The 88910-nt window shown below is 28.8% G+C and carries 118 protein-coding genes; 94 read left to right on the forward strand and 24 right to left on the reverse strand.

Annotation, left to right across the window (positions count from 1 at the left end):
- The first annotated feature begins 159 nt into the window (after positions 1–159).
- The 94 genes from Ctaglu_RS16570 to Ctaglu_RS16985 all read left to right on the forward strand — a co-directional run bounded on the left by Ctaglu_RS16570 (position 160) and on the right by Ctaglu_RS16985 (position 65897).
- On the forward strand, positions 160–375 hold the full coding sequence (locus tag Ctaglu_RS16570) for a hypothetical protein (protein ID WP_125003701.1): 216 nt from the start codon (positions 160–162) through the stop codon (positions 373–375).
- Entirely contained in the window at positions 375–1193 is an 819-nt protein-coding gene (locus Ctaglu_RS16575; RefSeq protein WP_185732764.1) for a DNA adenine methylase, read from the forward strand. The genes Ctaglu_RS16570 and Ctaglu_RS16575 overlap by 1 nt, the downstream gene beginning before the upstream one ends.
- Before the next feature lie 81 nt (positions 1194–1274).
- Positions 1275–1463 carry a hypothetical protein gene (locus Ctaglu_RS16580; protein WP_125003705.1) on the forward strand — a complete coding sequence of 63 codons (189 nt, stop codon included), beginning with the start codon at positions 1275–1277 and terminating at the stop codon, positions 1461–1463.
- 41 nt (positions 1464–1504) lie between these two features.
- A complete protein-coding gene (locus Ctaglu_RS16585) occupies positions 1505–1711 on the forward strand; it encodes a hypothetical protein (RefSeq protein WP_125003707.1) in 207 nt (68 codons plus the stop codon).
- A 39-nt stretch (positions 1712–1750) separates the two neighbouring features.
- Positions 1751–3592 (forward strand): hypothetical protein, encoded by a 1842-nt coding sequence (locus tag Ctaglu_RS16590; RefSeq protein WP_125003709.1) that lies wholly within the window; start codon positions 1751–1753, stop codon positions 3590–3592.
- Between the two features lie 48 nt (positions 3593–3640).
- Positions 3641–3838: a hypothetical protein gene (locus tag Ctaglu_RS16595; protein WP_125003711.1), complete on the forward strand. Its 198-nt coding sequence runs from the start codon at positions 3641–3643 to the stop codon at positions 3836–3838.
- Between the two features lie 71 nt (positions 3839–3909).
- Positions 3910–4494 carry a hypothetical protein gene (locus tag Ctaglu_RS16600; RefSeq protein ID WP_125003713.1) on the forward strand — a complete coding sequence of 195 codons (585 nt, stop codon included), beginning with the start codon at positions 3910–3912 and terminating at the stop codon, positions 4492–4494.
- Positions 4495–4562: 68 nt separating this feature from the next.
- Entirely contained in the window at positions 4563–5006 is a 444-nt protein-coding gene (locus Ctaglu_RS16605) for a DUF1653 domain-containing protein (protein WP_233439835.1), read from the forward strand.
- Positions 5007–5102: 96 nt separating this feature from the next.
- Positions 5103–5282: a hypothetical protein gene (locus tag Ctaglu_RS16610; RefSeq protein WP_125003715.1), complete on the forward strand. Its 180-nt coding sequence runs from the start codon at positions 5103–5105 to the stop codon at positions 5280–5282.
- Positions 5283–5328: 46 nt separating this feature from the next.
- The gene (locus Ctaglu_RS16615) at positions 5329–5781 is read left to right on the forward strand and encodes an HNH endonuclease (RefSeq protein WP_125003717.1); all 453 of its coding nucleotides are present in this window, start codon (positions 5329–5331) and stop codon (positions 5779–5781) included.
- A gap of 35 nt (positions 5782–5816) precedes the next feature.
- The gene (locus Ctaglu_RS16620) at positions 5817–6149 is read left to right on the forward strand and encodes a hypothetical protein (protein ID WP_125003719.1); all 333 of its coding nucleotides are present in this window, start codon (positions 5817–5819) and stop codon (positions 6147–6149) included.
- A gap of 93 nt (positions 6150–6242) precedes the next feature.
- Positions 6243–6482: a hypothetical protein gene (locus Ctaglu_RS16625; RefSeq protein WP_125003721.1), complete on the forward strand. Its 240-nt coding sequence runs from the start codon at positions 6243–6245 to the stop codon at positions 6480–6482.
- A 1-nt stretch (position 6483) separates the two neighbouring features.
- Positions 6484–6738 carry a Vmc-like lipoprotein signal peptide domain-containing protein gene (locus tag Ctaglu_RS16630; protein ID WP_125003723.1) on the forward strand — a complete coding sequence of 85 codons (255 nt, stop codon included), beginning with the start codon at positions 6484–6486 and terminating at the stop codon, positions 6736–6738.
- Between the two features lie 24 nt (positions 6739–6762).
- Positions 6763–6996 carry a hypothetical protein gene (locus tag Ctaglu_RS16635; protein ID WP_148097595.1) on the forward strand — a complete coding sequence of 78 codons (234 nt, stop codon included), beginning with the start codon at positions 6763–6765 and terminating at the stop codon, positions 6994–6996.
- Positions 6997–7019: 23 nt separating this feature from the next.
- Positions 7020–7202 (forward strand): hypothetical protein, encoded by a 183-nt coding sequence (locus tag Ctaglu_RS16640; protein ID WP_125003727.1) that lies wholly within the window; start codon positions 7020–7022, stop codon positions 7200–7202.
- Positions 7203–7228: 26 nt separating this feature from the next.
- Positions 7229–7801 carry a hypothetical protein gene (locus Ctaglu_RS16645; RefSeq protein ID WP_125003729.1) on the forward strand — a complete coding sequence of 191 codons (573 nt, stop codon included), beginning with the start codon at positions 7229–7231 and terminating at the stop codon, positions 7799–7801.
- 35 nt (positions 7802–7836) lie between these two features.
- Positions 7837–8460, forward strand: coding sequence for a SprT-like domain-containing protein (locus Ctaglu_RS16650; RefSeq protein ID WP_125003731.1), 624 nt, complete (start codon positions 7837–7839; stop codon positions 8458–8460).
- Positions 8461–8493: 33 nt separating this feature from the next.
- On the forward strand, positions 8494–8895 hold the full coding sequence (locus Ctaglu_RS16655) for a hypothetical protein (RefSeq protein WP_125003733.1): 402 nt from the start codon (positions 8494–8496) through the stop codon (positions 8893–8895).
- A gap of 116 nt (positions 8896–9011) precedes the next feature.
- A complete protein-coding gene (locus tag Ctaglu_RS16660; RefSeq protein ID WP_125003735.1) occupies positions 9012–9812 on the forward strand; it encodes a phosphoribosyltransferase family protein in 801 nt (266 codons plus the stop codon).
- Positions 9813–10364: a cysteine hydrolase family protein gene (locus Ctaglu_RS16665; protein WP_125003737.1), complete on the forward strand. Its 552-nt coding sequence runs from the start codon at positions 9813–9815 to the stop codon at positions 10362–10364.
- A 1-nt stretch (position 10365) separates the two neighbouring features.
- Entirely contained in the window at positions 10366–12087 is a 1722-nt protein-coding gene (locus Ctaglu_RS16670) for a nicotinate phosphoribosyltransferase (protein WP_125003739.1), read from the forward strand.
- Positions 12084–12872 (forward strand): NUMOD4 motif-containing HNH endonuclease, encoded by a 789-nt coding sequence (locus tag Ctaglu_RS16675; RefSeq protein ID WP_125003741.1) that lies wholly within the window; start codon positions 12084–12086, stop codon positions 12870–12872. Before Ctaglu_RS16670 ends, Ctaglu_RS16675 begins: the two co-directional genes overlap by 4 nt.
- Before the next feature lie 18 nt (positions 12873–12890).
- Complete coding sequence (locus Ctaglu_RS16680; RefSeq protein WP_125003743.1) at positions 12891–13292, forward strand: hypothetical protein; 402 nt, start codon at positions 12891–12893, stop codon at positions 13290–13292.
- Between the two features lies 1 nt (position 13293).
- On the forward strand, positions 13294–14052 hold the full coding sequence (nadE, locus tag Ctaglu_RS16685) for an NAD(+) synthase (protein WP_125003745.1): 759 nt from the start codon (positions 13294–13296) through the stop codon (positions 14050–14052).
- Between the two features lies 1 nt (position 14053).
- On the forward strand, positions 14054–15283 hold the full coding sequence (locus Ctaglu_RS16690; protein WP_125003747.1) for a hypothetical protein: 1230 nt from the start codon (positions 14054–14056) through the stop codon (positions 15281–15283).
- 112 nt (positions 15284–15395) lie between these two features.
- The gene (locus Ctaglu_RS16695; protein WP_125003749.1) at positions 15396–15659 is read left to right on the forward strand and encodes a hypothetical protein; all 264 of its coding nucleotides are present in this window, start codon (positions 15396–15398) and stop codon (positions 15657–15659) included.
- Between the two features lie 118 nt (positions 15660–15777).
- Positions 15778–16536, forward strand: coding sequence for a vWA domain-containing protein (locus tag Ctaglu_RS16700; RefSeq protein WP_125003751.1), 759 nt, complete (start codon positions 15778–15780; stop codon positions 16534–16536).
- A gap of 46 nt (positions 16537–16582) precedes the next feature.
- A complete protein-coding gene (locus Ctaglu_RS16705) occupies positions 16583–17107 on the forward strand; it encodes a Holliday junction resolvase RecU (protein WP_125003753.1) in 525 nt (174 codons plus the stop codon).
- Between the two features lies 1 nt (position 17108).
- A complete protein-coding gene (locus tag Ctaglu_RS16710; protein ID WP_125003755.1) occupies positions 17109–17393 on the forward strand; it encodes a hypothetical protein in 285 nt (94 codons plus the stop codon).
- Positions 17394–17421: 28 nt separating this feature from the next.
- Complete coding sequence (locus Ctaglu_RS16715) at positions 17422–17694, forward strand: hypothetical protein (RefSeq protein ID WP_125003757.1); 273 nt, start codon at positions 17422–17424, stop codon at positions 17692–17694.
- A gap of 111 nt (positions 17695–17805) precedes the next feature.
- Positions 17806–18198 carry a hypothetical protein gene (locus Ctaglu_RS16720; RefSeq protein ID WP_185732765.1) on the forward strand — a complete coding sequence of 131 codons (393 nt, stop codon included), beginning with the start codon at positions 17806–17808 and terminating at the stop codon, positions 18196–18198.
- Between the two features lie 425 nt (positions 18199–18623).
- A complete protein-coding gene (locus Ctaglu_RS16725) occupies positions 18624–19865 on the forward strand; it encodes a hypothetical protein (RefSeq protein ID WP_125003759.1) in 1242 nt (413 codons plus the stop codon).
- A gap of 74 nt (positions 19866–19939) precedes the next feature.
- Positions 19940–21097, forward strand: a complete 1158-nt coding sequence (locus tag Ctaglu_RS16730; RefSeq protein ID WP_125003761.1) for a DEAD/DEAH box helicase family protein — start codon at positions 19940–19942, stop codon at positions 21095–21097.
- A gap of 59 nt (positions 21098–21156) precedes the next feature.
- Positions 21157–21675: a YorH family phage-derived protein gene (locus Ctaglu_RS16735; RefSeq protein ID WP_125003763.1), complete on the forward strand. Its 519-nt coding sequence runs from the start codon at positions 21157–21159 to the stop codon at positions 21673–21675.
- A 15-nt stretch (positions 21676–21690) separates the two neighbouring features.
- Positions 21691–23136, forward strand: coding sequence for a hypothetical protein (locus tag Ctaglu_RS16740; RefSeq protein ID WP_125003765.1), 1446 nt, complete (start codon positions 21691–21693; stop codon positions 23134–23136).
- Positions 23137–23156: 20 nt separating this feature from the next.
- Positions 23157–24191 (forward strand): hypothetical protein, encoded by a 1035-nt coding sequence (locus Ctaglu_RS16745; protein ID WP_125003767.1) that lies wholly within the window; start codon positions 23157–23159, stop codon positions 24189–24191.
- A gap of 36 nt (positions 24192–24227) precedes the next feature.
- A complete protein-coding gene (locus Ctaglu_RS16750) occupies positions 24228–25850 on the forward strand; it encodes a DHH family phosphoesterase (RefSeq protein ID WP_125003779.1) in 1623 nt (540 codons plus the stop codon).
- Positions 25851–25870: 20 nt separating this feature from the next.
- Positions 25871–30064 (forward strand): PHP domain-containing protein, encoded by a 4194-nt coding sequence (locus Ctaglu_RS16755; RefSeq protein WP_125003781.1) that lies wholly within the window; start codon positions 25871–25873, stop codon positions 30062–30064.
- Positions 30065–30622 carry an ERCC4 domain-containing protein gene (locus Ctaglu_RS16760; RefSeq protein WP_125003783.1) on the forward strand — a complete coding sequence of 186 codons (558 nt, stop codon included), beginning with the start codon at positions 30065–30067 and terminating at the stop codon, positions 30620–30622.
- A gap of 80 nt (positions 30623–30702) precedes the next feature.
- Entirely contained in the window at positions 30703–31350 is a 648-nt protein-coding gene (locus Ctaglu_RS16765; protein ID WP_125003785.1) for a hypothetical protein, read from the forward strand.
- A gap of 13 nt (positions 31351–31363) precedes the next feature.
- Positions 31364–31735: a hypothetical protein gene (locus Ctaglu_RS16770; protein WP_125003787.1), complete on the forward strand. Its 372-nt coding sequence runs from the start codon at positions 31364–31366 to the stop codon at positions 31733–31735.
- 1084 nt (positions 31736–32819) lie between these two features.
- Positions 32820–34307, forward strand: a complete 1488-nt coding sequence (locus tag Ctaglu_RS16775; protein ID WP_125003789.1) for an RNA-guided endonuclease InsQ/TnpB family protein — start codon at positions 32820–32822, stop codon at positions 34305–34307.
- Positions 34308–34333: 26 nt separating this feature from the next.
- A complete protein-coding gene (locus tag Ctaglu_RS16780; protein ID WP_125003791.1) occupies positions 34334–35035 on the forward strand; it encodes a hypothetical protein in 702 nt (233 codons plus the stop codon).
- Positions 35036–35130: 95 nt separating this feature from the next.
- Positions 35131–35730: a hypothetical protein gene (locus Ctaglu_RS16785; RefSeq protein ID WP_125003793.1), complete on the forward strand. Its 600-nt coding sequence runs from the start codon at positions 35131–35133 to the stop codon at positions 35728–35730.
- A 1-nt stretch (position 35731) separates the two neighbouring features.
- Positions 35732–35932 (forward strand): hypothetical protein, encoded by a 201-nt coding sequence (locus Ctaglu_RS16790; RefSeq protein WP_125003795.1) that lies wholly within the window; start codon positions 35732–35734, stop codon positions 35930–35932.
- 25 nt (positions 35933–35957) lie between these two features.
- Positions 35958–36206, forward strand: coding sequence for a hypothetical protein (locus tag Ctaglu_RS16795; protein ID WP_125003797.1), 249 nt, complete (start codon positions 35958–35960; stop codon positions 36204–36206).
- A gap of 2 nt (positions 36207–36208) precedes the next feature.
- Positions 36209–36649 (forward strand): hypothetical protein, encoded by a 441-nt coding sequence (locus Ctaglu_RS16800; RefSeq protein ID WP_125003799.1) that lies wholly within the window; start codon positions 36209–36211, stop codon positions 36647–36649.
- Positions 36649–36912 (forward strand): hypothetical protein, encoded by a 264-nt coding sequence (locus Ctaglu_RS16805; protein WP_125003801.1) that lies wholly within the window; start codon positions 36649–36651, stop codon positions 36910–36912. The genes Ctaglu_RS16800 and Ctaglu_RS16805 overlap by 1 nt, the downstream gene beginning before the upstream one ends.
- Positions 36913–36931: 19 nt before the next feature.
- The gene (locus tag Ctaglu_RS16810) at positions 36932–37192 is read left to right on the forward strand and encodes a hypothetical protein (RefSeq protein WP_125003803.1); all 261 of its coding nucleotides are present in this window, start codon (positions 36932–36934) and stop codon (positions 37190–37192) included.
- 12 nt (positions 37193–37204) lie between these two features.
- Positions 37205–37606, forward strand: coding sequence for an SLOG family protein (locus tag Ctaglu_RS16815; RefSeq protein ID WP_125003805.1), 402 nt, complete (start codon positions 37205–37207; stop codon positions 37604–37606).
- Positions 37607–37657: 51 nt separating this feature from the next.
- Entirely contained in the window at positions 37658–37951 is a 294-nt protein-coding gene (locus Ctaglu_RS16820; protein ID WP_125003807.1) for a SemiSWEET family sugar transporter, read from the forward strand.
- An 11-nt stretch (positions 37952–37962) separates the two neighbouring features.
- Entirely contained in the window at positions 37963–38232 is a 270-nt protein-coding gene (locus tag Ctaglu_RS16825; protein WP_125003809.1) for a hypothetical protein, read from the forward strand.
- A gap of 16 nt (positions 38233–38248) precedes the next feature.
- Positions 38249–38416, forward strand: coding sequence for a hypothetical protein (locus Ctaglu_RS25275; RefSeq protein ID WP_185732767.1), 168 nt, complete (start codon positions 38249–38251; stop codon positions 38414–38416).
- Positions 38417–38506: 90 nt separating this feature from the next.
- Positions 38507–38815 carry a hypothetical protein gene (locus Ctaglu_RS16830; protein WP_125003811.1) on the forward strand — a complete coding sequence of 103 codons (309 nt, stop codon included), beginning with the start codon at positions 38507–38509 and terminating at the stop codon, positions 38813–38815.
- A 14-nt stretch (positions 38816–38829) separates the two neighbouring features.
- Positions 38830–39450, forward strand: coding sequence for an RlpA-like double-psi beta-barrel domain-containing protein (locus tag Ctaglu_RS16835; protein WP_125003813.1), 621 nt, complete (start codon positions 38830–38832; stop codon positions 39448–39450).
- Between the two features lie 115 nt (positions 39451–39565).
- Entirely contained in the window at positions 39566–39874 is a 309-nt protein-coding gene (locus Ctaglu_RS16840; protein ID WP_125003815.1) for a thioredoxin family protein, read from the forward strand.
- A gap of 57 nt (positions 39875–39931) precedes the next feature.
- Positions 39932–42913 carry a vitamin B12-dependent ribonucleotide reductase gene (locus Ctaglu_RS16845; RefSeq protein ID WP_125003817.1) on the forward strand — a complete coding sequence of 994 codons (2982 nt, stop codon included), beginning with the start codon at positions 39932–39934 and terminating at the stop codon, positions 42911–42913.
- A gap of 116 nt (positions 42914–43029) precedes the next feature.
- Entirely contained in the window at positions 43030–43761 is a 732-nt protein-coding gene (locus tag Ctaglu_RS16850) for an NUDIX hydrolase (protein ID WP_125003819.1), read from the forward strand.
- On the forward strand, positions 43761–43922 hold the full coding sequence (locus Ctaglu_RS25280; protein WP_185732769.1) for a hypothetical protein: 162 nt from the start codon (positions 43761–43763) through the stop codon (positions 43920–43922). The genes Ctaglu_RS16850 and Ctaglu_RS25280 overlap by 1 nt, the downstream gene beginning before the upstream one ends.
- A 25-nt stretch (positions 43923–43947) precedes the next feature.
- The gene (locus Ctaglu_RS26255) at positions 43948–44082 is read left to right on the forward strand and encodes a hypothetical protein (RefSeq protein ID WP_267901296.1); all 135 of its coding nucleotides are present in this window, start codon (positions 43948–43950) and stop codon (positions 44080–44082) included.
- 162 nt (positions 44083–44244) lie between these two features.
- Positions 44245–44907: a hypothetical protein gene (locus tag Ctaglu_RS16855; RefSeq protein WP_125003821.1), complete on the forward strand. Its 663-nt coding sequence runs from the start codon at positions 44245–44247 to the stop codon at positions 44905–44907.
- Between the two features lie 24 nt (positions 44908–44931).
- Positions 44932–45276: a DUF5406 family protein gene (locus Ctaglu_RS16860; protein ID WP_125003823.1), complete on the forward strand. Its 345-nt coding sequence runs from the start codon at positions 44932–44934 to the stop codon at positions 45274–45276.
- A 32-nt stretch (positions 45277–45308) separates the two neighbouring features.
- Positions 45309–45596, forward strand: a complete 288-nt coding sequence (locus tag Ctaglu_RS16865; RefSeq protein ID WP_125003825.1) for a hypothetical protein — start codon at positions 45309–45311, stop codon at positions 45594–45596.
- Between the two features lie 92 nt (positions 45597–45688).
- The gene (locus Ctaglu_RS16870) at positions 45689–46045 is read left to right on the forward strand and encodes a hypothetical protein (RefSeq protein WP_125003827.1); all 357 of its coding nucleotides are present in this window, start codon (positions 45689–45691) and stop codon (positions 46043–46045) included.
- A gap of 20 nt (positions 46046–46065) precedes the next feature.
- Positions 46066–46188 (forward strand): hypothetical protein, encoded by a 123-nt coding sequence (locus tag Ctaglu_RS26260; protein WP_267901297.1) that lies wholly within the window; start codon positions 46066–46068, stop codon positions 46186–46188.
- Between the two features lie 24 nt (positions 46189–46212).
- Positions 46213–46449: a hypothetical protein gene (locus tag Ctaglu_RS16875; RefSeq protein WP_125003829.1), complete on the forward strand. Its 237-nt coding sequence runs from the start codon at positions 46213–46215 to the stop codon at positions 46447–46449.
- Complete coding sequence (locus tag Ctaglu_RS16880) at positions 46449–46643, forward strand: hypothetical protein (RefSeq protein ID WP_125003831.1); 195 nt, start codon at positions 46449–46451, stop codon at positions 46641–46643. The genes Ctaglu_RS16875 and Ctaglu_RS16880 overlap by 1 nt, the downstream gene beginning before the upstream one ends.
- A 205-nt stretch (positions 46644–46848) precedes the next feature.
- Positions 46849–47436 (forward strand): HD domain-containing protein, encoded by a 588-nt coding sequence (locus Ctaglu_RS16885; RefSeq protein WP_125003833.1) that lies wholly within the window; start codon positions 46849–46851, stop codon positions 47434–47436.
- A gap of 33 nt (positions 47437–47469) precedes the next feature.
- Positions 47470–47817 (forward strand): hypothetical protein, encoded by a 348-nt coding sequence (locus tag Ctaglu_RS16890; protein WP_125003835.1) that lies wholly within the window; start codon positions 47470–47472, stop codon positions 47815–47817.
- Entirely contained in the window at positions 47807–48061 is a 255-nt protein-coding gene (locus Ctaglu_RS16895) for a hypothetical protein (RefSeq protein ID WP_125003837.1), read from the forward strand. Before Ctaglu_RS16890 ends, Ctaglu_RS16895 begins: the two co-directional genes overlap by 11 nt.
- 24 nt (positions 48062–48085) lie before the next feature.
- Entirely contained in the window at positions 48086–48667 is a 582-nt protein-coding gene (locus tag Ctaglu_RS16900; protein WP_125003839.1) for a hypothetical protein, read from the forward strand.
- On the forward strand, positions 48660–49526 hold the full coding sequence (locus Ctaglu_RS16905; RefSeq protein WP_233439837.1) for a hypothetical protein: 867 nt from the start codon (positions 48660–48662) through the stop codon (positions 49524–49526). Before Ctaglu_RS16900 ends, Ctaglu_RS16905 begins: the two co-directional genes overlap by 8 nt.
- A gap of 56 nt (positions 49527–49582) precedes the next feature.
- On the forward strand, positions 49583–49933 hold the full coding sequence (locus Ctaglu_RS25985) for a hypothetical protein (RefSeq protein ID WP_233439839.1): 351 nt from the start codon (positions 49583–49585) through the stop codon (positions 49931–49933).
- Between the two features lies 1 nt (position 49934).
- Positions 49935–50108, forward strand: a complete 174-nt coding sequence (locus Ctaglu_RS25285) for a hypothetical protein (protein ID WP_185732770.1) — start codon at positions 49935–49937, stop codon at positions 50106–50108.
- A gap of 134 nt (positions 50109–50242) precedes the next feature.
- Positions 50243–50713, forward strand: a complete 471-nt coding sequence (locus tag Ctaglu_RS16910) for a hypothetical protein (protein WP_125003841.1) — start codon at positions 50243–50245, stop codon at positions 50711–50713.
- Positions 50713–51000 (forward strand): hypothetical protein, encoded by a 288-nt coding sequence (locus tag Ctaglu_RS16915; protein WP_125003843.1) that lies wholly within the window; start codon positions 50713–50715, stop codon positions 50998–51000. Before Ctaglu_RS16910 ends, Ctaglu_RS16915 begins: the two co-directional genes overlap by 1 nt.
- A 19-nt stretch (positions 51001–51019) precedes the next feature.
- A complete protein-coding gene (locus Ctaglu_RS16920) occupies positions 51020–51637 on the forward strand; it encodes a hypothetical protein (protein WP_125003845.1) in 618 nt (205 codons plus the stop codon).
- Between the two features lies 1 nt (position 51638).
- The gene (gene ligA, locus Ctaglu_RS16925; RefSeq protein WP_125003847.1) at positions 51639–53603 is read left to right on the forward strand and encodes an NAD-dependent DNA ligase LigA; all 1965 of its coding nucleotides are present in this window, start codon (positions 51639–51641) and stop codon (positions 53601–53603) included.
- A gap of 20 nt (positions 53604–53623) precedes the next feature.
- Positions 53624–54214, forward strand: coding sequence for an HNH endonuclease (locus Ctaglu_RS16930; protein ID WP_125003849.1), 591 nt, complete (start codon positions 53624–53626; stop codon positions 54212–54214).
- A 14-nt stretch (positions 54215–54228) separates the two neighbouring features.
- Entirely contained in the window at positions 54229–54423 is a 195-nt protein-coding gene (locus Ctaglu_RS16935; protein WP_125003850.1) for a hypothetical protein, read from the forward strand.
- A 49-nt stretch (positions 54424–54472) separates the two neighbouring features.
- The gene (locus Ctaglu_RS16940) at positions 54473–54682 is read left to right on the forward strand and encodes a hypothetical protein (protein WP_125003852.1); all 210 of its coding nucleotides are present in this window, start codon (positions 54473–54475) and stop codon (positions 54680–54682) included.
- A 342-nt stretch (positions 54683–55024) separates the two neighbouring features.
- Positions 55025–55162, forward strand: a complete 138-nt coding sequence (locus Ctaglu_RS25290; protein WP_185732772.1) for a hypothetical protein — start codon at positions 55025–55027, stop codon at positions 55160–55162.
- 25 nt (positions 55163–55187) lie between these two features.
- Entirely contained in the window at positions 55188–55763 is a 576-nt protein-coding gene (locus Ctaglu_RS16945) for an adenylyltransferase/cytidyltransferase family protein (RefSeq protein ID WP_125003854.1), read from the forward strand.
- Positions 55764–55992: 229 nt separating this feature from the next.
- Entirely contained in the window at positions 55993–56166 is a 174-nt protein-coding gene (locus Ctaglu_RS25295; protein WP_185732773.1) for a hypothetical protein, read from the forward strand.
- Positions 56167–56187: 21 nt separating this feature from the next.
- Complete coding sequence (locus Ctaglu_RS16950; protein WP_125003856.1) at positions 56188–57405, forward strand: hypothetical protein; 1218 nt, start codon at positions 56188–56190, stop codon at positions 57403–57405.
- 26 nt (positions 57406–57431) lie between these two features.
- Entirely contained in the window at positions 57432–58100 is a 669-nt protein-coding gene (locus tag Ctaglu_RS16955) for a C40 family peptidase (protein ID WP_125003858.1), read from the forward strand.
- A gap of 56 nt (positions 58101–58156) precedes the next feature.
- Complete coding sequence (locus tag Ctaglu_RS26265) at positions 58157–58285, forward strand: hypothetical protein (protein WP_267901298.1); 129 nt, start codon at positions 58157–58159, stop codon at positions 58283–58285.
- Positions 58285–58449, forward strand: a complete 165-nt coding sequence (locus Ctaglu_RS25300) for a hypothetical protein (protein ID WP_185732774.1) — start codon at positions 58285–58287, stop codon at positions 58447–58449. Before Ctaglu_RS26265 ends, Ctaglu_RS25300 begins: the two co-directional genes overlap by 1 nt.
- Before the next feature lies 1 nt (position 58450).
- Positions 58451–59059, forward strand: a complete 609-nt coding sequence (locus Ctaglu_RS16960; protein ID WP_125003860.1) for a thymidine kinase — start codon at positions 58451–58453, stop codon at positions 59057–59059.
- Position 59060: 1 nt separating this feature from the next.
- Positions 59061–59813, forward strand: a complete 753-nt coding sequence (locus Ctaglu_RS16965) for a nucleotidyltransferase domain-containing protein (RefSeq protein WP_125003862.1) — start codon at positions 59061–59063, stop codon at positions 59811–59813.
- Positions 59814–59860: 47 nt separating this feature from the next.
- Positions 59861–61867 (forward strand): toprim domain-containing protein, encoded by a 2007-nt coding sequence (locus tag Ctaglu_RS16970; protein ID WP_125003864.1) that lies wholly within the window; start codon positions 59861–59863, stop codon positions 61865–61867.
- Positions 61868–61879: 12 nt separating this feature from the next.
- A complete protein-coding gene (locus Ctaglu_RS16975; protein ID WP_125003866.1) occupies positions 61880–64117 on the forward strand; it encodes a DNA gyrase subunit A in 2238 nt (745 codons plus the stop codon).
- 94 nt (positions 64118–64211) lie between these two features.
- Positions 64212–65051, forward strand: coding sequence for an FAD-dependent thymidylate synthase (gene thyX / locus Ctaglu_RS16980; RefSeq protein WP_125003868.1), 840 nt, complete (start codon positions 64212–64214; stop codon positions 65049–65051).
- Between the two features lie 120 nt (positions 65052–65171).
- A complete protein-coding gene (locus Ctaglu_RS16985) occupies positions 65172–65897 on the forward strand; it encodes a hypothetical protein (protein WP_125003870.1) in 726 nt (241 codons plus the stop codon).
- Positions 65898–65985: 88 nt separating this feature from the next.
- On the opposite strand, the gene Ctaglu_RS16990 is transcribed toward Ctaglu_RS16985, so the two are convergent.
- The 24 genes from Ctaglu_RS16990 to Ctaglu_RS25310 form a co-directional block, all read right to left on the reverse strand.
- The gene (locus Ctaglu_RS16990; protein ID WP_125003872.1) at positions 65986–66801 is read right to left on the reverse strand and encodes a tyrosine-type recombinase/integrase; all 816 of its coding nucleotides are present in this window, start codon (positions 66799–66801) and stop codon (positions 65986–65988) included.
- 279 nt (positions 66802–67080) lie between these two features.
- Positions 67081–67452, reverse strand: coding sequence for a hypothetical protein (locus Ctaglu_RS16995; RefSeq protein WP_125003874.1), 372 nt, complete (start codon positions 67450–67452; stop codon positions 67081–67083).
- An 18-nt stretch (positions 67453–67470) separates the two neighbouring features.
- Positions 67471–67656 carry a hypothetical protein gene (locus Ctaglu_RS17000; protein WP_125003876.1) on the reverse strand — a complete coding sequence of 62 codons (186 nt, stop codon included), beginning with the start codon at positions 67654–67656 and terminating at the stop codon, positions 67471–67473.
- Between the two features lie 14 nt (positions 67657–67670).
- Positions 67671–68486 carry an N-acetylmuramoyl-L-alanine amidase gene (locus Ctaglu_RS17005; protein ID WP_125003878.1) on the reverse strand — a complete coding sequence of 272 codons (816 nt, stop codon included), beginning with the start codon at positions 68484–68486 and terminating at the stop codon, positions 67671–67673.
- A gap of 86 nt (positions 68487–68572) precedes the next feature.
- Positions 68573–68914 carry a hypothetical protein gene (locus tag Ctaglu_RS17010; protein ID WP_125003880.1) on the reverse strand — a complete coding sequence of 114 codons (342 nt, stop codon included), beginning with the start codon at positions 68912–68914 and terminating at the stop codon, positions 68573–68575.
- Between the two features lie 88 nt (positions 68915–69002).
- Positions 69003–69461, reverse strand: a complete 459-nt coding sequence (locus tag Ctaglu_RS17015; protein ID WP_125003882.1) for a hypothetical protein — start codon at positions 69459–69461, stop codon at positions 69003–69005.
- 41 nt (positions 69462–69502) lie between these two features.
- Positions 69503–69748 carry a hypothetical protein gene (locus Ctaglu_RS17020; protein ID WP_125003884.1) on the reverse strand — a complete coding sequence of 82 codons (246 nt, stop codon included), beginning with the start codon at positions 69746–69748 and terminating at the stop codon, positions 69503–69505.
- Positions 69749–69805: 57 nt separating this feature from the next.
- Positions 69806–70714: a hypothetical protein gene (locus tag Ctaglu_RS17025; RefSeq protein WP_207669493.1), complete on the reverse strand. Its 909-nt coding sequence runs from the start codon at positions 70712–70714 to the stop codon at positions 69806–69808.
- A 31-nt stretch (positions 70715–70745) separates the two neighbouring features.
- Entirely contained in the window at positions 70746–71423 is a 678-nt protein-coding gene (locus Ctaglu_RS17030) for a hypothetical protein (RefSeq protein WP_125003888.1), read from the reverse strand.
- Positions 71424–71425: 2 nt separating this feature from the next.
- Entirely contained in the window at positions 71426–72133 is a 708-nt protein-coding gene (locus Ctaglu_RS17035) for a hypothetical protein (RefSeq protein WP_125003890.1), read from the reverse strand.
- Positions 72134–72203: 70 nt separating this feature from the next.
- Positions 72204–73901, reverse strand: coding sequence for a DNRLRE domain-containing protein (locus Ctaglu_RS17040; protein WP_125003892.1), 1698 nt, complete (start codon positions 73899–73901; stop codon positions 72204–72206).
- Positions 73902–73928: 27 nt separating this feature from the next.
- Positions 73929–75797, reverse strand: a complete 1869-nt coding sequence (locus Ctaglu_RS17045; protein WP_125003894.1) for a hypothetical protein — start codon at positions 75795–75797, stop codon at positions 73929–73931.
- 11 nt (positions 75798–75808) lie between these two features.
- Entirely contained in the window at positions 75809–76507 is a 699-nt protein-coding gene (locus Ctaglu_RS17050; RefSeq protein ID WP_125003896.1) for a hypothetical protein, read from the reverse strand.
- 45 nt (positions 76508–76552) lie between these two features.
- Complete coding sequence (locus Ctaglu_RS17055) at positions 76553–77269, reverse strand: SPRY domain-containing protein (RefSeq protein ID WP_125003898.1); 717 nt, start codon at positions 77267–77269, stop codon at positions 76553–76555.
- Between the two features lie 33 nt (positions 77270–77302).
- A complete protein-coding gene (locus Ctaglu_RS17060; RefSeq protein WP_125003900.1) occupies positions 77303–78520 on the reverse strand; it encodes a hypothetical protein in 1218 nt (405 codons plus the stop codon).
- A 25-nt stretch (positions 78521–78545) separates the two neighbouring features.
- Positions 78546–79229, reverse strand: a complete 684-nt coding sequence (locus Ctaglu_RS17065; protein WP_125003902.1) for a hypothetical protein — start codon at positions 79227–79229, stop codon at positions 78546–78548.
- Positions 79230–79327: 98 nt separating this feature from the next.
- On the reverse strand, positions 79328–79942 hold the full coding sequence (locus Ctaglu_RS17070; RefSeq protein WP_125003904.1) for a hypothetical protein: 615 nt from the start codon (positions 79940–79942) through the stop codon (positions 79328–79330).
- A 79-nt stretch (positions 79943–80021) separates the two neighbouring features.
- A complete protein-coding gene (locus tag Ctaglu_RS17075) occupies positions 80022–80546 on the reverse strand; it encodes a hypothetical protein (RefSeq protein ID WP_125003906.1) in 525 nt (174 codons plus the stop codon).
- Positions 80547–80576: 30 nt separating this feature from the next.
- Complete coding sequence (locus tag Ctaglu_RS17080) at positions 80577–82127, reverse strand: hypothetical protein (RefSeq protein WP_125003908.1); 1551 nt, start codon at positions 82125–82127, stop codon at positions 80577–80579.
- Between the two features lie 30 nt (positions 82128–82157).
- Positions 82158–82316 carry a hypothetical protein gene (locus Ctaglu_RS25305; protein WP_185732776.1) on the reverse strand — a complete coding sequence of 53 codons (159 nt, stop codon included), beginning with the start codon at positions 82314–82316 and terminating at the stop codon, positions 82158–82160.
- A gap of 14 nt (positions 82317–82330) precedes the next feature.
- Positions 82331–82729 (reverse strand): PAAR domain-containing protein, encoded by a 399-nt coding sequence (locus Ctaglu_RS17085; RefSeq protein ID WP_125003910.1) that lies wholly within the window; start codon positions 82727–82729, stop codon positions 82331–82333.
- 12 nt (positions 82730–82741) lie between these two features.
- Positions 82742–87514 (reverse strand): phage tail protein, encoded by a 4773-nt coding sequence (locus tag Ctaglu_RS17090; protein WP_125003912.1) that lies wholly within the window; start codon positions 87512–87514, stop codon positions 82742–82744.
- Positions 87515–87534: 20 nt separating this feature from the next.
- On the reverse strand, positions 87535–88317 hold the full coding sequence (locus Ctaglu_RS17095) for a phage tail domain-containing protein (RefSeq protein WP_125003914.1): 783 nt from the start codon (positions 88315–88317) through the stop codon (positions 87535–87537).
- 42 nt (positions 88318–88359) lie between these two features.
- On the reverse strand, positions 88360–88910 hold a 551-nt coding region (locus Ctaglu_RS25310; protein WP_207669494.1), incomplete at its 5' end, for a hypothetical protein.

Consider the following 88910-nt stretch of genomic DNA (forward strand, 5'->3'; position numbering starts at 1 on the left):
GGAAGTGTGTATTATAATAAAGAAGTATCTTAATCAAATAGGATACTTCTTTATATTTTATTTAAGTAAAAATTAAATTAATATGATTAGCACTCGTCTGCCACCGTTTTTAGCGGTTTAGTTCTATGAAGATATCACGACAAACAAAAGGAGAAAAATATGAAATTACATGATAAATTTTTAAAGTTAAAGGATATAGAATATTATTCGTATGGTCAAGATTCAGAGGATGGCGAAAATCGGTATTGGTATTTACAAACTGCAAGTAGTGGCTATGAAGATTATGAAATTATATCTTCTAAGCATAAATTCATACCTTTGGTTGTAGGGAAAATAATATCATTTATAAATAATAAAAGGTTGGTGAAATGGTAATGAATAGTCCTATAAAATGGGTTGGAGGTAAGAGAAATATTAAAAAATTATTAGTGTCATTGCTACCTAACAACTATCAGTATGTTGAAGTGTTTGGTGGTGCTGGGTGGGTGTTACTTGATAAAGAGCCAAGTAAAATTGAAGTTTTGAATGATATTAATAGTGATTTAATTAATTTTTACAAAGTTGTTAAGGATAAAAGCAAGTGCGATAAGCTGATTGAAGATTTACAGACTACTTTGAAGTCTAGGGAGTTGTTTAATGAGTATGATTTAATCTATCAAACTAAGCAGTACGAGAGTGATATACAACAAGCTAAAATATTTTACTATTTACTAAAACTTAGTTTTGGTGGAAGAATCAATAGAAATAAAAACTCGTTTGCAATTAGAAATGATGGTATTAAAATGATAAATTATGATAAATTTATGGCTGAATTTTTAGAGTTAAATGAAAGATTGCAAAATGTTTTTATAGAAAATGCGGATTGGGAATATATACTAAACAAATATGATAGGAAAGATGGCAAAGGAATTTTCTTCTTAGACCCACCTTATTTAGAGACTACGGAGGATGATTACAACACTACTTGGAATATTGAATCATATGTAAAATTACATTCAAAATTGAGTAATTTAAAGGATAGATTTATATTAACTTGTAATGATAAACCACAACTAAGAGAATTATTTAAAGAATTTAATATCATGGACAATCAAGTCCACTATAGTGTATGTGGAACGTCAGATGCTTGTAAAAAATATAGTGAATTGATAATAACAAATTATAAAATTGAAGATATTAGTAAAGTTAGTTAGTGACGTAATACAATAAAAATAGGAGTTCAAGGTAGTATGACTTTACTCTTATAATGAAAATATGAAGAAGGAGGATTTTTAATGAAACAATTATCAAAAACAATAATATGTGAGTATAAATACGATTCTGAGGAGGAGAGAGACCAACACGTTAAAGATATGGAGTTGCAAGGGGTTGAGTGTAGCGGTCAAGTCAGAAGGTCTGATGACTCTCTTATGAATAAAGAACGTGATTATTATTGGTATGCAAAGTTTTATAAACAATTATAAGTCACATTACAAAAATATTATGAATTAAGGGAGTTTTAAAAGTGAGTAAAAATGAAGCATTATTAGCAATGCAACAGGGTAAAAAGGTAGCACATATGTATTTCGATGACAATGAGTTTTTATATATTAAAGGTGGAATTATGTATACAGAAGATAATTATAAATTTGACAACAGAGAGGATGGTTACGATGGTTGGAAGGATAGAAGTAGTGAAGCATTTCAAAAAGGATGGTATATAGTAGCTTAATTTAAAATGCTTTAAATAAAAAGAAAAGGGGTATATATTATGACTGATAAACTAGAATTAAAAGTAAATGTGATAAATCAATTAAGATTACTAAGGCAATCAACATTTAAGGATATCTTTTGTTTTTTAGATGAAGATATTCAAAACGCCCAAAGAGCCAAGGCCAGTAAAGTAATGATTACAACTGATTTTTGGGATAAAACTATAACAATAGAGAATAATGGCCAAATATTAACTAATCCTCAATCACTATTCTCTATAGCCGACAGTGGTTGGGATGAAGATGTAAAAAATACAGAAAATCCATTTGGTATGGGATTCTTTAGTAACATAACCATAAGCAATTTTATAGAAATATACTCGGGAAACTTACATATAACTTTTGATGTTAACAAAATGATTAATACAAATAATACAGAAATATTAATTGAAGAAGTTGACAATTATTATGATGGATTTAAATTGGTGTTAAATAATATTGATTTTAATTTCATATATGAATTTAAGATTAAAGAAAGAGTTGAAATGTTAGGGAAGTATGTTCAAAATTTAGATGTTTATTATAATGATGAATTGCAGGAGAAAAAAGACTTATTGGAAGGGGATGGTAGTCCATTTCAAATACAAATTGAAGAAGATAATTTTAAGGGATGGCTTTCATTGGGAGATAATTATTCTTATGGAGATAACATAAATATTTTTTACAAGGGCAGATTAGTATGTAAATTAGAAGACTCCAATTATTTAAAAGGAGATATACATGTCAATGATAAAACTTTAAATCTAACTGCACCCGATAGAAAAGATATAATAAGAGATATTAAATGTAAAATATTCAAAGAAACAGTTAGGGAATATGCAAAAATGTTATGTGAGGATTCATTATTAAATGGTGATGAAAATGAAATACGAAATTATTCCAATGCTATATCATTTTACATTGATAGAACCAAGTTAAAAAATAAGTTAAAATTTATTACGTTTAAGGGGCGAAATGAAAAAGATATAAAATATTTAAAAGATATAGCCTTAGCAAAAAGTAAAAATAAAAATATAAGCAGTTTCAAAAATTATCAATTATTCTTGAATGAAGAGAACAATAAACAATCAGAGAGCCAAATTGAAGAGGTTGTAATTAAGGCAGAAGTTATAAACGAAGTACCCCAAGCTAAAGGAATCGTTGAGCATGAGTCTAGTTCTTCTTATAGAGCCAGTCATACAGAAATCCCCGAAATTAAAAAAGAAGAGACTGAGGAACAAAATGGTGAAATAATTATAAAAGGTGATGAACCTGTCTTTTGGTTATCTTTTGATGAAATTTCCCAGTTTGAGTTTAGGCTTAATATGGTTAGACATTATAATTTAAAAGTCATTGTAGCACGAAATAAAATAGAAGTAGGAATTCTACAGTTAATGAAGGAGACGGATAATGTATTACATATTTCTGAATTAACTGAATCAGTGTCTCTCACAGGATATTTGAACAATACAGAAGCAAAGGGAACAGAGCAGAGAGCTTTAATGATATTTGAATTAATTAGTAGAATTATAGGATTTAATCACAATATCTTTGTAATAGGAGATTTGATGGTTACGAAAATTGTGGAAGTGAAATCTCTAGCTATTAAAAATGAAATTATAGAAAGTGGTATAACTGTATTGAGAGGGCATTCAGTCGAAAAGGTGTACATAGATAGAAGTATTATAGATTTAGGGGGCTTAGAGGGAAACAACGATACTAAGCTAACATTATTGGATTATAAGTTTATATTGACTAATATATATAACATTATAGACCAAGCATATCTGCTAACCAAGGATAAGAAAAAAGAAGAACTTATGCAGGAAGTATTAATAACATTAGGACAAGGTATGATTTAAATAATATATCGAGATTTGAATAAAATGTAAAATAAAGGGTGTGATTAAATGCAATCAAGATTTGGAACTTGTTCAATATGTGGTTCAAATTTAGTTCTAGTATGGTTTATAGAAGAAGAAACTAAAATTATAAATGGTGTAATGTACAAGACTGGTAAAAAAAGAAAAGCGTGTTCACATTTAGAATGTACTACTTGTTTTAAGAATGTATGTATAGATGATTCTTTTGATGGGAACTGGTATTAATAATAAATGATTCATACTTCAAATATATCATGAGAATAACAAAAAACAAAAATAAATTAAAGAGGTGTCAAATGAAGAAATTTAAAAAATCATTATTATCAGTAACATTATGTTTTATTATTGCATGCCCAACACAGATAGTTATGGCAAAGGGGTCACACTCTTCAAGTCATTCTTCAAGAAGTTCGTCAAAGAGTTCTGTTTCTAGGTCTGTAAGTAGTAATTCATCAAGTAAACCAAAGGCAAAAAGTGTGGCTAATCAAACAACTCAAAAGAAAAGTAGTTCTTCAAAACCAAAACCAAAACAAAAACCGAAACAAACAACTAAAGTGATAAATAACAAAACAACCATCATAAATAAAAAAACAGTTTATGTTAACAATTCTTTTGCTAGACCAACCTACAGGACTTATTTTACCCCATCCTATTATAATCCTCATTATGGAAATAACTATTGGTCACATTATTGGTTATATCAATCTATGTCACAGGGTTCAATACATCCTACTAATGTAATAGTTACAGGTGCTACATCAAGGTATTCTATTTGGTACGATATATTAAGTTTTATAGTATTTTTAATAATAGTATTTGGAATATTTAATATAATAAGGAGAGTAAGAGATAGAAGAAGAGAAAGAAATCATAGATTTTAACAAGGGGCACTATAGTCTAATAATAATTATAAATGGTATTAAGTACAAAAAAGAATAAGGAGAAATATATGATAATTAATAAAGAAGAAAAAAACCTATTACTTGCAGGATTATATGAAATAAGAATTAAAACAAAAGTATTACTTTTTAATTACTATTTACCTATATTAAACAAAAGCAAGTTGAAAAATAAAAAGTCTAAAATTGAAAAATTAATGAAACGTATAGAAGAGGATAATGAAAGTTGTGTCATTTCTACAATAGATTCTTTACATAAATCAAATAAGCAACCGTTAAGATTGGGCATATATAGACATTTTAAAGGTGCTAAATATCAAGTATTAAGTAAGTCTGAACATACTGAAACAGGGGAAACTATGGTCGTTTATAAAGCTCTATATGGAGAATATAAGATATATGTAAGACCATATAATATGTTTATAAGTATGGTAGATAAAGTAAAATATCCAGATGTTGAGCAAGAAAATAGATTTGAATGGATTTTTGATTAAATAATTATGAAAAACAATTATAAAATAACTTGACATACCAAATGAACCTGCTATAATAGTAATTGTAAGACAAAGTAAACGGGAAGGAGCAAATTAATGGATTGTAAAAAATTAACGTTAAAAGAGATTGAGAAAACATGGAATATGCAAATAGCATATATGTGCATGGGAATGCAAGACAATAAAGTGATAAATGATTTAGCAAAAGAAGTGAAAGAAAGAGGTGAACTAAAATTATTTGAAAAATTTCAAAAAGACGTTATTCAATGCTATTAAAGGACTTAGTAACTTAGCATACTAGATATACGAAGGAGTGAATAAAATGAGTAAGCAAAAAAGTAAATCTATTATTTATCCCATTAGAGAAAATGAAATAAAACTACCAAGTGGCAAGGCAAGAAAATTAGATAGAAAATATTCTATAGAAGAAGTGTTGAAAAAGGTGAATTTTAGGGGTAAAAAAGAAAGCAAAGAAGATTTTGAAGGTGATTTAATTCCGATGAATAGTCTTAGGTATCATACTTTTGCAAAAGGGTTGAATTGTATGTGTGGTAGTGAAAAATGCCATTTAGTTGGTCAATATTTTCATAAAGAGAGAGATTTATTTATGCCAACTTATCATTTTAATCTATATAGTGTAGATAAAAATGGAAATGAGATTCTAATGACTAAAGACCATACTATTCCCAGTAGCAAAGGTGGAACTGATAATTTAGAAAATCTTCAAACCATGTCAGAACCATGTAATGGTAAGAAGCGTAATAATCTAATATAAATATGATTGTAGTACATAATAAAAATTAGGAGGAAATGATGGAAGGTAATTGTTGTTTAGCATGTAATCACAGTGTGAAAATATCACCTTTAACTGAATTGATTAATTGTAAAAAATATAATTATAGGGTATCTCCAAACTCTTTAGCATGTAAAAATTTTGAATTAGAAAAGGAAACTGACGAGATAGGAGTTACATGGCAAGAAGCTTTTGAAGCAGGGTTAGAGGGTAAAAGAATAAAAGTATATGGTCAATATTTAACGTACCCTAAATTTGAAACTTTACATTTTGCTTTAGTTTATTTGAGCTATAGACCAAATTACTATCAAGATTTATTAAAAAAAGAATGGTATATTGAAAAATCTTAAGTCACAATTCAAAAAATATTAGTAGGTAATATGAAAATATCGTGGAATATGAAAGGGGCATGAGTTAATTTGGAGATTGAGGTATGGGAGGCAATGAAGAAAATTAAAGAGAATGATACTTTAGTATTTAAATATATTGTAAAGAATCAAACCGAGGTTGAAAAAAAGAAGAGAACGTCTTGCTATTACTTAGTTCCTAGCTTTTGGGCAGGAAATCTATTTATTAGACTTGTAGAAAAGGATAGTAGTGGAAAGCTTCTCTATCCCGAAGCGATTCCTATGGGCAAAAATTTATATTGTATAGAATCTAAAGATTTGGAAGGGTTGATATAAAATGAAGAAAAAAGTAATCTTAAGTTTAGCAATTTTAATGGGAATTGGCATAGGCAGTATTGTGACTGCCTGTAATAATAAGGAGAATCACGTACAAGCAGGTGAAAATAGTTATTTAAAGTATTGTGGAGTACAAACGGTTTGTGATGATAAAACTATTGAGATTTATGAAGATACTCAACATAATAAGGTTGTATATGTTGGTACTGATGGATTTCAACATCCTATAACAATATCTGTTTCAGATTTGAAATAAATGATAATGGGAGTAAATATGACTGTGGAAAATGCAAAGAAAACCATAGATGAAATGGTAACTTATTGGAAAAATAATAGTATGACCTTTTCTGAACTTAAAGCCTTGGAGCATGCTAGTGAAGCACTTGGAAAGAAGATGCCACAAACTATTGAATTAGATAAAAATGGATTAGTTTGGTGTTCTGAATGTCATCAAATACTAAATTATGTAGATAAGTATTGTAGTCATTGTGGTCAAAGACTTATGAAAGAATAATTTACAGAAGGAGTAATAACATTATGCTAGAAGCAAGAATTAGTTATCTTAAGGGTAGAACACATACAGTAGAAGCGAATGATATAGAAATGCTCAAAAGTAAGTGTCAGCCTTTTATTAATAATATAGAGGTCTATAATATAGATGTTGTTAAATTAGAGCATGTAGGTTCACTTAAAAATGAATTAGGGTTAGACTTATTATAAAAATGAGTAAAAAGGAGTTAGTTACAATGTTTAAAAATAATATAATTGGAACAGAGAAAACAATAACTTTAGAAATAGCAAATTTGAAGGATAAGTGTGGTATGGAAGTGGAGATTTTCTTGGCTAGAAAAATAAAACACTTATTGGATGACAAAGAGATTACATGTGACCGAATGATATATGATTTTAAAGAAAAAGATTTTCAAAATTTAGAAGGAGCAGGTACAGGTTTTAAAAATGGTAAAGAGCTTTTTGCATTCAATGGTGGCTTTGATGAAATAATCAGAAAGAATGTTAATAATTTAAAGTACAAGGATACTGGAATTATGTTGTCAATCCATAATAAAAATGAATGTATAAGTGATGTACACGAATTATTAAATGAAACATATAAATATGGTGTAAATAAAATATATATGACTATAATAACTGAAAAAGACACAGAAAGAAGTTATATGTCTCCAATACCAAACTATATTTTCAATAAGATTAATGAATATTATGATGATATGATTAATAATGGAGTAATACCAAACCAATGCTTGATTAGAATTGAATGTTTGGATTCAGATTTTGAAATACATAATTTAATGAAATAATTATAAAATAAAATTTACATAAAGGAGACTAATAAATGGATAAACTAATACATGAATTACATACTGCTTTTGATTTTATAAATGAGGCTCATTATAATAATGAGTTAATACCACCCATAATCACAGTCCAAGCTAATCCAAATAAGAAAAAGATAATATATGGTTGGTGTTCTTGTTTACCTAGATGGATAAGAAAAATCAATGAAATAGACCAACATTTCTATGAAATTAATATAACATCTAATCGTTTGGATAGCCCATATGAAGAGGTAATAGAAACTTTGATTCATGAGGTTGTTCATTTGGCAAATAATCAACATAACATTGAGGATTGCAATTCTCATTCTCAAAAGCATAATGAACATTTTAAAACAGAAGCAGAAAGAATTGGATTAATTGTTGAAAAGGCAGGCCGAACAGGGTATTCACAAACTTCATTAAGTGATAATTTATTGGCAGAAATACAAGAAATGGGTTTGGATGAAGAAGCTTTTAATATTAAACGTATAGAAGAATTCAAAGATGCTAAACTAAAACCAAGAAAACCTACTTTTAAGTACAAATGCCCAAAGTGTAGTAAGGAACTCAAATCCATTGAAGAAAAATTAATTGTAAAATGTATGGATTGTGATTGTGAATATATTAAAATAAGCAAGTAATACATAAAAAATAAATATTATAGGAGGATTATAATGAAATTAACTTGGAGAGAAGTATTTGATTCCCATAAAATGTTTCCGTCAGATTATCTTACATGTGTAAAAAAAGCAATGGAAGTAAATTATGATTACATAGCATTTAATGGTAGGGTATGTAGTGTTAAGGATTCAATTGAGGATTTTATTTGCATGGTAGAAGATTTGGATATTCCAGTTATTAAAGATTATGATAAGGAGCAAGATGGAGATAACGATAGTAAGTTATTAATGAATAATACTGAGATATATGAAGTAGAAAGTATGATATGTTTAACTAGTAGAGAAATCACAAAACTACAATTATTTATTAACCCTATAAGCACCGAAATATTTAGATACTTTGAGAATGAAAAATGTTTTAAAGTGGATGCTAATTATAGATATGAAGCATATTAAATAAAAATAAAATGAAATTAAAAAGACTTGACAGGAACAATACATCGTGGTATAGTAGTGGAGTAGCAAGTAATAAAACATAATTATAAAATAAACCTACATAGAAGGAGCAAATTATGATATATTTAAATAATAAATTAGTTGAAACTAAACAATTTCCAAATGGCGAAACTCTAATTGATTCAAATAGGTTAAATATTTTAAAGAACAATTCAATTATTTTAAAGTTTGAAAATGATATGGACTTAATGAATCTTATGTTCTTAACAAAACATTTAGATAATACCTCAGTAAAAAGCGAATTAGTAATTCTATATATGCCTTATAGCCGAATGGATAGAACAGAGGGTCAAACAGTGTTCACCTTAAAATATGTGTGTGATTTAATTAATAATTTAAATTTTGATAGAGTTGTAATTAGTGAACCTCATTCAGATGTTTGTGTTGCATTATTAAATAGAGTAAAAGTTTTTAACACCTCTTCCTATATTGCAGAAAAATTAATGAAAGATTTAAACTTTGGAGAAAATGATTATCTATTTTATCCCGATGGAGGGGCTTTGAAACGCTACTCAAAACAAATAAAATATGATAGGATATTAACTGCAAATAAAGAAAGAGATTTTTCTACAGGAAGAATAAAAAAATTAACAATTGAAGGAACAGTCCCTACACTAAATTCATTCCGTGTGGTAATAGTAGACGATTTATGTAGTAAAGGTGGTACATTTATGCTAAGTGCTGAGAAGTTAAAAGAACTTGGAGCAACTGATATTTACCTTGTAGTTACTCATTGTGAAGATACTATATTTGAAGGTGAATTATTAACTACAGATTTGATAAAAAAGATTTATACAACAGATAGTATACTTACTAAATCACATGAAAAAATTCAAGTTGTGAAAGGATTGATATAAATGAAGTTGTTATTAGTTGTTGACTACCAAAATGACTTTGTAGTGGGCAGTTTAGGTTTTCTAAGAGCTATAGAAATAGAAAATAATATATATCAGAAAGTTAAAGAATATCAGAAGAATAAAGATTATGTAATGTTTACATATGATACGCACCATGAGGATTATCTTGCCACTAGAGAAGGAAAACATTTACCAGTTATACATTGTATGAAAGGTACATTTGGACATAAATTATATGGTAAATTACAGAAATTTATAAATTTAGACCAGTCTGCAAGTTATGGAGACCATGTGAATAAGAGTACCTTCGCATTAGGACAAAATATTTTTAAATTAATAAAAGATATTAATATTGATGAAATTGAGATAATAGGAATTGTAACAGATAAATGTGTAATCAGTAATGCAATATCATTTCAAACTGCTTTTCCTAATGCAGAAATAACAATTGATGCTTCTTGTTGTGCAAGTAATGATGATGATTTACATGAAAAGGCTTTAGATATTATGGAATCTTTACAAATGAAAATAATTAATCGGGAGGCAAAATAATATGAAAAATACAAACCCAATGTTATTAACGGATTTCTATAAAACTATTCATCATAAATGCTATGCTGATGGAATGACTAAATTAGTATCCTATTGGACTCCAAGAATGACTAGAACAAAGGAGAATGAAGTTGTTATGTTTGGACTTCAAGGATTTATAAAGAAATATCTAATAGATTATTTCAATGATAATTTCTTTAATCTTCCAAAAGCACAAGTCATAGCGGATTATAAAAGAGTTATAAGTTATTCAATGGGAGCAGAACATGCAGATACTTTACATATTGAAAGATTACATGATTTAGGATATCTACCGATAGAAATAAATGCAGTAGAAGAGGGTACACTAGTTCCAATTAAAGTTCCGATGTTCTCTATTACAAATACTCATGATGATTTTGCATGGCTAGTTAATTATTTAGAGACAATTATTTCGTGTCATGTATGGCTACCAATCACATCTGCAACTACAGGACATGCATTCAGAAAAATCATGAATAAATATTATGAGAAAACAGTTGTTGATGGAAATGTTGAAATGAGTTGCGGTGATTTTAGCATGAGAGGAATGTCTTGCTTAGAATCTGCTGAAAGTAGTAGTAGCGGTCATTTATTATCTTTCAAAGGTTCTGCTACAATTCCTGCCATCCTCTACCTAGAAAAATATTATAATTGTGAATTAGGTAAAGATATAATTGGTCTAGGAACTCCTTCCACAGAACATAGTGTTATGTGCTCTTATGGTAGATGGGCAGAAATAGACGGATATAAAAGGTTGATTAATGAAGTATATCCTAATGGCATATTAAGTATAGTTTCTGACACTTATGATTATTGGAGTTTAATAGAACATACTTTGCCTATACTAAAAGATGATATACTAAAGAGAGATGGTAAAATAGTTATCCGTGGAGATAGTGGAGACCCTGTGAAAATAATATGTGGAAGTTGTGAAATTACTGATTTAGAGAATGATAAATACTGTAAAACTCTTGAAGAGTGTAAAAGATATATGAAAGACTGCTTAGTCGAGGAAATAAGTAATGATACTCCACATGGAGAATGTGGTTCTGATGAAAATACAGGAATATTTAAGTTTCAAGGAAAGTATTATGAAATGATTATTGACCTTGAGTGGAATAGATATGATAAACAGTATTACTATATAGATAGAAGTAGTATAAAATCATGTAAAGAAGTTGAATTAACACTTGAGCAAAAGGGCACAGTTGAAGCTTTATGGGATTTATTTGGAGGTACTATCAATGCTAAGGGGTATAAGGTGTTAGATAGTCATATAGGTTGTGTATATGGAGATAGTATTACATTAGATAGAGCAGAAGATATATGTGGTCAATTAACACGTAAAGGATTTGCAACTAATAACGTTGTGCTTGGCATAGGGAGTTTTACCTATAACATGGTATCCCGTGACACTTATGGTTTCTGTCTCAAAGGAACTCATGCAGTAATTAATGGTAAAGAGGTTCAAATATTTAAAGACCCAAAAAGCGATAGTGGGAATTTTAAAAAGAGTCAAAAGGGAATGTGTGTGGTTTTTAAAGACGAAAACAATATAATATCATGCAAAGACGAATTAACTATTAACCAAGCAAAAAATTACGAAGGAAATTTATTGAAAGTAATATTTGAAAATGGTGAAATGAAAAGTGAATGTAGTTTGGAAGAGATTAGAAACAAATTAAACGGTGGAAATAATTGATAGAAGATAGAAAGATAGAAATATGGAAAGATATAAAAGGCTATAAAGGAGTATACCAAATATCTAATTGTGGAAATATTAGGTCTTTAGACAGAATGACTGTAAATTCTTTGGGTGTACATAGAAAAGAAAAGGGAGTGCTAAAAAAGTTAAGATTAGGCAAACAAGGATATTTATATACTAGCTTGTGGAATCATCAAAAAACTAAAACTGTCAAACCCCACAGATTAGTAGCTTTATATTTTATTGATTTAATAGAGGGAAAAGATATAGTAAATCATAAAGATGGAGATAAACAGAACAACCATGTAGACAACTTAGAATGGGTAACAACTCTGGAAAACGCAAGGCATGCCCATGAGACAGGCTTGTCTCCTTCACAAAAAGGGGAACATAATGCTTTTCATACGTTGACAGAACAAGAGGCTATTGAGGTATATAAACTAGCACATAGAGGAATTTTTTCACAGAAGGAGATTTCAAAAATGTATAATATCACGAGTAGCAATGTTTCAGCAATAAAAAGAGGATGTTCATGGAATGAATCCATAACTATTATTAATCAAGAACCTAAAAAAAGAGTTAGCAGTGGCAGAATTTATATTGATGTATATAATTTAGAAAACAATCTGTTGAAAAGGTTTGATGGCCTTGTGGCTATGGAACAGGAATCAGAAGCAGTTTTAGGGGTAAAGTTGAATAAAAAAACAGTAAGTCGATTAAAGGCAACAAAGACTAAGTATAAAGACTTTTATATAATAAAAAACAAAAAAATAGTAATATAAGATATTGAAGGAGTTAATATGGATTTTTACCTAAATACAGAAAATACATATAACCGATTAAAAAACGAATATAAAACACATAGAAAAATAATTATAGCCTACGATTTTGACGGAACTGTTTTTGACTATCACGGAGAAGGTCGCACTTTTGATAATGTTATTTCCTTACTACAAAGGTGGAAAAATCATGCTCACTTCATTGTGTACACAGTTTCGGGTAAGGAACGGCATGAACCAATTAAAACGTATTTGAGAGCCAATAGTATACCCTTTGATTCTATAAATGAAAATATTAAAGGGTTGAACATTCCGAGTGGTGGTAAACTTTACTATAATGTACTACTAGATGATAGAGCCTCATTACGAGAAACATACAATATATTACTAAAATTAATAGACGAGATTGAAAGGGGATTATAAAATGAAAAAAGATTTTAATGTAGCAATGGAAACTAAAAAAGTGATTGAATGGATACAGGTATATTTTAAAAATAATAAATCTGCAAAGGGGGCAATTTTGGGTATCAGTGGTGGTAAGGATTCTACAGTAGTAAGTGCATTATTGGTAGAGGCTTTAGGTAAAGACAGAGTATATGGAGTATTACTGCCCAATGGTGTTCAAAAGGATATTTCAGATAGTTTAAAAGTTGTAAAAGATTTGGATATTAAATATTCAATTGTAAATATAGCAGATTCTTTTAATGGATTAGTTGATAATATTCAAGAATTCCAATACTTATCAGACCAATCTTTAATAAATATAGCCCCTAGAATACGAATGGCTACATTATATGCAATAGGTCAAACATTAGGATATAGAGTTTGTGGAACAGGAAATAAGTCAGAGTCATATGTCGGCTACACAACAAAATTTGGGGATTCAAGTTCAGATTTTAACCCTATTTCAGACTTTGATACAGAGGAAGTTATAGCTATTGGAGATTACTTAGGAATAAGCCATAACTTAGTGCATAAAATCCCTAGTGATGGTTTATGTGCAAAGTCAGATGAAGAAAATTTAGGTTTTACTTATCATCAACTAAATGAATACATGGATAATGGTACATGTGGTGATAAAAAAATAGATATGGATATATTTTGGAAACATGAGGCTAGTCTTCATAAGTTCAATCCAATTCCAACATTCAAAAAAATAATTATACAAAAAGGAGATAGATAAAATGATAGGAAAAGAATTAAGTTATGAGGAAGTTAATCAATTAGCAGAAGGTACTAAAGTTTGGCATTATAATAAGCAAGTGCCTATAGGAAATCTTAGAAAAGTGTTGTTAACTTATAAAGGATTTAAAAGAGTATTAAAAAATGATTATAACGATAATTGCTTTATTTTAGAAGGATTAGAGGATTATACTAATTGTAATTGTCATACATATGAAGTAATAGAGGAAGTAGGCACTACTAAAGAATTAAGTAATAAAACAGATAAAACCACTGGAATGAAAGGTAAACTATTAAGCTTTGAGGAACTTAACCAATTAGAAAATGGAACTAAAGTTTGGCATACAAATGATATGACTGAGGGAGAAGTAAGAGAAATTAAGTTTAATTATAATGGATATGCAAAGGTATTAAAAAGTAACAAGAATTGGTTTTGTAGTATCACTACACTAGCTGAGTATAATAAGATAAACGGTAATACATATAAAATATTGGGAAAAACAGAACAATGTACAAACAAAAATGATAAAACAGAGGAGACTGTAAATATGAGAGGCAAATTACTAACTGTTAGGGAATCAGAAGTTTTAGGGATGAAAGTGTTATTGGTCTATAAAGAATATGAAGTTATAGCTACAGTGGGGTTTGGTAAATATTATAGTTGTGAGGGAGATAAATGTGGATATGAGAAGAAATATTCCTTTAGATTTAAGGAATCTGCCCCAAGTGGTACTACATGGGATAATATTGAGACAAATGCCTTTGTTTATGAACTATTAGAAGATACAAAAGTAGAAGAAGCAAAAGAAACTACACAGATTAAAGGAATACATAAAAGTAAAGCTCAAAAGAAAATTGATGTATTAAAAGGTAAAATTGTTGAATTGGAAGAAATTGATAGAAATAGAAATGCTAAAGAAGATATAGGATTCTACATATTAAACCAAACAGAAGAGGCTAATGGCACAAAATTATTAGATATAAATGAAGCAACTTTAAAAGTACATGTGAAAAAAGAACATGAGTTTATGATAAAATATAGAAGAGAAGGCTATAAAATAATTTGTGAGTTTTATCTAAATAACAAATGTAATGGGATTAAGGGGATTGGTATAGCTAGGTGTTTAGAAGAGGATAGCTTAAACTATCGTGAGGGAATATGTCTAGCTGAATTGAGAGCTAGAAGTGATTTCTATGCTAAAGTAGCTAAAAATTTAGCTGAGAGTCTATAATTAAACAGTAATAAAGAGTAATTATAAAATGGTTGACAATAACTTAATGTGTGGTATACTATAGAAAGTAGAGAAGTTGTCAGCCAAAATAATTACGAAGGTGGTCATTAATATGAGCGTTAACCAAATTAAACTTAAAACAATTGAAGAAATGATACTTAATGGGCAAAAAACAGACTATATAACTTTTTGTAAAAGCAAAGATGGACATGTAACTGTTTCATTTTTAGAATCAAATTCAGAAGAGGATATTGTAGGTGTGGGTAAAGTTAAATATAACAGTTTATCAAAAGATGTTCGTAAAAAATGTTTTGAGTTAGCAAATGAACTGGCAAGAATTGATTATTATGATAAAAAATTTGGAAAGAATATTTAAATATGAGTTTCATATATATTATAATACATACGTTCACATAATGTAAAGAATATAGGAGAACAAATTTTAATTTTATGCGGTATAAATAAACTATACTAAAAAATGGGGAGATTGATTAATGATGGGAATATTCGATATGTTTAAGAAAAAAGAAACTAAGCAAGAGACAGCATGTAATAGTATAGCTACTTCAATGGATAGTAATGTAGGTACTTCAAAAATAGATTTAAGAAAACAAACTTTTAAAATATCACTAGAAAAGAAATCCATGCAAAACACAGTAGCTAGAGTTTCATTAATAATTGATGAATCATATTCTATGCAAGATTTGTATAATGATGGAACAATTCAAGAAACCATAGAAAGATTATTACCCGTAGCAATTAAATTAGATGATAATAGCGAATTAGATGTATGGACATTTAACAATCATTTTAAAAGAATGAAACCCATTAAAGAAACAGACTTTAAAGGATATGTAGATAATGTACTAATGAAAGATATTAGTTGGGGAGGCACTAGTTATGCCCCTGTAATTAAGGATATTGTTAAAAAATACATAAAAGAAGAACCCTCTAATATACCTACCTTTGTAATTTTCATTACAGATGGTGAAAATAATGACAGAGAACAGGCAAAACAAGCTATAATTGAAGCCTCAAATCATAATATATTTTGGCAATTTATAGGGATTGGGAATGAAAGTTTTAGATTCTTAAGTGAATTAGATACTATGCAAGGCAGAAAAGTTGATAATGCTAATTTCTTTAAATTAAAAGATATGAGTAAAATATCAGATGAAAAATTATATGATATGTCTATGAATGAATATCCATCATGGGAGAAAGAAGCAAAAAAATTAGGAATCATTAAATAAATTACATAAAAAATAAATATATAATACAAATTAGGAGGTCTTTCACATAGCTAAAGTAAAAAGTTCACATAGTAATAGGGGACTAGATTTTGAAGATATAATAAAAAAGAAAGCAGATGCATATAAAAAAGACGGCAGAGCATACATATATAAAATACCAACAGAATTTTCAATAATTAGGAATGGTGCAAGAATAGTAAGTGCTTTCCCTAAACAAAAATCAATTTGTGATTTTATAGGCACACTACAGTGTGGTCAAGCCATCACAGTTGAAGCCAAAAGCGTAGCTAGTAGTGTAACATCCTTTCCTTTTGCAAACATTGGAGACCATCAATTTGAGTTCTTTAAAGTATGGGAGCAATGTGGTGGATTAGGATATTATTTGATATGGTTTAAGGAAATTGATAAATGCTATCTTATAACAAGTGAAAAAATGCAAGAAACTAAAGATACAATAGGTAGGAAAAGCATCCCTTTAGCATGGTTTAGTGATATTGGTAATGCTACAGAGGTTATTGATTTTGAATTTATTGAACATATAGAAAAGAATTATAAAAAAAGGGTGTCATAATATGAAAAAATCAGATTTAAAAACAGGCATGTGGTTAGAACTTAGGGATGGGACATTTGGAATGGTATTGTTGGGAACAAATAATGGAGATATACTAAGTGGTCAAGCTTGGTTTCCTTTAGCAAGCTTTAATGAAAATTTAACTCATATAGAGGCTCAAAGCAAGGATGCTATAAAAATTTATCAACCCTTAACTAATCATTCATTTTTGTGTTTAGATTATAAGAATGAAATAAATATTCGTTATAATTTAGAAAAAATTTGGACTAGGGTTATAGAACAATAAAAAATAATTATAAAAAGGGGATTAAATTATGTTTAAAAAGAAAAAGATAAAATTATCATTTAACACAGTTTCAGCTATTATGGGGTCATTATTAATTGTAGGGGGTATTTTGCTAGGCATTTATGTCGGTGTGGTGGTAATGTTTATAGGTGGTATAGTTCAAATTATAGATGCGGTAAAAGCTACACCTATGATTCCGATGGATATAGCAATAGGAATAGCTAAAATAGTATTATGTGAATTAGGAGCAATTATAGCAGGTGTATTTATATTAATGGGTGGGATATTCTTGGCATCATAAATTTATAAGGGGCTGACAACCCCTATGTTAGAAAGAAGTTATCTGTATCATTGGTAACTTGTTTCTAGGATAGATAATATTCTAAGATTTCAATATAAAGGAGCTTATTAAATGAAAAAATTATATAAATTTTATAGCAGTTGTAATACCAGTGGCTCAGTAGAAGGAATATTCATAGCAGATGAAAAAATAATTAAGTCAGCTATTGGGTGTAATGTGTGGTTTGGAGAACTACTGGGTAAGAATAGTAACATCTATGGCACTTTAGAAAAAGAGGATTTAACCATAATAAACGTGTCTGATATTACAATCAATGAAATGGAAGAAGTTTTGGGAACAAATATCAGTGGCTATAATCCATTAGATTACATAACATATATTTGTAGCAGATGTGCAAAAAAGTTTTCTGTTAAAGAAGCTACTTTTTATATGAACAAAGAAGGAAATATCATATGTCATGAATGTTTAACTGATGGAGAAAAAGATATATTTGAAGAAATCTAAATTACTTATTAAAAACAATTATAAAATGTTGACAGCAATAAGAATTCATGCTATACTAGTAAATGTCGGAAGGATACAAAATAAAAAAGTTGAGAGGAGAAATTAATGGATGATGAAGAGAAACTGGTAATTGTAAAAGATTTTCTTAAAAAAGCAGAGGATAGCGGTGTTATATTTGATGATGATTTAGAACAATTTGCAGAATGGTTATATGAATAGTTTTAAACATAAAGAGTAATTATAAAACGACTTGACATAAAACACAAATTATGATATGATAATAGAGTAAGGAGTGGTCAGAATGAAAGGTACTAAACCAATTGCACGGGCAAGAAGCCCCACTTCAATAAGAAACAAATCAAAAAATATTTTAAACTATTAATAAAACATAAAAATAAAACAATAAGAGGAGAATGATTATACATATGGCTGAAAAATTATTTAAGAATGGTAGATTTGATTTTATAGGGGAATTAACTCAGGGTAAGGAAATACTTAGTGTGAAGAAATTATCTGATGCAAGTAAATGGTCAAGAACAAAGTTAAACATTGGGGTTAAGGATGATAGTAATGCTCAATTTGTAACTATGGAATACATACATACAGACACAGTAAAAACTTGTAAATTACTAGGTAAAGATGGAGAAATGTTTGATATCAACTTGGCAGATACTAATTTACCAAGCACTTTTGAAAAGACCTCTGATTTTGTAAAAATAATTATTGACTTAGAAACAGATTTTGATAAGAAGAAAGAATATACTAAGTTAATTTATAAGAAACATGCTCATGAGTTTAAAAAAGCAGAAGATAAAACACCCGAGGATGAAGTGGCAATTAAAGACTATGATGAACAAATTAGAGCAGTAGCTACAAACAGAGTTGAATTTTGTCATATTAAAGATGCAATAACATTCCTAAATCAAGCATTACCTCTATTCAAAGGTTATAAGATTAGAGCAACTGGTAATATAAAATCTAATTACTATGATGGAAAGAATAACCTTCAATATGTACCAAATTACATAGAAATAGTACCTGTTAGTTACGAGAACCAATTAAAAGCTTACTTAGATATCTTTTACGAAAAAGATTCTATTGATGATGATAAAAAAATGAAGAAATTCATTGTTAATGGATATGTTGGGGATAGAGTTAAAAGAGCAGATAAATTATATCCTCTAACTGTAGTAATTGATTACACTAATGTGGATGAAGAGATTCCCGAGCACGTAATGTTGTTAGACTTTATGAAAGACACCTTCAAGATAACAGATAAAAAACAAATGCATAAAATGGGTGTAGAAATTAATATTATTAACGGTAGTGAAAAATTAGAGTTTGATGAAAGCAAGTTAACAGACCAACAAAAACTAGCAATTACATTTGGAAAAAATAAATTAAGTGACTTCGCTCCAAAAGGAAATATATACGGAGATAGAATAACTGAACTAAGAGTTTCTAACGGTGATTTAAAGAATTATCCAAATGGTTCAGTGGAAGTATTTAAAGCAATAGATATTACAGATTACTTAGTTGCAGATGATTCAGATAAAAAGGCAGATACAACTAAAAAGGCAGATGCCGTAAAAGATGACGATACTGAAAAACCTGTAGAGTTGACAGAACAAGAAATATTAATGAAAAAATTATTTAATTCAAAATAGGGGGTAATCCCCCTTCCCTATACATAATAAATAAATATAAAATAATTTAAATTTGAAGGAGATTGATTATACATATGGGTAGAAGACAAATTGGTGAAATTAGACAAGTAAGTGCAAAATTTGAGGATTATAGCTATTTGATGAATGGTATTGGTGGAATAGGAAAAACAACTGCCGTAGTTGAAATGGGTCAGAAATTATTTGGTATATATGGATATTTGCACTTAACAATTGGGAAAGAACCAAAACCCGAACATATAGGTAATCTATGGTCTGATGTTGCAGAGACTTGGGAAGATGTAGAGGAAATTATAGACCAACTTTGTGATGATAAAGATAAGGGCTTTACAGACGGTAAATTCGACTATAGCAAGTTAAAAATGGTTGGAATTGATAGTACAGATGAAATATTTAGATTAGCAGAAGCAAGAGTAGTTGAAATGAATAATAAAAAGGTAAAAGACCCAAGTGATAAGGTAGACACAATTAAAAGGTGTTTTGGGGGGTATCAAGCAGGAGAAAACAAAACAGTTGAAATGGTAGTAGATACAGTTTTTAAATTAAGAGAACATGGAATTTGCCCATTCTTTATAGGACATACAAAATCAAAAAATAAGGTAGACCAAATGACTGATGTAGAATTTGAACAAATCACTTCTAACTTAGATAATAAATACTATACGGCACTTAAAGATAAAGTAAGTATGGTAATGTGTGCTTATACAGTAAGGGAAATGACAGACTTAGAGACAATGAAAGATGCATTTACAAAGAAAAATAAACAGGTTGGTAAAATTGCATCGGAAAAAAGGGTAATAGCTTTTAGAGATGAAGAGTTTGCAATAGATTTAAAATCTCATTTAAAATACATAGTTGATAAATGTGAATTCACCAGTGATAATATAATTGCTGAAATACAACTTGCTATTGGTAAGCAAATAGGAATTTATCCTGTACTTGACGGAACTGAGCCTTCTCCTGTGGTAGAAACTAAGAAAGATAGCAAGAAGGTAGAAAAGAAAGTTGAAGAGATAAAGGAGAAAATAATTAAAAAGCCTATTGATGAAAGTAAATTAAAGAAAGAAAAACTAGCTATGATTACATCTAACTTAAGTAAATTAGATATGAGTAAGCTTCAAGCTATCATGGCAGAATACACAATTATAAACTTTGAAGACCCTGCAACAATAGCAATGGATGCATTAGACAAAATAATAGCTTTAATAAAATAATACTTTAAGGGGTGAGGGTTATATCCCTTACCTCTATTTTTATAAAGGAGAATGATATCATGGCAAGAGCTTGTAAATGTAAAGTGTGCAGAGCAGATTTAAAGACAGATAATGCATATAAAGTTTCTAATGGTAAAATAAATAGCTATTACTGTACGAAAGAAGAATATGACAGTAATATCAAAGAATTACAAGACCAAGAAAAATGCTTTCAAACAGTTTCAAAAATACTTAATGAACCATTTACTATTCCAATGATGAAAAATGAAATAAATAAAATACATAAATATTATAGTTTTATTGTTATAGAAAGGACATTCTTGGATTTTGAAGATAAAATAAACTGGTGCTTAAATAATAAACAAATGAAGTCGGAATATGCTAAAACAAAATACATAGTTACAATAATTGCAAATAATATTAATAGTGTTCAAAATAAATATAAACAAGAGCAAAAGGATATGGCTAAATTATTTGAAAAATCAAAAATAGACATTGTTGATGTTGACATTATGAATATTCATGAAGAACAAAAATTAAAGACGAAAAGACCCGATATCAGCGACTTTTTAGATTAATGGAGGGAAATACATATGCATAACTTAAATGATAAAATTAAAAGAGCAGAGGGTATGTTATCGGGATTAATACTCAAAGACCCCAGTTTGTTAGAAGATTATTCTATAAATAAAGTATTGTTAAGTGAAGATGCTCTATTTTACATAGGTATGACAGAGAGGTTAGTAGCTAAAGGTATAGAAGTTATTGATGAAGTATCCTTTAGCACAGAAATTGAGGCATTAGGATTACTAGATAAATATACAACAATGGGTGGATATAATACCATAAAAGAATTATCAAACATAGTTGACATTAGGAATGCCGATTCTATCTTTGATGAATGGACTAAATGGAATTTAATAAAGAGATATAAAGAAAAAGGAATCTTAGATATTGATTTACATTGGGATAAAATATTAAAAATGAATAGCAGTCAAATAGTAGATTACATAGAATATCAAATCAGTGACATAGATATAAATATTTGTACGGACATAGAATTTGAAGATTTAGACTTAACAGATGCAGAAATAGACGATATCCTTAGCGGTGAAAATATGGGAATAAACTATGGAAAACACTGTCCAAAACTAAATTATTTAACTATGGGATTACCAAAAGGTGATTTGACAATGTTTAGTTCTTATACTAATGGGGGTAAAAGTTCCTTTGCAATGGCAAATATAATAATTCCTATTGCCGAACAAAAAATAAAAACTTGTATTGTAGCAAATGAGCAAAGGTCAATGGTTTATAAAATGCTCCTACAAACATATGTAATAACTGAAAGATTAGATTACTGGAAATTAACAAGGAAAAAGTTCAAAGCAGGAACTTGGAGTGATGAAGATAGAGAAATGGTGGAGAAAGCTAGAAAGATTATAAAAGAAGAATACTCTCCATATATTAAATTTGTTAAACTCTATGATTATGATATGGGAAAGGTAAAAAAAGTAGTGAAAAAATTATCTAAAACAGGGTTAGAAGTCCTATTGTATGACACAATGAAATATTCGGGTGAGGGAGATGCTAATACTTGGATGTCTCTTATTCAAGATTCTAAAGATATATTCCAAATATGTTCTAAAAACAATATTGCAGGAGTAATCACATTTCAGCTATCCCCGTCATTAAAAAATAAAATACGAATCATTGATAATGAATGCTTAAGTAATGGTAAGCAAGTAGCAGAAGTATTTTCTGAAATGATTGGTTTTAGAGATTTATGGGATGATGAATATGAGGGAGAGCCATGTGATATAAAACCTTATAGATTAAAAAAAGATTCTCATGGAAAATTCACAAGTGAAAAAGAAATGGTCACATTAAATAAAGATAAAAAATATAAAATATTCTTCCACTTCAAAACAAGAAATGATGAAGTAGGAACTGCAATAATATATGAATTTATCGGATATGCAAATAAGTGGAATGAAATAGCTACATGTTCTACTGTTTCAAGTAAAAATCGCTTTTAGGATAGGAGAATAGGAATCCTATGATAGTAAAAATTAAAGAGGCATTATACAACCAAGAAGATAAGCTAAAAAGCATACTAGAAGACATTGGGTGTCAAAACATACATAATATATCAGATATTGAAATTAGATTTGGCATGGATGATGAAGGAACAGGTAGTGGAAATAAGTTAAGAATAGATACCTTAAGTTATAGAAGTTTTAGTAGAGATGGCTTTGGAGATATTTTAACTTTAGTTGCAGATGTTAAAGGAATCGAACTAGGTGAATCAATTAAATGGTTGGCTAACAAATTGAATATAAAAAAAGGTTATACGGACACAACAAATATAAAATTACCTTTTGATGGATTCTTTAAAGGCTTTGGCAAAGCAAAAGAAGTTGATGAAACTCCTCCACCTGTATATAGTGAAATAATTTTAGAGGAGTACCTTAGATATGGTGTAAGCAACTTATTTATACAAGATGGTATTAGTGCTATTACACAAGAAGCATTCACTATAGGTTATGATATTGTGTCAAACCGAATAACTATTGTTTGGCGAAATGAAATTGGTGAAATTATTGGAATTATGGGTAGAAAAAATAGAATAGAAATAAAGAAAAAAGAACTTAAATATTTGCCTGTTATAGATTTTAGAAAGTCATGTACTTTATTCGGGCTATATGAAAACTATAAATACATATTAGAGAAAAGTATTATTATAATTGTAGAAAGTGAAAAGTCTGTGTTGAAAGGCAGAGAATTGGGGTTTTATAATGTTGTAGCCCTAGGGGGGAATAATATTTCACCTAGACAAGCTAAATTAATTAAATCTATGGGTTGCAATGTAATAGTAGCTTTAGATGAAGGAATGCCATTAAGCCATGCCACGGAACAAGCTTATAAAGTTCAAGTAAATAATGTATTCTTTTCTAATGAAGTGAATGTAGTAGATATGTGTATGTCTTCTAATCCATATATTACACAAGAGAAAGTGTCAATGTTGGATTTAGATAGAATTACAATAGATAAAATAATGGTAGAGCATTTAATATATATTGACCCATTATAAATAATTATAAAATGATTAAGATAAGGAGTGCATTAAATGGATTATAAAATAAAAGTACCTCAAGAAAAATATGAGGAAGAAGATAACATTATAACTAAAATATTAAAAATTAGAGGTATCGAGAATAAACAGGATTTTTTATATCCTTCCGAGAAATACACCCATTCGCATTGGGAGTTATCAAGTATGAGAGAAGCAGTTGATTACATAATAGATGCAATAGAAAATAATTGTAAAGTGGGGATATATGGAGATATAGATGCCGATGGAGTAACTTCTTTAGCAATAATATATCATTACCTTATAGCTCATGGGATTACACCAATATTATTGTATCACCAAAGAGGTGAGGGTCATGGCGTTATAGTAGATAAAGTCCCAAAAGATTTAGATTTATTAATAATTGTGGATAGTAGTTCTAATTGTGTAGAAGAATGCAAAGAACTATCTGAGGATATGAACATAGTCATATTAGACCACCATGAATCAGATGTATTAAATAGGTTTGCTACTATAGTAAATCCACAATTCAATGATTATCCTAATAAATTTTTATGTGGGGCAGGGGTGTGTTACAAAACCTGCCAAGCTATTGATGAAGTAATGTGTACTACTTATTCAGAACCATTAATAGATTATTGTGCCGTAGGAATGATTGGAGATATGATGAATGTCAGTAATTTAGAAACAAGGCATTTAATAATGAAAGGGTTATTTAAAATACATAATAATTGCAGTTTACCATTGCAACTAATATTAAAACACTTGAAGAAAGATTTTAGACCAAATTCAACAACTATATCCTTTTACCTAGTCCCATTTATAAATTCAATAATAAGGCTTGAACATATAGAAGATATTATAGCAATCTTGACTTCAAATGATGAAAAATTCATGAAAGCTATGATTAAAAAATGTGCCAAATTAAATGAAGAAAGAAAAGTAATTCAAGCAAAGATGTTAAAGGAAGTAGATAAAGATTTAGATACTTCTCACAAAGTAATATATGCAATAGCAAAATCAAAGGATGGTAATTCTACTTTGAATGGATTAGTGGCAAATAATATTATGAAAAAGTATCAAAAACCAACCTTTATATTAGGGGAATTAAGAGATAAAAGTACCATTCATAAGGGTAGTGGTAGAAGTTTGGGAGATATTGATGTAAGAGTGTTAATGAATAAATCTAAGTTAGTGGTTAGTGCTGAGGGACATCAAGGTGCTTTTGGGGTTGAAATTGAAGAAAGTAACCTAGATGCCTTAATGTTATATCTTGATGATGAACTTAAAGATGTAGTATGTGATACAAGCCTTCAAGTTGAGATGGAATTGAAACAATCTGACATTACATGGGAATTCCTTAAAGATTTAGAGAAGATAAGTTTTATTGTAGGAGAAGGATTCAAAGAACCTTTATTCTTATTAAAATGTATGTTTAAAACTGATGTAAAAGTAATGAAAATAGTTCATGTTAAATTAACGGCAGGGGAATTCGATTGCATGAAATTTAATATAGAGCAGGATGAAGTAGATAAATTGTCAAATGCTTTTTGTTTTGATACTATAGGGAGTTTAGCAGTTAATTCTTTTTACAATTTTGGAACAAAAATAATGACTAAATCAAAGCAAATTTTAATGAGTGACATTCACATATATTAGACACAAAGGAGATTGACAATATGGAAAAAATATATCAGAATTACCATAAACATACAAGCTATTCCAATGTTTATACTAAAGATAGCCCCTTAGTTACAAATGATTATCTTGTCAAAATGAAGGAAATAGGTGGAAAACAAATATATAGTACAGTGGAGCATGGCTTTCAATCTCCTTATTTTAGAGTTTATGATGAATTAGAGGAGTTTAACAGAGCAAATGAAACAGATATAAAATTTATATTTGGAGCAGAAGTCTATTGGGTTAAGGATAGATTGAGTACAGATAGGTCAAATTGTCATATGGTCTTATTGGCAAGGAATGAAAAAGGTAGAAAAGCTTTAAATAAAGCCATATCAATTGCTAATAAAACTGGATATTACTATAAACCAAGATTAGATTTAGAATTAATTCTAGGTTTACCTAAAGATGATGTATTTGTCACTACTGCCTGTTTAGCATTTTGGAATAAGTATGAGGATATGAATGAGGTTGTATTGAAACTAAATGAACATTTTACTCATTTCTATTTAGAGGTTCAATCAAATCATACTGAAAGGCAAGTAGAAGTAAATAAAAATATTTTAGCCTTAAGCGTTATGTATAATATACCTTTAATAGCAGGAACAGATAGCCATGTAATTGATAATAGTCAACTTGCAGATAGAGATGATTTATTGAAAAGTTCGGGTATTGCATATCCCGAGGAAGATGGATGGTTTATGGATTTCCCTAGCTATGATACATTCTATAATAGGTTTGTAGAACAAGGGGTCTTATCAGAGGAACAAATAACTAAGGCTATAGATAATACAAATATAATACTTGATTTCGATGATATCATATTAAATAGAACAATGAAAATGCCTACTCTATATCCTAATCTTAATCAGACCGAAAAAGATAAAATATTTATCCAAACTATTTTTGAACTATGGGATAAAGAAAAAGAAAAGATACCTCAAGAATTACATAAGCAGTATACTGATGAAATTGTCAAAGAAATGAATGAAATTTTAGGTTGTGCTATGTGTGACTATTTCCTGTTTAACAAGAAGGTTATTGAATTAGGTATTGAGAAATATGGAGGTGAATTAACTCAGAGTGGTAGAGGTAGTAATGTAGCCATGTATTTAAATAAGTTATTAGGATTTACAAATATAGATTGTATTTCCGCTCCAATAGATATGTATTCCGAACGTTTCTTAACTAAGGAAAGGGTATTAGAGTCTAAAACTCCCCCCGATGAAGATTATAATGTTACAGATAGGATTCCTTTCTTACTTGCCCAAAAGGAAATACTAGGAGATGATAGATGTTATGACTTAATATCATTCGGAAGATTACATTTGAAGTCTGCATTTAAGATGTATGCTAGGGCAAATGATGTTGATGCTCAAGTTGCAAATGATGTTTCTAAGCAAATTGAGAAATATGAGAAAGCCGTTTTATATGCAGAAGATGATGAAAAAGATGATATTGATATGTATGACTACATCGACAAGGAAGAATTTGGACATATTATAGAAGGGTGTCAACGTTATTTAGGTATCGTGGATAATAGAAAGTCTCACCCATGCTTTACTAAAAATGAATTAATTACAACAGATAAAGGATATAAAAAAATTAAGGCTATTGTATTAGGCGATAAGGTGCTAACACATAATAATAAATTTGAAAAAGTAATGAAACTAATGGATAGAGAATCTAATGATATATACAATCTAAAAGCTATGGGTTCTTTAGGAATAGAAGTCACAGGAAATCATCCTATGTTAGTTGGTAGAAGAATAAAACCTAAAAATAAAATGGATTTAAAAGTTGATTGGATTCCTGTCTCAGAATTAAAAAAACAAGATATGATGGCAGTTGCAATTAATAATAATTCAATTATACCTTGTAATGATTTTGACTTACCTTTTGACAATAAAGATTTTTGGTGGATAATAGGAAGATTTATTGGAGATGGATGGTATGAAGAATTTGCTAGATTAAGTGGTAAATGTGAAGGAGATATAGTTAAACGAACGATAATATGTTGTGGTAAAGGAAAGAATGAATTAGAAGATATTAAATCAAAAATTGGTAACATGTTTGAATATAGGGTTCAAGAAGAAACTACTACATATAAAATAATTATAAAAGGGAAAGACATTCATGAATACGTTAAAACCTTTGGTAAATATGCATATGGCAAAAGATTTACAAATGATATTCTTGACTTGCCCATAGAATTGTTAAAAGTATTTTTAGAGGGATACTTTAGTGCAGATGGACATTTGACTAAAAAGGGTTATCAATCATTAAAAACAGTAAGCAAAGAATTAGCATTAGGTGTAGTAGCTTGTGTAAATAAAGCTTATCATATGCCTTGTGGAATTACATACATAGCCCCTAAAGTAGAATACATAGAAGGTAGAAAAGTTAATTCTAAAGAAAAATATGATGTTAAATTTAAATATGTAGTATGTAAAAAAGACAGGGCTTTTTATAAAGATGGTTATATATGGTGTCCCTACTACAGTAAAGAAAAATTAGATAAGACTGATACTGTATATAATATTGAAGTTGAAAATGACCATTCTTATACAGTTAATAATCTTGTTGTACATAATTGTGGTTCAATCGTGGCTAGTTGTGATATAGAGGAAGAAGTGGGTATAGTCCTATGTAAATCCGAGACAACTAAGAAGGAAGTCTTAACTGCTCTGATAGAGAGTATTACAATAGATGCCTTTGGTTGGTTAAAAAACGATTTTCTTATAGTGGATAGTACAAGAATAATCAATTCAGTATATAGAAGAATTGGTATGCAACCAATAGAAATAAATGATTTATTAAAAATTATAAAAGATGACAAAAAGGTTTGGGATATATATGCAAATGGACATACTCAATGTATCAATCAATGTGAGAAAGAAAAAACAACTCAAAAAATGATGATATATAAAGCCCGAAATATCGTGGAATTAACTCAATTTATTGCAGGAATCAGACCATCATTTAAATCTTTATATTCATACTTTGAAAAAAGACAGAGATACCAATATAACATAAAAGCATTGGATACCTTATTACAAAATCAGTATTGTGATTCATCCTTCATATTATTTCAAGAAGATTTAATGAAGATACTGGCTTTTGCAGGATTCGCCATGAAAGATACATATAATATAATCAAAGCAATATCAAAGAAAAAGAAGAAGAAAATAGCAGATGTTAAACCTAAATTTATAGCTACCTTTGCTCAAAAAATCATTGAAACAGGGGATGCAGATAATGAGGAAGATGCTCTTATCCTTGCTCAAAAAGTATGGGGTATAGTGGAGGATTTTAGTTCATATGGGTTCAATTCTCCTCATGGATTCTCTTATGCCATAGATAGTGTAACTCAAGCATGGCAGAAAGCTAATTATCCATATGAATTTTATGAAGTGGTATTACAACGCTTTACAGACAAAGGCGAGAAAACTAAAGTATCACTGATTAAAAAGGAAATGATACACTTTAATATTAATTTAAAACCTATGAAATTCAGAGATGATAACCGAGGATTCACGGCTTATAAAGAAAAAGGTTATATAACACAACCATTAAATAGCGTTAAAAATATGTCCAAAGATGCACCACAGATACTATATGATATGAAAGATATAGAACTGGAAAGTTTCGTAGATTTATTATCCCATATGATGTGCAATACTAAGCTTAATAAGAAACATATTGAGATATTGATTAAGTTGGATTATTTTTCTGAATATGGTGATATTAATTACCTATTAGGCATCTATACAAAGCATCAAGAATTATACAAAAAAACTTATGTAGAAAAAACAAAGATAAAACGTACCATAGAAATTAAAGAGTTTATAGAGACATTAACAAAACACACAACTTCTATAATTGATAGAATTAAATTTGAAATAGAATTGGTCGGGTATACAGATTTAAAAGATAGCTCTTTTGATGAAAAATTGGTCATGGTTACTAATTTAGAATTTAATCAGTATGGAACGCCTTTTGTTACACTATATAATATATCAGTAGGCTCAACTTTATATATTAAGGTCAATAAAACGAATTATAATAAAAAACCTTTTGAGATAAATGACATGTTATACCTTGTTTTAATCAAAAATGATAAGAAATTTTGGATTAAAGATAGGGATGAATATGAGAATGTATTACATAATTATAGAATGGTGGTAGAATAGATGAAATATACAGAGAAACAAATCAAGGAATTATTATCTACTATAATTATGCTTGTAGATACTAGGGAGAAGGATACTTTTATCATGGAGTGTTTTGATAAGTATGATATAAAGTGGAAGAAGTATAAGCTATCATATGGAGATTATTCAGTTATGCTACCACAGAACCTTAAGTTAGGTATTCTTGAAGATACCTATTTTGATTCAAAATTTGCTATAGAGCGGAAAAACAGTCTCAATGAACTGGGAGTAAATATAAGTACAAATAGAGATAGATTTAAAAGGGAATTTGAGAGGTGTAAGACCCAAGATGGTAAGATAATATTAATGATAGAGGAGAATACTTTTGGGGATATAGTGAAGCATAACTATAGTAATAGAATAGAACCAAGTTCTTTTCTAGCTTTATTACATTCTTTATCAATTGAATACAATATACCCTTCATATTTGTTGATAAGGATGTTTCTTTTGTATTCATATACCATACCTTCAAATATTACATGAGAAATGAATTAAAAAATAATAATAAAATAGAGATTGACAAAACAAAAGAATAGTTATATAATAAAGCCATAAGAGTTGCGAAAAATTCTTGTGGCTTTCACATTAAAAATAATTATAAAAGGAGATTTAAAGAATGGAAGAAATAATTAAAATGTATTGTACCAAAACACATGGAGAATATATTAAAGGTATTAATTATAAATGTTTACATACACATTGGAAAAGCACCAGTGATGAATACTATGAAATATATTATGGAGAGAATCGTTCTTTTGCAGAGTTAAATAGAGATTATTGCGACTTAAATTATTTTATAAAACTCGATTGTTATATAGAATTAGTTTTAACAGAACAAAAATACATATATAAATTATTATCTAAATTATTTAAAGTTAATATAAATAAGACTTATCAACGAACACAATTATTCATAATAGAATATGCAGACAAAGATGTTAAAAAACTTATTGAGGAAAAAATATTAGCTCCTATTGAAGAAATTAAAGGGAATGACTTATTCTTTATGCATCAAGAAAAAATCTTATATATCATAGCCCAATTAAATAAAATAAATGATTTCACAGAATACATAGATATAAAAGATAGGATTGATAATTACAATGAAATAATAGGTAAAATAGCTAAAAATATTATAAAATTAGATAATGAAGGTAAACGCCAAAGTGATGAAATATCAAACGAAAGAATAAAAACATTTATAAAGAAGGAAGATGTTTTGTTGAATAAGTGGAGAAATAGCTTAGATAATATAGGTATGTAAGGAGTGTTAAAAATTGAAAAATAAAAACTTTATAAAAATTTGGAGTATGGGTATAGTTACCGTCATAGTCCTTGTAGGGATTAAATTCTCACTTGTCTATATGAATAATCTTGAACTAAAATATAATCCTCCCAAAAAAGTTGAAGTAAAGGTTGAGCCGAAAATTAAAACATTTAAACTATATGGGGTTAAACTAGTGGCGAAGAATAATAGTAATGGAAGATATACGGGTAATTTCTTATCATTTTATGATAAAGTAAGAGATAATGTTATTATATTGAAAATTAATAGCTATGAAGTTTGGAATATGTATTGTGTGGGTAATACAGTTGATGTTGAGTATAATGAAAACTCTTATATCGAAAACATTAAGATAAAAGAATAAAAAATAATTATGAAATGACTTGATTTAATTGATTTAGTATGTTATTATAATAATAGAAGTTAGGAAGGAAGTGAGGGAACATGAGACTTTGAAATAAATTTTAAATAAAAATAGTATAAAAAATAATAATAAAATGGACTAATAGAGGATACTAAATTTATTTAACAATGTATCCTCAAATATAAAATAAAGGCTAACTTAATTAGCCTAAATTGAGAAAGTGACAAGTAAATCTTATTTCAAATAAGTTTTGTAATACTCTCAATAAGGTAACGGTGCGAAACAGAAGTATACATAGAAACATATACATATTCGCACACGTTGAAATTGTTAACACAAAGTCCGTTAGCACATTCATTATTCAGTATATTTGTAACTAAGAAAGTAGATTCACATAATCATAGGTTGTGTACATTGATATTACTGTGTTTGATACATATGGAGTTACAATCTATATATGAGTATAAAATGTAAGGAGGTTCTAATATAGTAGAATTTCAAAAGCAGTCGTTACAATCTGTATATGAGTAGTATATTTAAGGTGATGGAGTTACAAAATTTAAGAACTTGCACCTCCATAACATAAATTTAAATATAAAAACTATGAATTTAATAAATAAACAATATAAATCAAATAATAAAGAAGGTGATAAGATATAAAAAATCAATATAAAATAAAGGGCTATTCAGAGTCCTAAATTGAGTAGTAGCAACGTTGGAGGTTTAATACATATTAATTTATCAAATAAACTCTATAGACCGTTGAAAACCCTCAATAAGCCTTCTAACCATTTCGGTTGGTAAAGCTTCTTACAAAAAGCAGTAGTTATGCGAGGTGTAAGGGAATATATATTTAAGGAATGGCTTAAAGTCATAGATAAAGACTTAACATGATATATATTTGAAGTTAAGGGTCGAATTTGCATAGTCTTTTTATAGTTCAATAAGGAATTAACATGATATATATTTGAATCTATGTAATATTAAACTATACATATAAAGCAAATATTGTTAGGACTTAACATGAATATATTTGAATCTGTACAAATATTATTAATATAAGACATTAAAAGGAGCAAATAAAATGAATAAATGTATAAAAGTAATTTTAAATAAATGTATAAATATAGATATAAAAGAAGCTAAGAAAATAATCAAAAATATGAGTTATCTTTCTTGTAAAGCTTCTAATAAAGCAATAGATATGTGGAAACAACACTCTTTAAATATAATGGAACTAAAAAGTAATGATAAGAATTTCAATCAAAAAGAATACGAACAAGCTACATATGGTAAGAATTATAAAAATGTAATTGAGGGTTATATGAAAGAAATAATGAATATCTGTAATACTAGCAATGTAAGCACATTACATCAACAACAAGTACAAAATGATTGGAAAAGATTAAGAAAAGATGTGCTTAATTATAGGGCTAATTTACCAACGTATAAATTAGATACTCCTTGTTATCTAAAAAACAACAATTACAAACTAAGAAATCACAATGGTTACTTTGTAGATATTTCATTATTTAGTATGAAAGGTTTAGAACAAATTGGTCAGAAGAAAGGATATCAATTACAATTTGAAATTGACAAAATGGATGGGAATAAGAAATCTACAATAAATAAATTAATAAATAATGGATATAAACAGGGTTCTGCTCAACTAAAAATATCTGATAAAGGTAAAATTGAACTGATTATGTCTTTTTCATTTGAAGCTAAAGAATCTAATTTAGATGAAAATAGAATATTAGGAATTGACTTAGGAATTGTAAATGTTGCAACAATGGCAATATGGGATGGTAATACCCAAGAATGGGATTGGGTAAATTACAAACATAATATATTAAATGGACAAGAGTTAATAAGATTCAGACAAAAACTATTTAATATGGGCATGAGTGAGTTTGAAATGCAAAATGAAGTATATAAACAAAATCAAAAAATACATCAAAAGCAACTAAACAAACATAATATAGGAGCTATAGATGGTTTAGAATTAGTAAAATATAGAGATACAATAGATAAGAAAAAAAGAGAAATGAGCATAGCTAGTAAATGGGTAGGAGAAGGTAGAGTAGGACATGGATATAAGAATAGAATGAAACCATTAGAAAAAATAAGAAATAAGGCTAGTAATTTTGCAGATACATTTAATCATAAATATAGTAAATATATAGTTGAGTTTGCTATAAGAGGTAACTGCGGAGTAATACAAATGGAAGATTTGAGTGGAGCAACTAAAAACACGCATGGTAAATTTTTAAAAGATTGGAGTTACTATGATTTGCAAACCAAAATAGAATACAAAGCAAGGGAAGTGGGAATAGATGTAATTTATGTAAAACCTCAATACACTTCTAAAAGATGTAGTAAATGTGGGAATATCCATACAGATAATAGAGATTGTAAAACTAATCAAGCAAAATTCAAATGTATGAACGTGACCTGTGGGCATGAAGAAAATGCAGATATAAATGCCTCAAAGAATATTTCAATTCCATACATAGATAAAATTATTGAAGAGTATATAAAAGAAAATGATATATATAAGAATAAAAAATAATTATAAAGTAAAAAGGAGGGAGTTGAATGAAAATTTTAATGTATCATACAATATTTAATTTAGTTGCATATATTGGGTTTGCAATTACTACTTATAAACTTACCCCGAAGTTATGGGATAATGGCTATACGGAAACAGATTGTGGATTTATGTTTATCTTTGCACCTTTTGCAATAGTAGTTCCATTCTTCAATATTTTTATGTGGTATGTATTAATAACGGGCTATATTTGGGAGTTAAAGGCTAAAGAAAAGATAGAAAACAAGGAATTACAAGAAAAGATTGATGAATTAGTAGATTTTGCTTATGCATTTGGAACTATGTCTTATCATAATAAACGGATATGCCAATCAGTAGAACTATTAAAAATCTATAACAAGTATAATGAATGTAATAATAAATTAATAGAACTTAAACAATCCAATTACGTGACAATTCATGATATACATAATAAAAAAGGTGAAGAATTATTCTTTAAAACAATGGTACTGATTAAGGAATGCTATGATAAAAATACAATAAAATTTTGTGAAGAAGATATATTAAAATCACTAACCTCATTAAATAAAGCATTACAAGCCCAATTAATCACTTATGAAAAAGAATATAATATAGAACAAAACTCAGCAAAAACAGTATATGCTTCACGATTTTCTAAGCTACAAGAGGAGTTAAGAATTGCTAAAGAATTTTCAGATACATATAATAAGGATGGTGAAAAACAATGATTGTTGCTATCTATTGTCTAATATGCTTAACACTATATATTATGTTAGCTATTTTAACATTGAACATGCATCCTAATCCCCTATGGACACAAAAAATGAGCAAGTTCGACAATCTATTCATGTTAGTAATTACATTCCCAATATGCTCGCTAATACCCATTGTAAATATGATTTTTTATTTTGCATTAATTGAAGATATATTGGATGAAGCCAAATCAAAAAAGATTTCTAAAAAAAGAGCATCTAAAAATAAAGTTGATGATTTGGAAGACTTTGCTTATCACTTTGGTAGTAAATATTGGAATCGTTCACACTGGGAGGGAAATGAATTTTTGGGTGATGTTAATGCTAGATACTATTATTGTCTTAGCATAATTAATAATTTGAAAAGTGAAAAATATAAAACAATTAATGATATGCATAATAAAGGAGCAGAGGGCTTATTCATTGAAACTATGGCATTAATTAAAGAATGCTATGAAAAGAACACTATGATGCTCTGCCAAACAGACATATTGGAATCTTTAATATTATTGAGTGATAGTTTGAAATTAATAGAAGGTAGTTATGAAAATGAATATATTATAACTTTAAATTCAACAAAACAAATATATAAAACTAGATTTTCTAAACTAAATGAAAAACTTAAAACTTCCAAAAACTTTTCAGAGATATATAATAAGGAACAAATATAAAATGGACAACAGAAAAATGTTATGGCTTAAAGGTGAAGAAATGATTAAACAAATGAATCGTTGGAAAAACATAATGCAGAATGAATCTAAGTTTACTCAAGCACAAATTGATAATTTTACTATTCAATCATCAAAAACTATAGTTGATATGGGGCTATTCTCATATGCTATAGAGGATTATATGACAGATAATTTAAAATAAACTATAAATGGAGTTGATATAAAAAATGTATAAGGGACAAATATGTGTTGTTGATTTTATATTAAAAGATAATAAAGGAGAATTATGGGATTGTGTTATATTTGATAAGGATGAAAAAGGTCAAATGTCTATACAAGATGAAAATATAATCCATAAAAGGTTAACTGATAAGAATAGAGATTTTACATTCCAAAATAGATGTACTCATGGATATATGAGTGCGGGGGCTATCAAAAGATTCAGTATTCATTTAATTAATGGGAGGGATTTTTAATAATGAAAATAGGATACATAAATCAAACAATAATAGATTCTATAAGAGGAAATATATTATATGGTTATGAAAAAGGACTTAAAGTTGAGGTAATTGCAGAGTATGAGGATACGACAATAATTGGTGATAAAGTTACATTAGTTAGATTAATTGATGAAGATAGAGATAAATATATGGATGGTTATTATGATTATGAATCTATGTTTAATTCATTGCAATTGATTGTAAGTTGTAAAATTGATGTAGAAATAGATATTGAACTACAAGCCCGATTGAATGAAGGGACTAGATTAAGTAAAGAAAGTCTAAAAGAAGGGGAAGAGAATAAACTTAAAAAAGAAAATGGAGACTTTAATCATTGGGAACATAAATGTTTAGATGCTATGATAAAGTGGGTAATATCCGAAATTAAAATTAATGAAAACAAACAGGGGGAATTATAATGAAAAAAGCAATATTAGTATTATTTATAGTTGGAACAATGGTATTAGGTGGATGTAATAATGGAGTTAAAGAAAATGGTGGAACTATGGAATTAAACTTATCCAAAGGTGAAAAATTAGTCAATGTTACATGGTCTGATAGTAACCTATGGTATTTGACTAAACCAATGATTGAAAATGATAAGGCCGAAAGATATGAATTTAAGGAAAAAAGCAATCTAGGTGTTTCTCAAGGAAAAGTAATTATACAAGAGGCTAAATAAAATTTAGGAGGAGATTTAAATGAAGATAGAAGATAATAGAGTAATAAAAAAAGAACAGGCTAATATAGGCGATATACTTGTAACAGAAAAAGGTGGTAAATATTTATTAGTACAAAACATGTGTGGTGAATGTGAATATCCTATTGCACTTCTAAATATAAACACAGATAATATAGAAATGATTACAACTAGAACTATATTTTGTGTTGGTAAAAGTTTGTCAGATGACTATATTAAGGAAATAATTCCTAAAAATAAAATTAAAATAATAATAGAATAAGGAGTAATACATATGATTAATGTTTTTATATTTGGTGGCAGAGATTTTAACAATTATGAATTACTAAAAAGTAAGTGTGATTTAATATTAAAAGATATAACAGATGATATAACTGTAATATCGGGAAGAGCTAAAGGGGCTGATAGTTTAGGGGAGAGATATGCAGTAGAAAAAGGTTATAAAACAGAATATTTCCCTGCTCAGTGGGATGATTTAGAAGCTACTCCTTGTAAGATTAAATATAACAAATATGACAAACCTTATAATGCTTTAGCAGGGTTTAATAGAAATAGAGATATGGTGGACACATCTGATATAGCAATAGGCTTTTGGGATGGTCTAAGTCATGGAACTAAGGACTCAATTGAGTTATGCAAAAAGAAAGGAATAAGATTAGAAGTAGTTAATTATTAAATTATATTAGGATTAAAAATAAATCAGTTTAAAATAGGAGGAATTATTATTATGTCAAAACTAGAAATACTAATGAATGTATTACAACTTATAGGTGGAATAGTCCTTTCAATAGGGTATTATCCTCAAATAAAAAGAACCCTAAAAACTAAAAGTGTAGGGGATATTTCACTTGCTTATTATGTGAATATATTTATAGGAGTTTTCCTTATGGAATGTTATGCCTTCTATAATTTTATAACGGGTAAAACGGCAATGTTTTTTGTAACAAATTCTATTGCTCTTGCATGTTGCACAACCATGATGATATTAGTTGCAAAGTATAGAGATAAAAATAATAAATAGGAGGAATTCAAATGAATAAGTTATTTTTAGATACTGAAAAGATTAAATTACCAATCCATAATATATTAATTATATTAGCCAAGGTAATCCATGATGAAAAATATGATATTGCATACATAGACACAGATGATAGTGAGGTAGATATAGCATTCATCAATAAAGAAGAGGTCAATGGAAATATAACACTAGATAGTGGTAAAAAAATATTTATAAAAATGAATGATACTAATGAATGTATTAGATTATTCACTACTTTAAGTAATGAACTTTTAAAGTTGTAAAAAGTGGAGGTATACAATGAAAATACCATTCAAAGAAGCATTAAAGGTCGGCTATTCATGTATCATTCAGATTTTAGGGACAATAACATTTTGGAGTTTTATCCTTGTTGCTCTATTAGGCGGTAAAATATACTGGATTAGTTCAGAAGGTTTACTTGTTAAAATAGCTAAGTTACTATTTTAATATCTATAAAAGATTGACTTTATAATTATTTGTGATACAATAAACTCATGGGTTAAAAGAACTCCCAAATAAACAAGAAAGGAAAACTATATGCTAAATAAAACATGTTACTTTTCAGAATTCCTAGATATATTGGAAAATCCTCAAGACCACTTATCAGAAGATGGGATTAATTTATTATATGATTTAACAGAGGAAAAAAATTTAAAAGGTGTTTTAAACTTTATACACTGTGAAATTCAAGTTCATAGATTTGAAAATCATAAATGTCCCGATTGTGGAGAAGATTTTAAAACAAATACATATCAAGAGAATAGAGGAGATTGCCGAGGACAACCTTGTTCAGAATCTATATATTATAATGAATGTGATTGTGGTTGGAATAATAAATCTGATTAGAAAGGGGGAATAATATGAATAAGAGGGTGAGAACAGGACTTAGTATGTTTCTTATGTGTAGTTTAATAATAGGTACAAGTGTGGGTACACAAGCTGATACATATAAGTTTGAAGGAAAAATAATAGAAAAAAGCAATATAAGTGTAAAGGATATGGATTCAGATTATAACAAATTTTTAAAAATAGTAGAAAAAAATGATGTTAAAATTAAAAAGAACAAACTTGAAAAGGAAGCAAGAGTACTAAAGCAAAAGAAAGAAGCATTTGAAGCTAGAAAAAATAAAATTCAAAAACAGAATGCTCTATCCAAAGGTCGAGATGTAGAAAAGATAGAATTTACTTTAACTTTTTATACAGATGCAGAAGAAGAGAACTCAAGTGCAGGTGGCGTTAATTGTAAAGGAAAGACTTTAGAAGAGGGTATGGTGGCAAGTAATGTCTGGAAACTTGGCACTAGGATTAAATTAGAAGGGTATGGCGAAGTTTATGTTGCAGATAGAGGTGGCAGTCATTTTGATAATAGAAGAAGACTGGATGTATTTGTGGCTAAATTATCAGATGAAAATAATAGTGAATATTATAGAAGGGTTTCAAACATGGGCAAACCAAAAGTTAAAGGATATATTATAAATTAAAACATAAAAGATAATTATAAAACATTTGACAAATATATATGGTTATGTTATACTAAAATAGTTGAAAGCATGTTATTTAAAAGCGTTCAACAAACAATGAAAGGTAGGTAATAATATGAATATAATAAATGATGACAATTTTACAGATATCAATGAGAAACAAGGGCTAATCCTAATAGACTTTTGGGGGACATGGTGTAATCCATGTGAGAGATTATCTCCTATTATAGAACAATTAGAACAAAACTATGGCATGATTAAATTTTATAAAGCAAATATAGAAGAAAACCTTAAGCTAAGAAAACAATTTAGAATAATGAGCCTGCCAACCATTTTATTTATACAAAATGGTAAAACAGTAGAAAGATTATCCGATTTTAGAGAATATGAAGAATTAGAAATTCTTATTAAAAAATACATATAAATTAATAACATTGATTAGATATAAAAAACAAATATAAAACACACGGAGGTTCAATTAATGAAAGATATGAATTTAAAAGATTTAATAGTTAGAAGATATACAAAGGAACTAGAAGGGCAAACAAAAAAGTCGGTATATGATTTATTCAAGTGGAAAAAGGTAGATGTATCAATTAAGGATTACAAATTAGGCACAATGATATATGAAGGTATTGATTTAGACTTTCCCGAGGATTATTCTCAACATGCTTGTGATATTATTGCTTCAAAATATTTTAAAATGGCAAATGTTCAAAATGATAGAGGATATGAATATTCATTAAAAGAAGTAATACATAGAATGGTTAAATTTTGGGTAGAAAGTGCTACAGATGAAAAATTAATAACTGTATCAGAGGGAGTCATATTATATGATGAATTAGCTTATATGTTCTTAAAACAAATGTTCGCTCCAAATTCTCCACAATGGTTTAATACTGGTCTTAAATATTATCCTTCAAATGAAGAAACTGATGGTAATTTTTACTATAATACAGATTTAAAGAAAGTTGTCCAATCCAAGGATAGATATACAAGAACTCAAGCAAGTGCATGTTTTATTATAGGAATAGAAGATAAACTATTAGGAGCAAAATCTATATCAGAACAATATGTTACAGAAACAAAGCTATTTAAAGGTGGTTCGGGTACAGGAAGTAATTTCTCAGTTCTAAGAGCAAAAGGTGAAAGATTAAGTGGTGGAGGAGTTAGTAGTGGTGTTATGACTTTCTTAAAAGGTTATGATGCTAATGCAGGAAGTATAAAAAGTGGTGGAACTTTAAGACGGTCTGCTAAAATGAACCAATTATTTATTGACCATCCCGAAATAATGGATTACATAACTTGGAAATCTAAGGAAGAAGAAAAGGTAAGAGCATTAGGTAAAATGGGATATGATACGTCATTCGGAGGAGAAGCCTATGAAACAGTAGCAGGCCAAAATGCTAATAATACAGTTAGAATGACAGATGAATTTATGTATAAGGTAGATGAATATGTAACTAAAGGAATTGATAGTAAATTTGAATTAAAAGGTAGAGTAGATAGTAGTGTTAATAAAATTGTAGATGTAAGTACATTATGGGATGCATTTGTTTCCTCTGCTCATGATTGTGCTGACCCTGCTCCTGCTTTTGATGGTACTTTTAATGCTTGGCATACTTGTCCTCGTGGAGAAGATGGAGAATACAATGCTCCACATAATAGGATAAATTCTACAAATCCTTGTGGAGAATATGCATTTTTAGATGATACGGCTTGTAACTTAGCAAGTATAAATATTCTTAAATTTTATAATGAAGAAACTAAGATTTTCGATGTTGAAGGATATAAACATTGCATAGGATTATTACAAATTATGCTAGAAGCTTCAATCCATTGGGGTCACTTCCCAACAGAGGATGTAGCAAGAAGAACCCATATGTTTAGGACTACTGGATTAGGAATTGCAAATTTAAGTGGACTATTAATGACAATGGGATTGCCTTACGATTCTGAGGTAAGTAGAAATCTTGCAAGTTCACTAACATCTATCTTGACAGGTCAGTCATACTTTACCTCTTCATTAATGGCTAAAAAAATTGGGGCATTTGAGAAATATGATATTAATAAGGATGATATGCTTAAAGTAATAAGAAATCATTCAAGAGTAAGCAAAGTAATTAATAGTAACTATGAAGGATTAAACTATTCTCCTATTGAATTAAATCATCAAATATTATTAGAACTCAATTGGATTAACGTTTCTGATTCAGTAAAAACATGTTGGATAAATGCTTTAGGATTTGGTGAGTTATATGGATATAGAAATGCTCAAGTAACTGTAATTGCACCAACAGGAACAATTTCATTTGCTATGGATTGTCAAGCTACATCAATAGAACCTTTCTTTAGTCATGTAGCTTACAAGAAATTAGCAGATGGTGGAATGATGATTATGGTTAATCCATTAATGGAAAAAGCTTTATTTAACCTTGGATATAATAAAATAGAAGTTAAAGATATTACAGATTATGTATTAGCAAAAAATACAGATGGCATGATAAAAGATGGTAAATTAGAAGGTGCTCCTCATTTGAAGGAAGAACATTTGCCAATATTTGATACTGCTAACAAATGTGGCACAGGAAACAGATACATAAAACCAATGGCACATGTTCTAATGATGGCTTGTTTAACTCCTATGTTATCGGGTGCTATTTCAAAAACTGTAAATTTACCGAAAGGTACTCTAAAACAAAAAGTCTCAGAAATATTCCTACAATCCTATAAATTAGGTTGTAAAGGAATTACTATTTACATAGATGGTTCTAAGGTTTGTCAACCACTTAATAGTACAATTGATGGTGAGTTTGATGTGATGTATGAAGATATGTCGTATAATGATTTAATTAAAAAGGCATATGAATTGGAAAAACAAATGAATAAACCACGTAGAGATAAAATTAATGGAATAAGAAGAGGAACAACACACCCTGCCGAGGTTGCAGATATTAAAGTCTATACAACTGTAAATAGGCGTGAAAACGGTGAAATCTGTGAAATCTATATTACCACAGATAGAGAAGGTGGAACTATTACAGGATTATTGAATTCCCTTTCAAAATCAATATCTGTAATGCTCCAAAATCACGTTGCACCAATAGATATAGCTAATATGTTGAAAGGTCAGAAATATGAACCAAATGGTTTTGTTAGTAGACACCCAAATATTAAATACTGTGATAGTATTTCAGATTTAATCAGTAGAATAATTGAAATGGAAATAGGAGATTATTCAAGGTGTCAAGTTAAACCAATTGAAAATATAGTTAAGCCTATAGTGGTTCTTCCAATAGAGAAAGAAATAATTATAAAACAAGAACAAATAACTGAAATTGAAAAACCAAAAGGCAAAAGGCTTTATGGAGAAATTTGTTCTAATTGTCATAGTGATAAACTTGTTCAAAATGGCACTTGTAAAGTATGTTTGGATTGTGCAACTACAACTGGTTGCTCTTAAACTACTCTAGTAAATAAATTAATGGGGGAGCAGTAAGCTCCCCTATATTTTAAAAACGTAAAATACATAATTATATAATAAAATAAAAAATACATAATAAAAGGGAGCTAATTAAAATGAATAAACTAAATAAAAAACAAGCAACAGAATTTAAGAATGAAATGTTAGAAGGTATGAACACTGTTAAGGATTTAGTAATTTATGATACCTTAAATCAAGTTAAATCTCAAATGATGGAGATTGAAAAGCCAAAATTAAATGAAATGATATTATTCTTTAAAGAAGGGCATTTAGGATTAATACCTACAGGATATAGTGAAAAAGAAATTGACTTAACAACAATACCTATGCATTTTGGTAAAAGAAGTATATGCGAACATGATAAATTTCAACGCCATCCAATCCCTTATATGCTTGTTAAACATGCTATAGAAGATAAATACTTTTTCATATTTAGAGAAAGTGGTTCTAATGAACTAAGATTAATTGGTAAAAAAGGAATGGCAGGGGGACATGTAGGCATTGAAGATTATTGTGAAAACATTAATTATGTAATTTCAAGTGGCATGTATAGAGAACTTGAAGAAGAAATTGGAATAACTCAAGAAATGATTCAATCCTTAGAACTAATAGCAACAATTAAAGATAATGTTGGAATCAATGCAGACCATTTAGCTTTAGTTTATAAAATTACTATTGATACAAATGATATTAAATCCGAAGAAATTGGTGTCCAAAGTGGAATGTGGCTAAACAAAGAAGATATTTTAAGTCATTTTGATGAATTTGAGGATTGGTCACAACAAGTTATAAAGAATTACATATTTAAAGAAGGTGTCATCGAATAATGGTGAACGTTTCAACTAAAGATATAGCCCAAGCAATTATATATACATATGATACAGACAACGAATTATATTCACATAGAATACTTGAGAAGAAACTTACTCAGAGGCTTAATCAAACACACACTGAAAATGGCATGTATTATGAATTTAGTGTTTATTAATGCAAGAAAATAGGAATGAGATATAATGATGTACACATCAAGAAACTATAAAAGAATACTAGAGTACAATAGAATTGCTAAATGTGGCCATATAGCAAAAGAAATAAATAATAGGAAAAAACAGGAAGCGATTAGAAGAATATTAGAAATAATAGGATGAATAATCCAAAGGGGTAATAAATGGAATTGAATAGAAATAATTTAATAGATGGTCAGAAAGTATTGAGATATATAATTCTTTAGTTAAACATCAAATTAGTATGCTAGAAGATTTATTAAATGATTGTGAATTGGATATTATAAAATAAGAAGGAGTAGATATATGGGAAAGAAAATGTTAAGTATATTGACTAATTTTTCGTGTCATTGGGGTTGTAGCTATTGTGTTTATAGAGAAAATGGGATAAAAATTCCTTATACCGATACATTCCAGTTTGGATGGGACAACTTAGCAAAAATATTAGAGTTACATAAAGGTGAAATTATTAGTTTAAGTGGTGGTGGAGACCCACTATATGAATATGAGGAAAATAATAATAAGTTATTTTATATAAAATTATTTAATTTACTAGAAGAATATAACTGCACCCTAGAGTTACACACCTCTATATTTGATGAAAAATTTCCTTATTATAAATGTGAAAGAGTTGTATTCCATTTGACTATGCCAACTCAAATTTCAATAATAAATGATAGATTTTTTAAACTTCCTAAATTCGTAAGAGCAGTTTATGTGGTTCAAGAATATTATACAAAAGCATTGATAACAGAAATCACTAACAATGTGAATAATTCTAATAATTCTATAAATGAATTGTCATTTAGACAAATGATTGATTTCGATGGCAAAGCAACAAATTATCTTCATGATTATTTATTAGAGTCACATATGAAAAACGGAAAATGGTATTACATAGAGCAAAACGATTATAATGATTACTTTGTACATGACCATATAGAAAAAGAATATTTAAATATAAAATAATTGGAAATCACTAAGGAGGATACTATGAAAAAATATGAGAATTTAGATAATTTTAAAGGAAGAATTCATACAGTGGAAGTAACATTACAAGAGGGTGAGTATAAAGGTACATTCAAACAAAAGATTGGCGGAAACTGTTTTGGGAAAACAATTTTAGACAGTATAGATATTGATGAAATACCTGTAGATGAACAGTTTGAAGAAAATAATTGTCAGTTGCAAATTATAGAAAATGATAAAGGAGAATATTGGTATACTTGTGTTTTAAAAGATGATGAAGGGAATGAAAGTAACATAGAAGAAGAAGCAAGATATTTACAGAACTTAGTAGTTAAACTTGAAATAGTAGATTGTAAAATAGAAGAATAACTAATAATTCAGTAAAGAGGAGAAATAGAAAGATGAAAGAAGCTTTAGCCTTAAATATAGAGGGTGTTAAATGTGATGTATGTGATTATAGAAATGATGATGTTAAATTGAGAGAATATGAAGAATGGTTGAATAAACCTTGTCCTCAGTGTGGAGCAAATTTATTAACACAAGAAGATTTTGATAATGTACAAATGTTGTTTTCCTTTTCTAAAATGATGAATGAGATTTTACCTAAATCAAAAGATAATGAGCCATTAGCAACTATGGATATAAAGATGGATGGTACAGGAAATATGGAATTTAAACTAATCGAATAATTGTAAAACTCAAAAGGATGGTTATAAATGGACATCATATTGGAAAGTGAAAAGCTTCAAGTTACTAAAATCTTAAAAAAACAAAAGCAGAAATGTTTAAGGATTTAAAAGTGGACAAGACTATATTACTTTCAATTGCAGTTAAACGGGCAGGTCATAATGGTGGAGCAATATATGCAAGTTATATAACTGTGGAAAACTTAGATAGCAAAGAATGTACATACAAGTCTTTTAATGAAATAAATAAGTTCTTGGATTGTTTTGAATTTAAAAGCTTAAACAGGAATAAACCAAAATCTATTGAGGAATTAAATGAAGAGCTATGCGAATATTGTTCCTTAGAAGAATCACAAAATGGAGTTCATTGTTATGGTGGAGAACCTGTGATGTGTGTAGACAGTAATTGTTGTGGCAAAGCATATACAAATTACTTGGAAGATAATAAATAATTATAAAATGGAGGTATATTATGAAAATTAAAATATTTAAAGGTAAGGTACATATGAATTACACTTGGACATGCAGTTATTGTGGTTGTAGGGTAACAGAATGTTATGATGACCCTTGGAGATGTCCCGATTGTCATAAATAATATAAATAAAAGGAGCAATTAACTATGAAAGAGCAAATAATGTTATTTATAAAATATTTCCTATCAATAAAAGAAGGTACAAATAAAGATATAAAAGCATCTAAGATTAAAGAGATTACATTTAGTCCTAAATTTCATCAAGAGTTAATTAAACAACAATACATAAAAAAAGATAATAATACTTTTAGAGAATACCCATTTACAATAGATAGTGAAGAAGGGGCAGATTATTGGGGAATGTATTTGGAGGAGCTTAAATAATGTTAACTAATGTTAGTTGTGAAAATTGTAGACACCAAAATATTTGCAAGTATTCAGAAAAATTAATACAGGTAACTGCAACTGTGAATGAAATCGGAATGGATTTTGAGTTGCATAGTCCTATAAAATTAATCATTACATGTCATAGATTCGAGAAAAAGCCTCAAAAACAAGATGGTTTTTATCCTAGGTAGTACATAATACGAAAAAATATGTATTAATGAAAGGAGAAAATATGTTTAAAATAATACCGTTTGGCTATATCGGAACTGTTCTATTACTAATGGGCATATCAATTTTTATAGGTATTACAATTTCTCAAATATGGTTAAAAGATTAACTCATATTTTAAGAATAGTCTGTACCCAAAGATTAATTCAAAAGGAGATGTAGTCATATATGCATAAAGAACTAGTCTATTTAAAAGGTTTTGCAAAAGGAAAGCAATATTGGAACATGCTTAAAGCAATCCAAGTCGCAATAGAATTACATGACGGCCAGAAACGTAAACTGGGAGGAGATTATATAGAACATCCCATGCGTGTTGTTAGCGAATTAGTTGCTCTAAGATTATATGATGAAACATTATTGACAAGTGCGATACTGCATGATGTGGTTGAGGATTGTAACACCTCACGGAACGACTTAGTATTAGAATATGGATTCAGTCATGATGTAGAAACCTTAGTATCATTGTTAAGTAAGACGAAAGATATGTCTACACCTGTTTATTATGAAGGAATTAGCTTTGATATAAGAGCAATTCTGATAAAGGTATCAGACAGATGCCATAATATATCTACAATGATTGATGCTTTCACAATTGAAAAGATGAAGGAATATATAGAAGAAACAGAAACCTATGTAATCCCATTATGTAAATATGGAATAAACCATTACCCCGAATATTCGGATGAATTATTCGTAATGAGAAATCATATTGAAAGTGTAATAGTCTGCATTAAGGCATTTGTTAAAAACAAATAATATTGAATTAAAGACATACTAGGAGGCATATTAATGGCTTATGAAATAGTTAAAAGATTAAAGTGCATTACAAATAAAAAATTAAACAACGAGGGATTAGTAGTTTTAACAGTAGGAGAGATTTATGATTCTGCCTATAGTAACTCAACCCCTAGCTCAGAGTCATTTGGGGCATTTAATGATGATGGGGAACTACAGAACTTCAACAAAAGATATTTTGAAGTTTATGATATATATATAAAGGAAAATACAGGATGGGAAATTAAATGTAATGATTGTTATAGGGGACTATCCGTTAAGGATTTAATAAAAAATAATTATAAATGTCCGAGATGTGGGCAGGTGTTCTTAACCAAGGAGGAACTTGTAAATGTGGATTAGAAGCCAACAGAACCAAACATTAATTAAAACTAAATCAATTAGTATTAGGGCTAGTGTTGGGGGTACTGTTTCTATAGTAGACATTAATACTAATATACAATTAGGATTCTACAAAACAGGGACAAGAGCTATGGAAGTGCTAAATGAATTTGAAAACTTTATCATTACTCAATCAAGAATGTTAAATAACCAAGATAAATATAATATTGAACTCATTGAATATGTTTACAAAATGCCACAGTAATTAGCAATTCAAAAGGAGAAACTTATGAGAGAAGAATATAAAATAAAATTAAAATGGAAGATTTATCACGGAGATTTAAAAGATATAAATAGTTTTGAATATAGTTGCTTTAAATTTAAATGTAAACTAAATACTCAAGAACTTATGGAAAAATTTGCCGAGGTTGTTTGTTCTGATGGAACTCTATTACCTTGGGATATATGTAATTTTTTCTTAAGAAATGATGTCCCTTATTCAATAAATTTTAGGTATGTGAGACCAATAAACTTTCATGGCAATTATATATTATGGAAAGCAGTAATGTTTTTGAAAAAACAAAAAATAAAATTAGATTTTAATAATTGGAAAGATAGTTTTGAAATAAAACCTACAATTGAGAAAAAACTTAATAATGAGAAAGAAAGATATGAGTTTATGTTCCACATATTAAATAAAAAATCAAGAAAATTATTCTTTGTAGAAGTAGATAGCAATATTTGGTGGAAGCCAAAAATTATAAAAAGAAATTTTGAATCTTGTAGTCGAGTATTTTCTATAGGTTGGTTATTTATGCAGATAGGATTGATGAAATTTAAAGAAAAAAGGGAGAATGATATAAATGTATAATGCTTATATAACAAGAATAAAGGATATTAGAAAACATAGTAATGCGGATAGGTTGCAAGTGGGAGAATGTTTTGGTAATTCTGTAATAGTCTCTTTAGAAACTCAAAATGATGAATTGATTGTATACTTCCCTACAGATGGTCGTTTAAGTATGGAATATTGTGAGAAAAACAACCTGCTCCGAAAAAAAGATGCAAATGGAGTTAATATTGGTGGATATCTTGATGCTTCAAGCCGTCATGTCTCAACTATAAGGCTTAGAAAAGAGCAATCGGATGGATTAGTAATGCCATTAAAATCTCTTGAGACTTTCTGTGATATTTCTAAATTAAAAGAAGGGGATATAATAAATTCTCTTAATGGGATTCTAATTTGTGAAAAATACGTACCATTTAGAAAGCATAATCCGCAACAAGGAATTGCTAAAGAAAAAATAATACATAGAATATCATATCCATTTTTTAAAGAACATAGTGATACTTCACAACTGGCATATTCACATAATGCTTTCAAAAAAGGTGATTTATGCTATATAACTTTGAAGCAACATGGAACTTCCCAAAGAACAAGCTATTCTATTAAGGAAGTAACTAAAAAGATACCATCATTTATACAACCTATATTAAAGGCTCTCAAAATCAAAGTAAAGCCCAAGAGAACGTTAGCACTCATTACTGGTACTAGAAGGGTTGTGTTGTCAGAAACATTCGATTCCTTTAGGAAACCACACCATGATTTCTTCACAGGAAAATTGAGACAGGGTGAAACAGTGTTTTGTGAAATTGTAGGATATGAAAATGATTGTAAAACTATTATGCCCGAGTGCTCAAATAAAAAACAAATGATAAGGAATTTATAAAGAAATATGGAGAAACCACAAAATTTACATATGGTTGTAATGAAGGTCAAAGTGATATGTATGTTTATAGAATGACTTCTACCAATCCACAAGGTTTTATTGTTGAATATCCTTGGGAATTAGTAAAACTAAGATGTGAGCAAATGGGAGCAAAACATTGTATTGAATTTGATAAATTCATATTTACTACTATTGAAGATTTAATGGAAAGGGTAGATAAATATGTTGATGGAGCTGACCCTATTGGTCTAACTCATGTTAGAGAGGGTATAGTTGTAAGAATTGATGATAAGGAAAAATTTACCGCCTATAAACATAAAAACTTCTCTTTCAAAGTATTAGAAGGACTTATAAAAGCAGATGATATTATAGATATGGAAGAACAAGAAGATTTGGAGGTAGCATAAAGTGGAAGAAGATATCTTAAAGTTGCAGGAAATATTAATAGTGTATGATGAAACTATATTTAATGAAGATTGGTCATACAGGGATTCAGACGAGGTTATTCAAGCAATAGTGAAAATTTGGAATCAGATGTCTTCAAAACATAAAGTAGATATGAATTTACTTCTTAGCAAATAAAAAATTTAATCATTAAAAATAATTATAAAATACGTTGACATAAATTAAATAAGGTGCTATTATATAACTACGGAGGATGATGCTTCCGTAGTTAATATATTTTATAAGCAAAGATGAAAGGGAGATTGATATGAATGAGTAATTTTAATAATCAATTAAAGATTTTTTTAATGGGGGTAAAAGAACTACATATAGACCTAGATGTTATAACGGTATACGAAACAATTATCACAAATAAAAGTGGACTTAAAGAATTGATAAATGAGGATATTGATATTGAATATAAGTTTACGTATATAGATAAATTAGAGGAAACAGGTGGATACATAACAGGAGAAATACAAGTTTCAAATAATATTTGTAAAAATAAATTTCACATAACATTAGATAATTATTGTAATAACATGACAATTCACACATTAACATACATAGAAGAATATGATATGCAACCTATTTCAGATGAAACAAAAGAAGAATGGTCTGACTGTTTAAGTAAATATAGAAAAGAAAAAATTGAAAATGAAATATTAAAACAATCCAAAATTGTAGAAAACCAAAATCTTATATTGGCCAACTTAATTCAGAGTTTGGAAAATATAGCATAATGGTTGAGTGTTGGAAAATCATAAAGAAAAAACTAATTGAAACAGATGACCTTAGCAAAACGTTATCTAAAACTTTATCTGATTTACATATAGCTCTGATTAATTTAAAAATAGTATCAGCTAACTCGGGAGAAAAAGGACATACCAGTGGTATAACACCCATAGCTGATTATATAGAAAGTATCCTAAATAACACTAATAAAAAATTAATTATTCATAAAAGTGGAAATTCAGAAATTAGTAAAAATGTAAGTATATTAGATGATTTCTTTGAAAATTATAAATAAGAGATAAGGAGAAATAATTATGAAATACGGAGATTTAATATTAGTAACAAAATGTGGATGTGAACTTTTTGAATTAGGATTATTTATAAAAGAAAGACCTAATAATAACATTATATATGATAAGCTCTTTCTTTCAGAACATTACATAGATAATGGATTAACTAGAACAACTAAAGTAACTAAAATAGATTTGTCCTTAAATGAATCTGTTGAATTAAAAAATGTAGTTGTTCCAATAACAAAAGATGCAGTAAAAGAATTATACGAAAACTTAATTGGAAAGGCAAATACTATTCCTAAATATAAAACTTCTGAGACAACTTTACTTGAAATAAACAAATTTGAGAGATTGATAGAATTATTAAAATTTGAAATTAATCAAACTCAAAAAAACATATTCTATGGAGAAAGTATTTGTGGAACAGAATCCAAGTCAATATTAAATCAGAATATAGCTATGAAACAAAAGGCAAAAGGACTTAGAAAATTAGAATATAGATTAGATTATATTAAAACTAAAGAATTAGAAACTTATAATAACTACATGGAACATAACAATAAAAGAATTGTAAAGTTAACAAAAACAAGAGATTATATGCTAAAATATTTAAGTGAAAACAACTTAGGAGGCTACTAAAATGCTCAATATAAATCTGTTAAGAATGAAAGAATTAATTAGCCAATTAAACCCTGCTTCTGATAGTTATTATAATTATAACATATCGGTTATGGAAAACAGAGAATATAATACAGGATTCGATGAATTAAAGGAATTAGAAGATATAACTGGCATAATCTTAAGTAATAGTCCTACACAAAGAGCAGGATATAAAATAGTAAATAGCGACTTACCAAAAGTCAAACATGACATTCCATTACTTTCACTTGGTAAGATAAAAGATGCCAAGGAATTAGTCTCATGGATTGGAGATAGAGAAGGAATATTAATGGAGAAAATGGATGGAGGTACAGGGAAAACAAAATATATTAAACTGATTAAGGAATTAAGTACAAGAGGTGGTTCAGATACCAATGAAGGAGAAGATATAAGCCATAATATTAATAGCATAGGCAATATACCCCAAGCAATTTCAATAGAAAATGAGACTCAAGTTACTGGTGAAATGTATATGGATTTTGAAGATTTTAATAGAATTAACAGTAAAATTTTAGACCCAAAGAAAAAATATACCCATCCAAGAAATCTAGCTACTGCTACAGCAAGCATAATGGATAGCAGAATATGTAAAGAAAGAAACATTAAGTTCAAAGCCTTTAACATAATAAAAGGTATAGAATTTAAAACAAAAATAGAACAGTTGGAATGGCTAAAAGCACAAGGATTTGATACAGTTAATTATTGGTTAGTTAATAAAGATAATTTGGAAGAAAAAATGGAAGAAATTCAAAATAGTATCCCAAATTTACCATATCCAATAGATGGACTAGTATTAGCTTTTAATGACCTTGAATATGGATTGTCACTGGGCAAAACTAGCCACCACTTTAAACATAGCATTAGCTTTAAATTTGAAGACTTATGGCATGAAACAAAATATGACTATACAGAATGGAATCCGACAAGGACAGGTCAAATAGTACCTACAGGAATATTCAATACAGTTTTAATTGATAATTGTAGAATAAGTAGAGCTTCACTAAGTAATGTAAGCATATTCCAAAGTTTAAAGTTAGGTGAAGGAGATACAATTGAAGCATCCAAAAGAAATATGATAATACCTAAAATTGAAAATAATATTACTCGAAGTAATACAGAACAAATACCCACCAAATGTCCTGTTTGTGGCGGGCAAGTAGAGGTAAGGCAAGATAATGAGTCTAAAAAATTATATTGCTTAAATCCAACGTGTGATGCTAAATTATCTAAAACAATCGAACATTATTGTATCAAATCGGCAATGAATATAAAGGGTTTATCATCTGCTACTATAGAAGCTTTTATGAAAAATAATATAATAAAAGATATCGGGGACTTATATAAACTAGAAGATAAAAAGAATGAAATATTAAAATTACCTCGATTTGCAATACCTAGATATAATAAATTAATTTCTGCAATTGAAATATCAAAGAAAACAACGTTAGTAAGATTTTTAAATTCATTGGGCATTCCAAACATAGGGCTTGGAACTAGTAAAGACATAGCAGAATATTTTGATAATAAATGGAGTAATATATCAGATGCAATTGAGAATGGATTTGACTTTGGAAAAATTGAAGATTTAGGTAAAATAACAAATGACTCCTTGTATTCATGGTATTTAAATGTTGATAATAAAAAATTAGTTCTTGATTTATTAGAGTATATAGAGTTTAATGAAGAAAAGAAAGTTAAGGTGGAAGACACGGATAATTTACTATATAATAAAACAGTATACCCTACGGGAGTTTTTAACTTAAAAAAAGATGAACTAAAAAGTAAACTAGAAGAAGTAGGAGCTATAATTGCCAATTCATATTCTAAAAAACTTGATTATTTATTATGTGGACATGATACTAGTAAAACAACAAAACCTCAAAAAGCTATTGAAGATAAAGTTCCTCTCATGTTAGAGGAAGAAATGATAAAATATTTAAAATAATTCTAAACAGGAGTAAACTTATGATAAGAAAAAGAGCAAAACAAAATAATATTATGTGGGCATGGGATAAAACTGAATTTTTTAAAATGCTTTATTCCACTACCTCAAATAAAGATTTAGCCCTTTTATTTAATACTACAATAGGTACTGTAGAAGCAAAGGCATTTAGATTAAGGTTACTAAAAACAAAGGAAACTATTATCGAAATTCATAAACAGGGGCAACATAAAAAAGTGAGTAGAGCAAAAAAAATTACGGCTGAGGGGTTTGCCTTTATATATCGGCCACTACATCCAAACTGTGATTTAAAAGGGTTTATAAAAGAATCTAGGCTTATAATGGAACAAAAATTAGGTAGATATCTAACTAAGGGAGGAATAGTTCTACATAAGAATAGAGATAACACAGATGATAGGATAGAAAATCTTGAAGTGGCAGACCATTTTAGAATAGATATTCTTCCGTCAGATATTTATAATGATAGGAAAAGTGGGATGCAAGTACAAGAAATAAGAGATAAATATAATATATCTATTAATACCTATTATCGAAAGCTTAAGCATGGAGAAAAAGATTATTGTCATCTCCCAAAACAAAGGATAGTAAAATAAGGAGTGAATCATAAATGTCTGAGCAAACGCATAATAAACTTCAACAAATTTTTGATAAAGTGGAATTATTAAAGACCGATGAAAATACAAAACTTATGTTAGAGGTATGGGACTTATTACAAGGGTTAGAAGAGTTAATTAACGTAGAGGAAGTTGAAAAGAAAACCGTACTTCAACAGAAATTGAATGAAATATCAAAATTGTTATAATGAATAATATGAGAATATTGCGAATTAGATATTAAAAGGAAGTGATAAATTGATTTTAACATGTAAGGCAACAGCTAAACCAGCATTTTCAACTTGCAATCTTTTTACCCAAGGCTCTATATATGAATTTATACCTGTGAATAACAGATATACTAATATCAATAATTACGTTGGGTATATAAAAAAAGATGATGAGGGTCATAAACGGTGGTTGAGAAAAGTTTTCAAAGGAATGCACTTTTCAGAAGGTGAAAATTAGTTCGTAATTCAATAATTTTCAGTAGGAGTCTGAATCTCCTTCTGAGAATATTATGACCTACCGATTGGTTGAAAGGAGAAAGATTATGAATGACCCTAAATCATAAAGTGACTGTGTAGGAACAATTAAATTACTTGAAACTGAATTATATCATGGAGAAGCACAAGGATGGAATCCTGTATTTAAACATCAAAGAACTTGTCCTGTTTGGCAATAAATATATAAAGGATATTTTCAATCAGTATCAGTAAATACAGAAACACTTATTGTACGACCTAGATTAAAAAAGATGTAAAGTCTCATTTTAAATATATTAGGAAACAATTAATGGAGGAATCTATAATGATTATTAAAGACTTGTCTAATGAAGAATTAATGAAAGAATTAAATTCCATATACGACTATTTTTGGGAGTTTAAGGTTTGTGCTCGAAGCAAAGTTAAACTAGCAAAATTAGAAACTATAAAAAAGAAATGTTAAAAAGAATGAATAAGGGGGCATATTAATGTATACAAAACCATTTGATATATCAATGCTATGTGGTAGATTTCAATTATTTCATAAGGGACATGAGAGCCTAGTTGATGTAGCTTTAAAAATGAGTGATAGAATATTAATACTAGTTGGGTCAGCTCAAGAGATAGGTACTGAAAGGAATCCTTTTGACATTCAGACAAGAATAGAAATGATTAAAGAAGTTTATCCCGACAACAACGTAATTGTAAAACCATTACCCGACCTAACAAATGAAGATGATATCACCTCTGATTGGGGAAGATATGTTATAAAGAATGTAAAGCAATATATATATAAGCTACCCGAATTGATGGTTTATGGTAATGACGAAGCTAGGTCGAGATGGTTCGACTCAGAAGATATTAAAGACCTTACAGAGATTATTATACCTAGGAGCAGACTGCCTATATCTGCTACCCTGCTTAGGGATGCAATGATAAGAGATGATAAAGATATGTGGTTTAAATATCATAACCCAAAACTTCATAAACATTATGATAAATTAAGGGGGCAATTACTAGAAACAGTTCCTTATAAAGCCAAGTTTGAATTTATGTTAAAGTAATATGGCTAAATAATTATAAAATAAAAATTAGGAGGATAATTATGATTGAAGCAATAATCGAAGCAATTATAGAACTAATCATAGATGTCCTATTTAAAAAACATAAAAAAAGGTAATGAGATAATAAAATTAAAACTTGACAATTATCTAACTATTGTTTATTATGTTGATATATTAAAAATAATTATAAAACAAATAAAAAATATATAAACTGAGAGGAGACTAAAGCATGAAAGTAATACATAAACATAAAGTAATTAAAGGATTTCCTTGTAAGAATAAAGTAATATTTACTATTATAACAGAAGATTATGGAAAGATAAGAATGTTTAACAAGAGAATTTTTGATGAAGCAATGGCAGACGGCTTTATAGAAGTAGAACATGATGCAGAAGAACTTTAGGAATAAGAAGGAGTAGATTTTATGGAAGATAAGAAGTATCTATATTTAGTTAAAGTAGAACCACATGCAAATAATAATAAATACTATAAAATGATACAATTAGATGATAATAATTTCCAAGTAGAATATGGTAGAATCGCATGTGCCAGTCCTGCGAAAAGAATATATGAAATGTCAGATTGGGATAGCAAATTAAAGGAGAAAATAGAGAAGAAACATTATGTTGACCAAACTAGACTAGTTGCCGAAATTAGAGTCACAGGGAAAACAAATGAATACATAGAAATAAAAGATGCCTCAATTAGAAATATAGTTTTAAGGCTTCAACAAATGGCAAGACAAGCCATAAAAGATAACTATACAATAACATCTGAAAGCGTTACAAAAGTGATGATTAATGAAGCTCAACTAATGCTAGATAAATTAATACATAGTAATAAAATGGATATATTTAATAAATTATTGGTTGAATTATTCCAAATTATACCTCGTAAAATGGCTAGAGTTTCTGATTATTTAGCTCATAATAATAATGATTTTACAATTATAATGGAACGAGAGCAGGATTTATTAGATGTAATGGAAGGTCAAGTTAAGCAACAGGAATTAGTCCAAGATACGAATATAAGTGTAGAAGAATTACCATCTCAAACAATATTAGAAGTCATGGGTTTAAAAATTGAAAATATCACAGAAAAAGATGAACGGATTATAAAATCAAATTTAGCAGACATAGCTAATAGATTTTGCCAAGGTTGGAAAATAACAAATTTAAGAACCCAAAAAAAATATGATAAGTTTATACAAGAAAATAAAATAAAAGATAATAGATTGCTATTCCACGGCAGTCGAAATGAGAATTTTTGGTCAATTATAAACAATGGATTAATATTGAGACCTTCTGCCATTATTACAGGTAAGATGTTTGGTTATGGTATTTACTTTGCCCCTAACCCTAAAAAATCATTAGGTTATACTTCTATTGAGGGTAGTTATTGGTCAAATGGTAATTCAAAATCTGCTTTCATGGGCTTATTTGATGTGGCTTATGGTAAGCCATATGATGTATATTCTTTTGAGCATGATTATAATAGCCTAACTTATGAAAAGCTACAGAACAAATGTAGTGGAGCCAATTCATTACATGCACATAAAGATAAAGGCATGTTAAGAAATGATGAAATTGTAGTTTATCGTGAAGAACAATTAACGATTAAATATTTAATAGAACTAAAATAATTATAGAATAAAAGGAGAATGATTTCATGAAGAACAATAAGTTTGTAGGTCAAGATATTGCAGATGAAGCAAAAAAATGTTTAGGTGCAGAATACATGTGGGGTGGCGAAAATATGACAGGATTTGATTGCTCTGGACTAGTAAATTATGTATTTAAACAGTTAGGCAAAGATATTTCACGTACTACTACAACTCAAGTTAAAGAAGGTACTGCCGTTGCTAAGAAAGATTTACAAGTTGGAGATTTGATATTCTTTGGACTAATAGACTCTCCACATCATGTAGGTATATATATAGGAGATGATACTTACATTCATGCTTCGAGAACAGGGTATGTGGTTAAAATATCTAATTTAAATTCAAGGAGTGATTATGCTACGGCAAGAAGGAGTCTGATAGCTATGAAAAATCAAACCGAGGTAAAAAACATAGTTTATAGTGATGTAAAGCAATTGTTTACAGAAACGTCATCTATTACAGGCATAACACGATTGGACTGTTTTAGAATTAAATCAAGAAATGAAAAGGTAATACATAGTAAAAATGTAACAATAGTAATTTTAGATGATGGAACAAAGGGAACGGCTAAATGTTTACCCGAAGATGATTATAATAAAACTAAGGGTATAAAAATAGCTTATCTTAGAGCAAAAATAAAATCTTTAACTAAAGAATTAGTACAATTAATAAAATAATAGAAAGGAGCTAATTAATACATAGAATAAAAAACAATTATAAAAGGAGACACAATATGGGTGATAAATTTTATACATCTACAGGTCATCAAAACTTATTTAATGAAGGGATTGAGATTTACATAGATGTAGAGGTCAAAACTATGGGATTTATTCAGCTTGAAGATAAGGAGGAAACCAAATAATGGCAAGAATCGGATTATGTAAAAAACAAGATTGTATTAAAAAAGATACTTGTAAAAGGTTTTTAACTACAGAGGGTGATGATTTCAATTTCTATGCTATATGCAAAGAAGAAGATAATTATACATGGTATTGGGAATTATCTAAATTTAAGGAGGTTAAATAATTTGAGTAAATTATATTACAGACATGGGTGCATGAATTCTTCAAAAACTGCAAATCTACTAATGGTTGCACATAATTATGAAAGCCAAGGTAAAAAAGTGCTAATCTTTAAGCCTTCCAAAGATACTAGGTCAAAACCCAATATAATAGAAAGTAGAACTGGAATGTCTCATGATTGTATTGATATATTAGATACAGATGACCTTTACACATATATATTAAATTACATATTTGAATTTAAAGAAATTATTAAAGCCATTTTGGTGGATGAAGCACAATTCTTAACAAAAAAACAAGTTTTAGAATTAGTTGATATAACCAAAGAACTTGATATTCCTGTCCTATGCTATGGGTTAAAAAATAGTTCTATTAAAGGAGAATTATTCGATGGAAGTAATGCTCTATTATATTGGGCAGAAACAATTGAAGAAATTAAAACAATATGTTCTTATTGTGATAAAAAAGCTACTATGAATTTAAGAATAGGTAATGAAAAGCCAATATATACAGGAGATATAATAAAGTGTGGAGATACAACAGATAGCGAAGAATATTATATTCCTCTTTGTACTAAACATTATCTTAATCCAATATTGAAAGAGAGGATATAATATGCCTAATTTAGAAGGAAGAAAATACGGATTTAGGGCTTTAGTAGGGTCTTGGAACTATAATTTGAATGAAGAATCCAGTGATAGAGATTATAAATTATTTCTGATACCTACTTTTGATGATTTATATACTAACCATCAATTCAGTAAATCAATTATTGGAGAACTTGAAGATTTCGATTGTCATGATATAAGAAAAGTGTCTAACTTATGGTGGAAAGCGAATGTAAATTTCTTAGAAGTATTATTCACTGAGGAGTTACTAGTAAATATTGAATTAACATCAAAATCTAAACATTGTATCAATGAATTATTTAAAAACAAAGATAAAATTGTTATTATGAATCTGCCATATCTCTTTAATGCCTGTGTAGGTATGCATATTACTAAGAAAAATGATATTGATAAAGGAACAGAGGGAACTAAGCATCTAATTAAAATGCATGGATATGAAACAAAAATGGCTATGCATAGCATAAGAATATTAGATTTTTTAATAAGATTTGCTAACCAAGGATTTAAAGACTTTAAAAAAGCTATTTGGTATGAATTAGATGACCCTAAACGTTTATTATTGTTGGATATTAAACATGGCAAATATACTAAGGAACAATATTTAGAAATGGCTACATATATGCAAAATTTAGTTGAAACTGAATATAAGAACTTTTACATGGATAAAACAGTTAATATAGATACTAATGAAGCAATATTAACACTAGTCAAAGAAATCATAAAAGAAGAATTATTCTAATAAAAGACAATTATAAAATGAATATATAACAAGAAAGGATTGGTACAATGCAAAATGATAAAGTTAGAGCCTTAAACCATCGAGAACAAGCGAGGGATAAGCTACCAGTATTCTTTGGAAGTAGAGATAATTTTCAACATGGAGTTAAAGAAATATTAAATAATATGGTAGATGAAATATTAAATAATTTTGAAGAGGGTCACATTTACATAACTTTAGATGAAGATTTAAAAACCATAACATTAGAAGATACAGGAAGAGGATTACCATTGGCAGATATTGATGATAATAATACACCTTATTATGAATTATTATTTACTACATTATTTGCAGGTGGAAAATATGAAAAAGGTGATAAAGTTAATTCGGGAACTAATGGTCTTGGTATGGCAGTATTAAATATGACTTCAACATTATTTGAAGCAACTTCATGTAATTTAGGCAAAGAGTATTACATAGATTATGCAGATGGTGGAATAATGAAAACTCCATTAACATTTGTAAAAGATACAGATAAACATGGTACTAAACTAGTCTTCCAATTAGATTCAGCAATGTACACCAATGTTACATACACATATGAAGCAATAAAATTCATAATAGATAGAACGTCAAAGGTTTCACCAAAAATAACCTTTACATTTACATATATAGATAATGAAGAAATATTCCATTATGATAGTTTAGAGGATTATTTTTTAAAACATACTTTAGACCATCTAATAGCTCCAATTGTGTGTCCTAGTAAGATGTATGAAGAACTAATTAAAGGTGAAGAATTTCATGATAATCCTGCATTTGAAAATCCAAGGCCACTAGAAACAAGGGAACGAGCAGAAGACTTCCTTGAAAAAACTCAAATAGAGGTTGTTATGTCATGTTCTAATGAAGAAACTCTTCTCCAAGAATCTATGTTAAACGGAAATAATCTTATTGAGAGAAGCAGTATTCATGATGGTGTAATACTTGGAATAAAAACATTTATAAATAAATATGCTAAAGATAATAATTTATATGAGAAGAAAGAAAAACCAATATCCAACACAGATGTAGAAGGAGCTATTACCTTTTGTTGTAATGTAGAGAGTAATAATGTTGAATTTAAAGGTCAAACAAAATTCAGTACAGAGAAAGAATTGTATAAAGAAGTAGCTAAAAAATACATACAAGAAATGTTAGAAATCCATGCAATAGAGAAAAAAGATGACTTTGTTAGAATGGTTAAACAGATACTTATTTGTAAGAGAGCATATGAACAATCTACTAAAACTATTGAAGCTACAAAGAAAAAATTATCTGAAAAGGTAGATAATATGAATGGTGGAGTAGATGGTTTAGATGATTGTAAAATACATGACGAGGAAAGTGAAATATACATTGCTGAGGGAACTTCTGCATTAGGTAGTATTATATTAGCAAGAGATTATTTAAGACAAGCAGGGTTCGCAATAACAGGTAAGGTATTGAATTGTTTAAAAGCTAATTATGAAAAAATATTTGCAAATTTAGTAATAATGAATTTAATTAGGATATTAGGTTGTGGTGTAGATGTTAAATCTAAATTTAATAAGGAATTAGGAAATTTTAATATAAAAAACTTGCGTTACGGTAGAATTGTAATAGCCACAGATGCCGATTTTGATGGTCAGAATATCCAAGTATTATTATTGACTATGATATATAGATTAATGAGAGAATTAATTGTTGAAGGTAAAGTATATATTGCTCAGACTCCAAAATACATAATTAAACAAAAGGATGATAAATATTATGCCTTTACAGATTTAGAAAGAGATGAAAAGGTAGCTGAATTAAATTTACAACCTAAAAATGGTAAAGTTACAAGTAACTACTTAAAAGGATTAGGAGAACTTGATGCAATAGATATGTATAATACTGCATTAAATCCCGAAACAAGAGTTATGACAAAAGTTACGATTGGTAGTGTTGAAAAAATGATTGAGAACTTTGAAATATGGATGGATGATGATGTAACAAGACGTAGAGAATTTATAATGGAACATTTACATGAATATATTAATGATGAAGAATAATGGAGGAATTGCATGTATATAGATAGAGACGTAGACGAAATAGTTCAACAAAACTCAATTGATTTTGCACAGTATGTAATTAAACATAGAGCATTACCCAATTTATTCAGTGGTATGAAGCCCATACATGAAAAAATATTATGGACTATGTTTGAGAATAAAACATTTGATTTCTTAAAGTCAGCAACTACAAGTGGTAGAGTAATGGAATATTCACCTCATGGTGATTGTTACCCTACTATGGTTTATTTAGTTCAAAAAGATAGGCATAAATATAATCTTTTAGAAGGACAAGGGAACTGGGGTAGTAGCTGTTCTAAAAAAATGAAATATGGAGCATCAAGATATACAGAGTGTCGGATGTCCAAATTAGGTATAGATTGTATGCAGGGTATATCTAAGAATATGGTAAAAATGATAGGTAACTATGATAATTCAAGTAAAATGCCTAAACATCTTCCTACTCGATTCCCTATAATCTTATGTATGGCCAGTAATGGTATAGCGGTTGGTATGGCTAATAATTCCCCGTCATTTAACTTAGAAGAAGTATGTAATGCTAATATAGCTTATCTAAAAGGTGAAAAAATTCCTATGTTAATACCCGATTTTGCCACTGGCGGTTATATAGTTAAAGATATGAAGGAGATTGAACGTGTTAATTTTGAAGGACTTGGAGATATAACATTAAGAGCCAAATATAAAATAGAAGGGAATTCAATTACAATAACTGAAATTCCTTATGGAGTAAAAATAAATATAGAAGCTATAATTGATAGAATAATTGATAAAGTTAAAAAAGGTGATTTAAAGGAAGTAACAAATGTGCTTAACCAAACAGGTATTCAAGGACTTAGTATTGGAATTGATTGTAAAAAAGGTACTGACATGAAGAAACTAATGAATAAACTTTTTGCAATGACTCCCTTAGAATCTAATTTTAGTTCAAATATGAATATGTTATTAGACGGTAGGCCAGTTGTTCTAGGTGTGCATAGTGTTATAAAAGAATGGACAATATTTAGACGAGAATGTATGGTTAATGGTTTGAATTTTGATATAACTAAACTAGAAAAAGAATTACATTTTCTACATGGTTTAAAAAAAGTATTAGTTGATATTGATAAAGCAGTAGCTATTATTAGACATTCAGATAATATAATAAATGAATTAATTGATGCCTTTAGTATAGATTCTATTCAAGCAGATAGCATAACTAATATTAAATTAGGAAATATAAATGAAAAATATGTTATAAAACAAATAGCAGAAATTGATGGAGTTGAAATAAAATTAAATGATTTAAAACTAGTTGTTGATAGTCCTGCTGAAATTGATAAACTTATAATTGAAGATTTACAAGATGTAATTAAAAAATTCAAACAACCAAGAAGAACTAAAATTATTGAAGCAGATAGCATTGTAGAAATAACTAAGGAAGATTTAATTCCCGATTATAGTTGCAAAATAACTTATACAAAACATGGATATATTAAGAAAACTTTAAAAACAATAGAAACTAGTTACATGAAAGATGATGATTCACAGGTTTCAGAATTAAATTCCTCAAATAAATCAGTATTACTACTCTTTACAAATAAAGCAAATAGATATAAAATACCTTGTGCTAGTTTGGACACTTGTAATAATCCATCAAAAGCTTTAGGTGAATTTATTCCTAATCTAATTGAATTAGAAAAAGGTGAAGAAATTATTAGAATTATATCTGTGGATGAAAGTTCTCAAGGCTATATAATGTCAGTATTTGAAAATGGTAAAGTTGCTAAAATAAACATTAAATCCTTCATGGCTAATTATGTGAAATTGAAAAATTCTTATGCAGAGGAAAGTAAATTACTTGATATTAAGTATATTGATGTTGATGTAGACATATTATTTGTAACAGAAGAAGGTAAAGCATTAATTGTATCTTCTAGCCGTATAAGTAGTAAGGGTTCTAGAAATGCTAAAGGAAATATGGCCGTATCACTAGGTGAATTAGAAGGCAACAAAGTAATAGGAACAATTATTAATCCACATCCCAAAGCTAATATTATACTAGAAACTGAAAAAGGTAAATCTAAGGAATTTAGATTGGATGATAATGCTCCTACAAATAAAGTAAATGAACAAAGAAATTTATATGAGTACATTCATGGCAGACCTAATAATAGCGGTTCATTTCTTATTAATACTAGAACAAATAATGACAAAGTAATTAAATTTATATTGAATGAAAGCCAATTATAAAATGCTTTACAATATTAAACACCTGTGCTATACTATAAATATAGTACAGGTAAACAAAATAATTAAATCAGATATTAAGAGGAGAAATGATAAAATGACACAGGCAAAACTAAAAGTTACATTAATAGCACACACTCCAAATATTGAGAAGGTTATTGCAACGGCAGGAAAATTATGCTATAGTCACTCAACAATAAATGAATTAGAAGAGAAGTTAACAGAGGCAAATATAGAAAAATTTATCAATATGATTATGGGTATTGGTCATGAAAGTATACTAGAACACTGTTCTTTCACATTTGCAGTAGAAGGAATATCTAGGACTCTCACCCATCAATTAGTTAGGCATAGAATAGCTTCATATTCTCAGCAATCTCAAAGATACGTAAAGTTAGCACAATTCCAATATATAATACCAAAAGATATTGAAAATAATAAAGATGCTAGAGAAATATTTATCAAATCAATGGAACAAAGTCAACAAACTTATGATGAACTAGTTCATATATTATTAATGAGATATATAGATGATTACCATATTAAAAATAACTCATATTTAGAAAATGGATATCTCCCAAGCAATCAACTAAATGGAGAAGAAGATTTTCAAAAATCGCATAAAAAAGAATACTCTCAATTAGAAAAAAAAGCTATAGAGAATGCCCGTTATATATTTCCTAATGCGTGTGAAACTAAAATAATAATTACCATGAATATTCGTAGTTTAATTAACTTCTTCCAACATCGCTCTTGCTCCCGTGCCCAAGACGAAATAAGAGATTTATCAAATGAAATGCTTAGACAGTGTAGAACAGTATCCCCTTTAATATTCAAGAAAATGGGAGCACATTGTATCATGTTAGGCTACTGTCCCGAAGGGAAAATGGGATGTGGTTTATATCCTACATTAGAAGAACTTAAAAATAGAAAGTAAAGTAGTATATATGATTGAGCAATTGTTATTGACTCTATTGATATATAGATATATAATATAAGTAGAATGTATAGGAAGTGAAAGCTTCCTTTTCGTTCTATATTTGGAGGATAATTTAATATGAATATTAATGATATTATCATCATGGAACAGTCCAACATGAAAAATTCAATCCCTTTAATAAATTTAAATAATAAAGTATTTGAAGATATAATAATTAGTTTTGGATTGAATATAGCTGATTTTTACAAGGTGGAGGGTAAATTGTATCCTTATTGTTATGCAAAAGAAACTGTGTTAGTTGAAATATATGAAATGAGTACTAGTTTTTTTAAAGATTTTCGAGTAAAAGAACAAATAGTCCTAAGAACAAATAGACATAATGAATGCATAGCAACTAATAATTATAAATCTTTATTCTGCTTAATAGATAAACCATTTAGATTTATGATGTATAAAAAACTATTTGATGACATTCCCGATAATCAAAAATATGAAATATTTGAAAGTATATATACATCAAGTGAATACGGATTTAATTCTTTATCAAAAAAGTTTATTGAGAAGGTTTTTAAATATAATAAAAAGTCACAAAATTGTACATCTACGGATGTTATTATAATATATAGAGGAGAAGGTGAAAAATCCACTCCATATAAAAAATCTTATTCATGGACTACAGATATTAAGGTTGCAGAATGGTTTGCTAATAGATTTAGTGATAATGGGAAAGTTTATAAAGCAAAAGTATATGTTAAGGATATACTTGCTCACATTGAGGATAAGAGTGAACATGAAGTAATAGTTTTGCCTAATAAAATTTTTAATGTTATTCAGATAAAATAAAAACGAAAAAAATAGGAAAGTAATTTATATAACTAATTAAAGTTATTTACAAACTACTTTCCTATTTTTTAAATTGTTTCTTGATTAATTAATCAAGTGAATTAATAATATCTAATAATTCTTTCTTTGATTTTATTAAATATTTTCTTGTAATATTAATATCTGAATGCCCTACTAAATCAGCCAAAGTGGATATATCTACATTCATACTAATCATTTTCCTACAATATAAATGCCTTAGATTATGATTATGTGCTTTTTTTACATCTATACCCGACAATCTAGCATATTTCTTAAAAATTTTATTGGATGTTTCTCTTGTTATAGAACCCCTTTCACCAGTGAATAATTTATCCCCTTTATTAATTCTAAAATTCATATATTCTTTCCAAATAGCTTTTAATTTGTTAGGTATGAAAACATTTCTATATTTTCTACCTTTACCTTTTATCAAAATTGTATCTTGTTCTATATTAAAAACGGTTAATTGAAGTGTTTCACTTATTCTCATACCTGTATAATACATAGTATAGAGTAATGCTTTTGCTCTATAGTCATTTCTAATTTTTGCCTGTTCAATGATTTTAAATAATTCTTCACTTTCAATTACATTATCTTGAAAACTTTGCAACTGAAATTTTTCTTGATTTATTTCTATATTCTTACCATTATATTTCATAAAAACATTCAGAGCTACCATCTTTCTATTAATAGATGATATTTTATACCCATTATTAAATAAATAAGATTTATATTTTTCAATATGTATATAGTCAATAACTTCTAAGGGTATTTTTATATATTCAAGAAATAATCTAACATCTGTACCATATGCATTTACTGTTTTTAAATCTTTCCTACTTTTTAGTAGGTATTCTTCAAATTTCCCATTACTATTCATCATAAAATTAACACCTCAAGTATATTATAATGCATTTATACTGTTTTTACAATATTGGCCTCATAAGAATTATTATGAGATTAATTTATATGATAGATAGTTTGCAAAAAAAATAGAGCAGAGAATAAATCTCCACTCTATTCATACTATTTTACTCTACTTTCGATTTCTACAAAATAAATCAAATAAAGTTTTTTGTAACTCTAATATATCATCATTTGATTTGCGTTCGATTTCTAAATTTCAATACAAAGCATTTTCATATTTTATCATATATTGCTCCTATATTATGTCTTTATTCAAGGCAATTAGAATTAATTGGTTAATCATACTAACTTGTGAGTCATTAAGTTTCATACCCGAAGCCTTACACATATCATAAACATATAATTTGGTATTATCATATATATTAACTCCATCAAAATTAGCTTTACAATAAGTCAAACTTTTTATAATAATGTCTGATATCTTAACTATATTTTTTTCATTAAATAAATTCATTTGTATTGCAATTTGTGAAGTTAAGCCAAATGCTGAAATTACATAATCAATGTCTTGTTTCTTAATCATATTATTTGTTTTAAGATATTTGAATCCTGCACCTATTCCTAAACATATTATTAAAACCAATATGGTAATTAACATTTCATTCATGGTTTATCACTCCCTATTTTATTTATTTTCTTTAATTGCACCCCTAGCAGAAGATTGTCCATAATAGAAACTAAGTATAGTTGTAAAAACAATTATAAATTGCTCCGAGGTTACTTTTCCACGCAAGCTCAAGATTGAAAAAACAACTGCAAATAATATTGCAATCAATTTCTTAACTTCTAGTAAATCTTTTAATTTATTCATTTCATACTCCTTAGTTACTTAACTAAATTATTCATTGTTTGATATGCTTGTTCGGTCTTTGCTCCCCAGTAACCATCCTCTGCAACTTTAGCCGAAGTTTGTGTGATGAAATTGTAAAATTTTTGAAATTCTAAACAGTAGCTATATTTTTTTCCTTGTTTAATATAACCTAAAAGAAAATCTAAACTTTCTTGTGTCTTTTTTCCATAGAATCCATCTGTAGATATAGGTGCTGATGTTTTTGTTTTTTCATTATAAAAATACTGCCAAGCCTTGCAATATCTTGAACTTTTTTTATTCGGAATAGAACTAGAAGCTTGACCTGTTAAACCTAAAACTATGGCATTGGCCATTTTCTCTGCATTAAATAATCTCATATCAGCAACATTATCTATAAAACATAATTCTACTAAAAATCCTGTACAACTAGTACCTCTTACTACCGCAAGATGGCTACCATCTTTAATACCTCTATTTGTATATCCCATAGATACAATATTATTTAGAATATCTCTTGCTTGTTTTATTTCTTTTCCACCATATGTAAAAACTTCTGTACCATGTCCTAACCCATCACTTGCATTTAAATGGATACTTACAAACACATCTGCTTTTACTGCATTTGCTTTAGCACAAATAGTATTTAAAGACAACCTAACACTTGAAGCTGAATCAACTGTACAATTGATTACAGTATGACCTTGTGCTATTAATTTTGATATTACTAAATTTCCAACCAATCTCGTCAAATCTTGCTCATGAAATCCACATCCCTCAGCTCCAGAATCATTCCCTTGTAAACAGTGTCCTGCATTTATTTCATATATCATTTAATTTCCTCCTCATGTTTTGTATATTTCAATTTAAAATATAAGAGACTGATATTTTCATCAATCCCCCATTAATCATTATATAATTATTTATTAACACTATGTTCCATATTTGACTGAATAATAACATCTACCTTAACATCTAAATTATCAATCTTACCTTCAACCATATGCATTCTTTCAAATAGTGCAAGTTGCATCTTACCATTTTCTGTTATGGCATCAGAAGCTTTATTCAAAGCAACTGCAAATTCTTTATTCACTTCCATTAGTATTTTTTCTCTTGTATTGCCTGCTTCCATTAATGATTTTTCTCTTAAATTACCGTCTTCTCTTGCTATTTTAGAGAAATTATTTATATAATATCCAAGAGCAACAACACATGAAATTGGAAATCCTAATGTTGAAATTAAACTTTCTATATCCATTTCATCACCTCCCATTTTCTTTTATATGCTTAACCTTAAAAAGCACAGGTTATTCACCTATGCTTTTATTAATTTATAGATGGAAACTTTAGATAACTACATCTATAGGTGAATTAATCTCAAATGAATTATTTTTAGTTTTAGCAATAGTAAGTAAGCTTGTTATTCTTTCTTTTACTTTATTTTCAAATAAAATACATTTTGCTTGAGCAACTAGTTCTTTAGAAATCAATGAAGTACCCAATTCTGCATCTAATATTTGACCAGTACTCACTTCATACCTAACTTGGAATACCTGTGTCAATGGTGTTTTCCTTTCGCTTAAAATAAGAGTAACTGTATCACCTGTTGAATCTTGCACTACATTACCACTAACAACCTTGAATTTATCTGAAAATGTAATCTCACCATAGGTTAAAATAATTGGATAATTTTGAAGTAAAGCCATTTCATCCTCTGAGGTCATTCCAATACCCCCGAATTCTTTGAACGCCACCAATGTTGTAAATTTGTTATTTTCAATACCTCTTGTAATTGTTAAATTCATAATAATTTCCTCCTCTAATTTGTATTATTTTTTATAATTGACTATAATTGACCGTAAATATCTTTTAATAGGTAAATCATTTCTTTAACATCATGTTTGTTGATAATTTCTGATAATTCTTGAACACCGAGTTTGTCAATCATTTTAATTTCACATACTTTTCCATTGTCTTTTTGAACAATTGATAAATCTAGTTGTATATCTGCACTTAAATCACTTGATATCTTTGATAAAATCTGTTTATTATCGACAGTAAGAAAATCAGAATATGTGACTATAGCTTTCATTTTATCACCACCTTTTCTATCTTATTTAAACATGGGTATAATGAAATTGTTATTTCATTACTCTTTGTACATAAGAACTTTGAATTTTTCGTCTAACTTATCTATGGGTCTATAAGGCTCTGTGCTGTAGTTTAACTTAGCAGTTGATATACTTACATCATCAGTCCACATCTTCAATTTATACCCCTCTATACACTTAAATAGCTTGTCTTTGTATTCAACTTGGATATTTAACGTATGATTAACTATGCCACTATCTGTCCATTTCAACACCTTACAATTTCCAATTTGTGTAATAATCGCTTCTGTCAACAAAGGCATAATGTTCATACCTTGTTTTATAAATACATTTTCAATTGGAGAAATTATACCTAAATCAATTACTACATCATTTATAATCTTGAATAAATTATTATTTTTATTCTGTACTAAATACTTAGTTTGTGGTAGAACTTCAAAGACTGGTCGCCAACCTTGGCTATCGTTACTGCCAGTGTAACCAGAAGACCTAGCCGAAGAGCCACCACGAACAACACGGTAGACAGTCTCACGATATAGATTTTGAACCCAACTGAGACTGTCTACCCAATGCCATTTATTATTATCGTCTGTAATTATCTTATCCCATTCATTATTATTCTTATCCCTATCAAAACTTCCACCCGTAAGTAGTCTTAGTTTACATTGTTTCCCATCAATGGTAATATCTTTCCCTGTAATTAATCCTTGTCCATTTAAAATATCCCAACTTACGCTTGCTAAAATATTTCTATCTGCAACTAAAAATTTTTTATCATCAAGTATAACTTCTATCCATTTTATTTTATAAGCATCATCAACATCAGTATCTTTTATCTCTATGTTGCCACTTGTATATTTAGGTATATCTCCCCCATTCATAGGATTCGGTTGTTTAATTCCATTTACATATAATGTACCTAATTTAATTAAATCTCCATTTGCCATATTTTCACCTTCCTTTAATAAAATTTCCATTTTATGTTATATTAATATTTTTAATCATGCTAGTATCTATATCAACACTAAACATTTTCCCCGTTCCGATAACACCTTCATCCTTCATTGTTTTTGTTTGATTAAATGTTGTTCCATTTAGCAATGTTACATCACTGAATCCTTTGGTTATATAAAGGTCTTCTGTTGTAATTTTTGCTCCTAGATTAACTAATCCACCATTGACGGTAAATAAATCATTAGTTTCATTTTGGATTAGGTATCTTTTAATTGGGACTGCTTCTATATACCATTCAATATCTATTCTATATCCGCCACCATACGAAAATCTATACATCCCTTCTGGTAAATCACTGATAGTTTTTGTCCATTCATTAGCATTTGTACTTCTTCTAACTTGCGGAATTGAAAAGTTATTCCAAACAGTTCCATCCCATTTTTTTATATCTAAATCACCGTTGCTTGTAGTACCACTGATACCGCTAAATACCCATATATTGGATTTTTGATTAATAGTTATATTTAAAAAATCACTTGCTTCATACCAATAGAAAGCATTTGCAGTATCATACGCTCCAACTATACCGTCAAATAATCCATTTTTTTGTAGTTTTCTGTCACTTCCGAAGTAACAATGGCAATCATTAACAACGAAAACTCCTTCCTTACTTACTCCTATCGGTTTTAATAATCCCGCCATTTTTATATTACCTCCACATTTTTAATACTTAATATGTTACTAATTAAACTACATTCAAATTCATTACCAACTCCCAAAGTCCCAACCTTATTCATTAAAATCGCACTTTCATTTAACGTCTTGGTCATATTTAGCAAATCATAACTTCCGTATTTATCAAACATTTCTTTTGTCACTGGTTCTTGTGCTACCTTGTAGAAATTAGGTGTTACTGTATATACATCTGTGCCATTTTTAACAAGATACTTTTCTTCCGTTGTATATATTTCCAATTCAGATATAATGCCCGCTCCACCACCTCCTTGATTTGATGCTACACAGTTAATCTTAATTTTCTCTACATTGTCATTTATTGTTATTTCACTCCATATACCTATAGCAACCGCACTCTCGGATTTAACTACTGTCCATACCCCATTTTTGTACTTAGATAAAGTATAAGTTTGAGTTGTAACATCAGCATTACGAATAAACCTAATTTGATTAACATATTTAGGCATAGCAAATTCTATATTTAAATCTAAACCACTATATAATGATGAAACTAAAGCATCATTTACGTGATTTCCGCTAGTGTATATTCCGTCAAACATCTTACTAGGATTAGTATTTGCTGAATAAATACCACTCGCAGTAAATCTAGTATCGCCTACCACGTATACTAAATTGCCATTACTCAAAACTCCTCCTTGCAACATCATTTTCTCCATTTAACATACCTCCTTTAATGAAATTTGTCTTTTATTTTTGCATAAAAAAGGAACGTGATTTCTCACATTCCTACATTATAAATGCATAACTTTTCTTTCCACCTTTTGACTTTATCTGAATAGAACAAACTATATCATAAAATCCACTATTTCTTATTGAAACAATACTTTTAATATTCTTATAATTAATAACTTCTACACTTGAATTAATGCTATCATAAGTTTTTAATATTGCTCTACCAAGAATAGCTTTATGGGTTTTAACATTTACACTTGAACGCATAAACTGAGAATTAACTTGAACCGAAGCATTTATAGTTATTTGTGCCTTGGGTATTACGGAACTAACTACACTCTTATAACGAGTTAATTTAACTTTAACGTCACCCGTGATTTTACTAAGTCCTTTTATATTAAGGCTAGAAGCTAAGGTGCTATGGTTAATGACTTCTACTTTACCCACAATATATTCCCTTGATATCGTAACATGACCTATAAAGTCATTTTTATATTTTACTATTAAATGCCCTGCTATAGAATTCAAGCTCTTACTCTTGATTTGTACAGTACCTTTTAATACATTAGAACTAATTAAAACACTACTTACTAGTTCACTTTTAGCCCCATATTTTACTTGTACTTGACATGCTAATCCTTGTGGCACTTTGACTTGTACATTACCTTTCGTTATCCCATTTATAACTATATTTGATATTATACCTTTAAAAATACGATTTGAAACATGTACTTTTGATGGAAATTCAAATATTTGTTTTACAAGTGCATTACATAGGATATGATTCTGATTGATAATAACATTTCCATTGAGATGAATAGGAACACCTTCCATTCGTATCTGAACATTACCAAATAAGTTATTCTTTTGCCTAACAATAACTTTACCCTTGACACTTCTTTTTATAATAAACACTTGACATTCACACATTTCCCTATTTAAAATATGTACTTTTGAAGGTAAAAGATGAAAACTATCATATCTATGGACTGTTACATTACCTGCTATTCCATTATTCCATTTTGTTCTAATTTGAACATTACCAGTAAGTTTAGAGCCTCCAAATTCAGATGTTGCCAAATCCATATATTTTATAATTAATTTTGGTGGATTATAACTTTCTCTTGATGAAAACTCTTTCATCTGTTTCTTAGTTTCGTCATATCCTTTTAATATAAATCCATGATTATTAAAGTCTTTTCCATACCAATCATTTGAAACAACCTCTGTCACATTGAAGACGTATTTTTTTGTATTTTTATCTAATACTTCGATAGAAATAACTTTATCCCTAGTAACTTGATTATCCCACGTTAATCCATATTCTTCATATTCTTTAGTAGCACTTGATATTTCCAAATATTCAAAATCACAACTATCATAAGAAATAATTTCTAATGTTGCTTCTGCAATATACATATTCCGTGGCAAATCAGAAATATTAAAGTCCATAAATGCTCTGTTTCTTTTACCATTTTCATCAATTCCTATTTTAAGGATATTTGACTTACCATAGTTTAATTTTGGAACTCCTTCATTTACATAGGCATCTTTAACAGGTATATATTCCTTTATTGTTACAGGCGGTTGTCTTAATACAATTTCACCTTCCATTTTGCTTGAAGGAATTATTTTTACACTACATGCCATCCCACTATTTTCATGCCTTGCTATTTTCACTTGAGATGGAAAATTATTCTCTCCATTCCATATTAATTTAAAGGCACTTTCCATTTTATTATTTAAACTCATTAAATCACCTCAATTCCATTGGAACTACTATACAGGTATCCCCGTTGCATTTATTACAAACGTTCCATCATTACCACCTAGAACTTGTGTTTTAACCCTTACAAAAAAAGGCACTTGTTCACCATTTCCTAGTGTATTGGGATATGATATACTATCAACACTATCAAACGGTTCTGGTTGTGAGCTAATCTTGACAATATTATTCTTTGGGATTGTACTTACATCTAGGCTTATTTTGATATTTGAAACACTATATCCAGTTGTATTTTTTAAATATACTTTTGCAATTTTAGATGTTTGGCCTGCCGTAATTATGCCAAAATCTAGTCTTTTTATTATATCTCCTAAATCACTAGAATAATAACTTCCAGTTTCATCAGTAAACATCAATCCACAATACTCACCTGTAAAATTGATTATGTGGGAACTTTCAACTTCATATTCGTCTTTAGTATATACTTTCATTATATTAGTTGCCCCAACCAAAACTTCTTTACTTCCTAGCAGTTTAGTAAATATAACAGGTGTTGTTTGTAATTCAGTATAATCAGATGTTGACGGATAAAACTTCTTACCATTTAATTCTATTCTAAATTTCACCTTATCTCCATCAGCATCCCCAACTTGTAAAAATAAATTCATTGCATCAACTAAACCCAATATAAGAGTTGGCTCTCTATTGTATAATAAAAATTTATTTTCTTTACTTGTTTCAAATCCACCTTCTTCATAAACTGTTATTTTATTAGTATAGCTTGAAACTGCTTGCTTGAAATTATTTGTATCTACAGATATATTTTCATTGATTGTATCATAAGACACGCTGACTGAATTCTTTAATGAATAACCAATTTCTGAAATTTTAACATCATAATCATATAGACTCTTTTTATTTCCTACAATCTGTGAAACAAATTGTCCATCACGGGATTCTATAATTCCCACTCCATTAATTTTTTCCCAATCTTCTTTAGATATATCATATTCTATTAATTTTCCAACTCCAAATACCTTTTCAGTTTTATTAGTTTCTAATATTATAGCCGATGGCATTTGAGGTCTTTCAATATTAACTTTGTAATTATGAATGGAGTTTTTTGGCAATACTGTTGTTACATTATTAATATCGTTTGTAATTATCGCATCAATAACATTTTGCTCTAAATATCTATCATTAATAAATTTAGCAGAACCATTAATTACTCCATGATAGCCATTATTACTATTATCATATACATTAGTTCCATCAAACTCATTGAACCTATAATATGCAATTAATCCCGTATTATTTCCTTTTAACGGTTTCGCTAAATATGGTTTTACACTAGCAGTTAACCAAATTCTAACTTCATCAATTATACAATTTTGAGATTTACCTATACATAATTCAGTTCCAGATAGTATAACAAATACTCCACTATCGGTTCTCATACTCCAAGAACCCCCATTCGGTTTTACAAGAACTTGAACAGTTTTATCCGCAAGTGTAAATCCCGTAGGTACTGTAATTGAAACATATTGATTTGCAGTTCCATCAAATTGTAATGAATAGTTTCTTTGACTATATATATTGATATTCGAACTTTCAGTTACAACAATACCGTCATCCTGTAAGGCAGTTATTGTAGCAATGCTTTTCTTTTCCCCACTTTTCACAGGACTGATTAAATCTTCAAGAGAAACACTTCCCATAGTATCTCCATAACCAAAATCTCCATATTCCTTAACAACTTTTCCGTCAATCTCCACTTTATGTTTATACTTTATTTTTTTATCACCTGTAATATCTGCCGATTTTTGAGTTAAATCAACATCGTCAGTGTAGACCAATATTTCTGGATTAGTTGCCTTTTGTATAATTGACTTTGCAGTACCTAAAATTGTTAATTGTCTCATTGGTTCACCTCCTATTCTATGTATTCTAGTATGTCAAATTCGTCTTGTATTTTATCTAATGGTATGTATTTTTTGCAACCATAAACTAAAGTCAAACTTTTTTCATCATTGGTATTATCTGTCCATTTTAAAACTTTACAATTTCCGAGTTGCGTAATCATTAACTCTGTAAAAAAAGGAATTTCATCCATACCTTGAGATTTAAACAAATCTTCTGTTGGAGTTACCACACCTAAATCCGTAACCTCTTCATCCTCAACCTTAAATAAATTATTTTTATTCTGTATCAAGTATTTATTAATTGGAGGTAACTCTAAATACCATTCTGCATCCATTCTGAAACCAGAAAATCTATATCTCCCTTGTGGCATTTCATTTATCACTTTAGTCCATATGTTTGAAACGTCAGACCTAGTATTTTGAATTATTGAAAAACTAACCCAACTTATCCCATTCCATTTTTGTATTGTAAAATTAGCATTTCGTAGAGGGTAATCATTGTGTGATAATGCCCATATATTTGTTTTTTGATTAAACGTTATATCTAAATAGCAATTAGCATCACTCCAATAAAATGTACTTGAACCATTATATTCTCCAATCTTACCATCAAATAACCCATCTTTTTGTGGATAACCACTTGCACTAAAGGCATTGACAACCCAACTTCCTTCTCCTTTAACACCACTCGGTTTTAAAACTCCCGCCATATTATCACCTTCCTTAATAAAATTTTTATTTATTCATTTTCAAAGTTAAATTTTTATATCGTAACTAAACAATTTACCACTACCCAAGACCCCCATATCTTTTACAATAGCAGTATTTTTATCATACTCGGTCATTAAACAACTTAAATCATCACTCCCGTACATTTTAAACCATTCTTGCAATTGAGTGTCATTAGTAGGTTGTCCAAGATTAACATGAAATTCTGATTTCATTGCATATATATCATTGTTTTGTTGAACTAAATATTTTATAATCTCATAGTCATAAGGTTTATATCCCACTGGTATGGTATATTTAAATGGAGGTTTTAATATTGTTTGACAAGAAACTCCACCCCATATTGATATGGAAGGGATTGGATTTATTATGCTCTTAGCATATGTGCCATAATAACTTGTTATTAATACATTGTTTTTATAGATTTTCATTTCTTTTTTGTCAATATCTAGCCACATACTACATATATCATTCGCAATCCATCCACCTATGTCTGCAACACAATAATAACCATCCCCCGAACTTTGCAATCCACCTCCGCTCGTATATGTCTTTGTATTTTCTATAATTCCTATATTTCCATTTTGGATGTTTTGTAAAATTTTAAATTCCAAATAATATTTTCCCGTTAGATAAGACTTGTTCAACTTACCACACCCATATGATGCAGTCGCAGTTAATGTAAGTTTATCACTCGATAATGTGCTTTGTACCAAACTACTTCCATCATAAGTTATGCTCATAAACTAACCTCCTTTATTAAAATCTATCTTTCATTACGATATTGTAAATCCTGTTATATTCTCCATGTCACTTTTGTTAACATGATACTTATGAACAATTCCACTTCCTAAAACTTCTCCGCCATCGAGTAATTCATTAGTTTTAGGATTAACTTCTTGATTGTATAATGGTGATATATCATCCATGCCATTTGTTAGGAAGTCATTTTCAGTTGGTGGATAAGATAAATTTAGACTACTTTTATAACTAATATTCATCATCATTTCAAGTCCACCTAATTCTATGAATGAGGCATGACCATTATTTTTATTTATATTAATTCTATACTTTTTATAGGCAATACCATTATTGAACATAAAGGTTTTTTTAACACTATCTTGCCAGTCATTTATGTTATTTTGGGTATCTAGTATAACCCAAGTTGAACTATCATTACTGCCTTCAAATGTCCAAGAATTAGGCATTAGTGATTTCCATTCAGAATCATATTGCGAATACCCTAATAATGTATATTTGTTAATCCTTTGTGCTACTGGAAACTCATATGCTAACCAACCAATTATAGTTTTAATGCCCCAAGAACTTAATCCTTTGATTGACTTATCATCAAATGCTCTCCATGCTTGATAGGGTATTTTTCCAACATGTTCCCCACTAGCACTAGCAATTCCACTAGGACTTGTATTGCTTATCATAATAGGTATTAAATCGTCTGTATACTTGTCAACTGAAACACTTTTGCATTTATTCCCATCCTTTAATAAAAATTTAGTTTTATTTACCTCCTCCATCATTTCTATCATACTGATTACAGGTTGCCATGTAGAACTAGCAATATCAGTAATTCTATAATATAGATACGAAATTTTCGGAATAGTTGAACATATAAATGTTTTTTTCTCGCCATTTGTAAATATTAGATTTATTTGTGTATCTAAGGTCACTTCTTCCCCTGTGAATAAACCTGTGTTTGATGCTTTGAGACTAAACCCTCTAGGATATCTGATATTATTTGCACCAGTTACATTTGAAATAGTATATTTTTTTATTTTTTTCCCAGTATTGAATTGATACTGTATCCAACTACCATTTGCAATATTACCTATCCATCCATTAGTCAATGTTGCATAATTAAATGCATTAAAATCATACCAAGAACTATTTAAACACCCGCTTGAACTTACTGTTCCACTGGGGGTATTATTACTTGTCATATTAGGTATAATATTTTCAGTATATTCCTTTGCCATTTACATTTCACCTCACATAAATTCTTCATTTTATTACTATATTACTTATTTTTGTCCACTTGCTACAATCTATCGGCAGACTGAACATTTTCCCATTGCCTAGAGTTTCAGAAGTCTTATCTATTACTGAATCCATTTCTGTAGTGTTCTTTTTAATGTGTGGAGATATTAATTTATAATTAATTTCAAATTGTTTATCTACATATATATTTTTGTAAATATCGTAATTTGGATTGGACATGATTATTCCAGTCGGTATTTCTCTATATGGTTTCAATATTCCTGTAGATTCTATATCTATTGCATCTATATTTACCCCTAAAACTCCATCTAAAGATTTATTAGATAATATTACATAGTGTTCTTTATATTCTAAGTTTAAAATTTCAATATATATACACTGCATTACATCAGTGGGAAAGTCGCTATATTTTATATCATATTCAATACCATCAATATTAATTAAAGTTATACTTGCGTTTGGATAAGTATGATTTACTAAACCAATATACCTAAATTTACCACCTATAAAATTAAATTTAATAGTACCATCTTTTGATTTTTGATATTGGTCAAATCCTATTGCTTGATATGAAACATCAGTTGTTAGTTTTCTAAATTTTGTTAAATCACTAAACCAATCGTCTTGTGCTTCGTGTCTTTTCCAACCACTTTCTGCTACTAATAACTGTTCTCCTAATTTAGCCATAATTTACCTCCCTCATGCTCTTATTTACTCCTGTTTCCTTCTATTTACTCTTGTTTTCAAATTAACTTATTGAATGAAATCAACATTTCATTATATAATTATTTTATTATCCAATTAACTTCACCACTGTAATTTTCTTTTAAGGGTGCTTGAAATTCGGCTATACAAAATCCATTCTTCTTGATAACAAGAACACCATCAATATCCTCATTACAAACTAATCTAAAATTAATGTAAGCAGATTTATCATATGGAATTGTGCAAACGGCTTTAAAACTAAATATTTTTTCATCTATGTTCAGTTTAACTTTATAACCAAAATTATATGATGTTACAATCGTGTGTGTTTTATGGCTCTCCCTGTCTGCTATTATATTAAAATCAGAGCAACACTCCTTAAACTGAATCACATCATTATATAATACAAATTGATTAGTTAAATTATATTCCTTGTCATCAGCTTTATATATAATGTCAATTATATCTCCATTAATATTAAACCTACCTGTTGGTATTTCATAAAACATTTTATGGCCACAACCAATTAATCCAAAATTCATTAAGCTTCTTTTGTCAATATCTGAAAATGAGTTTGCTTCATCATTTAGGTCAAACTCTGATTTTATTACTGCATTAAGATTTTCTGAAATCCACATAAAATCTTGATTATTATTCATACTATATGGTCTTACTTCATTTATTTTATTGAACATTGTTGATATACCTCCCATTTTTCATTGAAAGTGAAAACACACCCTTTTAAAAGAGTGTGTCTTATTTTACTTTTATTTATTATAGTATTGTGTAGTAAACTCTTACTAAAAAGTCTACATTTCCTGCTGTAGCACTTGGCGGTATTTTCATCCTTAAAGTTACTTTCGAAAAATTTTGTTTATCTGCTATTGTTGTTAGAGTTCCTGTGTTAATATTTCCTGCAATAACGCCTGTTCCAACCGCTGAATCCTCTGCTCGAATAACATGTTCTTTTGGTTTCCAATTTCCACCAGTAGCATCGAATGTAGCACCTATTAATGTTGTTGAATCAAACATTGTTTCACCCATACTATCACATCTTGCTTGCACCCATGTTTCTTTTACCAGTGGTAAATTAAGCCCACCAGCACTATCTTTAGTAGTAATTGTGCATTGTTCCATACTCTTCACGGCAACATTTCCACCTCTATTATTCCATATAACAAATTGAGTTTCTGTGAGTGTTGGGTCATTATCTGCATCGACAACACCTAAGTTCCAATTTGTGACATTTGTTGTATTTGTATTATTATACCATGTAACGACTGGATTTCCTAAAGCCATTTTATATTCCTCCTCTTTATATCTCGTATTTTAAATATTAATATTAACTTGGATGGTTATATCTCTTATGCCAATTCCAACATCTACAATATTAATTCGTAAATAATCATTTCTATTTATAATTGTGTTTAATAAACTATAAGATAATGACACTCTACTATTAGTAGGTATTATTAGATTTTCATTTATCTTAAACATGCTTGTCCAAGTGTCTGCTAAGAAATCACTTTCACTTGCTTTTTCTATTTTTAGTACTGTATTGTCTGCCCCTGTTGTCTTACAAAATCCTCTAATATCTGCTATTGTGCCGTTAAAAGGCATTTGAACGTAGACTCCTTGGCTTCCAATTCTAATATCTTCTGCTAATATGAATACAACTGTTTTTATTTTAAAATATGTAGGTAGTACTTCTTTTGCTTTTTCACCAATATAATTTACTTGAGACTTTTCTTCAATGTTAACTAATTTATTAAATTGCTCCTTAGTCATAATCCCATTCATTGTATCTGTAGCAGGAGATATTGTGGATTGTAAGTTATAAGCATACATCCAATGTACCCCATTCCAACGGTAAATATTACCCGTGTCCTCTGTTTGTACTGCCCACCCAATTTCGGGATTAAGATATACTAATGAAACCTCTGCTAATGTGGACACAGGACTTTGCATAATCAATCTAGTTGCAAGAGTTGCTTTTTTTAATTCAACAAGTTCATATTCTGCACATTCAAGAGTTGAACTCATATCATCATGTAGGTCTGAAACTTGATTATACAATTCAATTGAATCATCCGTTGTAATGATACAATCGTTTGTTGCTATTATAGCTCTATCAGTTTCAATTTTGCATTGTCTAGTCTGTTCTCTGCAATCATCTGTTTGAGCATCACTAGCAATAATATGTACATCCATTTCATCAATTTTATCATTAGCTACATCAATATAATCATCAACATAATCTGTGAATTCAACTCTTTTATCTTCAACATAATCTTCATACTCACTAACTATATCTTTGATTTGAATAACTTTTTTATCAACAAAGTCAGTTAGGTACAAAACCTTAGAACCAACAAACTCATTCAACAAAGCTACCTTTTTATTAACAAAATCTGTAAGCTCATGCTCTTTAGTAGCAACAAATTCTGTAAGTTCTTTTGTTCTTTCAACTAAGAAATTTAAATATTTTTGAAGATTATCTATTACATAAGGAAATTGACTTGCTAAATTAAAATCTGTATTATTAACATAAATTCTTTCAGCAGGATATTGAATTAATCCTCTACCTTTATATTCAGCAGTTACAGTCTTTCCCTCCTCAGAAGAATTAAAATAAACCATTCCATTTTCATAATTCACAAGAAATTGATTTGAATTTATTATTTTAACCCTTTGATAAGCATTTTCATTTAATTCTGTATAACCTGCAATTCTCACATGATATTGAAGGTCTGGAATTTCTTCTAATTGACATTTACTTAACACAATTTTTACGGGTTGTGTTTTTTGAATATATTCGTCACCTGTTTTTCCACTTCTAAGCAACATTCTAATAGTATCAAAATATTTTAAATTTATCACTTTTTCACCTCCTTAAATTTAAGGTGCAATCTATTTACCTTCATTCGTTTCAATTTCTTGATTTTTCGCTCTATATGTAGCATCTAATATTTCATTTATAGCATGAATTTCTTTCAATCCTTTTATATCAATCCTATCCATAAATAACATTAAATTATTAAGCATTTCATTTGTAAGTTCTACTTTCATTTTTGAACACCTCCTTAATTTGAAATAACATTTTCACTTCCTTGTTTTATTTTAACAGAAGAACATCCATTAGCTGTAACAGTATCCCCTTTTCGTGCTATAGCTAATCCATTTACAAAAACAGTAGAAGAGCCAGTAGAGATTCTTCCAGTCGCAGAGAGAGGGTCATGGTGTCTTACATTAGGATAATCTTTATTTAAATCCATAGTATCACTTTTTCTCGATGCCGATTTTCCATTTATATATACATTGGAAGAACCTCTTTTCAAAGTTGTAGATACTGTACCATTTTCATTTCGAGTTACAAAACCCCAAATCGGCCCGAATTCCGAAGAACCTACTACTTCCCAACTCTCATAATCTCCATTACAATCACCTTCAACTTCTTTACCCTCACTAGCAACTCCGCTCAATTCAGCACCCCCTTAGTTAAGATTGATTTTAGTCCCTTTGATATTTACATTTCCAGACCCTGCATCTATGTCAATATCACCATTTTCTTTGAATTTTATAAAACAAGTTTTTTCTTTTCCATAGACACTCATAACTCCACCTTCACTCGAAACCCTACCTATCATGTCACCAGAACTATTGTACATTTGTACTTGACCATCAGAACCTCCATTAAATACGCCAACTTGAACTCTACGCTTGCTAATTCTTTCCTCATGTGTATTAGAACCCATGTTGGCATAAAATACTTGCATACCGCCACCTAAAGTCCCCAAACTAATATCTCCCATGCTCAAATTTGGAATTCCATATTTATCCGAAAGTTCTATGAAGCCTCCAAAATCATCATGTCCACCATATAATCCAACCTTAGGAGTATTAGTTGTCTTACCTATAGTTATTTGTGCATTATGCCGACTCATAGTATTTTGACTTGTATCTGAGGATATAAATATCATAGGATTATTATTCTTGTCAAATAGCTTAATAACACCTGCTGAATCTCCTTCATCATCAATTGCAGATAAAGATATCTTAGCTTTATCATCAATCCCCATAAGATTAATTCGACCTGCATCTTCACTAGTATAAGTACCAAATTCAATTCGAGGTTTTTCTTCATCATTATACATTTTTAAAAATCCACCATTATAGTTTGAATCGGGGGAAGAACCCATGAATATATTTTTCTTTCCTTCCCAGTTGTTTACAAGTATCTTACCGCCTTTAGGGTCATCTTTATAAATATCTATCAATACTATTTTCTTACTACTCACAGTATCATCAAGATATCTCATAACCCTTAATCTACCTTCTAAATCTAATTCTCCTTTATCATCCGCTACGAATGCAGGTCTTCCAAATTCATCCAAAATCATAAGGTTCTTAGCAATAAGATTTCCTTCTGTGTCAACCCAAAAGTTATCCTCCCAAACTCCTTTTTTCTTTGTTGAAATGGAAATTCCTGTAGTTGCATTTAAAACCGTTTTGGCTATTTCATTATTCCCATCTGCATCAACTTTGGTAACGGTTATTCCATTTATTGCATCAATAACAGTATTGTTATACCATCCACCCAATTGCAATGAACTATACTTCAAGGAATCTTCTATTTTATTAAGAATTAACTTAACCTCTGAATAGTAATTTCCAAACTTCACATCAAATAAACTTTGGGTTACAGGACTTGGATTCTCCATGTTTAGAAGAAGTGGAGTTATATAAGCATCTAATTGCGAATATTGTGTTTTCAAATTACTTGTATCAACTAATTGCAAATTATCTCTTTCACTTGTATTATATTTGGTCGCTTGGATAATTATTTTTGGATATTCATTTTGAATTCTCAACCATTCCTGCCTTACTGAAATTTTTTCTAATGGGGATAACATTCCATCCATAGTGATAGTTTCAAATTTCCCAACATTCAGAAATCCTTCTTTTGAATTAAGTAATAATTCTCCTCCATCATTTTTTATTTCCAAGTTTGTTGCAATCATATATTTACATTGTAATCTTCCATTCATATCTACCCAAAAATTATCTTCCCAAATTCCATTCTTTTTTACTGCAATAGTTATACCAGTTGTGGCATTCAGTATAGTTCGGGCTATTTCATTATTTCCATCTGCATCAACTTTGGTAACAGTTATTCCATTTATTGCATCCATAACTACGTGATTATACCATTCTCCCAATTGCAATGAACTATATTTCAAGGAATCTTCTATTTTAGCGAGAATGTCTTTGACTTCTGAATAGTAATTTCCGAATACTGTGTCGAATTGTGTTTTATCAACAGTTGTTGTTTTTGTCATTTCTCGAAGTAGTGGAGTTATAAATGCATCCAACTCTAAATATCTAGCTTGAAGCTTACTTGTATTTACTAATTCTAAACTATCTCTTGAACTGTTTTTATATTTCTTTGCTTGACTAACAATTTTTGGATATTCAACTTGTATTCTTATCCATTCTTTTCGCAAATACATTTTCTCAATAGGAGTTAACAAACCGTCATCAACAATAGTTGCAAATTTCCCTATATTTAAATAATTTGTTTCAGAATTTAAAACTACATCTCCTTCATCATTTTTAATTTCTAAATTTGATGTTACCATGTAGTTTGATTGAATTCTCCCATCCATACCTAACCAAAGTACATCTCCCCACTCACCCTTAATTTTTTTTTGAATTTTGATTCCAATTTCGGGATTTAAGTATATTCTATTTGTTTGACTTTTGTTTAATAATGATAAATCCATATTTATTGCTTTCATGTGGTTTGCATCAACTAAGAAAGAACTTTCACCACTATCATTCATATTTGTAATTATTAATCTATTAGACCCTACAATTTTTCCATAGATTTCTTGAGCCACTATTCCGTAAGGTGTAATAGCTGTAGAGCAAGTTTCCCACCCATCAGTCGTGAATGCAATTACATTGTTCAACATTCTCAATTGTTCCTTATCATCGAACATATCCTTCATGCTGATACCTCTTTCAGAGATTTCAATATTTTGATTTCTTCCACTTAGAACTCTATTTTTTGCAGTATCCAAAGCACTTCCTATTATTTGAGATATCTGGTCTTGGTTGACCATACTTAAATCCCATCCATGCTTAAAAATATCTATTGAATTTTTTGCGTTATTTGCATTGCCTGCAATTTGAGATAGATATTTAGCAGGGTCATCTAATTCATCATCTGTTGATATAGTTACACTCAAAGAATTTTCATCAATATTATGATTTATTTTGATTAATCTTGCTTCTATTGCAATATTAAATTTATCATAGTATATGTTCACTATATCTCCTATATTTATTTTATCCCAATCTTTCTGACAATCTATAATATTCAATAAATCTATTATATCAAGTTCAAACTCAATTCTTGGTTTAGATAACTTTTTCAAAGTTATGATTCCCTCTGAAAGTAATTCATAGGCATTGAAAAAATCAACAAATATATCTTTTTGCCAAGTATCTTCTTTTACAAATTCATCTAGTAAAGCGACTTGTGTTTTTGTAAAGTTAATAGGATAAATAATACCCTCAAACATTATAGATTGGGTTCTGTCTTTTGCTAGTAGATTTTTTAAAGTAATAATTGTCTCTAATTTATATTCAATGTTTGATTCAATCTGTTCTATTTCCATTTGTTTTAAATCAACTAATTTTTTAGCCGAGTCCCTAACTGCATTTAATGATGATAAGTCTCTAGGTTTGTTTACACCACTTAAATTTTGAAGTATCTCCTTAGTAATATCCTCATTTTTATCTCCTACGCCTGCAATTATGACTGGCAAAGTATTATCCTTATTGTGAGACTGAATAGCATAGTCTATATCATTATCAGCAACCTTATATTTCGCATCCAAGTCTGCTTTTTCATTCTCTAATTTTAATTGTTTAAATCTTAAATCTTGTAATTCAGCATAAAATTGAGTGAATTTTTTAGATTTATCATTTAATAACCCAATTGTAGAGCCATTTACACTTCCAAAATAATTATCAAGTGCATTAAGTAAATCTTGTGGCATATATTTTATACTTCTATAATAATCAAAATTTTCAATGTAAGTTTGCCCTGTCGGATTTATTGTTGAAATAGATATATTATCTTTCCCAAATACATGAAGTCTAGTTACTATTTCTGTATCCTTAACATTTTTCTTTATAGATTTAATATAATTTTCTTCTGAAATATATAATCCCTTATTTACTTTATAATCCAATGTCTTATATATATTCAATTCTTTTTTGTCAGTATCGAAAAATACAAAGCAACCAAAAGCTTTTTGAATATCATCCTTAATAACCTCTAACCATGATTTTTCTTTTATATCAAAAGTCCTGTATCTTCTATGATTTTGACCCGTGGTTGTATCTTCTCTAACTGCTCTATCAATATAACCCACTTTCCATGTTGTTTCACTCTCAAGTATGTTTAGAATGCCCTCTCCAATTTCAGATATTATTTTTGCTGATATCAACAATTTTTTGGTTATAGAACCTTGAACTATATCTATTAGAGAAGAATTAATTGTAAGTCCTTGTGTTTCATTTATTTTATTATTAGCATTCCAAATAAATGAATTAAGTACAACACTATTCATATCCAAAGTTTGAAAATTAACTGTCGTATTATCTATTATCTCAAATGGTTTAGTGTAGAGATTCCACGTTGAGCCATCTAAACTATATTTGATATTTACAACTACTCCGTCATTAAGGCCTTTGTATAATTGTCTAGTCCCAAACATTCCTCTTAATTTTCTTTTAGTTAATTGATATTCAAGAGAATAACATTGAACATTTTTAACCTCTTTTTGGGTATCTCCATTAATACTTGTATTATCTATTGTATAATAATTTTTTTCTATTTTTACAAGATAACCTTCTTTGATTAATTCCCAATTTGGATTAATCACCTGTTCATACTGCTTCTGAATATAATAAGGAATAGAGAAACTCAACTCTCCTACATCATTAAATGTAATGCTTAATTCTCTATTATATGCCTCATTTAAAATAGCTATTTCTTCCTTGCTTGGCTTACACAATATTAATTCAACACTTTCATGCATTGTTTTCTTATCAATATCTATCTGTCCCAAAGATAATAAATTTTCTGTATTACTATTATCCACTTTAGATATCCCAACTAAAGAGGTAGAATCTTGAATTATTCCAGTTTTTGTATTTTTAATTCCATTAATATACACAATTCCTTTTTCCAAATTTGCACCTCCCTAATTTTTTATATAGATATTGGATAAGAACTTCTAAACACTACATTTACTTTTCCGATTATTTCTAATCTATTAACGCCCTTTACTAACCTTAGCCATTTTTTGTTAAAATTAGATAAACGGTATGTATCCAACATATCTGTTTCAATTTGCTTCAAACTATTATCAACATAAATATTTTCACCTATATTTAAACCTGTGAATGTAAATTCCTCTCCCGTAGTTAAATTTCTTATAGTTATACTTGTTGAATTCATCATTTTAAATTGAACTTCGGGATAATAATATTCATTCACATTACTTGGGTTTGTTATTTCAATTATATTTAACACTCCAACTTGATAATCATAGCTTTTAACATAAGTCGGAGAATAGGCATGAGGTGAATTACATCTTAATTGCAATTTAACATATCCATGTGCATATCCATTATCAAATCTTGTTGAGTCTCCTACAGGAGTACAATAGTAAATCAGTTCTGGATTGTCTAATGAGATAAATGGTTTATAGTCTTTTTGCCAAAACCATTCAACTAATTTCTTTTTTTCTTCATAAGTCCACTCTGTATCTTTTTCATTTTCGCCTATCTTACCAAGTTCAATTTCTAATGTCATACATTTTCTTTGAAATCCAAAAAAGTAAGGTTGACTTCTAAAGGGAACACTTTCTTCGATGATTTCTCTTGAATAACCAAAAGGCATTTCAACCATGCCAGACTTAGTAGATATTATATGTACATTCATATCGGAAGATAGAATTCCATCATAAGTAAAATCTGTATTTATAAACAATATTTTCAAACCTCCTTTCTAAAAAAATAAGAAAGTGTATCTCTACACTCTCCTAAAGATTCCCGTTTTGTTAAGTTCTTTTCGAATATCTCCTATTACTGACTTAGAAATCTCTTTTAAGCTTGGCAATGACTCTTTATCAACGTTTCCATTAACATTAATCAGATTATCAACACTTAAATGAACCACGGAATCCATACTTTGTTGTGAAAATTGTGGAGGGGAAATAGCATTTCGATTGAATGATTGGACTGGCATTGTTTTAACAAAGTTATATAATCCTAACGCTTGTTTAGAATTAAATACGACCTCTGAATTATTAGGAGAACCATGAACTTTAGCATCCCCTGTATAATCAATTACGCCACCTTCGCTAAAAGATTCTTTTTTATTTGTTTTTCCATCCCATATATCTCCATCCATACCTTTAATGTATACTACTTTTGCCTTATCTGTAATGTTTTTATATTTATCTGGATTTGAGTTCAAATCATCTAAACTATAAATAGCTCCATCAACATAAGCAGACATCACTTTCATTTCTTTAATTCTTTTTTTTTCAGAACTTTCAATCATGCTTTTATTAGTAGAAT

Source organism: Clostridium tagluense (genome assembly GCF_003865095.1).
GTDB lineage: Bacteria > Bacillota > Clostridia > Clostridiales > Clostridiaceae > Clostridium_AD > Clostridium_AD tagluense.

Coding starts and splice junctions, on each gene's coding strand:
- Ctaglu_RS16840 (WP_125003815.1), top strand. CDS start 39,566: ATGAATATAATAAATGATGACAATTTTACAGATATCAATGAGAAACAA.
- Ctaglu_RS16975 (WP_125003866.1), top strand. CDS start 61,880: ATGTATATAGATAGAGACGTAGACGAAATAGTTCAACAAAACTCAATT.
- Ctaglu_RS16690 (WP_125003747.1), top strand. CDS start 14,054: ATGATAGGAAAAGAATTAAGTTATGAGGAAGTTAATCAATTAGCAGAA.
- Ctaglu_RS16640 (WP_125003727.1), top strand. CDS start 7,020: ATGCTAGAAGCAAGAATTAGTTATCTTAAGGGTAGAACACATACAGTA.
- Ctaglu_RS16720 (WP_185732765.1), top strand. CDS start 17,806: ATGAAAAAATTATATAAATTTTATAGCAGTTGTAATACCAGTGGCTCA.
- Ctaglu_RS16830 (WP_125003811.1), top strand. CDS start 38,507: ATGCTAAATAAAACATGTTACTTTTCAGAATTCCTAGATATATTGGAA.
- Ctaglu_RS16590 (WP_125003709.1), top strand. CDS start 1,751: ATGACTGATAAACTAGAATTAAAAGTAAATGTGATAAATCAATTAAGA.
- Ctaglu_RS16615 (WP_125003717.1), top strand. CDS start 5,329: ATGAGTAAGCAAAAAAGTAAATCTATTATTTATCCCATTAGAGAAAAT.
- Ctaglu_RS16710 (WP_125003755.1), top strand. CDS start 17,109: ATGAAAAAATCAGATTTAAAAACAGGCATGTGGTTAGAACTTAGGGAT.
- Ctaglu_RS16800 (WP_125003799.1), top strand. CDS start 36,209: ATGAAAATAGGATACATAAATCAAACAATAATAGATTCTATAAGAGGA.
- Ctaglu_RS26260 (WP_267901297.1), top strand. CDS start 46,066: ATGAAAATTAAAATATTTAAAGGTAAGGTACATATGAATTACACTTGG.
- Ctaglu_RS16575 (WP_185732764.1), top strand. CDS start 375: ATGAATAGTCCTATAAAATGGGTTGGAGGTAAGAGAAATATTAAAAAA.
- ligA (WP_125003847.1), top strand. CDS start 51,639: ATGCTCAATATAAATCTGTTAAGAATGAAAGAATTAATTAGCCAATTA.
- thyX (WP_125003868.1), top strand. CDS start 64,212: ATGACACAGGCAAAACTAAAAGTTACATTAATAGCACACACTCCAAAT.
- Ctaglu_RS17025 (WP_207669493.1), bottom strand. CDS start 70,714: ATGGCAAATGGAGATTTAATTAAATTAGGTACATTATATGTAAATGGA.
- Ctaglu_RS26265 (WP_267901298.1), top strand. CDS start 58,157: ATGGGTGATAAATTTTATACATCTACAGGTCATCAAAACTTATTTAAT.
- Ctaglu_RS25300 (WP_185732774.1), top strand. CDS start 58,285: ATGGCAAGAATCGGATTATGTAAAAAACAAGATTGTATTAAAAAAGAT.
- Ctaglu_RS16895 (WP_125003837.1), top strand. CDS start 47,807: ATGTGGATTAGAAGCCAACAGAACCAAACATTAATTAAAACTAAATCA.
- Ctaglu_RS16660 (WP_125003735.1), top strand. CDS start 9,012: ATGATATATTTAAATAATAAATTAGTTGAAACTAAACAATTTCCAAAT.
- Ctaglu_RS16905 (WP_233439837.1), top strand. CDS start 48,660: ATGTATAATGCTTATATAACAAGAATAAAGGATATTAGAAAACATAGT.
- Ctaglu_RS16740 (WP_125003765.1), top strand. CDS start 21,691: ATGCATAACTTAAATGATAAAATTAAAAGAGCAGAGGGTATGTTATCG.
- Ctaglu_RS16670 (WP_125003739.1), top strand. CDS start 10,366: ATGAAAAATACAAACCCAATGTTATTAACGGATTTCTATAAAACTATT.
- Ctaglu_RS17050 (WP_125003896.1), bottom strand. CDS start 76,507: ATGGCGGGAGTTTTAAAACCGAGTGGTGTTAAAGGAGAAGGAAGTTGG.
- Ctaglu_RS16580 (WP_125003705.1), top strand. CDS start 1,275: ATGAAACAATTATCAAAAACAATAATATGTGAGTATAAATACGATTCT.
- Ctaglu_RS16930 (WP_125003849.1), top strand. CDS start 53,624: ATGATAAGAAAAAGAGCAAAACAAAATAATATTATGTGGGCATGGGAT.
- Ctaglu_RS16780 (WP_125003791.1), top strand. CDS start 34,334: ATGAAAATTTTAATGTATCATACAATATTTAATTTAGTTGCATATATT.
- Ctaglu_RS16600 (WP_125003713.1), top strand. CDS start 3,910: ATGAAGAAATTTAAAAAATCATTATTATCAGTAACATTATGTTTTATT.
- Ctaglu_RS16790 (WP_125003795.1), top strand. CDS start 35,732: ATGGACAACAGAAAAATGTTATGGCTTAAAGGTGAAGAAATGATTAAA.
- Ctaglu_RS16620 (WP_125003719.1), top strand. CDS start 5,817: ATGATGGAAGGTAATTGTTGTTTAGCATGTAATCACAGTGTGAAAATA.
- Ctaglu_RS16955 (WP_125003858.1), top strand. CDS start 57,432: ATGAAGAACAATAAGTTTGTAGGTCAAGATATTGCAGATGAAGCAAAA.
- Ctaglu_RS16860 (WP_125003823.1), top strand. CDS start 44,932: ATGAAAAAATATGAGAATTTAGATAATTTTAAAGGAAGAATTCATACA.
- Ctaglu_RS16680 (WP_125003743.1), top strand. CDS start 12,891: ATGGATTTTTACCTAAATACAGAAAATACATATAACCGATTAAAAAAC.
- Ctaglu_RS16810 (WP_125003803.1), top strand. CDS start 36,932: ATGAAGATAGAAGATAATAGAGTAATAAAAAAAGAACAGGCTAATATA.
- Ctaglu_RS16995 (WP_125003874.1), bottom strand. CDS start 67,452: ATGAATGAAATGTTAATTACCATATTGGTTTTAATAATATGTTTAGGA.
- Ctaglu_RS16920 (WP_125003845.1), top strand. CDS start 51,020: ATGAAATACGGAGATTTAATATTAGTAACAAAATGTGGATGTGAACTT.
- Ctaglu_RS16835 (WP_125003813.1), top strand. CDS start 38,830: ATGAATAAGAGGGTGAGAACAGGACTTAGTATGTTTCTTATGTGTAGT.
- Ctaglu_RS16855 (WP_125003821.1), top strand. CDS start 44,245: ATGGGAAAGAAAATGTTAAGTATATTGACTAATTTTTCGTGTCATTGG.
- Ctaglu_RS17075 (WP_125003906.1), bottom strand. CDS start 80,546: ATGGCTTTAGGAAATCCAGTCGTTACATGGTATAATAATACAAATACA.
- Ctaglu_RS16570 (WP_125003701.1), top strand. CDS start 160: ATGAAATTACATGATAAATTTTTAAAGTTAAAGGATATAGAATATTAT.
- Ctaglu_RS16820 (WP_125003807.1), top strand. CDS start 37,658: ATGTCAAAACTAGAAATACTAATGAATGTATTACAACTTATAGGTGGA.
- Ctaglu_RS25305 (WP_185732776.1), bottom strand. CDS start 82,316: ATGAAAGTAGAACTTACAAATGAAATGCTTAATAATTTAATGTTATTT.
- Ctaglu_RS16935 (WP_125003850.1), top strand. CDS start 54,229: ATGTCTGAGCAAACGCATAATAAACTTCAACAAATTTTTGATAAAGTG.
- Ctaglu_RS17055 (WP_125003898.1), bottom strand. CDS start 77,269: ATGAGCATAACTTATGATGGAAGTAGTTTGGTACAAAGCACATTATCG.
- Ctaglu_RS16695 (WP_125003749.1), top strand. CDS start 15,396: ATGAGCGTTAACCAAATTAAACTTAAAACAATTGAAGAAATGATACTT.
- Ctaglu_RS16890 (WP_125003835.1), top strand. CDS start 47,470: ATGGCTTATGAAATAGTTAAAAGATTAAAGTGCATTACAAATAAAAAA.
- Ctaglu_RS16845 (WP_125003817.1), top strand. CDS start 39,932: ATGAAAGATATGAATTTAAAAGATTTAATAGTTAGAAGATATACAAAG.
- Ctaglu_RS16900 (WP_125003839.1), top strand. CDS start 48,086: ATGAGAGAAGAATATAAAATAAAATTAAAATGGAAGATTTATCACGGA.
- Ctaglu_RS17015 (WP_125003882.1), bottom strand. CDS start 69,461: ATGAATTTAACAATTACAAGAGGTATTGAAAATAACAAATTTACAACA.
- Ctaglu_RS16915 (WP_125003843.1), top strand. CDS start 50,713: ATGGTTGAGTGTTGGAAAATCATAAAGAAAAAACTAATTGAAACAGAT.
- Ctaglu_RS16765 (WP_125003785.1), top strand. CDS start 30,703: ATGGAAGAAATAATTAAAATGTATTGTACCAAAACACATGGAGAATAT.
- Ctaglu_RS25275 (WP_185732767.1), top strand. CDS start 38,249: ATGAAAATACCATTCAAAGAAGCATTAAAGGTCGGCTATTCATGTATC.
- Ctaglu_RS16760 (WP_125003783.1), top strand. CDS start 30,065: ATGAAATATACAGAGAAACAAATCAAGGAATTATTATCTACTATAATT.
- Ctaglu_RS16795 (WP_125003797.1), top strand. CDS start 35,958: ATGTATAAGGGACAAATATGTGTTGTTGATTTTATATTAAAAGATAAT.
- Ctaglu_RS16750 (WP_125003779.1), top strand. CDS start 24,228: ATGGATTATAAAATAAAAGTACCTCAAGAAAAATATGAGGAAGAAGAT.
- Ctaglu_RS16665 (WP_125003737.1), top strand. CDS start 9,813: ATGAAGTTGTTATTAGTTGTTGACTACCAAAATGACTTTGTAGTGGGC.
- Ctaglu_RS16595 (WP_125003711.1), top strand. CDS start 3,641: ATGCAATCAAGATTTGGAACTTGTTCAATATGTGGTTCAAATTTAGTT.
- Ctaglu_RS16630 (WP_125003723.1), top strand. CDS start 6,484: ATGAAGAAAAAAGTAATCTTAAGTTTAGCAATTTTAATGGGAATTGGC.
- Ctaglu_RS17060 (WP_125003900.1), bottom strand. CDS start 78,520: ATGGCAAAGGAATATACTGAAAATATTATACCTAATATGACAAGTAAT.
- Ctaglu_RS16825 (WP_125003809.1), top strand. CDS start 37,963: ATGAATAAGTTATTTTTAGATACTGAAAAGATTAAATTACCAATCCAT.
- Ctaglu_RS17040 (WP_125003892.1), bottom strand. CDS start 73,901: ATGAGTTTAAATAATAAAATGGAAAGTGCCTTTAAATTAATATGGAAT.
- Ctaglu_RS16945 (WP_125003854.1), top strand. CDS start 55,188: ATGTATACAAAACCATTTGATATATCAATGCTATGTGGTAGATTTCAA.
- Ctaglu_RS16700 (WP_125003751.1), top strand. CDS start 15,778: ATGATGGGAATATTCGATATGTTTAAGAAAAAAGAAACTAAGCAAGAG.
- Ctaglu_RS16610 (WP_125003715.1), top strand. CDS start 5,103: ATGGATTGTAAAAAATTAACGTTAAAAGAGATTGAGAAAACATGGAAT.
- Ctaglu_RS16775 (WP_125003789.1), top strand. CDS start 32,820: ATGAATAAATGTATAAAAGTAATTTTAAATAAATGTATAAATATAGAT.
- Ctaglu_RS17065 (WP_125003902.1), bottom strand. CDS start 79,229: ATGGCTAAATTAGGAGAACAGTTATTAGTAGCAGAAAGTGGTTGGAAA.
- Ctaglu_RS17045 (WP_125003894.1), bottom strand. CDS start 75,797: ATGAGACAATTAACAATTTTAGGTACTGCAAAGTCAATTATACAAAAG.
- Ctaglu_RS16870 (WP_125003827.1), top strand. CDS start 45,689: ATGTTTAAGGATTTAAAAGTGGACAAGACTATATTACTTTCAATTGCA.
- Ctaglu_RS17005 (WP_125003878.1), bottom strand. CDS start 68,486: ATGATATATGAAATAAATGCAGGACACTGTTTACAAGGGAATGATTCT.
- Ctaglu_RS17000 (WP_125003876.1), bottom strand. CDS start 67,656: ATGAATAAATTAAAAGATTTACTAGAAGTTAAGAAATTGATTGCAATA.
- Ctaglu_RS17030 (WP_125003888.1), bottom strand. CDS start 71,423: ATGGCGGGATTATTAAAACCGATAGGAGTAAGTAAGGAAGGAGTTTTC.
- Ctaglu_RS16730 (WP_125003761.1), top strand. CDS start 19,940: ATGGGTAGAAGACAAATTGGTGAAATTAGACAAGTAAGTGCAAAATTT.
- Ctaglu_RS17020 (WP_125003884.1), bottom strand. CDS start 69,748: ATGAAAGCTATAGTCACATATTCTGATTTTCTTACTGTCGATAATAAA.
- Ctaglu_RS25985 (WP_233439839.1), top strand. CDS start 49,583: ATGTATGTTTATAGAATGACTTCTACCAATCCACAAGGTTTTATTGTT.
- Ctaglu_RS17010 (WP_125003880.1), bottom strand. CDS start 68,914: ATGGATATAGAAAGTTTAATTTCAACATTAGGATTTCCAATTTCATGT.
- Ctaglu_RS16605 (WP_233439835.1), top strand. CDS start 4,563: ATGATAATTAATAAAGAAGAAAAAAACCTATTACTTGCAGGATTATAT.
- Ctaglu_RS16805 (WP_125003801.1), top strand. CDS start 36,649: ATGAAAAAAGCAATATTAGTATTATTTATAGTTGGAACAATGGTATTA.
- Ctaglu_RS25280 (WP_185732769.1), top strand. CDS start 43,761: ATGGTGAACGTTTCAACTAAAGATATAGCCCAAGCAATTATATATACA.
- Ctaglu_RS17070 (WP_125003904.1), bottom strand. CDS start 79,942: ATGTTCAATAAAATAAATGAAGTAAGACCATATAGTATGAATAATAAT.
- Ctaglu_RS16785 (WP_125003793.1), top strand. CDS start 35,131: ATGAGCAAGTTCGACAATCTATTCATGTTAGTAATTACATTCCCAATA.
- Ctaglu_RS16745 (WP_125003767.1), top strand. CDS start 23,157: ATGATAGTAAAAATTAAAGAGGCATTATACAACCAAGAAGATAAGCTA.
- Ctaglu_RS16885 (WP_125003833.1), top strand. CDS start 46,849: ATGCATAAAGAACTAGTCTATTTAAAAGGTTTTGCAAAAGGAAAGCAA.
- Ctaglu_RS16645 (WP_125003729.1), top strand. CDS start 7,229: ATGTTTAAAAATAATATAATTGGAACAGAGAAAACAATAACTTTAGAA.
- Ctaglu_RS16970 (WP_125003864.1), top strand. CDS start 59,861: ATGCAAAATGATAAAGTTAGAGCCTTAAACCATCGAGAACAAGCGAGG.
- Ctaglu_RS16815 (WP_125003805.1), top strand. CDS start 37,205: ATGATTAATGTTTTTATATTTGGTGGCAGAGATTTTAACAATTATGAA.
- Ctaglu_RS26255 (WP_267901296.1), top strand. CDS start 43,948: ATGATGTACACATCAAGAAACTATAAAAGAATACTAGAGTACAATAGA.
- Ctaglu_RS16910 (WP_125003841.1), top strand. CDS start 50,243: ATGAGTAATTTTAATAATCAATTAAAGATTTTTTTAATGGGGGTAAAA.
- Ctaglu_RS25295 (WP_185732773.1), top strand. CDS start 55,993: ATGAAAGTAATACATAAACATAAAGTAATTAAAGGATTTCCTTGTAAG.
- nadE (WP_125003745.1), top strand. CDS start 13,294: ATGAAAAAAGATTTTAATGTAGCAATGGAAACTAAAAAAGTGATTGAA.
- Ctaglu_RS16755 (WP_125003781.1), top strand. CDS start 25,871: ATGGAAAAAATATATCAGAATTACCATAAACATACAAGCTATTCCAAT.
- Ctaglu_RS16650 (WP_125003731.1), top strand. CDS start 7,837: ATGGATAAACTAATACATGAATTACATACTGCTTTTGATTTTATAAAT.
- Ctaglu_RS25290 (WP_185732772.1), top strand. CDS start 55,025: ATGATTATTAAAGACTTGTCTAATGAAGAATTAATGAAAGAATTAAAT.
- Ctaglu_RS16875 (WP_125003829.1), top strand. CDS start 46,213: ATGAAAGAGCAAATAATGTTATTTATAAAATATTTCCTATCAATAAAA.
- Ctaglu_RS16655 (WP_125003733.1), top strand. CDS start 8,494: ATGAAATTAACTTGGAGAGAAGTATTTGATTCCCATAAAATGTTTCCG.
- Ctaglu_RS16990 (WP_125003872.1), bottom strand. CDS start 66,801: ATGATGAATAGTAATGGGAAATTTGAAGAATACCTACTAAAAAGTAGG.
- Ctaglu_RS16715 (WP_125003757.1), top strand. CDS start 17,422: ATGTTTAAAAAGAAAAAGATAAAATTATCATTTAACACAGTTTCAGCT.
- Ctaglu_RS16725 (WP_125003759.1), top strand. CDS start 18,624: ATGGCTGAAAAATTATTTAAGAATGGTAGATTTGATTTTATAGGGGAA.
- Ctaglu_RS16965 (WP_125003862.1), top strand. CDS start 59,061: ATGCCTAATTTAGAAGGAAGAAAATACGGATTTAGGGCTTTAGTAGGG.
- Ctaglu_RS16880 (WP_125003831.1), top strand. CDS start 46,449: ATGTTAACTAATGTTAGTTGTGAAAATTGTAGACACCAAAATATTTGC.
- Ctaglu_RS16735 (WP_125003763.1), top strand. CDS start 21,157: ATGGCAAGAGCTTGTAAATGTAAAGTGTGCAGAGCAGATTTAAAGACA.
- Ctaglu_RS16985 (WP_125003870.1), top strand. CDS start 65,172: ATGAATATTAATGATATTATCATCATGGAACAGTCCAACATGAAAAAT.
- Ctaglu_RS16625 (WP_125003721.1), top strand. CDS start 6,243: ATGAAGAAAATTAAAGAGAATGATACTTTAGTATTTAAATATATTGTA.
- Ctaglu_RS16950 (WP_125003856.1), top strand. CDS start 56,188: ATGGAAGATAAGAAGTATCTATATTTAGTTAAAGTAGAACCACATGCA.
- Ctaglu_RS16865 (WP_125003825.1), top strand. CDS start 45,309: ATGAAAGAAGCTTTAGCCTTAAATATAGAGGGTGTTAAATGTGATGTA.
- Ctaglu_RS16850 (WP_125003819.1), top strand. CDS start 43,030: ATGAATAAACTAAATAAAAAACAAGCAACAGAATTTAAGAATGAAATG.
- Ctaglu_RS17035 (WP_125003890.1), bottom strand. CDS start 72,133: ATGGAGAAAATGATGTTGCAAGGAGGAGTTTTGAGTAATGGCAATTTA.